General features: G+C 28.0%; 93 protein-coding genes and 2 pseudogenes. 50 read left to right on the top strand and 45 right to left on the bottom strand.

All coding sequences use genetic code 11. From position 1 onward, the window contains the following. The first annotated feature begins 204 nt into the window (after positions 1-204). The 6 genes from EPJ72_RS10990 to EPJ72_RS10965 all read left to right on the top strand — a co-directional run bounded on the left by EPJ72_RS10990 (position 205) and on the right by EPJ72_RS10965 (position 5,665). Entirely contained in the window at positions 205-1,191 is a 987-nt protein-coding gene (locus EPJ72_RS10990; protein WP_147732186.1) for a hypothetical protein, read from the top strand. A 57-nt stretch (positions 1,192-1,248) separates the two neighbouring features. Next, positions 1,249-2,379, top strand: a complete 1,131-nt coding sequence (locus tag EPJ72_RS10985; RefSeq protein ID WP_147732185.1) for a DUF362 domain-containing protein — start codon at positions 1,249-1,251, stop codon at positions 2,377-2,379. A gap of 80 nt (positions 2,380-2,459) precedes the next feature. After that, complete coding sequence (gene fabZ, locus EPJ72_RS10980; protein ID WP_147732184.1) at positions 2,460-2,924, top strand: 3-hydroxyacyl-ACP dehydratase FabZ; 465 nt, start codon at positions 2,460-2,462, stop codon at positions 2,922-2,924. A 24-nt stretch (positions 2,925-2,948) separates the two neighbouring features. Continuing rightward, complete coding sequence (gene lpxA, locus EPJ72_RS10975) at positions 2,949-3,743, top strand: acyl-ACP--UDP-N-acetylglucosamine O-acyltransferase (RefSeq protein ID WP_147732183.1); 795 nt, start codon at positions 2,949-2,951, stop codon at positions 3,741-3,743. 3 nt (positions 3,744-3,746) lie between these two features. Continuing rightward, positions 3,747-4,868, top strand: a complete 1,122-nt coding sequence (lpxB, locus tag EPJ72_RS10970; protein WP_147732182.1) for a lipid-A-disaccharide synthase — start codon at positions 3,747-3,749, stop codon at positions 4,866-4,868. 2 nt (positions 4,869-4,870) lie between these two features. After that, on the top strand, positions 4,871-5,665 hold the full coding sequence (locus tag EPJ72_RS10965; protein ID WP_147732181.1) for a hypothetical protein: 795 nt from the start codon (positions 4,871-4,873) through the stop codon (positions 5,663-5,665). Here the strand turns inward: EPJ72_RS10965 and infB are convergent. From infB to EPJ72_RS10905, 12 genes and pseudogenes are all read right to left on the bottom strand, one after another. Continuing rightward, positions 5,662-7,986 (bottom strand): translation initiation factor IF-2, encoded by a 2,325-nt coding sequence (gene infB / locus EPJ72_RS10960; protein ID WP_147732187.1) that lies wholly within the window; start codon positions 7,984-7,986, stop codon positions 5,662-5,664. The genes EPJ72_RS10965 and infB overlap by 4 nt on opposite strands. A gap of 71 nt (positions 7,987-8,057) precedes the next feature. Further along, a complete protein-coding gene (locus tag EPJ72_RS10955) occupies positions 8,058-8,777 on the bottom strand; it encodes a SurA N-terminal domain-containing protein (protein WP_147732180.1) in 720 nt (239 codons plus the stop codon). A gap of 88 nt (positions 8,778-8,865) precedes the next feature. Continuing rightward, positions 8,866-10,359, bottom strand: coding sequence for a hypothetical protein (locus EPJ72_RS10950; protein ID WP_147732179.1), 1,494 nt, complete (start codon positions 10,357-10,359; stop codon positions 8,866-8,868). An 86-nt stretch (positions 10,360-10,445) separates the two neighbouring features. Further along, positions 10,446-11,318, bottom strand: coding sequence for a class I SAM-dependent methyltransferase (locus EPJ72_RS10945; RefSeq protein ID WP_147732178.1), 873 nt, complete (start codon positions 11,316-11,318; stop codon positions 10,446-10,448). An 11-nt stretch (positions 11,319-11,329) separates the two neighbouring features. After that, positions 11,330-12,130 (bottom strand): OmpA family protein, encoded by an 801-nt coding sequence (locus tag EPJ72_RS10940; protein WP_147732177.1) that lies wholly within the window; start codon positions 12,128-12,130, stop codon positions 11,330-11,332. A gap of 18 nt (positions 12,131-12,148) precedes the next feature. Beyond that, positions 12,149-12,940 carry a motility protein A gene (locus EPJ72_RS10935; RefSeq protein ID WP_147732176.1) on the bottom strand — a complete coding sequence of 264 codons (792 nt, stop codon included), beginning with the start codon at positions 12,938-12,940 and terminating at the stop codon, positions 12,149-12,151. A gap of 42 nt (positions 12,941-12,982) precedes the next feature. Continuing rightward, the gene (locus tag EPJ72_RS10930; RefSeq protein ID WP_147732175.1) at positions 12,983-13,207 is read right to left on the bottom strand and encodes a flagellar FlbD family protein; all 225 of its coding nucleotides are present in this window, start codon (positions 13,205-13,207) and stop codon (positions 12,983-12,985) included. Between the two features lie 62 nt (positions 13,208-13,269). Continuing rightward, complete coding sequence (gene flgE / locus EPJ72_RS10925; RefSeq protein ID WP_147732174.1) at positions 13,270-14,595, bottom strand: flagellar hook protein FlgE; 1,326 nt, start codon at positions 14,593-14,595, stop codon at positions 13,270-13,272. A 307-nt stretch (positions 14,596-14,902) separates the two neighbouring features. Next, positions 14,903-15,265: a PepSY-like domain-containing protein gene (locus EPJ72_RS10920; protein ID WP_242005003.1), complete on the bottom strand. Its 363-nt coding sequence runs from the start codon at positions 15,263-15,265 to the stop codon at positions 14,903-14,905. Between the two features lie 79 nt (positions 15,266-15,344). Next, positions 15,345-16,010 (bottom strand): annotated as a pseudogene (locus EPJ72_RS10915) (IS1595 family transposase). A gap of 158 nt (positions 16,011-16,168) precedes the next feature. Continuing rightward, positions 16,169-16,630 carry a YbaK/EbsC family protein gene (locus EPJ72_RS10910; protein WP_147732172.1) on the bottom strand — a complete coding sequence of 154 codons (462 nt, stop codon included), beginning with the start codon at positions 16,628-16,630 and terminating at the stop codon, positions 16,169-16,171. An 18-nt stretch (positions 16,631-16,648) separates the two neighbouring features. Then, on the bottom strand, positions 16,649-17,509 hold the full coding sequence (locus EPJ72_RS10905; RefSeq protein ID WP_147732171.1) for a DMT family transporter: 861 nt from the start codon (positions 17,507-17,509) through the stop codon (positions 16,649-16,651). Between the two features lie 161 nt (positions 17,510-17,670). Between EPJ72_RS10905 and EPJ72_RS10900 the strand changes: the two genes are divergently transcribed. After that, positions 17,671-18,555, top strand: coding sequence for an MBL fold metallo-hydrolase (locus EPJ72_RS10900; RefSeq protein WP_147732170.1), 885 nt, complete (start codon positions 17,671-17,673; stop codon positions 18,553-18,555). Between the two features lie 258 nt (positions 18,556-18,813). Here the strand turns inward: EPJ72_RS10900 and map are convergent, their stop codons facing one another. Genes map through EPJ72_RS10880 form a run of 4 tightly spaced genes read right to left on the bottom strand, consistent with a single transcriptional unit; the run spans position 18,814 to position 24,393 of the window. Continuing rightward, the gene (gene map, locus EPJ72_RS10895) at positions 18,814-19,611 is read right to left on the bottom strand and encodes a type I methionyl aminopeptidase (protein WP_147732169.1); all 798 of its coding nucleotides are present in this window, start codon (positions 19,609-19,611) and stop codon (positions 18,814-18,816) included. Positions 19,612-19,624: 13 nt separating this feature from the next. After that, on the bottom strand, positions 19,625-19,891 hold the full coding sequence (locus EPJ72_RS10890; protein WP_147732168.1) for a hypothetical protein: 267 nt from the start codon (positions 19,889-19,891) through the stop codon (positions 19,625-19,627). Positions 19,892-19,931: 40 nt separating this feature from the next. Further along, positions 19,932-22,316: an AAA family ATPase gene (locus EPJ72_RS10885; protein WP_147732167.1), complete on the bottom strand. Its 2,385-nt coding sequence runs from the start codon at positions 22,314-22,316 to the stop codon at positions 19,932-19,934. Between the two features lie 16 nt (positions 22,317-22,332). After that, positions 22,333-24,393: a hypothetical protein gene (locus tag EPJ72_RS10880; RefSeq protein ID WP_147732166.1), complete on the bottom strand. Its 2,061-nt coding sequence runs from the start codon at positions 24,391-24,393 to the stop codon at positions 22,333-22,335. 300 nt (positions 24,394-24,693) lie between these two features. On the opposite strand from EPJ72_RS10880, the gene rplS reads away from it, so the two are divergent. The 3 genes from rplS (at position 24,694) to EPJ72_RS10865 (ending at position 26,503) form a co-directional block, all read left to right on the top strand. Then, positions 24,694-25,137: a 50S ribosomal protein L19 gene (rplS, locus tag EPJ72_RS10875; RefSeq protein ID WP_147732165.1), complete on the top strand. Its 444-nt coding sequence runs from the start codon at positions 24,694-24,696 to the stop codon at positions 25,135-25,137. Between the two features lie 36 nt (positions 25,138-25,173). Beyond that, positions 25,174-26,001 (top strand): sulfide/dihydroorotate dehydrogenase-like FAD/NAD-binding protein, encoded by an 828-nt coding sequence (locus EPJ72_RS10870; protein WP_147732164.1) that lies wholly within the window; start codon positions 25,174-25,176, stop codon positions 25,999-26,001. A gap of 85 nt (positions 26,002-26,086) precedes the next feature. Beyond that, positions 26,087-26,503 carry a hypothetical protein gene (locus tag EPJ72_RS10865; RefSeq protein ID WP_147732163.1) on the top strand — a complete coding sequence of 139 codons (417 nt, stop codon included), beginning with the start codon at positions 26,087-26,089 and terminating at the stop codon, positions 26,501-26,503. A 2-nt stretch (positions 26,504-26,505) separates the two neighbouring features. Here EPJ72_RS10865 and EPJ72_RS10860 read toward each other — a convergent pair whose 3' ends face one another. From EPJ72_RS10860 to coaD, 4 genes are all read right to left on the bottom strand, one after another. Then, the gene (locus EPJ72_RS10860) at positions 26,506-27,537 is read right to left on the bottom strand and encodes a guanido phosphotransferase (protein WP_147732162.1); all 1,032 of its coding nucleotides are present in this window, start codon (positions 27,535-27,537) and stop codon (positions 26,506-26,508) included. Then, positions 27,524-28,081, bottom strand: coding sequence for a UvrB/UvrC motif-containing protein (locus EPJ72_RS10855; protein WP_147732161.1), 558 nt, complete (start codon positions 28,079-28,081; stop codon positions 27,524-27,526). Before EPJ72_RS10855 ends, EPJ72_RS10860 begins: the two co-directional genes overlap by 14 nt. Positions 28,082-28,190: 109 nt before the next feature. Continuing rightward, a complete protein-coding gene (gene miaB / locus EPJ72_RS10850; RefSeq protein ID WP_147732160.1) occupies positions 28,191-29,501 on the bottom strand; it encodes a tRNA (N6-isopentenyl adenosine(37)-C2)-methylthiotransferase MiaB in 1,311 nt (436 codons plus the stop codon). Positions 29,502-29,534: 33 nt separating this feature from the next. Continuing rightward, positions 29,535-30,023 (bottom strand): pantetheine-phosphate adenylyltransferase, encoded by a 489-nt coding sequence (gene coaD, locus EPJ72_RS10845; RefSeq protein ID WP_147732159.1) that lies wholly within the window; start codon positions 30,021-30,023, stop codon positions 29,535-29,537. Between the two features lie 163 nt (positions 30,024-30,186). Between coaD and lspA the strand changes: the two genes are divergently transcribed. Both lspA and EPJ72_RS10835 read left to right on the top strand, forming a co-directional pair. Further along, on the top strand, positions 30,187-30,741 hold the full coding sequence (gene lspA, locus EPJ72_RS10840; RefSeq protein ID WP_147732158.1) for a signal peptidase II: 555 nt from the start codon (positions 30,187-30,189) through the stop codon (positions 30,739-30,741). A 24-nt stretch (positions 30,742-30,765) separates the two neighbouring features. Next, on the top strand, positions 30,766-31,668 hold the full coding sequence (locus EPJ72_RS10835; protein WP_147732157.1) for an RluA family pseudouridine synthase: 903 nt from the start codon (positions 30,766-30,768) through the stop codon (positions 31,666-31,668). A gap of 45 nt (positions 31,669-31,713) precedes the next feature. Here EPJ72_RS10835 and EPJ72_RS10830 read toward each other — a convergent pair whose 3' ends face one another. Then, positions 31,714-31,902 (bottom strand): hypothetical protein, encoded by a 189-nt coding sequence (locus EPJ72_RS10830; RefSeq protein ID WP_147732156.1) that lies wholly within the window; start codon positions 31,900-31,902, stop codon positions 31,714-31,716. A gap of 230 nt (positions 31,903-32,132) precedes the next feature. On the opposite strand from EPJ72_RS10830, the gene EPJ72_RS10825 reads away from it, so the two are divergent. The 4 genes from EPJ72_RS10825 to EPJ72_RS13205 all read left to right on the top strand — a co-directional run bounded on the left by EPJ72_RS10825 (position 32,133) and on the right by EPJ72_RS13205 (position 35,980). Next, on the top strand, positions 32,133-33,179 hold the full coding sequence (locus tag EPJ72_RS10825) for a galactose ABC transporter substrate-binding protein (protein WP_147732155.1): 1,047 nt from the start codon (positions 32,133-32,135) through the stop codon (positions 33,177-33,179). Positions 33,180-33,285: 106 nt separating this feature from the next. Beyond that, positions 33,286-34,788, top strand: coding sequence for a galactose/methyl galactoside ABC transporter ATP-binding protein MglA (gene mglA / locus EPJ72_RS10820; protein ID WP_101503112.1), 1,503 nt, complete (start codon positions 33,286-33,288; stop codon positions 34,786-34,788). 22 nt (positions 34,789-34,810) lie between these two features. Beyond that, complete coding sequence (mglC, locus tag EPJ72_RS10815; RefSeq protein ID WP_147732154.1) at positions 34,811-35,833, top strand: galactose/methyl galactoside ABC transporter permease MglC; 1,023 nt, start codon at positions 34,811-34,813, stop codon at positions 35,831-35,833. A gap of 6 nt (positions 35,834-35,839) precedes the next feature. Beyond that, complete coding sequence (locus EPJ72_RS13205; RefSeq protein WP_199749290.1) at positions 35,840-35,980, top strand: hypothetical protein; 141 nt, start codon at positions 35,840-35,842, stop codon at positions 35,978-35,980. Between the two features lie 352 nt (positions 35,981-36,332). On the opposite strand, the gene msrA is transcribed toward EPJ72_RS13205, so the two are convergent. From msrA to EPJ72_RS10795, 4 genes are all read right to left on the bottom strand, one after another. Continuing rightward, a complete protein-coding gene (gene msrA, locus EPJ72_RS10810; RefSeq protein WP_147732153.1) occupies positions 36,333-36,956 on the bottom strand; it encodes a peptide-methionine (S)-S-oxide reductase MsrA in 624 nt (207 codons plus the stop codon). Positions 36,957-36,976: 20 nt separating this feature from the next. Beyond that, the gene (msrB, locus tag EPJ72_RS10805) at positions 36,977-37,501 is read right to left on the bottom strand and encodes a peptide-methionine (R)-S-oxide reductase MsrB (protein WP_147732152.1); all 525 of its coding nucleotides are present in this window, start codon (positions 37,499-37,501) and stop codon (positions 36,977-36,979) included. An 80-nt stretch (positions 37,502-37,581) separates the two neighbouring features. Beyond that, positions 37,582-38,565, bottom strand: coding sequence for a hypothetical protein (locus tag EPJ72_RS10800; protein ID WP_147732151.1), 984 nt, complete (start codon positions 38,563-38,565; stop codon positions 37,582-37,584). Then, positions 38,562-39,701, bottom strand: coding sequence for a hypothetical protein (locus tag EPJ72_RS10795; RefSeq protein WP_147732150.1), 1,140 nt, complete (start codon positions 39,699-39,701; stop codon positions 38,562-38,564). Before EPJ72_RS10795 ends, EPJ72_RS10800 begins: the two co-directional genes overlap by 4 nt. Before the next feature lie 485 nt (positions 39,702-40,186). On the opposite strand from EPJ72_RS10795, the gene EPJ72_RS10790 reads away from it, so the two are divergent. The 3 genes from EPJ72_RS10790 (at position 40,187) to EPJ72_RS10780 (ending at position 43,032) form a co-directional block, all read left to right on the top strand. Beyond that, entirely contained in the window at positions 40,187-41,485 is a 1,299-nt protein-coding gene (locus EPJ72_RS10790) for an O-acetylhomoserine aminocarboxypropyltransferase/cysteine synthase family protein (protein WP_147732149.1), read from the top strand. A gap of 27 nt (positions 41,486-41,512) precedes the next feature. Beyond that, positions 41,513-42,550: a homoserine O-acetyltransferase MetX gene (metX, locus tag EPJ72_RS10785; RefSeq protein ID WP_147732148.1), complete on the top strand. Its 1,038-nt coding sequence runs from the start codon at positions 41,513-41,515 to the stop codon at positions 42,548-42,550. A 77-nt stretch (positions 42,551-42,627) separates the two neighbouring features. Continuing rightward, positions 42,628-43,032, top strand: coding sequence for a hypothetical protein (locus EPJ72_RS10780; RefSeq protein ID WP_147732147.1), 405 nt, complete (start codon positions 42,628-42,630; stop codon positions 43,030-43,032). A 100-nt stretch (positions 43,033-43,132) separates the two neighbouring features. On the opposite strand, the gene EPJ72_RS13805 is transcribed toward EPJ72_RS10780, so the two are convergent. From EPJ72_RS13805 to EPJ72_RS10765, 5 genes are all read right to left on the bottom strand, one after another. Continuing rightward, a complete protein-coding gene (locus EPJ72_RS13805) occupies positions 43,133-43,807 on the bottom strand; it encodes a malic enzyme-like NAD(P)-binding protein (protein ID WP_242005001.1) in 675 nt (224 codons plus the stop codon). A gap of 41 nt (positions 43,808-43,848) precedes the next feature. After that, complete coding sequence (locus tag EPJ72_RS13800) at positions 43,849-44,148, bottom strand: hypothetical protein (RefSeq protein WP_439897273.1); 300 nt, start codon at positions 44,146-44,148, stop codon at positions 43,849-43,851. Then, positions 44,111-44,419, bottom strand: coding sequence for a hypothetical protein (locus EPJ72_RS13795; RefSeq protein WP_439897272.1), 309 nt, complete (start codon positions 44,417-44,419; stop codon positions 44,111-44,113). Before EPJ72_RS13795 ends, EPJ72_RS13800 begins: the two co-directional genes overlap by 38 nt. Positions 44,420-44,467: 48 nt before the next feature. Further along, positions 44,468-45,745, bottom strand: a complete 1,278-nt coding sequence (locus EPJ72_RS10770; protein WP_147732146.1) for a 2-hydroxycarboxylate transporter family protein — start codon at positions 45,743-45,745, stop codon at positions 44,468-44,470. 117 nt (positions 45,746-45,862) lie between these two features. Further along, on the bottom strand, positions 45,863-47,482 hold the full coding sequence (locus tag EPJ72_RS10765) for a peptide ABC transporter substrate-binding protein (protein ID WP_147732145.1): 1,620 nt from the start codon (positions 47,480-47,482) through the stop codon (positions 45,863-45,865). 207 nt (positions 47,483-47,689) lie between these two features. Here EPJ72_RS10765 and EPJ72_RS10760 point away from each other — a divergent pair, with 207 nt between their 5' ends. From EPJ72_RS10760 to EPJ72_RS10750, 3 genes are all read left to right on the top strand, one after another. Beyond that, positions 47,690-48,598: a tetratricopeptide repeat protein gene (locus EPJ72_RS10760; RefSeq protein ID WP_147732144.1), complete on the top strand. Its 909-nt coding sequence runs from the start codon at positions 47,690-47,692 to the stop codon at positions 48,596-48,598. Positions 48,599-48,789: 191 nt separating this feature from the next. Continuing rightward, positions 48,790-49,380, top strand: coding sequence for a chromate transporter (locus EPJ72_RS10755; RefSeq protein ID WP_147732143.1), 591 nt, complete (start codon positions 48,790-48,792; stop codon positions 49,378-49,380). A gap of 8 nt (positions 49,381-49,388) precedes the next feature. Next, on the top strand, positions 49,389-49,982 hold the full coding sequence (locus tag EPJ72_RS10750) for a chromate transporter (protein ID WP_147732142.1): 594 nt from the start codon (positions 49,389-49,391) through the stop codon (positions 49,980-49,982). On the opposite strand, the gene EPJ72_RS10745 is transcribed toward EPJ72_RS10750, so the two are convergent. Continuing rightward, complete coding sequence (locus EPJ72_RS10745) at positions 49,969-51,759, bottom strand: glycosyltransferase (protein WP_147732141.1); 1,791 nt, start codon at positions 51,757-51,759, stop codon at positions 49,969-49,971. The genes EPJ72_RS10750 and EPJ72_RS10745 overlap by 14 nt on opposite strands. A 153-nt stretch (positions 51,760-51,912) precedes the next feature. Between EPJ72_RS10745 and EPJ72_RS10740 the strand changes: the two genes are divergently transcribed. Then, positions 51,913-52,866 carry an ROK family protein gene (locus EPJ72_RS10740; protein ID WP_147732140.1) on the top strand — a complete coding sequence of 318 codons (954 nt, stop codon included), beginning with the start codon at positions 51,913-51,915 and terminating at the stop codon, positions 52,864-52,866. On the opposite strand, the gene EPJ72_RS10735 is transcribed toward EPJ72_RS10740, so the two are convergent. Continuing rightward, positions 52,863-53,795 (bottom strand): N-acetylmuramoyl-L-alanine amidase, encoded by a 933-nt coding sequence (locus EPJ72_RS10735; protein WP_147732139.1) that lies wholly within the window; start codon positions 53,793-53,795, stop codon positions 52,863-52,865. The two genes, EPJ72_RS10740 and EPJ72_RS10735, sit on opposite strands and share 4 nt — an antisense overlap. 173 nt (positions 53,796-53,968) lie before the next feature. Here EPJ72_RS10735 and EPJ72_RS10730 point away from each other — a divergent pair, with 173 nt between their 5' ends. The 5 genes from EPJ72_RS10730 to EPJ72_RS10710 all read left to right on the top strand — a co-directional run bounded on the left by EPJ72_RS10730 (position 53,969) and on the right by EPJ72_RS10710 (position 60,902). Continuing rightward, positions 53,969-55,435, top strand: coding sequence for a S41 family peptidase (locus EPJ72_RS10730; RefSeq protein WP_147732138.1), 1,467 nt, complete (start codon positions 53,969-53,971; stop codon positions 55,433-55,435). A 132-nt stretch (positions 55,436-55,567) separates the two neighbouring features. Further along, on the top strand, positions 55,568-57,559 hold the full coding sequence (gene mrdA, locus EPJ72_RS10725; protein WP_147732137.1) for a penicillin-binding protein 2: 1,992 nt from the start codon (positions 55,568-55,570) through the stop codon (positions 57,557-57,559). Further along, the gene (locus tag EPJ72_RS10720; RefSeq protein WP_147732136.1) at positions 57,552-58,868 is read left to right on the top strand and encodes an FtsW/RodA/SpoVE family cell cycle protein; all 1,317 of its coding nucleotides are present in this window, start codon (positions 57,552-57,554) and stop codon (positions 58,866-58,868) included. Before mrdA ends, EPJ72_RS10720 begins: the two co-directional genes overlap by 8 nt. Further along, positions 58,868-60,034: a fused response regulator/phosphatase gene (locus EPJ72_RS10715; protein WP_147732135.1), complete on the top strand. Its 1,167-nt coding sequence runs from the start codon at positions 58,868-58,870 to the stop codon at positions 60,032-60,034. Before EPJ72_RS10720 ends, EPJ72_RS10715 begins: the two co-directional genes overlap by 1 nt. A 151-nt stretch (positions 60,035-60,185) precedes the next feature. Further along, positions 60,186-60,902, top strand: coding sequence for a periplasmic-type flagellar collar protein FlbB (locus EPJ72_RS10710; RefSeq protein ID WP_147732134.1), 717 nt, complete (start codon positions 60,186-60,188; stop codon positions 60,900-60,902). Positions 60,903-60,975: 73 nt separating this feature from the next. On the opposite strand, the gene EPJ72_RS10705 is transcribed toward EPJ72_RS10710, so the two are convergent. From EPJ72_RS10705 to EPJ72_RS10695, 3 genes are read right to left on the bottom strand one after another with little or no spacing between them, the layout of a single operon-like run. Next, a complete protein-coding gene (locus EPJ72_RS10705; protein ID WP_013244681.1) occupies positions 60,976-61,638 on the bottom strand; it encodes a hypothetical protein in 663 nt (220 codons plus the stop codon). Positions 61,639-61,641: 3 nt separating this feature from the next. Beyond that, positions 61,642-62,361, bottom strand: coding sequence for a DUF5058 family protein (locus EPJ72_RS10700; protein WP_013244682.1), 720 nt, complete (start codon positions 62,359-62,361; stop codon positions 61,642-61,644). After that, complete coding sequence (locus EPJ72_RS10695; protein WP_147732133.1) at positions 62,361-63,515, bottom strand: M20 metallopeptidase family protein; 1,155 nt, start codon at positions 63,513-63,515, stop codon at positions 62,361-62,363. The genes EPJ72_RS10700 and EPJ72_RS10695 overlap by 1 nt, the downstream gene beginning before the upstream one ends. A 171-nt stretch (positions 63,516-63,686) precedes the next feature. Between EPJ72_RS10695 and EPJ72_RS10690 the strand changes: the two genes are divergently transcribed. The 4 genes from EPJ72_RS10690 (at position 63,687) to EPJ72_RS10675 (ending at position 66,523) form a co-directional block, all read left to right on the top strand. Then, a complete protein-coding gene (locus EPJ72_RS10690; protein ID WP_147732132.1) occupies positions 63,687-64,559 on the top strand; it encodes a VIT1/CCC1 transporter family protein in 873 nt (290 codons plus the stop codon). Between the two features lie 39 nt (positions 64,560-64,598). Next, on the top strand, positions 64,599-65,120 hold the full coding sequence (locus EPJ72_RS10685; protein WP_147732131.1) for a YcxB family protein: 522 nt from the start codon (positions 64,599-64,601) through the stop codon (positions 65,118-65,120). 81 nt (positions 65,121-65,201) lie between these two features. Continuing rightward, positions 65,202-66,041, top strand: coding sequence for a DUF438 domain-containing protein (locus EPJ72_RS10680; RefSeq protein ID WP_147732130.1), 840 nt, complete (start codon positions 65,202-65,204; stop codon positions 66,039-66,041). 137 nt (positions 66,042-66,178) lie between these two features. Continuing rightward, positions 66,179-66,523 (top strand): DUF1232 domain-containing protein, encoded by a 345-nt coding sequence (locus EPJ72_RS10675; protein ID WP_147732129.1) that lies wholly within the window; start codon positions 66,179-66,181, stop codon positions 66,521-66,523. On the opposite strand, the gene EPJ72_RS10670 is transcribed toward EPJ72_RS10675, so the two are convergent. Further along, a complete protein-coding gene (locus EPJ72_RS10670) occupies positions 66,520-67,197 on the bottom strand; it encodes a tetratricopeptide repeat protein (RefSeq protein ID WP_147732128.1) in 678 nt (225 codons plus the stop codon). The two genes, EPJ72_RS10675 and EPJ72_RS10670, sit on opposite strands and share 4 nt — an antisense overlap. An 89-nt stretch (positions 67,198-67,286) precedes the next feature. Here EPJ72_RS10670 and EPJ72_RS10665 point away from each other — a divergent pair, with 89 nt between their 5' ends. The 3 genes from EPJ72_RS10665 to EPJ72_RS10655 all read left to right on the top strand — a co-directional run bounded on the left by EPJ72_RS10665 (position 67,287) and on the right by EPJ72_RS10655 (position 70,749). Beyond that, positions 67,287-67,679 (top strand): hypothetical protein, encoded by a 393-nt coding sequence (locus tag EPJ72_RS10665; RefSeq protein WP_147732127.1) that lies wholly within the window; start codon positions 67,287-67,289, stop codon positions 67,677-67,679. Positions 67,680-68,128: 449 nt separating this feature from the next. Next, entirely contained in the window at positions 68,129-69,973 is a 1,845-nt protein-coding gene (gene mnmG, locus EPJ72_RS10660; RefSeq protein ID WP_147732126.1) for a tRNA uridine-5-carboxymethylaminomethyl(34) synthesis enzyme MnmG, read from the top strand. Between the two features lie 77 nt (positions 69,974-70,050). Beyond that, positions 70,051-70,749, top strand: coding sequence for a zinc metallopeptidase (locus EPJ72_RS10655; RefSeq protein WP_147732125.1), 699 nt, complete (start codon positions 70,051-70,053; stop codon positions 70,747-70,749). 362 nt (positions 70,750-71,111) lie between these two features. Here EPJ72_RS10655 and hcp read toward each other — a convergent pair whose 3' ends face one another. Then, complete coding sequence (gene hcp, locus EPJ72_RS10650) at positions 71,112-72,761, bottom strand: hydroxylamine reductase (RefSeq protein ID WP_147732124.1); 1,650 nt, start codon at positions 72,759-72,761, stop codon at positions 71,112-71,114. Between the two features lie 12 nt (positions 72,762-72,773). Then, positions 72,774-73,223 (bottom strand): RrF2 family transcriptional regulator, encoded by a 450-nt coding sequence (locus EPJ72_RS10645; RefSeq protein ID WP_147732123.1) that lies wholly within the window; start codon positions 73,221-73,223, stop codon positions 72,774-72,776. Between the two features lie 495 nt (positions 73,224-73,718). Between EPJ72_RS10645 and EPJ72_RS10640 the strand changes: the two genes are divergently transcribed. From EPJ72_RS10640 to ade, 4 genes are all read left to right on the top strand, one after another. Continuing rightward, positions 73,719-74,654, top strand: a complete 936-nt coding sequence (locus EPJ72_RS10640; RefSeq protein ID WP_147732122.1) for a DDE-type integrase/transposase/recombinase — start codon at positions 73,719-73,721, stop codon at positions 74,652-74,654. A gap of 86 nt (positions 74,655-74,740) precedes the next feature. Continuing rightward, complete coding sequence (gene gatB, locus EPJ72_RS10635; RefSeq protein WP_147732121.1) at positions 74,741-76,192, top strand: Asp-tRNA(Asn)/Glu-tRNA(Gln) amidotransferase subunit GatB; 1,452 nt, start codon at positions 74,741-74,743, stop codon at positions 76,190-76,192. 69 nt (positions 76,193-76,261) lie between these two features. Then, positions 76,262-77,149, top strand: coding sequence for a restriction endonuclease (locus tag EPJ72_RS10630; protein ID WP_147732120.1), 888 nt, complete (start codon positions 76,262-76,264; stop codon positions 77,147-77,149). 98 nt (positions 77,150-77,247) lie between these two features. Next, entirely contained in the window at positions 77,248-78,978 is a 1,731-nt protein-coding gene (gene ade / locus EPJ72_RS10625; protein WP_147732119.1) for an adenine deaminase, read from the top strand. Between the two features lie 20 nt (positions 78,979-78,998). Here the strand turns inward: ade and EPJ72_RS13520 are convergent, their stop codons facing one another. The 7 genes from EPJ72_RS13520 to EPJ72_RS10610 all read right to left on the bottom strand — a co-directional run bounded on the left by EPJ72_RS13520 (position 78,999) and on the right by EPJ72_RS10610 (position 84,318). Further along, entirely contained in the window at positions 78,999-79,211 is a 213-nt protein-coding gene (locus EPJ72_RS13520) for a restriction endonuclease (protein WP_242005004.1), read from the bottom strand. Positions 79,212-79,303: 92 nt separating this feature from the next. Beyond that, positions 79,304-79,708: a hypothetical protein gene (locus EPJ72_RS13515; RefSeq protein ID WP_242005000.1), complete on the bottom strand. Its 405-nt coding sequence runs from the start codon at positions 79,706-79,708 to the stop codon at positions 79,304-79,306. A 155-nt stretch (positions 79,709-79,863) separates the two neighbouring features. Further along, a complete protein-coding gene (locus tag EPJ72_RS13510) occupies positions 79,864-80,034 on the bottom strand; it encodes a hypothetical protein (RefSeq protein WP_242004999.1) in 171 nt (56 codons plus the stop codon). A gap of 21 nt (positions 80,035-80,055) precedes the next feature. Next, positions 80,056-80,256 carry a hypothetical protein gene (locus EPJ72_RS13505; RefSeq protein WP_242004998.1) on the bottom strand — a complete coding sequence of 67 codons (201 nt, stop codon included), beginning with the start codon at positions 80,254-80,256 and terminating at the stop codon, positions 80,056-80,058. Continuing rightward, positions 80,228-80,671 (bottom strand): hypothetical protein, encoded by a 444-nt coding sequence (locus EPJ72_RS13500; RefSeq protein ID WP_242004997.1) that lies wholly within the window; start codon positions 80,669-80,671, stop codon positions 80,228-80,230. The genes EPJ72_RS13505 and EPJ72_RS13500 overlap by 29 nt, the downstream gene beginning before the upstream one ends. 25 nt (positions 80,672-80,696) lie before the next feature. Then, positions 80,697-82,373 (bottom strand): tetratricopeptide repeat protein, encoded by a 1,677-nt coding sequence (locus EPJ72_RS10615; RefSeq protein ID WP_242004996.1) that lies wholly within the window; start codon positions 82,371-82,373, stop codon positions 80,697-80,699. A gap of 85 nt (positions 82,374-82,458) precedes the next feature. Next, positions 82,459-84,318 carry a methyl-accepting chemotaxis protein gene (locus EPJ72_RS10610; protein ID WP_147732118.1) on the bottom strand — a complete coding sequence of 620 codons (1,860 nt, stop codon included), beginning with the start codon at positions 84,316-84,318 and terminating at the stop codon, positions 82,459-82,461. A 337-nt stretch (positions 84,319-84,655) separates the two neighbouring features. On the opposite strand from EPJ72_RS10610, the gene prmC reads away from it, so the two are divergent. From prmC to EPJ72_RS10560, 11 genes and pseudogenes are all read left to right on the top strand, one after another. After that, entirely contained in the window at positions 84,656-85,525 is an 870-nt protein-coding gene (gene prmC, locus EPJ72_RS10605; protein WP_147732117.1) for a peptide chain release factor N(5)-glutamine methyltransferase, read from the top strand. A 266-nt stretch (positions 85,526-85,791) separates the two neighbouring features. Next, positions 85,792-86,727, top strand: coding sequence for a DDE-type integrase/transposase/recombinase (locus tag EPJ72_RS10600; protein ID WP_147732116.1), 936 nt, complete (start codon positions 85,792-85,794; stop codon positions 86,725-86,727). A 351-nt stretch (positions 86,728-87,078) separates the two neighbouring features. Next, positions 87,079-87,758 (top strand): annotated as a pseudogene (locus tag EPJ72_RS10595) (IS1595 family transposase). Positions 87,759-87,791: 33 nt separating this feature from the next. Next, positions 87,792-89,099: a Na+/H+ antiporter NhaC family protein gene (locus EPJ72_RS10590; protein ID WP_147732115.1), complete on the top strand. Its 1,308-nt coding sequence runs from the start codon at positions 87,792-87,794 to the stop codon at positions 89,097-89,099. 20 nt (positions 89,100-89,119) lie between these two features. After that, a complete protein-coding gene (gene mtnK / locus EPJ72_RS10585; RefSeq protein ID WP_147732114.1) occupies positions 89,120-90,322 on the top strand; it encodes an S-methyl-5-thioribose kinase in 1,203 nt (400 codons plus the stop codon). Positions 90,323-90,339: 17 nt separating this feature from the next. Beyond that, positions 90,340-90,606 (top strand): hypothetical protein, encoded by a 267-nt coding sequence (locus EPJ72_RS13495; RefSeq protein ID WP_242004995.1) that lies wholly within the window; start codon positions 90,340-90,342, stop codon positions 90,604-90,606. Between the two features lie 14 nt (positions 90,607-90,620). Then, the gene (locus EPJ72_RS10580) at positions 90,621-91,391 is read left to right on the top strand and encodes an S-methyl-5-thioribose-1-phosphate isomerase (RefSeq protein WP_242004994.1); all 771 of its coding nucleotides are present in this window, start codon (positions 90,621-90,623) and stop codon (positions 91,389-91,391) included. 87 nt (positions 91,392-91,478) lie between these two features. Then, positions 91,479-92,522, top strand: coding sequence for an NAD(P)-dependent oxidoreductase (locus tag EPJ72_RS10575; RefSeq protein ID WP_147732113.1), 1,044 nt, complete (start codon positions 91,479-91,481; stop codon positions 92,520-92,522). Positions 92,523-92,547: 25 nt separating this feature from the next. Beyond that, positions 92,548-94,074 (top strand): FGGY-family carbohydrate kinase, encoded by a 1,527-nt coding sequence (locus EPJ72_RS10570; protein WP_147732112.1) that lies wholly within the window; start codon positions 92,548-92,550, stop codon positions 94,072-94,074. A gap of 13 nt (positions 94,075-94,087) precedes the next feature. After that, positions 94,088-94,726 (top strand): class II aldolase/adducin family protein, encoded by a 639-nt coding sequence (locus tag EPJ72_RS10565; protein ID WP_147732111.1) that lies wholly within the window; start codon positions 94,088-94,090, stop codon positions 94,724-94,726. 24 nt (positions 94,727-94,750) lie between these two features. Then, positions 94,751-95,785, top strand: coding sequence for an iron-containing alcohol dehydrogenase (locus EPJ72_RS10560; RefSeq protein WP_199749289.1), 1,035 nt, complete (start codon positions 94,751-94,753; stop codon positions 95,783-95,785). Positions 95,786-95,895: the final 110 nt, after the last annotated feature.

Here is a 95,895-nt window from a genome sequence, read left to right as displayed (position 1 = left end):
ATCATTTTTGGAATTATAAACGAATACATTCTGCTTTAAATTATGATACGCCTATGATATACTCTAAGAAATTAAGGAATTCCTAACTGCAATATGTCTGGCTCCCATGCAAATTGAGATTTTTATAACTATTGACTTTTTTTATTCAAGTGTATACAATTAAATTACTTGGCGAAGCATTGTATTTTGCCGAGGAGTTTGAGTATGAAAATAACTACAGTATTTTTATTGAATATATTTATACTCTTTAGTAGTAATATGCTTTTTTCTCAAGATATAACTTTTAGAATAACTGGTATATCTGGAGTTGCTTTTATAGAAAAATCAGATAAATCATTAAGAGTTTTCAGAGGCAGCGAAATACATGAAGGCTATAAATTATCCACAGAAAGTAATACCACAGTAGAGATTACTGTGTTAAAAAATGGAAACAATATTGGAAATATTTCTCTCAATGAAAGAAGTATAATGATGGTTAATTCTATTTCTGCTGAAGGCTCTTATATATCATTATCTTTGCTTTATGGATATTTTACTGTTAATATAGAAGATGAATATCAAGTTCATACGGCAAATGTTTCTTCTATGGTTACATATAATAATACTCCTGCAAAGGTTGAGGTTGCTTTTTCTGAAGATGGTTCTACTATAGTAATTCCTATTAATACTAAAGTAAATATTTATACAGATAATGATGAGCGCACTATTAATCCTAGAGAGGTTTATATAGCGAATTTTGATGGTAATAATAAAGTAGTAAAGCAGGGCAGTGATACAGACCCTTTAGTTTTTTTAAATAAAGGTGAAGAGAATGCAAGGCTTGATTCTACTTCTACTATAGAAAGCTTAATTTCTGCTATGGAGGATATTTCTCAAAATGATATTACTGCAGTTTCTAGGGTATCTTTTACAGATGTAGATAATAGCGAAAAAGATATTCACGCTTTAGAGATGAAAAAAAATAGAATGATAGCTGGAAATGAAGGTTATTATAGTTCCATAGTAAGACTTATTAATTTAGATTCTGTAAGTAAGAATGAGATGATACCTTATGCAAGAAAGTCCTTAGGATTATATAGTGCAAATCAAAGGGCTATTAGTAAGATGAACTCTGCATTAACTAGAACTCGTGACAAGTTTAATCGAATTAAAAGAGATTTTGATAGTAAGATGCATGGAGCTTCTAAATAGTTATTAATTTTTTATTCTAATATTTATTAAACTTCATTATATTATAAAAGGGATTCAATGAGTAAAGTAGTTATAATTAAATGTGATAATTATGATTTTGATATGGTTAAATCTGCCATCAATCGCGGTATAGATTTACTTGGAGGGATAGATTTATTTGTTCACAGTAATTACAAGGTATTATTAAAGCCTAATTTACTAGCGGCAGAAACAGCTGATAAATCTGTAACTACACACCCTATAGTTTTTGAGGCTATAGCATCAATTTTGCAAGAGAAAGGTTGCAAAGTTTCTTATGGTGATTCTCCAGGTGTTGGAAGGGGGAGCAGTGTTGCAATGAAGGCCGGTATTGATGAGGTTGCAGGTAGGCTTAAAGTAGAATATGCTGATTTTGAAGAGCCTGTTGGGGTTAATTTTCCTGATGGTGTTCAAGAGAAGAGTTTTACTATAGCAAAGCCTGTTACAGAGGCTGATGTTATAATTAGTTTGCCAAAGTTAAAATCTCATGCTTTAACTGTGATGACGGGGGCTGTAAAAAATCAATTTGGATGCATACCTGGTTTTAGAAAGGCAGAGTATCATTTGAAGCTGCCTGATTTTGAAGATTTTTCTACTATGCTTTTAGATTTAAACAAGTATGTTAGCCCCAAATTATATATAATGGATGCTATACTTGCTATGGAAGGCAATGGTCCTAGAAGCGGTAATCCTAGAAAAGTCAATGCATTACTATTTTCTACTGATGCTGTTGCCTTAGATTATATTGCTTCAAAGATTATATCTTTTGATTATAATAATATACCTACTTTAAAAATGGGTTTTAAACATAATTTCTCTAATAAAGACGATATAGAAGTCTTGGGTGATGATATAGAGAGTGTTAAGGTTCTTGATTTTAAAAAACCGCACAAAAGAATAGGAATAGGCAGAAGTTTGATGAAATTTGCTAATTTTCCTATGGTAAAAAGAATATTTTCTTTTATTATACCTAAGCCTGTTATAGATAAAAATAAATGTGTAAAATGCGGGGTATGTGTTAAGGTTTGCCCTGTTACTCCTTTAGCTTTAAACTTCGATAAAAAGGGTAAAAGTTATCCTCCTGAATATTATTATGATAAATGCATTACTTGCTACTGCTGTCAAGAATTATGTCCTCATAAAGCAATATTTTTAAAAAGAAAGTTTTAAATTGCTTGAAGTTTAGTTAATATTATGGTATCATTATAGAAATATTATAAGTAGATTTTTTTTTAAAAAGGTAATGATAAATGGAAAATATTAATATAACTAAAATAATGGAACTTCTTCCGCATAGATATCCTTTCTTGCTTGTAGATAAGGTAATAAGCATTGAAGAAGGTAAAATACATTCTATAAAAAATGTTACTTTTAATGAACCTCAATTTACAGGACATTTTCCAGAAAGCCCTATAATGCCTGGTGTTTTAATGGTTGAGGCGATGGCACAAACTTCTGGTATATATTGTTATATGAAATTATTAAAACCTGAAGAAATTGGAAATAAATTTATGTTTTTTGCTAAAATAGATAATGTTAAGTTTAAAAATCCTGTTATACCGGGTGATGTGATGGATATGTTTGTTACTGTTGAGGCTTTTAATGGAACTTTACTTAAAACACATGGTGAAGTTAGAGTAGGGGATAGTTTAGCTTGTTCTGCTGATTTGGGATTGTTTTTAGTAGATAAAGAAGCTATGAAAATTAATAAATAATTAATAAATAATTGGGTAATGAAAATGACAAAAGATATACATGAAACTGCTATTATTTCAGAATCTGCTAAAATAAGGGATAATGTAAAAATAGGTCCTTATGCTATAATAGAAGGTAACGTAACTATAGGAGAAAACACTATAATAGGTGCTCATACTGTTATAAAAGAGTATACTAATATAGGAAAAAATAATATTATTCATGATAATGTTGTATTAGGTGATTTACCTCAGGATATACATTTTGATAGAAATACTGTTACATTTTTAGAGATTGGTGATAATAATGAGATAAGAGAGTTTGCCAATTTGCATAGGGCATCAAAAGAAAATCAAAAAACTATAATAAAAAATAATTGTTATATAATGGCTACTGGGCATGTGGCACATGATTGTGAGATTAATGATAATGTTATTATATGTAATGGTGCTTTAGTTGCTGGGCATGTAAAGGTTGGAAAGGGAGCTTTTATTTCTGGTAACTGTGTTGTGCATCAATTTTGCTCTATAGGCGAATATGCTATGATTAGCGGAATGTCTGCGGTTGGAAGAGATATACTTCCATATGCTTTAACTGCTCATGCTGGTGAAGCTATTATATATAAACTTAATTTAGTTGGAATGAGGAGAGCGGGTTTTACTTCGGAAGAGATTAGTCAGGCTGAAGAGGCTTATGATATGTGGTATAATTGGAATAAAACAAAGCAAGAGTTTTTAGATACATACTTAAACGATAATAGTTTAAATGATATAGCTAAAAAAATAGTTGTTTTTATATCAGAGTCTAGAAGAGGTATTACTCCTAGAAAAACAGTATAATATATGCGAATATTTATAGCTACAGGAGAAGTATCTGGCGACATTCAGGGAGCCTTGATTGCAAATGAGATAAAAAAATTAGCACCTCAAACCATAATAGATGGATTTGGCGGTGTTGAGATGAAAAAGGCTAATGTTAATATTTTATCTGATATGTCAACATTATCTACAATGGGTATATTTGAAGGTATTAATCCAAAATTTGCTTTCAAAAAACTTGGGGCTTTCAATATATTAAAAGAGTATCTCAAAAATAATAAAGTTGATATAATGCTTCTTGTAGACAATCAAGGAGTTAATCTTATATTGGCTAAATATTGTAAAAAAAATAATATTCCTTATATTTATTACTTTCCGCCTCATGTGGGTATATGGGGAGAATGGAATGCTAAAAGATTATTGTCTGCTAAAAAAATAATTACGCCTTTCAAATTTGATTATGATGTTTATAAAAAGCATAATTGTAATGTGGTTTATAGCGGACACCCTTTTGCTGATATTAATTATAATAGAGAAGTGTCCCCATTAAATATGGATAAAAAAGAACATACAGTTGGTGTATTATTTGGAAGCAGGTATCAGGAGATAAAAAAACTTGCCCCTGTATTTATTAAATCTATGAAGATACTCAATGATATGTTATTTGGGAATATAAGATTTATTATACCTGTTGCTTATCCTGAATATAAAGAGCCTATAGAGAATATTATTGATAATTATAGAGATTTACTAAATGGTGTATGCTATTCTATAATAGAGAATAAAGATGATGTTTATATATATTCTGATGCTCTTATAATGTCAAGCGGTACGGCTAGTTTGATAGCAGCTTGTTATGGAAAGCCTATGGTTATATGTTATAAGATATCACATTTAACTTTTTTACTTGGTAAGATACTCACTAATATAAAATATGTTGGTATGCCTAATGTTATGCTTAATGAGGAGGCTGCTCCTGAACTACTTCAGAGAGATTGCAATGCAAATGCTATTACTAGTCATATAATAAAATATTTAACAGATAAAGAATATTATAATAAAACTAGTTCTAATTTAATTAGGGTGAGAGAATTACTTGGTGATAAAAATGTATTAGAGCGTGTTGCAAAAGAGATTATTAATTAAAAATGATGAACGATGATTTTTTTAATAATATAGAAGAATATATAAAAAAAACTGATATAGAATTTGATATTCTTTTTGTCAATTTAATTACAAAGGATAAAATTGCTTTATTAGTAAATAATATATTAATTAAATACAAAGTCGAAAAATATTATGAAGATGTTATTTATATATTGATGGAGCTTATTACTAATGCTGTTAAGGCGAGATATTTACATTTAATTAGTTTAAAAGTACTTAGTGAGATGTATCCTAATTATTCTTTAGATGAATATTATAATAATCCTGAAATAATGAAAAAATATTCTGATATATTTAGAGATGAGGAAAGCAGGGAAAAATTAAAAAGTATTTTAAAAAATGAAAATAAAATTATATATTCTAATAAAAATATAGATATTGATAATTTTTATAATGATATTTTATTGTTAAATGATAACACTAAAAGCAAATTTATTATAAAATTATTTATTCATATTACAAAAAACAATATAGAATTTGATGTTGTAAATGATTCACCACTTATTATGTTAGGAAGGACAAGAATAGATAGTAAAAGATTAACTTTTAAAGAATATTATAATAATGATATGGTAGAGAGTTTTTTCTTAGAACAATTAGATAATACAGAAAGTGCTGGATTTGGTTTAGCTTTATGCGACCTTAGATTATATAATATTGGACTTGAACCTACAAAACATTTAAAAATATATAATGATGATAATAAAACGCATTCAAAATTAATAATACCTATAAAAGGCGTATTTAGTCATTTGATATTCCATAATAAATATTAAAGCTCTTGAGCAATTTCTTCTATTTTGAATATCTCTAATAAATCACCTTTTTTAATATCATTAAAGTTTTCTATAGAAGCACCGCATTCATATCCGCTTACAACTTCTTTAACATCATCTTTAATACGTCTTAAACTAGAAATTTTGCTAGTATAAATAAGTACATTATCTCTCATTACTCTAACGCCAGCATTTCTCTCAATTTTACCGCTAGTTACATAACAACCGGCAATAGTGCCAACCTTAGGAACATGGAATACATCTCTAACTTCAACAGTGCCAATATCTACTTCTTTTTTAAGTCTTTCAAGAGAACCTTTCATAGCATTTTGTATAGATTCTATTGCTTCATATATAATATCATATCTCTCTATAGGTATAGCAAGTTTTTCAGCTAACTCTCTTGCTTTACCAGAAGGACGAACTCTGTATGCGATTATTATAGCATTAGAAGCATGTGCTAAGTTTACATCGCTTTCAGTAACAGCTCCTGATGCACTATATATTGAAACAAATCTTATTTTATCACTTTGTATTTTGTTTAGAGCATCTCTTAAAGCCTCAACACTGCCTTGAACATCTGCTTTAATTATAACCTTAAACTCTTTCATGGCATCTGAAGCTATTTTCTCATAAAGATTTTCCAAAGTAACTTTAACATTAGCCTTCAAAACTTCCTGCTGTTTTAACTGTACTCTCTTATCGGCTATAGCATTAGCCTCTTTTTCATCAAGCATAACATTGAAAGACTCACCAGCTTCAGGAGTCTTTTCAAATCCCAAAACTTCAACAGGCGTAGAAGGTAAAGCCTTTGTAACTCTCTGTCCTAAATCATTAACCATCGCACGTACTTTACCCACAGAAAGTCCGCAAACAAAATAGTCTCCTATTTTTAAAGTACCATTTTGTACAAGTACAGTACCAATAGGTCCTCTTCCTTGATCAAGAGAAGCCTCTAATACTATACCAATAGCCTCCCTATTAGGATTAGCTTTTAATTCTAGCATTTCAGCTTGAAGTATTATAGCTTCCAAAAGGTCATTAATACCTTGTTTAGTTAAAGCACTCACCCCAATATATTGAGTATCTCCTCCCCATTCTTCAGGAGTAAGACCATGCTCAGATAAAGCAGCCTTAACCTTATCCATAGAAGCATTAGGTAAATCCATTTTATTAACAGCAACTATTATAGGTACATTAGCTTCCTTAGCATGATTCAAAGCCTCTAAAGTTTGAGGCATAACACCATCATCAGAAGCAACAACAAGTATTACAATATCAGTACTTTTCGCTCCTCTTGCTCTCATCATAGTGAAAGCAGCGTGTCCTGGAGTATCAATAAAAGCTATCTCTCCGCTAGGAATTTTTACTTTATAAGCACCTATATTTTGAGTAATACCGCCGCTTTCTTTAGAAGTGATATTACTATGTCTTATAGCATCAAGAAGTGAAGTTTTACCATGGTCAACGTGTCCCATAATTGTTACAACAGGAGGACGAGGTTTCAAATCTTCCGGTTTATCTTCTTTTATCTCTATAGTAGCTTCTTCTTGTAATGATATAACATTAACCTTACATCCAAAATCATCAGCTATAATTGTAGCAGTATCAGAGTCTATTATATCATTAACTCTAGCCATAGTACCCATACCCATAAGTTTGGATATTATGTCTGAAGCTCTTAAATTCATTTTTTTAGCTAAATCTCCGACAGTAATAGTTTCCATTATGCTGATTTCTTTTTCAACACTTGCAAGTCTTTGTTCCTGCTGAAGTTTTTTAGCCTGCATTTTATTGAATATTTTATTTTCTTGTCTTTGAGCAGCTTCTGCTTTAGAATCTTTTTGAGAAGATTTTTTATCATACTCTTTTTCTTTCTTCTCATAATCTCTTTTTTTATTATCTTTCTTATTGTCTTTTTTGAATGATACCTCTTTTACAGGAGGCGGAGTAGTAATTTGACTGTTTTTATATTGTTTATCTTTAGAGAAATCTCTATTATTATTTGAGTCTTTGTTAAAACTTCTATTCTCTCTTTCTCTATTATTATTATTTTCTTTATTAAATTTATTATTATTAAAAGGTTTTCTTTGTTCTGCATTTTGAGGATTTTCTGTTTTTGCTGCAGAGTATGGTTTTTCTTTATGTATAATAATTTTCTTTACTACTACCTTTTTTACTTTTTTAACAGTGGCACTAGCCTGACTTTCTTCATTAGTATTTGAATTATTAGATTTTTTATTAATAATTACTTTTTTAGGTTTGTTATCAGGTGATAAGTTTTGCTGATTTTTGTCATTACTCTCATTTATTTGAGGCATCATCTTCCTTCTTTTTTATAGTGTATTCACTTGCAAGATAAAATATCTTACAAGTGTTTATTTTTATATTATTAATTTGTTGCTCTAGGTAATAAATTATTAGTAGCTTGTCCTTGTGTATTAGGCATAGTAGTAGGAGGAACTATAGTTGCTTCTCCTAATACAGCATTATTTCTTTCTATTACTGCTTTATCTTTTAAATCTATTATATCTCTTTGAACATTTTGTTCTGCATAAGCATTTTTATATAATTGGGCAATCGCAGGAGCTGTTTGTGTATTGTATTCTGTGATGCCATATTGTGCTAATTGAGTTTTTACTTGGTCAAAGAATGCTCTAGCTTGTTCTGGAGTTGGAGCAGGAACATTGCTTGCTGCTTGTTCTATTAGTTTTTGATAATAGTATTGTGCTTTGATATTTCTAATAGTAGCATCTATTGTAGATTTAGCTTCTTCTGTTTCAAAGAATTTATCTGCTTCTGCTTTTTTTAGTAGAAGTATTTGATTAATTAAATCTTCTGCATAATTTTGTTTATATCTATTATCACTTTCTATCATAGCTATTTGCTCAGGAGTTGCTCCTTGTGCTACCATAGAATTTAAGAATACTTTATAATCTTTATTAAAATTAGTTTGATTGATTGTGAAATCATCTATTTTTAATACCCAATCTCCTTCACCGCCTTGAAGATATGCTATTGAATCTGAAGAGGTTGAAGTATTTGTTTTTGAACAAGATACGAAAAATATAGATAACATTACTAATGATAAAAATAATTTTTTAATATACATAAAGAATACTCCTTAATTTGCAATACAACTTAATAGTTGCAATAGTTTATCATATATGTATTATTAGTGCAAGCTATTTTATAAATATTTATTTCTTGCCAGAATACATATTGATCACTAAATTATTAAGTTCTTTTTCTAATATACCATACCAAATTGATTTTCTTCTTTTTAAAGCACTACTATCTAAGGCATATTTCATTAATTTATTATAAGTTTCATTAGCTTTTTGTACATTTTGAAAAATAGGTATATGATTTGCAGGGAATATTTCTGTTAAGTTCATTTCTATTTCTTTTTTTATTACAGTATCATATATAGGCAAAACTTTTTCGTATCCATTGCATATACTTTCTGCATATTCTAATACCATAGGGTCAAAATCTGGAATTGTTTTTAGTAATTTTATTATAAGAGCGAAAGTGTCTATTGCTTCTTTATAGTTTTCTTTAACTACATAAGCCCCATTAGCATTATTGCATAAGTCGCATATAGTTTTATTATCATAAGCAGATATATATTCATTAACTATTTTATTTATTTGGAATTTAGGCATAGAGCTGGCAGCTTTTGAAATTAAATCTAATATGCTTGTAAATAATCTCTGCTTCCACAAATTACCTTTTATGCTTTTAACAAGTTCTTCCATTTCATTAAAGAAGGCTTCTTTATATTTTTCATTAGGATTAAATATCGCTTCTACTATAGGAATTTCAGTTCCTTTAAAAGATATCATACCATTGTCGTAGAAGGATATAATATTTTTTTCAAATATTTCACTTTTTGTTTTGCTGTTTTCTTTAAGAAAGTTAAACTGCAAATTTTTTGTAACAATTATTTTAGTTTCTTTAGGAGATAACATATTTGCTCTAGCCTGCATCCTTGCTGCATTGTTAATTAGAAAACCAGATAAATCTCCATCCTCTGTGATAATAAGAGAATTGTTGCTCATTCCACCAGCTATACCAGCACTTACTTTAAACTCTGGAAATATTGATGTATCTATATCCGGGCATTCTGTTAATATTCTTTTTTTGCTCAAAGCTCCAATAATGGCCATAGTAGCACTTAAAGCATCGGTTGCAGATGGGCACATCATTACTATTTCATCGCCTTGTTTTCTATGAGATATAACATTATAAAATTTTGTAAGCTCACTAATTTTATTTTGTAATAAATCATCTAAAGCATGCATTTTAGAAAGGTTGTTTTTATTCTCTTCGCAAAATTTAGTATATCCATGAATATCAAGCATTGCTATATAAATATCAGCTATAGTTAAACTAAGTTTTAAATCTCCTGCAAAATTATATTTAGGATTTTCTATAACAAATTGGTCCCACAATTTTGGATATGTTTCTTTATCTAAATTATTAAAAAATCCCCAATTAATCTTTCTTATAAGTTGAAATAATCCTTTTAAAATATTATTATGATCATTAATCTTATCAAAATTAACATTACTAGCATAAGTAAATATTTCTGATAAAGTTTTTATTTTTCCAGATACTATCTGCTCGCTTAAATGAGTATATAACTCATATTTTGATGTTGAGGGGGTATAATCTTCTATTGTGTTCACATTGTTTCCTTAAAAATTATTAATATATCTCAAACCCATTTAAAACTTTAACTCATAAATAAAAAAAAGCAATAGTTATTATAATTTTATGTAAAAAACCTTGCATATATTCCTGATGGAAGTATTAAATCGCTATTTTCTATAGGAAGAGCTATCTCTCCGCTTTCAAAAAAACCATTATTTTTAATTTGAGTTTGTAAAATGTTTTTAAGAGATATATGAGAAAAACTTGCAGTATAGCAGTTAATTAAAAATAGAATAGGGGAGGGCGATAACAGTTTAACACATTCTTCTACTAATCTTGTTAAACTAGTTTCTATTTGCCAAAGCTCTCCGTTAGGACCTCTGCCGTATACTGGAGGATCCATTATAATGACATCATATTTTCTCTCTCTTCTCACTTCCCTTAAAACAAATTTAATAACATCTTCTATAATAAATCTTACTTTTTTATTTTGAAAATTATTAATTTCAATATTAGTTTTTGCATGCCCAACAATTTTTTTTGAAGCATCAACATGCACTATTTCATCGCAATCAGCATAAGCACAAGCAACAGTAGCACCACCTGTATATGCAAACAAATTCAATGCTTTTATTTCTTTGTTTTTATGAGTAGAAGATTTTTTTTCTTTTATTTTGTCTATTATAAATTGCCAATTAACGGCCTGCTCTGGGAAAAGACCTATATGTTTGAAGTTTGTAAACTCTATTTTGAATGATAAATCTTTGTATTTGATGATAAAGTTTTCTTTAGGAGTGTTAATATACTGCCAATATCCACCGCCTTTATCCGAGCGATGATATATAGCATCTAAATTATTCCATTTATTTAATTGTTTTTGCCAAATAATTTGAGAATCAGGACGAGATACTAAAAATCCTCCTATATTCTCAAATTTTTCGCCATTTCCAGCATCTAAAATTTTATAGTCTTTCCAATCTCTTGCTACAATCATACAATTATTTATTATTTTTGATTATAGTAAGTTACATCATTACGAACAACAACTATATCAACTCTTCTATTTAAAGCTCTTCCATCCGGTAAATCATTAGAAGCCACAGGTCTAGTGTCAGCATATCCAGCAACAGAATATTTATTTATGTCTAATTTACCAGTTTGGTCGCTTTCAAATATTTTTTCTAATACCACAATAGCCCTTGCAGTAGAAAGCCCCCAGTTGTTTCCAAATTTCTCTTCTGTAGTACTTCCTTCTAATATTGCACCAGAGTCTGTATGACCTTCTATTCTAATATCATTTGGTAATGTGCTAAGCACAGAAGCTATTTTAATAAAAGTTTCTGTATTGTTTTGGGTGTTTACTATGTTTGTGGAAGCTGATTCAAAATATTGATCTGCTCCTAATGTGATAACAAAACCTCTTTCATCTTCGGATACTCTTACTTTATTGTTTTTTATTTCAGATTCTAACACTGACACGGCTTTATCTACACTTCTACCCATAGAATAACCTCTATCCATAGCAGGTAAAGCATCTACATTAGCACCGCCAGCAACTAATTTACTCTGCGATAAAGTAACCCCTCCAGATAAATTACCGAAAGAACCCCGAAAAGCAGTAGCAAGCAGCTGCATAGTAGAATCACTAATAGATTCAGACATAGTAGAAAGTATTAATACGAAGAACGTAAGTACCAAAGTAACGAAATCCCCATATGTTTGAAGCCATAGAGGAGCGGAAGGTCCCGGTACTTGTGCTTTATCACCAACTTTTTTAGCTTTTTTACCAAATTTAATAGTAGCCATTATATATCCTTAAATTATTTATCTATCTCCAACCTGCTCATTAACTTTTTGACGTTGAGGAGGAGGTAAGAAAGATACTAATTTATCTTTAACAATTCTAGGGTTATCACCAGCCTGTATAGATAATATACCCTCAAGCATAATGCTCTGTACAATAGCCTCAGAAGCGTGTCTTGCAGCAAGTCTGCCTGCTATAGGCAAAGCAAAACCGTTAGCTATAACTGAACCGTAGTAAGTAGTAATAAGTGCCACCGCCATACCAGAACCGATGGCTTCAACACCGCCGCCGCCACCCAAGCTTCTAAGCATTATTACAAGTCCGATTAATGTACCAATCATACCCCAAGCAGGATATAATGAAGCAGCATCTTCAAATACCTTTCTTACTGTATCGTGTCTTGCTTCTACGTTATCTATTTCTGTATTCAAAATGTTTTTTACTAATTCTGGATCCGTTCCGTCTACTACAAGCTGCATACCTTTTTTAAGAAAAGAATCTGCCACTTCCTGTATATCATCTTCAAGTACAAGCAAACCTTCTCTTCTTGCCTTTTCAGAAAAACTTATTAAAGTAATAATGATTTGTGCTTCATCATAGTTAGGTTTATTTAAAAGAACTTTAATAGCTCTAGGTACACCCAATATAGTTCCTATGTCATTTGCAACGAAAAGAGAAGTAGTTCCTCCTAATCCTGTTACAACTGCAGAAGCAATGTCCACCATGTGTCCAACATTACCACCACCTGAAATTATACCAAATAAATTGATACCTATAACTAAGAAAAAACCTAAAGGTACTATAATATCCATATTTTTTACTCTCTAATATTTTATTTATTTTTTATTTTCTTTCTAATCTTCATTACCATAGAAAGAAGGTTTTTTAGTAGAATTTTCATTTACTATTCTAGTTCTATATTCCACTATTCTATTTAATACAGTTTCAAAGCTATCTTTAGTCAGCACTTTTCTTCCAGATAGCATAGTAATAACCAAATCAGGAGTTTCCTCCATAAACTCTATTTGATGTGGATTAATATATAAAACGCTTCCGTCAAATCTAGTTACATATATCATAATATCAGAAACTCCTAACCATTATATTATACTAAAAAAAAACAAAAAGTCTAATATTTTATTTATCTTTTAAGTGCTATAACCTCTTGAAGCAATTGATCAGCTGTAGTTATAGTTCTAGCATTAGCTTGGAAACCTCTTTGAGTTACTATCATATCAGTAAATTGTTCGCTCAAATCAACGTTAGACATCTCTAAAGTACCAGCTTTAATAGAACCTCTTCCTTCAGCAGCAGCAACCCCGATATTAGCAGCACCAGAGTTATTACTTTCTACAAATAAAGTATCTCCTGCTTTCTCTAAACCGCCGGCATTATTAAACTTAGCCAAAGCAACCTGTCCTAAAGTTTTTCTGTTACCATTTGTAAATACACCAGTAATCTGACCGCTGTCATCAAAGCTGAATCCTTCAAGCATACCCATAGTATAACCGTCTTGCTCTATAGCTTTAGTTGTAGAAGGTGATTCAAATTGTGTAATACCATTAAATAAACCAACTTCTCCTAAAGTAAGGTTAATAGTTTGATTTACTTCTCCGTCTGTACCTGTATATGTGAAAGATACATTAGGCATTAATACGCCTTCTGTTTGAGTGTTAGCACCATCACTTACAGAAATCAATGAACCAGCATCATTAAATACTAATTGGAAAGTATTGTTTCCGCCGCCTTCAACAGGGTCTCCTGCTGAAACACTTACGCTTCCTTCTGTTGCTTCTGGTACTTCTATTACCATATCCCATCTGTTAACATCTGTTCTATTGAATGTTGCTCTTAATTGACGAGGTATTCCTGTAGAATCATAAATAGTTAAATCTGCTTGGTGAGTGTCGCTATTTTTTTGTAGGTTACAGAAGAACTTAGTGTTTTGTGTAGCACGTGCTGGGTCTTTTGAACCTACTGGTATAATTAAATCTTCTACACCAGCAGCAGTGTTTAATTCCATCATTCCTGTTTCTGGGTTAAGTACTGCATTCCAACCTTGTACCTTATAACCATTAGAAGGATTAACTAAATAACCATCTTTATCTAAAGAGAAAGCACCATTTCTTGTATAATAAGAATTATTTCCTCTCTTTTCAATAAAAAAACCTTCTCCTTGAATGGCTAAATCTGTATTTACACCTGTAACTTGTAAAGCTCCTTGAGTATGTATTGTATCTATAGTAGCTACCTGCATACCAAGACCAACCTGCTGAGGATTGATACCGCCTCTATCTTCCTGCGGCTTAGCAGCTCCGCTCAAAGATTGGCTTATCATATCCTTGAAAGTTACTCTACCTTTTTTAAAACCGTATGTATTTACATTGGATATGTTATTACCAACAACATCCATTCTAGTTTGGTGATTCTGTAATCCAGATACACCTGCAAATAATGAACGCATCATAAGGCGAATTCCTCCATAAAAGTAATTTTTTTATATTTAATTAATTTGTGTTATATTCTTATAATTATTTTCGGTATAATTAAAATTTGCTTAATATTTTTTTATTATCATTTAATTTTAATAATATAAAAATGATAGTGAAAATTATTGTTTTTGTTGAATTGATAATAATTAGAAATAAAAATATTTATTTAGATTTTTTTGTAAAATTATTTTTTTAGTTTTTATATTAATATAAATAAAAAAGAGATGCTACATTTAGCAGCATCTCTTAAAAATAATACTTTTTCATAAACCTTTTATATAATTAATCATCAAATTGCTGTCCCATTAATTGTCCATTAGATGATATAAACATTTCCATCATATTGTTGAGTTTGATTTTGTAATTTCCCCACTCTTTCTCAACACTTACCATCATAGCCTGAGGATATGTTTTTTTCACTGTATTAGCAACCGCTTGAGGCAATACACTAAAAGGTACACCATTATATTCTCCGTCTATATTTATCCAGTCGCCGTTTGTTAAAAAATCTATACTAGCACCATTTGACAGCTCAACATCAAACTTAGCCCCATCTCTTTCTACTTTCCATATTTGAGCATTAGGATATATTTTTTTGATGAATGTTACTGCCTGATTCGGCAATGCTGAAGCGGGAACTATCATATCAGCAAATAAAATTGATGTAGAAAAAATTGTTAATACTATTAATGAAGATAATATTTTTTGGGGCTGTCCTAGATAACTAAAAAAGCTCCTTTCTTGCTATATTATATATAATTTCCAACTGTTTGTCAACTTTTGGATTATTAAATCTAAATTGACATTCTTTAATAAATAAGTGAAAATGTTCTTTTGGTATTCCATTAAATTTACGAAGATGTCTTTTCGCTTGATTCCAAAAATTTTCTATACCATTAATATGGTTCTTTTCTTCAGCAAACTTTTCACTATGATTAATTCTAAAGTGCTTGAATTCTGAGACATCTAAAACATCATAACTATGATAATAATCTGAATAAACTATACTATCAGGCTGTACTTTTTGCCTAATAATAGGCATTAATTTTAGTATTATTTATTATTTTTATATATACTTTTCCGCCTCTTTTTAATAAACCAAACACTGGTATTTTATATGCAAGCTCCTCTTCCTCTTTTTCCTTTTCTTTTACCTCCAAAATAACTTTACGAAGTACACCCTTGCGGTGCCATCAACTTCTATTTCTCCATTAAAAACTTCTTCTTCTTTTTCTTTCTCATATTCAAATATTAATTCTCTAAATATGATAATATAATACGCTGTTTTATTAATTCCAATAAGAGCAGAGGCAGTCCTTGCTGTAGTTCCTGCTGCAAAATGTTCTATTAATTTTAATTGTTTTTCTTTACTTAATTTACTACGTTTCATACTTTAATTTTAACAAATTTAAGTTATCTAGGACAGCCCCTATTTTTTTTATCATATTAAACTCCTGTATAAGTTACTACTGTTATATTTAATAGTAAATTACATTTATAAGCTTAATATAAACAAAAATTAAATTTATGTCAACATATTTTATGATTTTATTCTGTTAAATCTACTTCTATATTTGAAATTTTATTTATTATCTCATCATAACTCATCTTAGCAAGTGAACTATCACTTCCGCATGCTATATATAAATCATCAAATCTATTCATGCTTTTATCAACTAATACAGTAATTCTTTCATCTATTCCAAATGGGCATACTCCTCCAAAAGTAAAGCCTGTTAAGTTAAAAGTATCCTCAGCACTTGCAAAATTGGTTTTACATCCAAAATATTCTTTAGTCTTTTTTGAAGAAATTTTTTTATCTCCAGATGCTATAAGCATAAAAAAATCTTTTTTTACTGGTTTTAATAATATAGATTTAGCAACCTGTCCTTTTTCTATATTTAAAGATTTGGCAGCATCTTCAACTGTTTTTGTAGCTCCCTTCTCTTCAAATTCCTTATGCTCTATTCCTAATTCATTTAAAACTTTTAATACTTTTTCACTAATCATGAATATTCTCCATTATATTTAATTTTGTCTATGCTCTTTTAAAAATAATCCTATTCCAAATAAAATTACTATTATTCCTATAAACTGATTAATGCTGATACTCTCTTTTAATATAAAATATCCTAATATACAAGCTCCCACAGCTTCACCCAATATAGTCATAGATACAACACTAGCAGAAAACCATTTTAAAAGCCACATAAATACCACATGTCCAAGCATTGTAGAAACTAAAGTTAAACCTAATATATTAAGCCAAGTATATAATGGATATCCTGTAAGAGGTGTGTTGGTGAATATTACCACAAAAAATAAAAATACAGATGATGCCAAATATGTTAAACCTGTGTATGTAAGAGCGGATAATCTTTTTCTTATATATTGCCCAAGTAAAAAGTTAGCACTAATGAGTCCTGCTGATATAAATGCCAAAACATCTCCAATTAAGGCGGTAGTGCTTACTTGAAAATCTCCCCAGCCTATTATGATAGAGCCTATTATAGCTATAATAAAACCGAGTATTGCTAATTTTGTATATCTCTCTTTAAATATAAAATAACCTGCTACTATAGAAAATAAAGGTTGAAGTGTTACTATTACAGTAGAGCTTGCAACGGAGGTGTATTTTAAAGATTGAAACCATAGTGAATAATGCAATGCTAAAGCTATGCCTGATACTAATGATAATAGAAAATCTTTTTTGCTTATTTTTTTTAGCTCTTCTAAATTTTTTATTAGAAGTATAGGCAAAATTATTATAAATGAAAATAATAATCTATAAAATGCTGTTATTGAAGAGGGAGCATTAGCTAGTCTTACAAATATTGCTGACATTGATAATGCTGTTACTCCAATAAGTAAAAAGATGCTCTTTCCCATTACTATAAAAAATATATATATATTAATTTATTTTCTCAAAATTATAATATTTTTTTTGCATTTTTCAATAATCAAAATATTGTAAATTGTATTATTATTAGATTGATTTTTTTACTTTATAGTGTATGATTTATATATAAAAATTTGTTTAAGAGTAGAATTTGAAAGTTAGATTTTTAGGAAGCAGAGGTTCTATACCAACCCCCGGTACTAGTTTTAGTGAATACGGCGGCAACACGTCTTGCTTACAAGTTATTGATGATGAAGGCAATTATATTATACTTGATGCAGGAAGCGGAATAAAAAATCTTGGATATTATGCTCTTAAAAGCGAAAAAAAAGAAAGCATTATTTTATTAACGCATTTCCATTGGGATCATATAATAGGCATACCTTTTTTTGCACCGTTTTATTCTAATAAATATAGCTTTACAATTTATGGTCCTAAAGATAATCATGAAGAGATGTATGAAACAATTAATAATATATTAGCTAAAGATTATTTTCCTATTAATCTTGAGCAGTTTGCTGCTTCTATTAAATTTGAACCTTTCTATGAAGGAAAAAAAATAAATTACGGCAATATGATAGTAGAAGCCTTATGGGTTAATCACCCTTGCTATACTTTATCTTACAAAATAACTTCTAATGACAAAACTGTAGTTTATCTTACAGACCATGAACCTTATAAAAAACGTCTTCATATACAGCACCCATCATTAGATCATTATAATAATAATGCTAATTTGCTTCATGCAAGGCTTATAGATTATGTGAGAGGGGCTAATGTTTTAATTATAGAAGGGGAGTATACAAAAAGCGAATATATTAATGGTCATGTTGGCTGGGGGCATTCTACTTTAAATGATGCAATACAAGTTGGGCTTGATGCAGAAGTGCCTTATGTTATTATTCACCATCATAATCAAGACAGAACCGATGCACAAATAAAATTGATTTACAATAAACTTTTAGCTTTTTTAAGAAAAGAAGGCATAGATTTGCAATTAGCTTTTGCCAAAGAGGGTTCTTATATTATTATTTAAGTATATATAAAAGAAGCAAAAGAACTGCATTTTTATTATAAATTTTATAATTTAATTGTACATTAAAATGCACTCCCCCGCACGACTAAGAAGTTATAATTAAAGCATAGCATTACCGTGCGGCAAGGTGGTACAGCTCGTACGCGGGAAAAAGTTGAATAAAAACAAAGCGAATGCGGGAAAAAGTTAATAAAAAAACTCATATAATAAAATATAATTATTTATGTGTAAAAAGTTTTAGAGCAGAGTTACTGTAAATTAATCTATTCCTAGTATCTCAACACCATGTTTCTTAATTAAAACAGTATGTTCAAAATGAGCAGCAAAAGAGTAATCAGCAGTAGATATAGTCCAACCGTCATTTTCTATCACATATTTATCAGAGCCTTCAGCTATCATTAATTCTAATGCCAAAACCATATTCTCTTCTAGTTTTACATCATTATTTGGATGATAAAAATTAAATATATACGGAGCTTCATGATATTCATATCCAACACCATGCCCTGTAAGAGATTTTATTATACTATAACCATATTCATTTACTTTTTTTTCAACTTCTCTTCCATATATGCTCAAAAGTATATTTGGTCTTAATTTGCATATAGCATATTCTAAAGATTCTTTACAGGCTTTAATTAATTTATATGCTTTTTTATTACTTGAGTTTAATTGATTGCCTTTAACAACCATAGTTCTAGCACAGTCTGCATAATAGTCATTATATTTAACTCCTATATCAATACATATAATATCGCCTTGCACTAATATTTTTTTATTAGTTGGTCTTCCATGTGCTATTTCATTTCCTATAGATATGCTTGTAGAATAACCATATTCAGGCACTTCCAAATTGGCAGGATATGCTCCTTTGGATTTTATAAATTTCTCAACATCTTTATCTATTTTTGAAGCCCTTGTTCCTGATAGAGAATGTTTAAATGCTAAGTCTATAGCTTCATGTGCTATTTTTGCTGCTTTTTTAATATTTTCTATAGCTTTATCATCTTTAATAGAAGGCTTTACAATATCTGTTGTATTGTTTTTAATAAACATTATTTTTGCCTTACTATTTTAATGATTTAGGTGTGAATATTCTAAGCAGTATAACCAAAATAATAGCACCTAAAATTGAAGATGATAGATTAATATTAATATAGCTTACTATTTCAGTTAATCTCGGTAAATAATATGAACCAAGTAAAGCTCCAATAGTAGCTATTATAAACATCATAACCCATCCACCAAATACTTTTATATGCAAAATATTATAAAAAATTAGGCTTATTACTATCCCTATTAATATGAAAGCAGCTACTACTATCAAATATTCCATTTTTACCTCTTATTTATTTTGATATATATTTTTTTTAATATCAATTTGAAGAAAGCCCTATAAAGAAAGATTTTAATTGAGCTTCTTCATCTTGTATAGGTATAAATATAATATGAGAAACATTTTCTCTGTCTTTCTCATCAAATTTAATCTTTAATGATAATGATGAGAAAGGATCTGATACATATAATGTCTTTTTAGATGATAATATCTTTTTAAATAAAGCTTCATTTTCATCTATCTCTAGTTTATTTTTAGTATCTTCCGTAAGATTTTGAGAATCTGTTATTTTATATATACCGTTTTCATCTTTGGTAAGCATAGCAGAATGTAATACATTAAGTCCAGATTTTTCTTTTATCCAATATAGCATTTCATCTAAATTTTTATTTACAAACTTCTCGCCTTTAATTGCCTTAAGAATATTTTTCCAATTTGAAGTCATATTATCTCTTACTTTCTCTTCAGCTTTTTTATAATCATCAGGCATAGCAGGTCTTTTCTCTTCAGGGTCATATAATTCGCTGTCTATTAAATCTTCTGTATCAAATACATCATCTTCACTTGCTTTTTTTATTATTTCATCACTATCATAGTCATGTGATTTATCAAATTCATCTTTATGATCATCAAACAGAAAATCTTTATTAAGAGCAAGATTAAAAGAATCTAAAGAAGAGAAATAATCATCTTCCTTTTTACTAATTTCATCATCAATTATAGAACCGTGACTTATCAAAATATCCTCCTCATCATCAGAAATAATATCATCTATCCCTCTTATAATATCTTTATCATCATATTCATCATTATCTTCTAGTACATTATCTAATGTAGGTACATAATCTAATTCTTTATCTTCTTCAGATACTATATTATTATCTAAATTATCTATATTTGGTATCGGATTATAATCTTCATCAATATTGTCTATTTTAATAGCTTCATCATCAATACTCTCTTCTATGTTCTCCAAGTCTTCCACATTATCTAAGTTTAAACGCTCATCAGTGTTGTTTTCTATATCCTCAATATTGTCTATTTTAATAGCTTCATCATCAATACCATCTTCTATGTTTTCCAAGTCTTCAACATTATCTAAGTTTAAATGCTCATCAGTGTTGTTTTCTATATCATCAATATTATCTATTTTAATAGCTTCATCATTGATACTCTCTTCTATGTTTTCTAAATCCTCAATATTATCAATATTTAAATGCTCATCTTCATTATTATCTTCTTTTATATTATCTAATTTAATATCATCGTTGTCAATACTGTCTTCTATGTCTTGCAAATCTTCAATATCTAATAAATCTTCTTTGCTTATATTATTTACAGCATTTTCTATTTCATCTAAATCAGGTAATTCCAATTTACTTTTTCTATCAATATGTTTTTTATTTTTTGATTCTATATTATTTAAATATTCTATATCTTCATTTAATGTGTCTAAATCATAATTAAAATCATCAAGATTGTTATCATCATCAAAATTATTATACTCATCATCTTCTACAATATTATCATTATCTGAATATATACTATCATCTTCTATATCAGAAACATTTTGTGTTTGTAATTTTTTTCTTTCGTATAATACACTTGATATTAAAAATATTAATGAAGAAGAAAGTATAACAAGTAAAATATATTTTAAATATTTTTGTATTATAGGTACATCAAGTTCTAATATTCCAACATTAAAGTTATTTATATCTTTAACATTGCTTGAGTGTAATATATATGAATAAGCACCTATATTTATTAAACCAGGATTATTCATATATTGATATAATGCATCTCTTGAAATACTATTGATATTTATAGAAGGATTATAATATATTACCCCATTAGGTATAAGCAGGAAGTTTAAATTGTATGAAGTGTTTTCAAAAATCTTTTTAAATACGCTTGCTACAATATATCCAACTTCTAAACCTTTTTCATTTTTAATTGGTTTAACAAAATAAACTCCGTCAAAATCTTGATCGAAATAAGCTTTTTTATCATTTACTTTTAATGCATTAAGGTTTATGCTTTTTCTATTGTCTGGAGAAGAAAATACGGCACGTCCATCAGAAAAATAAAGACCTACAGTATCAAAAGCATAATTACCGCTTCTAAAAATAGATATAATTCTATTTTTTTCATCTTCATTCATTCCATTTAATACTACATTTTGAAGTAATGAAGGAAAGTTATAACTCTCTATTATTTTATCTAATCTATTATCATAATCATTTATAAGACTTAATATATTATTTTGACATATAAGAGATGTTCTATCAAGTTTTTTTGTATCTATATCAAAAGCATCTTTTTTTAATCCAAATACAAAAGTGATAAATAGAGCAATAATTATAGCATTAAGCAAAATAGCTATATATACAAAAATAGAAATATTATTATGTCTATCAAACATAAAAAAACCACCTATATTATTTTTTAGTTATACTTTTTCTAGCATCTTCTTCTGCTTTACTTATTATTGAAGATAACATCTTATCAAAAGCAGCAAATACATCTTCTGTTCTTTTAGTGTCTATATTATTTTTTATTTTTTCTGCAGTATTATTTTCTAGATTATTATATGAATTATATATTTCCATATTAATATTTTCTTTTACTTCTTCTACTGCCTCTTGTTTTTCTTCTGTTTTATCTGTATCTTCTACTTCACTTATTTTTTCTATTTCTAAATTAAAAGTATTTTCGTTATTATAATTATTATATGATAAATCACTTTTAATAATTTTTCTATCTCTTATATCTTCAGCATTATAATATTCATTATTACTATATTCGTCATTTAAAGAATAATATTCATTGTGCTTATCGTTTTCTATTTCTTGATATATATTTTCAGCTTCTTGATTAAAAGTGCGTATCTCTTCTAAAGTGCTTATCTCATCATTATATAAATTAGTATTATCGTTATTATTTTCTGTATTTTCTATTTCGTTATTATAATATTCTTCTTCATTGTTATTATATTTACTATACTCTTCTGTTTTATAAATCTCTTCTAATGTATTATTATATATATCATCATATTCTAATATTTCATCTTCTTCTGATATCTTTTGCTCTTCTACAAATTCTGTTAAATCTTCTTCTTTTTTATTTTTTTCGAATTCTCTATCAACTTCATTTTCTATATAGCTTAATGAATAAATATTATCAAGATTATCTTCTTCTATTATTGTACTGTTATCTTTTATTTCTTCTGTTTTTTCTTCTATTATTAATTTTTCTACTGTTTCTTCTGTTTCTGCTATTGCTGTATTATTATTCATATCTTCATTTTTATCAGGATTATATTTATTGAACTTTATCATATTTACAATATTTGATATATCTTTTGCAATATTAAACTTGTCTTCTTTTTTTTCTTTTTTATTATTCTCAAAATATTTTTCTGGTATTTTATAATGCAATCTTTCTATTATTGGAGGCATATCATCTATTACGGTAGATTTTGGTATATCTGCCTTTACTAAACTTTCATCTATAAACAATTCATTTTCACCTTTCACACTCTCTAAAAAATCTCTATTAGTTTTAATTTGCATTAAATATTTAAAGAAATTAATTATTCCGCTTAATATTAGTTGGAATAATAATATAAGTAAAGCAGTAGCAGCTAATACTATTAATTCAAAATAATTAGGATATTCTTTTCCTATCATAGATACAGATAATGAATCATTAACTATAAAACTAGGTTGTTTTTTATAATAAGCAAATCTATTAATAACACTAGATACTTTTTCTATAGATTTCTCTCCCACAGATTCTCTCACATTATAAACCAAATCTCTAGAATCGCTTATATAAAGTCTTTTATCTGCCACTTGATAATACATAGCTATATCAGATACATAAGAATAATCATTTCTTGTAGTAACAATAATTTCACCATGTTTATTTTTAATATATTCCATTATATAGAATGCATTTTCATTTTCAGCATTTAATACTAAAGAGCCTTTATTTTTTATTTCTTTTAATAAATTATCTTGTAATTCTATAGGCCAAGATTTATGATTAGCCGAATATAGATTGAGCCTCATTTTACCGTCTATAGAAAAAACTGTCATGCTTCTTAAATAAGGATTTTCTAAAGTCATTTTATAATAATCATTTTTATATTTTTCTAATTCCGCTTTTGAATAATTTTTATATGGGTTATAATCTTTTAATATATCAGCAGTTTGATACATACTATATCCTACATAATCTGATATAGATTGAGTTATTAAATTTACCTGATATTCTGATACTGTATTTCTCTTTATTTTTAAGTTTGTAGCAAATTTATCCATCATCTGCATCATCATATCTAAATAATCATTAATTAATACAGATACTTTACTATTTTGAGGCAATATTGTATTGCTTGCAACTCTTGCAAACATAGCGACTATAAAAATCATTAAAAATGATATCATCAAACTAAGAATTGTTTTAATAATTTTTTGCTTTTTATCATTATTCATAACTCTAAACCCTTGTATCTACTATAGCTATATCTTTTTTACTATTATTGTATTTTTATCGGATAAAGAGTTTTTTACTTGAAAATTTTATTTTAAAAGGATATAGGCAATATTTTTTATATTTTCATATGAATTTATGTTTTTTTATTAAAATAAAATTTTATTTTAAAATATGTGTATAATAGTTAAACAAAAAATCTCTATATTAGTACTTGATTAAATTAGTATATTGTGATAAAATATAAATTCTATGAAATGTATTTAGTTAAATTAATATAAATTTTTTTAGGAGAAAAACCAATGGAGCAACAGATTAGATTAGTAGAAGCAAAACATAAAAAAGAAGCTATTTTACCTTTTGAAATAGGTGATACAGTAAAAGTATGGGTAAAAATAATAGAAGGTGACAGAGAAAGATTACAAGCATTTGAAGGTGTTGTTATTTCAATGCGTGGTAAAGGCATAAATAAAAGTTTTATAGTTAGAAAAATATCTTATGGTGTAGGCGTTGAGAGGATATTTTTAGTAAACTCTCCTAGAATAGACCATATTGATATTATAAGAAAGGCTAAAGTAAGAAGAGCTAAACTTTATTATTTAAGAGATAAAGTAGGTAAAAAAGCTCGCTTAGTAGAAAGACTTGGTGTAAAAATACCTAAGCATTCAGATTTATTAAAGTCTGAAGAGTCTCCAAAAGAAGAACAATCAGCAGAAGAAACAACAACAACAGAAAATAATCAATAAATTATAATAATTTTATATTTTTAAGGATAAATCTTTATGGGCTATAAGATTGTTGCCAAAGAACAATGGTCAGACAAAGTTTTTATGATGAAAATTGTAGCTCCAGATATAGCTAAACATCGTAAAGCAGGTAATTTTATTATTTTTAGATTAGATGAGTTAGGAGAGAGAGTGCCTCTTACTATAGCTGATGCTGACCCTGAAGCAGGAACAATTACCATAGTAACTCAAAGTATTGGTTATTCTACAACTAAATTAATGGGACTTAAAGTTGGCGATGAGATAATGGACGTTATAGGACCATTGGGACAGCCTACTCATATTGAAAAGCAAGATGGTATTATACTTGGTGTTGGAGGAGGTGTCGGCATAGCTCCTTTGCATCCTATAGTACAGGCCCATCATAATGCTGGTAATAAGGTTATATCAATATTAGGTGCTAGAGATAAATCGCTTATCATTATGGAAGATATGATGAAAAAAGTATCTGATGAACTATTAATTTGTACTGATAATGGAAGTTATGGTGAGAAGGGTTTAGTTACAGATATGATTAAAAAGATATATGATAGGGGGGAGAAAATTTCTGAGGTTATAGCTATTGGTCCTGCTATTATGATGAAATTTGTTTGTAAGCTTACTAAAGAATATAATCTGCCTACTACTGTTAGTTTGAACCCTATTATGATTGATGGTACAGGTATGTGCGGTTGCTGTAGAGTATTAGTTGGTACTCAAACTAAATTTGCTTGTGTTGAAGGTCCTGAATTTGATGGTCATTTAGTTGATTTTGACTTACTAATGAAAAGACAGGCTATGTATAAAAAAGAAGAGCATGAATGTAATTTAAAATTGGCTAATTAATGGTATTTTAAGTATCTATTAATAAAAATAAGAGTTATAATCTATTTAAGGTTATAGCTCTTTTTTAATCTTTAAGGAGTATAATTTGAAATTACCTGTAGATTATAGTTTGGGAGGTTTTGAATTAAAAAAATTTGAATGGGACACTACAAATGTAAATGTTGTTGTTAATATAAAAAATAATGCCCCAATAAAAATGATTTTAGAAGATTTTGAATGTAATCTTATTAACAGCAGAAATGAAAAGTTTGCCTATTGTGTTTCGGAAAATATATCTATTAAATCTCGTTCATCATCAAGTGTTAATATCAATGTTGTGTTTTATAATAAAGAAACTTCTAATTTAATATCAGATTTTTTTAATTTTAAAAAATCTAAGTTTAAGATATATATTGTTAATGGTAAATTAAAACTATTTGCTATATTTCCAATTACAATTAATCTTTCAAATAAAACAAGAACTTATAATATATTAGATATTTTAAAATTATTAATGAAGTAAATTTATTTTGTACTCATTATATTTCTTAAGGCAGCAGCTCTCATCTCAGAATATTTCTTATACTTTTTTTTGCTATGAAACATTGCTTTTAAATGATTATTTTTAGTAATAAACATCATATAAGATAAAGTATCTAAATCTATATCATCAATAATATTGCAATCTAAACCAACTCTAAGCCATAAATTATGCTTTATAAACTCCATATAATTCATAACTCTAGCATTTGATAGTAAAGACTTACTCCTATAAACTTTATCTTCTATGTTTAGCCTATACATATTTTTTATTTTTAACCGCATTTTTTTTTCTTTATCTAGAATATAATTTACGATTTCAAGCATATTATTTAAAACATCTCTCTCAGAAATACCCATCATAGTTCTGTTTGTTATATTAAGTACAGGCATAGTTCTTCCTGCCCTAATTGATATATCAAAACCTTTTTTTGATGCTTTATTAATAAAATATTCTATATTATCTGGGGTTTTCCATATTAAAGCGGGTATTGCCATAGATACTGTTACATTCATTGCGATACCTATTTTTTCTGGAGAGCTAGTTAAATATCCAAATTTTTTATTAAAAGCAAAATCTATTTTTTTATCCAACATGCTCTCTATTTTATAAGCCCTATTAAAACATTCTTCTATTTCTAAGCCTCTAGCTATAGTTTGTATCTCGCAATGTTCATTAGAATTTATTAAGATAGATGTTTCCTCATCTTCATCCATATAAAGTGAAGCATTTAGCAGATTTCTTTTATTTGGTATTGTTAGGTTTTCTTTTAAAAGCTTAATTTCTAATGGAGCAATCTCTCTTAACTTTATTTTTTCAAGATAAATATCTAATATTCTAAGTTCTTCTATTTCTTTTGTTAGAATGCTGTCGATTTTTTCTATATCATCTTTATCTATATGATTATAGAATCTAATATTGTCTATATTTCTATATATGGATACTTTAGAATATAATATTATATTATCTTCTAAGCCTTTTTTATATATCCATTTAGCAATATTATCTGCGGACATCTTTATTTTCACTTAAAGTTTCTTTTATATTCAAAGTTTGTTTAAGGTTTTCTATTTTATTTTTAATAATAGAAGCTTCTTCATAGTTTTCTATTTTGATGAGCATGTCCATAGTAGCTTCATATTGTTTAATTTTTTCTTCTATATCTCTATTAGTGAGGTTTTTATTAGCAACTCTTCCTAAATGTTTGTTGTATGTATGTATTTTTCTTACATGTTTAGCTATACTTTCAGAGAAGTTCTCATAACATTTAGGACAAGATATTATACCTGTTTTTTTAAACTCTCTTAAAGAATAACCGCAAGAAGGACATATTTTATCTTTTAGTTTAGGTCTTTTTACACTTTTCTTTTTTAAATTAACAACTGGTTTAGATTCTGGAAATATTGTATGCAAATTATCAAATTCAAGTTCTATGCATTTTTCCATTATATTCATTTTTTTCTCGCATTCTTCACAGATATGCATTTCATATTTTTTATTACCTATAGATTCTTTTATATGTAAAACAGCAAGATTCTTGCCACAAATATTACAACTCAAGATGCTACCCCTAAAATTATTATAGTAAAATTTTACCATTTAACAAAAAAAATTGCAAATATATAAACAGAAAATGAATTTTTTTTTCGCAAATATTTGAATATTTTTTTTAATTTATTAAATTTCCAATTAAAGTATGATTTTTTATTTCTGTTATTTCACAGTAATAAATATCGCCCATATTAAGTTCTTTTTCTTTTTTTATTAACACAATTCTATTTTCTTTGCTTCTGCATAAATAATGCATATTATCTTTGGCAATATCATCTATCATTATATAAGCTTTTTTTCCAACCTGTTTTGAGAGTAATTTTTGTGCTAATTCTCTTTGAAAATTAACTATTTGAGTAAGTCTTCTTGCCCCTGCTGCCTTATCATATTGAACTTTCTTTTTGTATGCAATAGAGCCTTCTCTCTCAGAATATTTATATAAATAAGCCTCTTCAAAACCAATGCTTTCAAGTAAATCTAATGTTTCCTTATATTCTTCTTCAGTTTCATCTGCATAACCAACTATAATATCTGTAGAAATAGGAAAGTCATCAGCATGCTCTCTTAAAAATGATACTTTTTTAATATATTCTTCTTTTGTGTATTTTCTATTCATTAAAGATAATATTCTATCCGAACCGCTTTGAAAAGGCAGATGTATATGCTTACATAAACTGTTTAAACTCCATATAGCATCAGCTAATTTCTTATCAAAATCTTTAGGGTGAGAAGTTAAAAACCTTATCCACACCTTATCTTTTGCTTTTTCTTCTATAACCTTATCTATCTTGTATAATAACTCTGTAAAGTTTATTTCATTATCAATATCAAGCCCATAAGAATTAACATTCTGCCCCAGAAGAGTAATCTCTTTAGCTCCTTCGTCAATGAGTCTTTTTACTTCATCTAATATCTCGCTAGATTTCCTGCTAATCATCTTTCCTCTAGTGTGAGGTACTATGCAGTATGTACACCAGTTGTTACATCCATGAGTGATTGGTATGAATGCCTTATGCGGTTTATCTTCATCAACATAAGACTTATTAAATATATAATTATCATTAAACTTCCTTACAAAAACCTCTTCATCTTTTAAGTAGTCTATAATATTAACTTCATTGTATACATCAAATATCTTATCAACCCCCAAACTCTCTAAATGCTCTTTAGAAGTTTGAGCCATACAACCCATAATGATGATTTTTGTGTCTTTTTTGTTTTTCTTTCTATTAGCATTAAATAGCTTTACTCTTGAAAAAACTCTCTCTTCAGCATGTGCTCTTACACTGCATGTATTTATTATAATATTATCAGCATTTTCATGATTTTCTGTTTGTATAAATCCTTCTTGCATAAGTGAGTTTATTAAACTATTTGAATCTGCTTTATTCATTTGGCAGCCGTAATTTTCTAAGTAAAAATTTTTCATATTCTATTCTTTATTTGTTTTTGGTATTTATTATTATTTTTTTATGAATTTGGATTTAATATCATCTATTAAAACTTCTGGAACTAAACTATCTATAGGACCATTAAATTTAAGTATTTCTTTAATAAGTGATGAACTTACATAAGAATAATGCTCTGATGTATGTAAAAATATCGTATCCATCTCTGGATATAATAATTTATTCATTCTTGACATTCTAAGTTCATAATATAAATCTTCGCTGTCTCTTATTCCTCTTGCCAATACTTTTATATCATTTTGTTTCATATATTCTGTAACAAGCCCTGATATAGAAACTATTTTTATTGCATCATTATTACCAATAGCTTTTTTTATCATTGCTTTTCTTTCTTCTGCAGTGAAAGTTGGGGATTTTTCTAAGTTTACAGTTACAGATATATATACTTCTTCAAATATATCAGCAAGTCTATAGAGAACATCGAGGTGTCCCAAAGTGAAAGGGTCAAAAGTACCCGGAAATATTACTTTTCCATTTTTCATAATAATAAATTATATACAAAAAATATATAATATCAATATAAAAGAGTTATTTTTAAATTATATTAAAATAAATATAATTTTTTTTATTTAGGTTTTTGTAGGTTGTAATTTTTATTAATATAAATTATTATTAGCACTTGATTATATAAGGAATTTGTTTTTTATGAGTAAGATTTTACTTCAGATAAAAGAAAAAAAGATATATTTTTTAGTATCTATATTAATATTTATAGCGGATACTGTTTCAAAATATTTTGTTGATAAATATTTACAGGAGATTGGTTTTAAAAAGATTATTGGTGATATATTGATATTTATATATACGAGAAATTATGGAGTTTCTTTTGGTTTTCTCAATAATGTTCCAGAAGTGATAAAGCATATAATACCAGAGTTTTTAAAGGTTGTTGTTTTTTTGGCAATGATTGTTGTATTTTATATAATAATATTAGTAGATAAGAAAAAGCAAAAAGTGTCTATAGTTGGTTTTAGTATGGTGTTGGGCGGAGCTATGGGCAATTTATTAGATAGAGTTATGAGGGGCTTTGTAACTGATTTTATCAATATGGGTTTTAATTTAGATATTAGATTTCCTTGGAATTATAATATTGCTGATGCTGCCATTACTATAGGTATTGTAGTTATAGCAATAGGTGTATTTTTCTTTAAAGAAGATTTTGATAGTGCATTTAAAAAAGAAAAAAAAGAAAATAAATAATAAAATTAAAATAAATAATAATAAATGTATAATTTTTTGATAATAGAAGAAAAAGATTTAAATAAAAGACTTGATATATTTGTAAGCGAGAAATTAAATATAAGCAGATCTCAAGTAAAAAATTATTTATCTTGTATATTAGTTAACGGTAATATAAAAAAACTTTCATATTATTTAAAACTTAATGATATTGTAGAGATAAACATAAAAACAGATGATAACAAAAAAGAAGAAGAGGATATATTAGCAGAAAATATTGATTTAGATATTTTGTATGAAGATGAATATTTACTAGTTGTAAACAAGCCTTGTAATATGAGTGTTCATTGTTCTTCATCTGAAAAGAGCGGCACTTTGGTTAATGCTTTGCTTTATCATATAAAAGATTTTAATTTTGTTGGTGATAGGAGTAGGGCAGGGATTATACATAGATTAGATAAAGATACTTCTGGTTTAATGATTGTAGGAAAGAATGCTGATATAGTTTCTGATATTCAGGAACAATTTAAAAACAGAACAATAAAAAAGATTTATCATGCTATAGTTGTAGGGGTATTGAGAGAGAATTTTTATGAAATTAATTTACCTATAGGCAGACATAGTGTATATAGAAAAAAAATGACAGTTCGTGAAGACGGCAAGAAGGCATTGAGTTATATAAAAGTATTAAACAGATTTAAAAAGCATAGTTTAATAGAGGTTAATATTAAAACAGGACGTACTCATCAAATAAGGGTTCATTGTTCATATAAAGGTTTTCCTGTAGCTGGTGATAAGATTTATTCTAAAAGTTATTCAAATTATAATAATTTAATGCTTATAGCAAAAGAGATAGAGTTTACTCATCCTATTAGCAGAAATATTATGAAGTTTGAAGTTGATTATACAGATTATTTTAAGGATTTTTTGATTTCAGATGAAATTTAAAGAATAAGCCAATTGCTAAAATTACAACTGGCTTATACTAATTCTTTAAGCATATGCATCTAAATTTTTTCCTAAATTGTAATTTACTAAAACTGAAGTACCTTGTCCAGAAACAAATTCATTTAATCTGCTCATAGAGTCAGATAAGTTATAGACATTAAGTCCTGCACTATACATATGTCCAGTTAGTGGAAACATTTTAGATGAATAAATAGAATTGATAGATACATTCATTTTTAACCTCCAAATGTTTTATATGTATATTATCGGATTATTATTCATTATAGTATATATGAAAAGATAATATTTTTTATTTTTTGTATAAAAAATATTAAAAAACTGCATTATAAAGTTTTTTTTATTGTTAAATTAAGCTTTTAATAATCAAATAAAAAACTTGATTTAACAAATAAAATTTATATACTAAAATTTAGAATATTAATTAAATCAAGGAGTTTTCTATTATGAGAAAAATATTCATTATAAGTTCTATGTTTATAATAGCAACAATTTTTACAGTATCCTGCGGCGGCGGAACTACTACAGATAATGCAGCAGCTGCAGAAGGTCCACTAATTGGAGTTACAATTTATCGTTATGATGATAACTTTATGTCATTTTTGAGAAGAAATATTGAAACTAGAATATCTGGTAAAGCTCAGCTTCTTATTAACGATTCACAAAATAACCAAGCTCAGCAAAATGACCAAGTAGATGTTATGCTTAATAAAAATGTAAATGCTTTGGCTATTAACTTGGTAGACCCTCAAGCAGCTCAAACTATTATAGATAAAGCTAAAGCTAAAAACATACCAGTAGTATTCTTTAATAAACAGCCTAGTGCAGAGGCTATGGCTAGTTATGACAAAACTTGGTATGTAGGTACTAAACCAGAAGAATCTGGCGATATGCAAGGAAAAATCGTAGTAGATGCTTGGAAAGCAGACCCTACTTTAGATAAAAATGGCGATGGTATTATACAATATGTATTAATTAAAGGTGAACCAGGTCACCCAGATGCTGAAGCAAGAACTTCTCATGTAACTATGTATATTACTAATAATGGAATTAAAGTAGAAAAATTAGAAGAATTAAATGCTAACTGGGACACTGCTAGAGCTAAAGATATAGTAGATGCTTGGATACAAAAATACGGCGATAAAATAGAGTTTATTTTCTCTAACAATGATTCTATGGCTTTAGGTGCTTTACAGTCTATACAGGCTTTAGGCTACAACACAGGCGATAAAGCTAAATATATCCCTATAGTAGGTGTAGATGCTATTCCTGATATGTTAAACGAAATCAAAAAAGGCACAATACTTGGTTCTGTTCTTAACGACCCAGTTGGACAATCTCAAGCTCTTATAGATTTGTCTTTGAATGTTGCTGCTGGTAAAGATCCTTTAGACGGCACTACTTGGACTTTAGATGAAGTAAAAGCAGTACGCGTTCCTTATGTTCCTATAACTGCAGATAATATTACTATTGCTGAAGAAGCTTATAAGTAATAATCATTATTTATGAATGGGGATATTATTATTGTATATAATGTCCCCTATTTTTTAATTTTGTATATCGTATTTTTTTAAGTGTAATTTTAAGGATTTTATTTTTATGGAAGAGAGAAAAGTAATTCTTGAGATGAAGGGCATATCTAAATATTTCCCTGGTGTTCAGGCTCTAGATAAGGCTGAGCTTGTTGTAAGAGAGGGGAGTGTTGTAGCCCTTATGGGAGAGAATGGTGCGGGAAAATCCACTCTTATGAAATGTTTATTTGGTATTTACCATAAAGATGAAGGAACAATATTATTGGACGGCAATGAGGTTAATTTTACTTCTCCAAAGCAGGCTTTAAATAATGGTGTAGCAATGGTGCATCAAGAGCTTAATCAGGTGAGGCAAAGAAATATACAAGATAATATTTGGCTTGGTAAATATCCTACTAAATTTGGATTTGTAGATGAGAAAAAAATGTATGATGATACTAAGGCTATTTTTGATGATTTAGAAATACCTTTAGACCCTAGAACTAAGGTATCTACATTATCAGTATCTGAAATGCAGATGGTTGAAATAGCAAAGGCGGTATCATACAACTCTAAAATACTTGTTTTAGATGAGCCTACTAGTTCGCTTACAGAAAAAGAAGTTGCTAAATTATTTAAGATAATAAGGAAACTTCAAAGCCGCGGTGTGGGTATGATATATATTTCTCATAAAATGGAAGAGATATTACAGATATCTGATGAAGTTACTATAATGCGTGATGGTAAATTTGTTTCTAACACTCCTTCAAAAGAATTAACAACTGACCTTATTATTAAGCAGATGGTAGGCCGTGATTTAACTAATAGATTCCCTCCTAAAACTAATAAACCTGCTGAAGGAATTTTAGAGATTCAAAATTTTACAGCATTTTATCAGCCTTCTCTTACTGATATTAATTTTAGTGTGAGAAAAGGTGAAATTTTCGGTATAGCAGGTCTTGTTGGTGCAAAAAGAACTGAAGTGCTTGAAAGTATATTTGGTATGCGTACTTTATCAAGCGGTAGAATTATTAAAGATGATAAAGACATTAAAAATAACACAACAAGAAAAGCTATTAAACATGGATTTGCTTTAGTAACAGAAGAAAGAAGACAGACTGGTATATTTGGCATGCTTTCTATTAATTTTAATTCTATAATAGCTAATATAGATAATTATAAAGGTAATTTTGGATTTTTGAATAATAAAAAGATGAGAGATGATACTATATGGGTAATAGACAGTATGCAGGTGAAGACTCCTTCAGAGAAAACAGCCATACAAACATTATCTGGAGGTAATCAGCAGAAGGTAATATTGGGAAGATGGCTTTTGAGTGCTCCCGATATTCTTATGCTTGATGAGCCTACTAGGGGTATTGATGTAGGGGCGAAATATGATATATATAAACTTATAATAGATTTAGCTACGGAAGGTAAGACTATTATTATGGTTAGCTCTGAAATGCCTGAATTGCTTGGTATAACCGATAGGATAATGGTTATGAGTAATGGAAGGGTTGCGGGCATAGTTGATACGGCTAATACTAATCAAGAAGAAATAATGGCATTATCTGCCAAATATTTATAATTTATTAATAAAGGAATAATATATGTCAGACAAAAATTCTACTACAAACAAAATTTCTAAATTTATACTGAATAATGCCATATTTGCAGCACTTTTAGTTATACTTATTGGTATTATTATTAAAGAACCATCTTTCTTTAGACTTAGCAACTTTGTAAACATTTTTGCTCAGGCTTCTACTCGTATGATTATTGCTGTTGGTATTGGTACTTTATTAGTAACTCAGGGTAATGACCTTGGTGCTGGCAGGGCTGTTGGTCTTGCTGCGGTTGTTAGTGCTTCTCTTTTACAATCTGCTACTAACCCTACTAGAATGTATCCTGATTTACCTATGCTTCCTGTTATATTACCTATACTTTTAGTTATGCTTATACTTATGGTATTTGGTTTTATAAATGGATTTATCATTTCTAAACTTTATGTAACTCCATTTATTGCTACTTTGGGTATGCAGCTTATACTTTATGGTACTACTAGTACTTATTTTGACAGACCTCCTTATGGTGCTCAGCCTATCGGAGGACTTGACCCTAGATTTACTAATTTAGCTCAGGGCGGTATAAAAATAGGCGGACTTACAATATCATACTTAATAATATTTGCCGTGATTATTACTTTAATTATGTGGGTAATTTGGAATAAAACTAAGCTAGGTAAAAATATATTTGCTGTTGGAGGCAACCCTGAAGCTGCTGCTGTAAGCGGTGTAAATATACCTCTCACTCTTATGATAGTTTATACTATGGCTGGTGCTTTATATGGTATAGCTGGTTCTTTAGAGGTGGCTAGGGTTGGTTCTGCTACAAACAACTTGGGTAACGGTTATGAGCTTGATGCTATTGCTGCTTGTGTTGTTGGTGGTGTTTCTTTCTCTGGAGGTATTGGTTCTATTTTGGGTATTGTATCTGGGGTTTTGATATTCCAAGTTATTAACTATGGTATGACTTTCGTTGGTATTTCACCTTATATGCAATATATTATTAAAGGTGCTATCATCATTGCTGCTGTTGCTGTTGATACTCAAAAATATTTGAAAAAGGTTTGATGAATCGTGGAAAATGATCCTTTTAGAACAGAGTTTAATAAAAAAGAGACAAGAAAAAGAACTATTAAGTCTTGGATATTTTTGGGGTTTGTGTTTCTAATTTTTGTGGTTGCTGAATTGATTAGATATATCAAGGGCTTGATTTAGTGATTTATTAATAATAGAGCTATTGCTAATAATTAGTAATAGCTCTTTTATTTTATTAAATAATATTTGTTTTTATTTGTGGTGGCTTTGCCCCCTGCGAAGCGTGCCTGTAGGGTACACACCTCCACTTCTTTTTGCGACCGAAGGAAGTGCCCTTGCGGCGTGACCAAAAGAACCAAAAGACTGCATTTTTAGTTAAAATACAAGTATTATATATGTATTCTAAGATATAGAGTAAAAACACTTGTACTTTTTGCAACTTTTTGCTACGGGAAAAAGTTGAATAAAAAACTTGTACAAACAATAAAATTAAAACAATATAAATATTTATAAATTCAGTTTTTAAACAAACTTAAAATATTTTGTTATAGAAATGGCAATAAGGTATAGAGCCTTTTCTCTCATAATAATCTTGATGATAATCTTCTGCTGGATAAAAGTTTTTATATTCTCTTAAAGTTGTTGCCACATCATAACGTTTTTCTTTAAGCATATCTATATATTTTTGAGCTATTTCTTTTTCTTCTTCTGTTTGATAAAAAATAGCTGATAAATACTGTGAGCCTATATCAGGACCTTGACCATTTTTTTGAGTAAAGTCATGAGTTTCAAAGAATAGTTTAACTAAATCTTCATAAGTAGTTTCATCAGGGTTATAGGCAACTTGTACTGTTTCTAAATGACCTGTAAGACCAGTGCAAACTTCTCTATATGTTGGGTTTATTTTATGTCCTCCTGCATATCCGCTTACAACAGCATATACTCCTTTGCCCTTTTCAAACCAATATTCAGTTCCCCAAAAACAGCCTGAAGCAAAATAGGCATATTTAACATTTTCTGGAATCATTTTCCTCTCCTCCTTATTTTCTTTAATACTTGAAGATTCTTTAATATTTGAAGATTCGCTATTTAATTTTTCATTACAGGATATTAAAGAAAATATGGATATTATTGTCATTAATACAATTTTTTTCATATATAGTTTTTACCTCATTATTATTTATTTGTACTATTATTAGTTTTATCAAAATCAACTTTGTTTATAAAATTTAAAGATACGGAATTAATGCAATATCTAGTTTCTTTATCAGTAAAGCCTTCATTGTAGAACACATGTCCTAAATGACCTCCGCATTTTGCACAAGTTACTTCTACTCTGCATCCGTCTTTTACAAATTTTATATTCTCAATTATAGCATCATCAAAGCTAGGCCAGCCTGTACCAGAATTAAATTTAGCATCAGATTTAAATAATAAGCTGCCGCATAGTTTACAAGTATACACTCCATCAGATTTTACATCCAAAAGCTCACCTGTAAAAGGAAACTCTGTCCCATTATTTACTAGTACCTCATATTCTTTTGATGTTAATTTTGATGTAGATACTTTTATGTTAGATTCATTATTAGCAGCATCATTCTTTGATGTAATGTTATTCGTTTGTGCTATTATATTTTTCACCTCTTTTTCATTACAAGATGCAAATATAATAGATATTGTTAAAAGTAATATTTTATACAATTTTAAACTCCTCTTAAATAAATTATTTTAAAAAAATCATAAACCACTTTACAAATATAATAAAAAATATATATTTGCAATCATTTATATAATTTTAATGGAAAAGTTAATGTTTTTCCGCTTCTAATGTCTAATATATTTCCAGTAGTATCTATAATTTTACTGCCAAACATAGTTGTAAATCTTTTATATTTTATATTTACAGGTAAAAGCAAATATTCTATATTGCCTGTATCTATATCTATTCTATAAAGTATCATATTTTCTTTTGGATTTTTATCATTTTCTACATTTTCTTTTGATATAGCAGGGTTGTCAAAATATATTTTTTTATCTAAATAAAATATTCCTCCGTCATATTCGCAATGAAATACAGATGCTAATTCAACTTTCCATACTATTTTTTTATTGCTATATAATGCTATTGATTTATTAGATTCCATTAATATAAAGTCTTTGCCTATAGAATATATATTAGTTACTTTCATATTTGGATTTTCTAATTGTATTTTACCATCATTTAAAGTGAGCAAATTTACCTGATATAATATTTTATTATTTACAGCAGATGGATATGTAAACATTGTTCTTTTTTCATCGAAAGCTCCATCGGTTATAAATGTATTTTCTTTTAAAGTATATGCTATTTTTTTCTCTTCTATATTATAGAGAAAAACATTAGTTCTATTAAATTCTTTTGCTCTGCATATTATTAATTTTGGGTTAGCAGTAAAAAATGCCTCATAAACATACATTCCAGATAATTTTAAAAATACTTTATTAGTGCCTATTTCTACAATCTTTAATGTATTATTTGAAGTATTAACACTATCTACAGATATAGTTATTATTTTTTTGCCGTCTAAAGATAAATCTAATATAGAATATGATTTAGCGTTTTTATGAAATATTCTACATTTATCAAGGCTAAAATCATAGAAGAAACTATTATAAGAACCTTTAAAGTATGGAGTAAATATACCCCTATTATTTTTTTTATCTATATAGATATAATAGTCTTTTTTATCTGTCTTATTAAAAATAACATTCTGTTTTATTATCATAACTTCTTATCCTCTTCTTCATTAATTTTTACTTCCATAAGTAGCTCAATTTTTGCATCGCTTTTATTTTCTAATATAGCATAATTATCATATAATTCTATTACTTTTGCTTTTGTTACTAATGTCTTTTTAGTTTTGTAAAACCTATATATATAAAGCATTTCACTTGTATACCAAAAATCTCCTTTAGCATTCTCTCTTGTTTGTTTATAAACAGAAGATGAGTTATTAATATTGTTATTATTATATTGTTTGGATATATTACTTTTTTTATTATCTGCATTAATTGGTTCTTGAATATTATTTGTAATATATGAATTAGTATTATTATGAACTACAAAGTTATTTGGATCTATATTATTTGTTAATACTCCATTAGTTAAAGAACTCTGCTTTCTTTCTTTTATTTTATTTATGAGATATTCATTATTAGGAGGCAAATCCAAATATTTTTCTACACGATATATTCCAAACTCATCTCCTATTTTTATATTATTTCTTTTTCCTAAATTGATAAATATTTTATTATCTTCTATTCTTGTTACAGTTCCAATTAGAGGTGGGGTTTTTAAAAATTCTGATATTTCATTAGCTATATTATTAAAAGCCACAATACTAGCCCAGCCTAATGCACTTTCATAAAATAAAGCATCTTCAGAATTATATATAGGACTATTTCCAGGAAGTACATAACTAGCAGAATTTGTAAAAGTTTTGACTATTTTTAAAGTATTTATATCTATAAGATTAACTTTAAACTCTACATTAGCCGTATCTTTTCCGCCCTGTTTTAGAGTAAAATCAATAACCTCTCCAGTGATTAAATAATCAGATTCAAAAGTTTCTTTAACAAAATTACTAGCAACAGTAAGATTTGTAGACAAAGACTTATACGGTACAACATTATCATAAGATTCAAAATATGAAATAAGCAAATCATAATCGCTAACATCAAACATATGCGTATTTTTTAAAGATATTTCAAAAGCTCTAGGCATACCATCATCAACCATGTATTTTTCTATCCATTCTTTATCTTTGCTTAGAAATGGCAGCACAGTTAGTTTTACGCTATATAAATTAGAGCTAAATAATGTTAATAAAAACAGCAGTGAAATAATTTTGTATTTGAGCATATAATTAATAATCTTTTCCTATATCTTTATCTTTTTGATTTTTTTCATAAGTTGTTATTGTACCTATTGAGATTAAAGCTAATAACAACCCAAAAATAAATATCATTTTTCTTAAAATATTCATTTTTATAATACCTTTTATTTTATTGTTAACTTATATTATATATCAAGCATATGTCAATTTCAATACTATAATTTAGCTTTTAAAAAATATACGAATAAATTTTTTAAAAGTTCAATAATTACTATTGACAATAATATGTTTTTTATATACAATATATTATTAAAATATAAAATTTTAAGGAAATGTAAAATATTTATGAATAATGCAGTTATTATTAAGAATCAGCTTTGTCTTATGCAAATGCAAAAAACAATTACGGCTGCATAATATAATAAATATAAATTTGTAATTACAGCCGTCAAATTTTTTTGGCGGCTTTTTTATTTTAAATATAATATAATAAAAATATTTAGGAGTTTATATGTCAAGACAATTAAAATTTGAAACTTTATCTGTTCATGCAGGACAAGAAAATAATGATGTATTTGGAAGCAGAGGTGTACCTATATATAAAACAACATCTTATATGTTCAAAAACTCTAAACATGCTGCTGACTTATTTGATTTAAAAGAGTTAGGCTATATTTACACAAGATTAGGAGACCCTACTGCAGATATATTAGAAAAGAGAATTACGGCAATGGAAAACGGAAAATCTTCTATAGCGGTATCTTCTGGAACTAGTGCTATATTTAATACAATGATTACTATATGCGAGGTTGGTGATGAGATATTGTCCTCTTTTAGTTTGTATGGAGGCACATATTCCCAGTTTGCTGCCATACTTCCAAAATTTGGTATTAATACAAACTTTGTTGATGCAAAAGACCCAAAAAACTTTGAAAAGGCAATTACTAAAAAGACAAAAGTAATATATATAGAAACAATATCAAACCCTTCATTAGATTTTACAGATATAGAAGAAGTAGCAAAAATAGCACATAATAATAATATACCATTAATAGTAGACGGTACTTTTACAACTCCATATTTACTTCAAACAATAAACTATGGAGCTGATATAGTAATTAACTCTCTTACTAAATGGATAGGAGGGCATGGAAGCAGTATTGGAGGGGCTGTTACAGATGCGGGTAAGTTTAATTGGAAAGATGATAAGTTTACATTATTTACTCAGCCTGATGCTAATTATCATGGTTTAAAATGGGCTTATGATTTGCCTGAAGAATTAAGAGATATTGCTTTTGCTATGAGGTTTAGAACTGTGCCTTTAAGAAACTTAGGGGCTTGTTTGTCTCCTGATAATTCTTGGGTATTTATACAGGGAATGGAGTCTTTGCCTTTGAGAATGGATAGGCATTCATTTAATGCTATGAAGGTTGCTGAGTTTTTAGAGAAAGACGATAGGGTTGAGTGGGTGAGGTACCCGGGACTTAAAAATGATGCTTCATATAATATAGCTAAAAAATATTTGAAAGATAATAAGTTTGGGGGAATGGTTGTATTTGGCATAAAGGGCGGATATGATGCTGCTGTTAAGTTTATAGACAATATAAAACTATTTTCTCATCTTGTTAATGTGGGAGATGTTAAGAGTTTGGTAGCTCACCCTGCTTCTACAACACATTCTCAATTATCTGAGGAAGAGTTAATAAATGCTGGTATTACTAAAAACTTTATAAGGCTTTCTATAGGGATAGAGCATATAGATGATATATTATATTATCTTGATGAAGCTTTAACTATAGCGAGTAAATAATAAATAAAAAAATAGGGTAAGTTATGTATGATAGAGTATTTTGATTATAATAAAACTTTTAAATTTGAAAACTCTGCTGCTATAGATAATTTAAAAATAGCATACACTACAAACGGTAAATTAAATGATAAAAAAAATAATGCCATATTGATTTGCCATGCTTTTACAGGAGACAGCGATGTTTTAACTTGGTGGAGCAATTTTGTGGGCAAGAGAAAAGCTATAGATACAGATAAATATTTTGTAATATGTTCAAATGTGCTTGGAGGCTGCTATGGAACAACTGGTCCTTCATCAAAGAAGCCCAATAGTCATTTATGCTATGGTACAGATTTTCCAAGCTTCACTATGAAAGACATTGTAAAGGCTCAAAAGTTATTAATAGATTATTTGAAAATAGATAAGCTTTATGCTGTTGTAGGCGGCTCTATGGGAGGGATGCAGGCTTTAGAGTGGAGTGCATCTTACCCAAATATGATGGATAAATTAATCATTATAGCAAGCTGTATGACTCATTCACCTATGCAAATAGCTTTTAATGAAATAGCAAGAGAGGCTATTACAGAAGATTCAGAATGGTATGGAGGAAAATATTACGGCATATCCACGCCAGATAACGGGCTTGCTTTGGCGAGAATGCTTGGGCATATCACATATATGAGCGAAGAATATATGAGAAAAAAATTTGGAAGAAGAAGAAAAAAGGCTTTAAAATATTTTACTCCTTCTTTTGAAGTGGAAAATTATTTGCACTATAATGGGGAGAAGTTTACTGAGAGATTTGATGCTAATAGTTTTTTATATCTTACTAAGGCTATGGATTTGTTTGATGTGAGAAATGATATAAAAAATATAAAGAAGCACTCTATAGATAAAGTTCTTGTAATATCATTTGTGTCAGATTGGCTTTATCCGAGTTATCAGTCTGAGGATATAGTAAAAGCTTATAGAGAACTTAATATTGATACTGAGTTTTGCGAATTAAAATCAAATTATGGACATGATGCTTTTTTGCTTAAAAATGATGAGCAGACAAGATGTATAAAGAATTTTTTAAAATCCTAATAATAGTTTATTTTTGGGAACTTTAGTATTTAAGAGCTCGTCTAATAATATTATTAATAATATTTATGGAGATAAATATGAAACAGGTTTTAAGCATTATTTTTATCGTATCAATTTTATCAGTATCAGCTTTTGCTAAGGGTAATAATAATTATTCTTCTTATAACAAAGGTAATAATTATTCTTATTACGATGGAGAGGTTTATAATTATGGATATTTTATTTATAATTCTGCTTCTCTCACTAAAGAACAATTAGCTGAAATAACAAAATTAAAAATTGAATATCAGCCAAAGATTTCTGAATTGAAACAAAAAATAAATTCAGAAAAAGCAAAAATGCGTTTAGAAATGCTTAAAGAAAATCCAGATACTGAGATAATTAATAATTCAATGAACTTAAATATTGAATATGCAAAAGAATTACAAAATGTATCAAATGAGTTTTTAGCAAAATATAGAGCAATAAAAGACAGTAAGTAATTAATAATAGATAAGGAAAAAATAAAAAAAGAGAATTTATAATAATAAAATAAATTCTCTTTTTTATTTGCATTTATTGTAAATTAATAAATATATTTTATTAATCCCAATATTTTTTCATTCTATCTTTTAGAGAAGCTTTATATTTTTCAAAATCAGTAATAGGTTCTCTAGCAAGCCCTTCATCACAAGCAGCCTTAGCAACAGCAGGAGATACCCACTCGATAACCCTTGGGTCAAAAGGTTTTGGCACTATATAATTTTTACCAAACTCAAAAGTCTTGTTTCCATAAGCTCTAAAAACTTCCTCAGGCACTTTTTCTTTAGCAAGAGCCGCCAAAGCTAATGATGCAGCCATTTTCATTTTTTCTGATATAGCCTTTGCCTTCACATCTAAAGCACCTCTAAATATGAAAGGGAAACCTAATACATTGTTAATCTGATTAGGATAATCACTTCTTCCTGTAGCCATAATTAAATCATCTCTAACAGCTACTGCCTTTTCGTATTGTATCTCAGGGTTAGGGTTAGCCATAGCAAATATTATAGGGTTTTTAGCCATAGATTTAACCATATACTCACTAACACAATCAGCAACAGAAAGCCCAGCAAATACATTAGCCCCTTTCATAGCTTCTTCAAGATTTTTTACTTTTAAATCTGTTGCAAACTCTCTTTTCTCTTCTGTAACAGATTCTATTCTCTCTTTGGTGATAACGCCCTTACTGTCGCACATAATTATATTTTCTTTAGGCACTCCTAATGCTACAAACATCTTAGCACAAGAAATTCCCGCAGAAGCTGCACCATTAAAAACTATCTTGGCATTTTTTTGTCTATATTTGAAATCTCTAAAGCATTAATCAAAGCGGCAGAACATATTATAGCAGTACCATGCTGGTCATCATGAAACACTGGTATATCGCATTTTTCTATTAGAGTTTTTTCTATTTTAAAGCATTCAGGAGCTTTTATATCTTCAAGATTAATTCCTCCGAAAGTAGGCTCTAAAGCATGCACTATATCTATAATTTTATCAGGATTCTTTTCATTTATTTCTATATCAAAAACATCAATATCAGCAAAGCGTTTGAATAATATACCATTTCCTTCCATAAACAGGTTTTGAAGCTAAAGCCCCTCTATCACCTAAACCAAGTATTGCAGTTCCGTTTGAAATAACGGCTACTAAGTTTCCCTTAGAAGTATATTTGTATGCATCGTTTGGATTATCTGCTATTTCAAGTACAGGTTTAGCAACTCCTGGAGTATATGCTAAAGATAAATCATCAGCAGTTTTACAAGGCTTTGTTGCTATAACCTCTATTTTTCCAGCTCTTCCTTTTGAATGATACTCTAACGCTTTTATTTTTAATTCGTCTGTCATATTAAAATCTCCTTATATTATAAATTATTTTTAAATATTATAATCCTTTTAAGCAAAAAATTCTAATATAGCAGTAGCTAATAATATAATGAAAGCTCCGCCTATTATTGAAGAAACTTGAGCAAAAGGCATTAACCCCATTCTATGACAAGCAGATAAAACAGCAACATCTCCAGTTCCGCCCATATTAGCCATACATAAACCACCTGTTATAGCAGCTTCTATAGGATAGAATCCCAAGAATTTACCAGCTATTCCAGCACCTAATATAGCACCTATAACTGTTAATATTACTAATATAATATATCTAATACTCAAAGCACCTATTAAAGCATTGATATCCAAATAAGCAATACCTATTCCTACAAGTAAAGCAGCTGTAAAATTTCCTGCAACAATTTTATACCATTCACTGCATATAGCAGAATATTTTTCAGGTATTAAGTTTAAAGCTTTAATAATAGCAACAGATATAATCATTAAAGCATAATTGTGTATAGGTATAAATTTAGATAATATCAAACCAAATGTAAAGAATGCACATGATATAGCAATACCTATTCCCACACTTTTTAAACTGATTTTATCATTACCGCTTTCTTGAATTTCACTCAAATCTTGGCCTACTAATAATCTTCCAGCACCAGAAAGGCTAGGGAATTTGTTTCCAACTATATTAAGCATACCAGCAGAGATTATAGCAATAGCATTACCTAAAGATACAGCAGGAAGCATTACAGAAATAATTTGTGCAGGATCTTCATTTAAAGCATTACCAAATATTTTAGATAAAGGCACAGCACCAGCACCAGTACCGCTGCCCATTATAGGCAAACCTATATAAAGAACAGCCTGCTTAATACTATACCCCATTATTAATCCGCCAATAGCAACAAGTACTAAAGCCATTAAAGTAGAAGCTAATATCAAAGGCAAATATTTTAAGAATGCTTTTATTAAGAAATTTCTATTCATTCCAAAGATACTTCCGCATATTAAAGCAGCTATATAAAAATCTAAGAATCCGCCGCCTTTCATAAATGTGTCTATATTTTTTAAAGTTGCCTCTGGCAAAGCTTTAAAAAATACCAAAAATCCGCCGGCAAAAATAGCCACTATAGCACCGCCGCCTAAAAAGTCTTTTACTATCGGTGTTTTGTTTCCTATTTCATCAAACAAAGCACCTAAAACTAATATTGAGCCTAAAGCACCTATCATACCATTGGGAAGTTTTCCCATAAAAGCTGCAATTAAATAAATAGCAAGTAATATTAGGAAATAATACCATTCTATCCCCATAATTTTGTAATTTTTCAAATCTGCCATATTACAGTTCTCCATTATTTTTTATTGATAATTATATAGTATAGAAAAATACTTAATCAAGTCAATAATAATAAAATAAATAATTTTAATTATATGCTTCAAACAATAAATTTTATTCTATTTGTTTGTTTCTTTAGTAGTTACTAAGTAGCAATAATTGAATTTATGTCTTCCTAAAGGACTTAATACCACATTTTTTAATATAGGGTTAATCATAAATGAATCTGTTCTATAATAGAGAGGTATTATAGGCATTTCATCCATAAGTATAGCTTCAGCTTCTTTCATAGCATTCATTCTAACACTATTGTCAACAGCAGTTTTTGCCTTATTAATAAGACTATCGTAATTAGCATTTGCAAAACCTGTATGATTAACTCCACTATAGCTAAGCATTATTTCAAGCATAGTCATAGGGTCATTATAATCTCCAGTCCAACCCATTCTAGCCATTTCATAATTTTTATCTATTAAAGTTTGTAATGTAATAGGAAACTCTTCTTGTAATAATTTAATATCTATATTTAAATTATTTTTCCACATTTGCTGTATAGCCTCTCCAAGTAATACATAAATACCGGGAGACACTTTTAATTCTAAAACAGGAAAATCTTTTCCATTTGGATATCCCGCTTGAGCCATTAATTGTTTTGCTTTTTCAACATTAGCCAAATAAGCTTTATTATCAATATATTCTTGATTTTCAACTCTAAATGTAGAATTAGAACCTTTAACAGTAGGCGGTACAAATGCTCCTGCAGGTGTTTGACCTCCTCTAGTTACATTTAGAACTAAATAATTTCTGTCTATTGCCAAAGCTAAAGCCTGTCTTACTCTTTTGTCTTTTAAAGCATTATTTGTAATATTTAATTCTATATAATAAGTTCCAATAGCATTATTTTCTATTATAAAATTATTTGCTTTAAGAGATTCTATTTCAGCAGAAGGAGGTTCTAAAGCAGAAAAATGTATAGAAGCATTTTTGATTCCAGTCATAGCTGTATTTGGCTCACTCATCAATACAAAATTTATTTGCTTAGCCACTTGCTCATTTGGGTTATAATAATTTTTATTTGCAGTAAATACAATTTTTTCATCTATTAATCTTTCTGTCATACTATAAGGACCATTTCCTATGTAAGTTTCTGGTTTTAGAGTCCATTCATCACCATAAGTATTTATAATATCTTCTCTTATTGGCATAAATATTCCAGTAGAAGCTATAAACTCAAGAAAATATGGTAAAGGATTAACCAATGTTACTTGAAATGTGTAATCATCTATAGCTTTTACTGCTAATTCATTATAATCCATAGTGCCTTCATTTATTTCTTTAGCATTTTTTACTATTTCCATCATATAAGCATATTCAGCAGCAACACTAGGATTAACACTTCTCTTCCAAGAATACTCAAAATCCTTAGCAGTCAGTTTTTTCCCATCAGACCATAAAGCATTTGTTCTTAAATGGAATGTATATATAAGTCCATCATCTGATATATCCCATTTCTCTGCCATGCCAGGCTTAACGTTGTTATTAGAATCCATTTTAGTTAAACCTTCAAAAGCATGATGTATATAACAAGATGCAGCATTTAATGAGTTTAATGTTGGGTCTATAGTTTTTGGCTCTCCCCCCATATTAATAAATATAGCTTCATTTACAATTGAACTTTGTTTTGTACAAGATATAGTGTACATAAAGATAAAAAATATAAATAAAATAATTTTTTTCATTTTTTATACTCCTAAAGATTTTTTACATTATATTATATGCTCATTCAAAGTCAATAAAAATTTCTATAAATAATAATTGTTTATTATAAAATTATTTACTTATTATAAAAGTAGCAATTTAAAAATATAAAAAACTGTTATTAAAAATCCTAATCTTTTGATATATGTTTCCGAAAATATTACAGAATTATATTTTTGGAGCATAAAATGATAAAAAAAGCTTTAGTAATAGTTTTAAGTTTAGTTTTTATAATATCTTGTAATAAAAAAGATGATAATATTCAAAATGATTATCTTAGTCAAATAGAAAATGAATATAATCAAAATACAGGCAGTAATGTAGTATTAGAAACAGATAATACTACAGTTGAAGATACAGGAATATTAACAGATAATCAATATTATGATACAACAATGACTAATGATATTTATACTCAAACTTCTATGACGCCAGCTAATAATAATTTATATACAAAAACAACTCCTCCAGCAAATACATTTGCTGCAAGCGGTCCAAGAAAAGCTACTATAAATAATTTCTATAGCCCTTGGGCAGATACACATAAAACTGACCCTCTAATCATACAAGAAATTAGAGTAATGATAGCAAATAAAGAATATACTCAAGCTAAAAATTATATAGATAGATTAGATTTTAATAATTTACCTGCTAATGTTGATTTAGGTCAATTATATCAATTTAAAGGAATAGTTCATTATTTCTTATCTAAATCTGATAGATCTAATGTTGCTATAGCTAATGATTCATTTAAAATGGTTGCAGCTTCTACAAAAATAGAAAAGTTTAAGCCTTTATCATTATTATGGAATGGTATGTTATATCAAACTTATTCTAATGACCCTAATGAATTGCAAAATGCTGTTTCATTATTTGATAACATTATCAATTCTTATCCTAGAACAAGATTTGCTAATGATGCTATTTTTTATAAAGCTTTAACACTTAAAAAAATGGGAAGACCTGCTAATGAATATAATGATTTATTATTATCAGTTAAAAGAGGCGGATTTGCTGATACTTTAGTTTTTTCTCAAAAAGTTAATGATTATGTTCCTGCTGCTGGATTAGTTAATGAACAGATGGTTCAGTATTAATTTATAATTAAAAATATAATTTTATAAGATAATGGCAATTTTTAATGATTGCTATTATCTTTTTTTGTTTAAAAAATTATTTAATTAAAATTTAATAATAAAATATCTTTATATTTTATTATTGACAATTTATTTAACTAGTATTATCTTATATTGTAATAAATTTTAATAAAAACGGAATTACTTGAAATATGATAGAAGAACAAAGAGAAAAACAAAAAGAAGAACAAAATAAGATTTCTGCTCTTACAATGTTTATTTCATTTTTTTATATAGGGCTTGTTACAATAGGCGGTGGGTTAGCCATGCTTCCTCTTATGCAAGAAGAGTTTGTTGATAAGAGAAAGTTTTTAACAGAGCATGAGATAGTAGATGTATTTGCATTAGCACAGAGCATACCTGGAGTTATTGCAGTTAATGCTTCGCTTCTTACGGGTTTTAAAGTAGCAGGTATTTTTGGAGGGATAATGGCTGGTATTGGGGTGATGATGCCTTCTTTTATCATCATACTTATAATAGCTCCTATATTTGAAAGAGTACAAAATTTTGAATATGTGAACAAGGCTTTTTTAGGTATAAAAGGGGCAATAGCAGCTTTGATACTTCTTTCTGCTTATGATATGGGAAAGAGCGTTTTAAAAAATAAATTTACGGCTATACTTTTTATTTTAAGTTTTATTTTGGTAGTATTTCTTAATTTTAATGTTATATATACTTTACTTATTTCTGCTTTTTTGGGTTGGGTTTATTATTTAATTAATAAAAATTTTATTAGGAATTAATTTATTATATGATATATTTTAGATTATTTTATATATTTGCAAAGCTTGGAATTTTTACTTATGGCGGAGGATATGCTATTATAGCATTGCTATTAGGAATATTAGAAGGATATGGTTGGATTACTGCAAGCGAGTTTTCTAATCTTGTTGCTATATCTCAAATTACTCCTGGTCCTATAGCTATCAATGCTGCTACTTTTGTAGGTTATAAAGTTGCGGGTGTATTAGGGTCTTCTGTTGCTACATTTGGGATATTTTTACCTGCTTTTATAATATGCATGATTGTATCTAAGTTTTTCTATAGTCTAAAAAATAATGAGCAGTTTAATAGTATAATGAATGGACTTAGGGTATGTGCTGTTGCTTTGATAGTTTCTGCTGTTATTACTTTTTGTAAAGATGCTTTTTTTGTAAAATTAACTGATTCGTCTATACTTAATAATGTGGCATTTATAAAAAATATTTTTAATTATATAAGTCCAATAGGTTTATTTATATTTGCTTTATCTATCTTTTTGAAAAAAATAAGGGTAGCAGGAAGAAAAGTACCTATTATAGCTATAATATTAATAGCAGCTGTAATTGGAGTTATTTTTTACTAATAAAACCTTCTACAAAACCTTTTATAAAGAAAAGTCCGTAGGTGAGATGCGATAAAAATATTCCTATAGCTTTGCAAAAACCTTTTATAAACGACAATGTACTTGCCCAACTTCCAAGCAAACATAATGCATAAAAACTATGAGGAAATAAGAGTAAAGCAAGAAATATATTTTTATTAATTATAGGCATTAAATTATTTAAAACTTGGGGCAAATTAAAATATAATGCAATTGGAAGAAAAATAGTATAAATTAAAAATATTGATGGTATAAAGTAAGATAAAGCTAATGAGTTTCCGCCGAATCTTTTTACAAAATACCCTCTATGCCATGCATAACCTTTTAATTGTTTGAAATGTCCAAAAAATAAATCCCTTCTATGATGATAAACTAATGCTTCTGGGGTATATAATATTTTTTCTTTTTGTTTCATGATGTTATTGCAAAGAATAGTATCTTCACCAGGCCAATACTCGCTGTCAAAACCTCCAGCTCTATCATAAAGCTCCCTTGTGATTATAAAATTGCAGCTTGGATAATCATTAACATATTGAACTTTATCAGGTATATATCTTGCTTTATACTTTCCGCTCATAAGTGTTGAACTGTAAATAAGCCCGCTAATTTGTTTTGAGAAATTATCTTTTGGTGTGTTAATAGCAGGTCCCCCAAGGGCATAAACTTTTTTACTCTCCATAGCCCTTAATGCATTATGAAGCCAATCTTTTTCAGGATATGTGTCATCATCTAAAAATGCTAATATGCTTCCTTTAGATTTTTTTACTCCAATAGCTCTTTTTATTGCTGGAGGAAGTTCTCCTGTTTCTACTATTTTTATTCTTTCATCTTTAAAAAGTTCTATATCAATTTCTTCGTTTGTATATTTATCTGGAAGTATTATCGTTTCAAAGTTTGTGTATATTTGTTCGAGCAAATATTCTGCCTCTTCTTTTATATAATCATTAATTTTTTTTAATGGTATAATAATGCTTACTAATGGTTTTTCTTTTAATTCTGAAAACAAATCATCATAAAAATGAACAATGTTTAGTCTATAAAATATTGCCAAAGTATCAATGAACGTTCTCCAAAGAATAGGAAATCTAATAAAACCAAAATGTCTATTTGGGTTCACTATTACAGGAGCAGAAACTATTTTTTTATTATTAGAATTGCATGCTACTAATACTTCCAAATCATAAGCAAATGCTTTTACGAGTATTCTAGGGAAAATATTTATTATGGCATCTCTTTTAAAAAGCTTTAATCCTGTTTGAGTGTCTTGTATTGGAAGATGAAAAAATATTTTTACAAACATAAAATATATAAAAGAAATAAGTTTTCGTATATTAGAATAATTAACTACAGAATCTTTATGCCTTTTAGAGCCTATAATAACATCAGCATTTTCTTTTTGCATAATATTAAAAAAGTTTTCTAATTGAGAAGGGTCTATTTCCATATCCCCATCGCAAAATATTATATATTCACCGATAGAAACTTCGCAAGCTCTTTTTAATGCATGCCCCTTGCCTTGATTTTCTTTAGCATAAACTCCTATTATGTTTTTTAGATTTGTATTTTTATTTTGAAAGTTTAGGCATATTTTTTTTATTTCTTCTTTTGAGTTGTCGCTGCTTCCGTCATCAGAAATAATTATTTCAAAGTTCATCAAAAATGGAGAAACTTTGTCTATTAATATATTTATATTTTTTTCTATAGTGCTTTCTATATTATATACAGGTACTAATATTGATACTAATTCATTTATTTTCATAAGAACACTTTAAAATATTTTTTTATTATTATGTTTATTATAATTGATAATTCATAAAATTGAAATAGATATATTATTATTAATTATTAATCATTGACAATTTTTTATCTTAATACTAAAATAAGATTATAAAATTATGGAGGCATATAAATAATGAAAGATGCTGTTATTGCTTTAGATATAGGAGGCACTTCTATAAAGGGTGCTATCATTAATGAAGAGGGAAATATTTTATATAAAGATAATTTTAATATAGAAGCTAAATTTACCTCTGAAGAACATAAAACAAATATATCAAATATAATAAAGAAGCTTTTAGAGAATATGCCTTCAGAATATAATGCTATAGGAATTGGTTTAGATTGCCCGGGAGTTATGAACTCTGAAACACTTCATATGGGTGGGGCAGAAAATGTTCCCGGTTTGAAGGGTATTAAGTTTTCTGATATAGGAGATTTATTTGATTTACCTGTAAAAACTGCCAATGATGCAAGTATGGCTGCATTAGGTGAGGCAAAATATGGAAGCGGTAAAGATAAAGAATATAAATCCGTTATGTTTGTTACACTTGGTACAGGAGTAGGCGGAGGATTTGTACTTAATGGAAAATTATTTACAGGTTCTTTGGGAGGTGCTGGAGAGATTGGTCATGTAGTTGTAGTTCCTGATGGAGATAAATGTAATTGCGGTTCAAGCGGCTGTATAGAGCGTTATGCTTCTGCTACTGGTTTTATTAATATGGCTAAGCAAAAGATTCATAAAAATGTTGTTCCTACTACTTTAACTTATGAAGAATTAGAGAAGGGTAAGGCTAAGGCTATATTCGATGCAGCTAAAAAGGGGGACATTCTTGCTAAAGAAACTATTGCAGAATGTTCTTATTATTTAGGTATATCTATAGCACAGGCTTTGAATATGCTTGATTTGGATTTGGTACTTATAGGCGGCGGGCTTTGCAAAGATTTTGATATGATGATAGAGCATATTAAAAGAGGTGTTAATAATTATGGTCTTAGAATGATGGTAAAAAATCTTGAGATAAAACCTGCTTCTTTAGGAAATGATGCGGGGGTATTAGGCTGTGCTGCTATGTTCTTTAAGAATTAATCGCAGTATACATCTACTAAGGCTTTGTATATTTTATCTGATATATTGCTTAATGCTTTGGTGCTTCCTAGTTTCCAATCATGTATGAATCCAGATTCTACCATAACAGAAGGTATATCTTTTTTGAATGTTTGTTTATTGTATTCATATTCAAAGCTATCACCTAGTAAAACTAATCCTCTTAAAGTGATCCCTTTATTTAATAAATCTTCTTTATTATAAAATTTCCATACATTGTCTGGAAGTATGTTGTCTATCGCTATAACAGGAGATATTTTATAACTCTCTTGCATCCTTTCAGATATTTTATTTGCTATTTGCATAGAAGTTTGAAACTCACCATTGTATGGGCTTACCATAACATGAAAACCTTCTGTTTTTTCTCTTAGTTTTACGTATGGCATATAATCAAAATGTAAACTTATTAAAGCATCAAAATTATTATCTATGGCATAATGTCTAATAGCATAAAGCTCCATAGTTTGATATCTAGTTAAATTTCCAACTCTTTCAGTTTTTTCTAATTCTGTGTTATATATACCTAATAGTTTTTGATAATTATTGGTTATATATTCTTTTATATGTTTATCATAATAAGGACCAGTCCTGCTTAGTGTGTATTCAAATCTATCATCTTTATCTAGTATTTCGGTAAGCTGATTTGCAAGCCTTAAAGTCATGTAATATTCATAACCCAAAAAACCTATAGCACCCTTTGTAACTGCATTATGACCGGGGTCTATTAATATTTTTATTTTTTTATTTTCTTTTTTATTGCTTATATAATTATTTTGATTAGTGTTTATTTTTTTTAAGTTTATATCTTTACTAATATTATCATTTGCTGTTATCATTAGAGAAGAAAATGATATTATAATTAATACAATAATAACTGTAGAAAAAATTATAAAGCGATTTTTATTTTCCATATAGGTTTGTATATCGGATTTTTTATTATAAATTTTATTTGCTAATATATGTAAATATACATATATATAAAATAATATTAATATGTGTATTCTTTTTTTTACATTTATGTTATAATATTAATTATTATTGTATAGAAAAATAGAAATAAATGATTTTATAGAGGTTACAAAATATGATGAAAAATAAAGAGAGAGCATTATGGATATTTCTTTTAATATTTGTTCTAGCCATATCATTATTTAATTTTAAGAGTCCTTCAATAGCAATAGCACAGCAAGGTATGGCACAATCAGATAATGATTTTTATTATTACAGCAGATTATTCCAAAAAGTTTTTGCTACATTACAGCAGAACTTTGTTGATACAAATAATGTTACTACTAAAAAACTTATGTATGGTGCTATTAAAGGTATGCTTGAAGCTACTGATGACCCATTTACATTCTTACTTGATGAAAAATTAAATGAGGCACTTAGTACAGAGATGTCTGGAAAATATGGCGGAGTTGGTTTATCTATATCAAAGCAGCCAGATAGAGGTCTTTTGGTTGTAGCTCCTATAGAAGATGGTCCGGGTGAAAAGGCTGGAATATTGCCAGGAGATATTATTATAGAGATAAATGGCGAAAGCACTAAAGACATGTCTGTAGATAATGCAGCTAATATCATGCGCGGTAAGGCCGGCACTAAAGTAAAATTAAAAATAGGAAGACAAGGTGTAGTTGAGCCTATAGAATATACTTTAACTAGGGCTATAGTTGAGATAAAAAGTGTAAAATATAAAATGTTAGAAGACAGCACTATAGGATATATTAGAATAACAAATTTTGGTGATGATACTTCAAGAGAGTTAGAAACTGCTTTAGCTGATCTTAAAAAGAAAGGTATGACAAAGCTTATTTTAGATTTGAGAAATAACCCAGGCGGAAGATTGGATACAGCTATTAATGTTGTAGAGGAGTTTTTATCTGATGGTAAAATAGTTTATACAAGAGGAAGAACTAAAAATGAAAATCAGGACTATTATGCTACTATGAAAGGCGATCAATGGGTAGATGGCGATATGATAGTTCTTGTTAATCAATATAGTGCTTCTGCATCAGAGATTTTAGCTGGAGCTTTACAGGATAATAATAGAGCAAAATTATTAGGTGAAACTACATTTGGTAAGTTTAGTGTACAGTATGTGTTGCCTTTAGATGTAAAAGATAATACAGCATTTAAGTTTACAGTGGCACATTATTACACACCTAATGGAAGAAGACTTCATGGTAAAGGATTAACTCCAGATTTTGTTGTTGTTGAACCTAAATTAAGTAATACAGATGTAATAGCATTAACAGAACTTAGAAAAGGCGGACAGATTGCAGAATATGTAAAAAGATATCCAAAAGAAGAGGCTGATGAAAATGCTTTACCTCAATTTAAAGAGGAGCTTAAAAATCAGAATATTATAGCCAGTGATTATTTACTTGAGAGATTGATACATAATGAGCGTAATTTGGGTAATTATAATGAGATAGTTGATCTTAAATATGATAAGCAGCTTAAATCTGCTATTGATTATTTAAATACAGGAAAACAGCCTCCGCAAGATAAAGAAGAACCAAGAGAAAATTGGTCTAATGAAAAAGAATAATTAAGTAAATTTTTAGGTATATGCAAATATAATTTTTGTATATACCTTTTAAATTTTTTATTTGCTTAAATTTAAGTAATAAATACCGTTACTTATAAATAGTATAAAAAATTTTTATAAGGGTTTTTTTACATGACTTTTTTAGAAATTGAATTAAATAAAGATAAAAAAATCGAAGGTGAAGATTTTAAATATAAAAAAAAGCTAATAGTAGTATTAATTATTTCTGTATTAATATCGGCTATGCTTATTATTAGACTATTCTATTTGCAAATCATTTTGAACTCTCATTATGATAGTTTGGCAAGGAATAATAAAGAGCAAATAATACCAATAGATGCATATAGGGGAGAGATATTCGATAGAAATGGGGTTATTGTGGCAGAGAACATAAAAATCTACACTATGTATATTATACCTGTTTATTTGCCTAAGAATTATTTTGAGAGAGAGGAGCTTTTATATAGGGTTTCTAAACTATTTAATATAGATTTGGGTTCTATAAAAGAAAGCTTATCTAAAGTTTCTAAAAACAGTTATGATTCTGTGGAGATATCTGATAATATTAGTATGTCCCAGATGAGCTATTTGGCAGAACGTTCTGAGGATTTTCCGGGCGTATATTATGGAAGTAAATCTATAAGAAACTATCCGCTTGGCGAGACTATGACGCATATATTGGGTTATATAGGTAATATTTCGCAGGAAGAGTTTGAAAGTAAAAGAATAGAGGGATATAGAAGAGACAGCGTTATTGGTAAAGAAGGCGTTGAGCAGTATTATGATAAAGAGCTTAGAGGAATAGACGGTTATGAGCAGTGGATAGTTGACTCAAGAAACAGAGTAAAAGAAACCATTGCTCCTGCAGTTGGTAAGCCTATACCGGGTAAAAAATTAATACTTAGTATAGATTCTAAAATACAAAAAGATGCAGAAGAGCTTCTTAGAGGTCAGGTTGGAACTATTATAATATCGAAGCCTACTACTGGTGAAATACTTGCTATGGTAAGTTCGCCTTGGTATGACCCTAATATTTTTATAGGCAAAATAGATGCTAAGAAATATTCTGAGCTCATCAATAACCCTGCTAATCCATTTTGGAACAAGGCTATAAGAGGAAGATATCCTCCGGGCTCTACTTTCAAGCTTGTTAGTGCTTTGGGTGCTCTTGCTGAGGGAAGAATTGGAGCTTATACTACAAGATTCTGTGCGGGCGGTATGCTTCTTGAAAACAGATTTTATAGATGTACTGGTCATCACGGCTATGTTAATATGTATAAGGCTATTCAATTTTCTTGCAACACTTATTTCTACAACTTGGCTTATGAGCTTGGACCAAACTTTATAAAGAAATATGCAGAGTTATTAGGTTTTGGAGAGCTTACAGGTATAGACTTGCCTGGTGAGAAAATAGGTACAGTTCCTAGTTCTGAATGGAAGAGAAGAAAGATTGGAGAATATTGGTGGGACGGTGATACGCTTCAATATGCTATTGGTCAGGGTTATATGTCTGCTACTCCTATAGCGGTTCATATGGCTACTTCTGCTATCATAAATGACGGAATTATGTACAGACCTCATGTTGTTAAAGAGATTAGAAGCTCTCAGACCGATGAAGTAATATACAACAATGATAAGATTGTAATGAAAAAATTAGAAATAAGTAAAGATATATTCACAGTAATAAAAGAAGGTATGAGAATGGCTGTAGCAGGAGGTACTGCAAGAAACGGTGCTTGGTCTCCAAATATAAAACTTGCAGCTAAAACTTCTACAGCACAAAACGCTCAAGGTAAAGACCATACTTGGATTACTATTTACGGCCCTTATAATCAAAGACCTAAAGATGATATGATTGCTGTAACAGTTATGCTTGAAAATAGTGGAGGTGGTGGTGGTTCTACTGCCGGACCTATTGCTACTGCTATGCTTCGCTCTATAATAGATGGTGATGACCCTATACAGGCTAGAAACTCTATATATGGAAGAATGCAAAATATATACAGACAAATTAGAATGGCTAGACAGCAGCAGGCTTTGGAAAATGCTGAAAATAATGAGAATGCTAATAATAATGAAAGTAATATAAATACTCAAGAGGACAATAGAATACAATATGAATGAGAAAAAAGAATTAAAAAGATTATTTGTATTTGATTGGAGAATACTTATTTCTATACTTTTTCTTATGGCGGCAGGTGCTATAGCTGTATATTCTTCAACATATTCTCCAGATTCTGGTAAAACAAGCTGGATATTTTTGAAATATATATTTTTCTCTGTTGTCGGTCTTGTTATTATGTGTATTACTATGTTTATCAATTACACTAAACTTGCAGAACACAGAATGTCTTTATATATACCAATGCTTATTGTGTTGATACTTGTACTTATTCCGGGAGTAGGTACTACTATAAACGGAAGCAGCAGCTGGCTTTTTGGTATGCAGCCTTCTGAGTTTGGCAAAATAGTAATGATTATATTTTTGGCTGGTTATTTGGACCAAATAGGGGATAAAATAAAACAGAAAAAATATTTTTTAATAGCGGGTATTTTTATTTCTATACCTATTGGGTTAGTTTTAATGCAGCCTGATTTGGGTACTGTTTTGGTATATTGTTTTATAGTATTTGTTATGCTGTTTGTGGGAGGAGTGCCTTTAAGATATATTATATCATTATTAAGTATAGGTGTTATAGGGTTATCTATACCAATGTTTTTGGAATATAAAAGAATGTCGGATGATATAAATAATATTCTTTTTAACTTCCTATCACAAAGGCTTTATATAGGATATATTGCAGGAGGATTTTTATTTATATCAATACTTCTTCTTACAATAAACTTTTATATGAATAACAAATATGTAGAATTATTTTCATTTACATTTTTTGTTTTATTTTTAAGTATGTGTGCGGCTTTAACTTTTGATATAGGATTAAAAACTTATCAAAAAGAGAGATTATTAGTATTTATGAATCCAGAGCTTACTAGGCTTAGTTCAGGGTACAATATTATTCAATCTCTCATTGCTGTTGGAAGCGGCGGACTTTTTGGTGAGGGCTTTCTCAATGGAAGTCAGTCGCAATTAAACTTTATACCTCAGCAGGTAAATGACTTTATTTTCTCTAATATTTGTGAGGAGTGGGGATTTATAGGAAGTGCTTTGGTTGTATTAGCTTATGCTACTATATTTGTGAGGGGGATTACAGTTGCTTATTTTGCTAAAGATAGGCTTGGGGCTTTGATTATATCGGGGGTAATAGCTATGTTTTTATGCCATGTGTTTATTAATATAGGAATGGTGGTTGGTATGATGCCTATTACGGGTTTAACTTTGCCTTTTGTAAGTAGCGGGGGCTCTTCCATTTTAACTTTTTCTATATCTATTGGGCTTATATTTAATGTTGAAGCTAGAAGGTATGTGCATTAATGGCTACTACAAGAAATAATATTTTAACAGAAAAAGTATTAATAGTTGATACTAATATTGATTATGCTAAGTTTATTCAAAAATTCTTAAAAAAAAATAATTATTTATGTTATATAGCTTTATCTTATGAAGAGGCTATTAATATGACATATGAAAAAATACCAGATTGTATATTAGTTGATTATATGCTTCCTAATGCCGGAGCTTGCAGATTGGCTGGATACATAAAATCTGATAATTTATTAAAAAATATAGCTGTGCTTTTTTTAACTGCTTCTGATAATAAAACAGAATCTCTTAAAGCATTTGATTATGGTGCTGATGGTTTTTTTGAGAAGTCTATTGATACTGATTTGTTTCTTTCTAAAATGAAGTCTTATATTAGGCTAAAAAAAGCTATAGAGTCTAATATGATGTATATGGATATATTAAAAAGAGATATAGAATATGCTGCTAAATTGCAAAAAACTATACTTTCTTATGGCAATACATCTATACCTAAAAATGAAATATCTATACATCACTATGCACCAAATGAAGTTTCTGGAGATTATAGCGGAATAAAACTTATTAATGATGGATATTATGCCATACTTCTTGCTGATGTTTCTGGGCATGGAGTTGCTGCGAGCATGCTTACTATTTTAATAAAATCTTTTTTTGATTCGCATGCTATTATAGACGATAAAAATACTTCCCCTGCTGTTTTTTTGGAGAAACTTAATAAATTTTTTATAGAAGAGGGATTTGATAAAAATCTATTTGCATGTGTATTTTATGCTCTTTATAATAATGAAACAGGTGAATTATTATGTTCTTCTGCAGGCTCTCCTAAACCTATTTATTATTTAAATAGCAAAGAAGAAATATGTACCGTAGATATAGATGGTCCTTTAATTGGAATGATTGATGAGAGCGAATATACAGAGATGAAAATTCAATTAAATAGAAATGATGTTTTATTTGTTTTTACAGACGGTGCTTATGAGGTGTTTGATGATAATAATAATATGTTTGGTGATGAACATTTAAAGCAAATATTTTCTAAAAATATTAAAAACAATGTTGATGATATTAAAGAAAAAATTATATCTGAGATAAAATCTTTTACAAAAGAACCTTTAAAAGATGATGTTAGTATGATTCTTTTAAAAAGAACTACTTGAATATAATTAAAAAAATATAATAAAAAAAATTCTTTTTTGTAAAAAAAATATGATAACTAAAAAACTATAAATTACGATAATATAGTTAGTTGACATATTATAGTTTTTTCTGTATTATGTATACTATTATGTTATTTAGGTGTGAATGTTTATGAAATTTAAAATAGCAATATTGACTGTAGTTAATTTAATAGCTTTTATAGCATTACTTTATATGTTTGATATATTTGGAGTTGTTAATTATTATACTTTAATGCGTACAAAAATAGCTCCTAATGTACCTTCTTTTTTAACTAGATTTACTCAAAAACCCAGAGTTGAAGATATGGCTCTTTTGGCTAGAGATGACCTTAATAAAATGAGAGAGTCTTTTAATTTAAGAGAAAAAGATATACAGGCACAAGAGGCTTTAATTGCTAGCAGAGCTATAGAATTAAATTCACAATCTGAATTAATAGAGCAAGACAGACAAAACTTATTAAATGCTTGGTCTAATTATCAAGCTACTATGGATGAATCTGCTCAGTATCAATTAGTACTTACAGATTTGGCTAATAAAATTAATAGTATGCCTCCTCAAAACTCTGTTGCCTTACTTAATCAATTAGCAGCTAATGGTTCTGATGATTTGATTATAGATGTATTAGTAGAGATGGATTCAATAGCTGCAGCAGAAGGAAGAAACAGTACTACTTCTTATTTGCTTAGTTTGATGGATCCTACAGTAGCAGCAAGAATATTAGAGAAATATGAAGCACGCACTAATCCTAATAATAATACAGTGCCTTCATCTCCTAATGACTTCCCTTCATATGCTCCAGATAATAATGAAATGCTTAATGACGGTATAATGGATATGGGAGCTTAAAACTAGAAATTAATATATATAAAAAAAGATGCTGGATTTTTTATTCCAACATCTTTTTTATTTTAAACTATAATTAAGCTTTTACTTTGTATAATATTTTTGAAGCAATAATTGTAATTACTAAACCTGATAATGTGATAAGAAAAGCAGGCATAGCAGGTATTAATAATTTACAAGCTAGAGGTATTCCTAAACCAAATACTAATAACTTAGGATATTTCATGCTAAACTGCATCAATACCGCACCAAATATAGCAGGCACAGCATAAGATTTAAAAGCTTCAGCGATTATAGGAGGCACAACATTAAGAATAGTAGCTCCTAATACAGCAGCCAATGTAACAAAGAATAGGTTAGTTATAATAGAACCAGCTATTCCCAAAGAAGAAATAATTTCTACATTACGAGTTCCTTCTGGAGTATCTGTAACATCTAATGCACAAGCAGCAGCAGGCACTCTCATATTACCTCCATTTCCAGAAAGAAAGTTCATGTAAGAACCAGCCAAACCTAAAACAGGATAATAGCTCAAAGGCTCTAATACATACATAACGCCATAAGAAGAAGCAACCAATACCCAAGCTTTTATCACAACATCTATAGGCGGAAATATTTTATGACTAATCATCAAATATACAACAGGGAAAAATGAAGCAACAACAGCAGATAATAATGTAACTCTTCCAATTAAATTAACAGGGTCATTCCATAATTTTTGAAATTCTTTATCAGTCATACATTAACCTCCAATAGATATTTTTACAATTAAAGCCACAGCCATACCGACCAGCATTGCAATACCCAAATTGTATTCACGAATTTTAAGTCCAATCTTAGTTTTTGATACAAATTTTACTAATATAAACATAGTTAAAGCAGCAGCCAAAACAGAAGCAGCAGTGTCTATTTTAGGTAAATAACCAGAAGCCAAATTACCAAATACCGCAACCATAGAAGCAGCAGAAAGCAAAGCTAAACCAGCCTGATTACCTCCGGAAATTTTTGTTCTTAATTTCTCTAATTTACTTCCCATAATTGATGCAGATATCAACCAACCGCATCCATTAGCAGCCATAGTAATCCAAGATACAACTAAAGCAACTTCATTATAATCAGGTCCTCCAAACTTTACTCCCATAGCCTCAGCACCAAATTGTGCTCCAGCCATCTCTGTTGTAGCAGCACCAATAATAGAAAGTCTCATCCAGCTCATAGGTGCTCCTATTACAGAAATCATTCCTACCATTACTATAAAACCAGATATAGCAGGTCCTATTGCAGTTATTAAACCAGCTTTAAAAGCTTTTTGGCAAGTCTCACTTGTAATGCCTAAAGTTTTTGCAGTTTTATTAGCAAGTCTTGTATATAATATAGCTTGTATCAAACTTATAAGAACAACAACAGCACATAATGGCCATAGTATTAATTGATTGGCTAATTTCAAAATCTCTTCATTCATTATTTACCTCCTAAATGCTTAATTGCCCATTCGCTCATTAATATACTAGGCTGATATAATTTTGATTCATCTATCTCGAATTTACTATTATGATGAGGAATATTTTTTTCTGTCATAGTAGAGAAGAAAATAAATACGCCAGGCATTTTATGTTGATATTCAGCAAAATCTTCTCCGCCCATAGAAGGAGTAAAAGGTGCTGACTTTTTGAATCCTAATTCTTTACATACTTCTGATAATTCATTAGCTATTTGGTCATTATTAATAACAGGAGGGCAGCCCCATTCCATATTTACTTCTGCTTTTGCTCTGTTAGCTATAGCAATAGACTGTGATATTTCTTTTATTCTGTTTCCTATAAATTTTCTATTCTCTTCACTAAATGTTCTGAAAGTACCTTCTATGTTTACTTCTGAAGGTATTATATTATATTGACTTCCGCCGTTTACAATACATATAGATATTACTGTAGGGTCAGTGGCTATTATTTCTCTGCTTTTTATATTATATATGCCTTGTATTATTTGACTAGCAGTTAATACAGGGTCTACTCCAGAATGAGGATAAGCACCATGAGAACCTTTTCCTATAACTTTAATAACAAATTTATCATTAGATGCCATTAATGGTCCTCCTTGAAGGACAAACTCTCCGCTAGGCACATCTGTAGCTATAGTACCAATATGAGTACCAACTATAGCACTAACACCGTCTAATAAACCATCTTTTAATATATTTTTAGCACCTTTTGCTATCTCTTCAGCAGCTTGAAAAACTAATCTTACAGCACCATTTTTTAATCTATCTTTATTCTCTGATAAATAATAAGCAGTGCCTAATAAACAAGCAGTATGAGCATCATGTCCGCAAGCATGCATATTACCATTATTTGAAGCATATTCAACCCCCGTTTCTTCAACTATAGGTAAAGCGTCCATATCTGCCCTAATAGCAGCTATATTGCCGCTACTAACATTTCCTATATCACATACCATTCCAGAATCTAAAGAGCATTCTTTTACCTCAAGCCCCAATGATTTTAATTTATCAAGTACATATTTTTTTGTTTGCGGCAAATCTGTACCAACTTCTGGTATTTTATGTAATTCTCTTCTCATATTTATAATCATATCATTTAGTTTTTTATTATCCATTTTTCTATATTCCTTCATTAAAAATATTATATAATAATATATCAGTATTAAATATAATATCAATATTCAATATAATATCAATAATTAAATTTTACATAAAATAATATTAATTTTTGCAATTAATTAGTTTTCATTGTAATATTTAACTAATTAATATTTAGGATTGATGTTATGAAGCCAATATCAAAAGAAACAATTAAGTTTTTATTGGAATTGCAGCAAAATGAGATTACAGAACATGCAATATATTTAAACCTTGCTAAATTTGTAAAAAAAGAAGATGATAAACAAATACTTATTAACATTGGGGGAGAAGAATTTACTCATGCTAAAATATTAGAAAAATATACTAATAAAAAATTAAGACCTCAAAAGTTTAAGGTTTTTAAGTTTTTTATTTTAAGTTTTATATTTGGATATACATTTGTTATTAAGATAATGGAATCTGGTGAAAAGAGTGCTGAATATATATATTCTAAAATAGCTGATGAAGTGCCTGATGCTAAAACTATTGCTTTTGAAGAGTATGAACATGAGAATAAACTAATATCTATTTTAGATGAGGATAGGCTTAAATATGTTGGGTCTATGGTTTTGGGATTAAGCGATGCTTTAGTTGAAATTAGCGGAACTTTGGCGGGGCTTACTTTTGCTTTGCAGGATAATAGACTTGTTGCTTTATCTGGAATAATTACAGGAATATCTGCTACGCTTTCTATGGCTTCTTCTGAATATTTATCTGCTAAGGCTGATGGAAGTAAAAATGCTTTTAAGTCTTGTGCTTATACTGGAATAATGTATTTAATTACTGTTAGTCTTTTAATAATGCCTTATTTAGTTTTTAGTGTTTCAATTTATGCTCTTATTGCTATGCTCATAATTGTTATAACTATAATATTTTGTTTTACTTTTTATATTGCTGTGGCTAAGAGTATTTCTTTTAGAGAGAGATTTTTTGAGATGGCGGGGGTTAGCTTAACAGTTGCTGCTATAAGTTTCTTTGTTGGAATGCTTGTAAAACAATTTTTGGGTATTGATATTTAATTAATATTTAAATTTGTATTGAAAAGGAATTATTTCTAAATGAAAAGAGAATATAAATATACTATAGAGCATAATGATTTTATTGATTTTCAGCTTCATTATTTGAAAACTAATCCAGAGCTTCAAAGTTCATTAAAAAAAAATATCGTTATTATTATATTATTATATATAGCAGTTCTAATAGGAATGTTTGTATATTTTAAAAGTAGTTTATTTATGCTTTTGATAGTTGCTTTATTAATAACACTAGTATCTATTTTACAGATAATTAGTTATAAAAAAAGAGTTCAAAAAAATATTGTAAAAAAAGTGTTGTCTTATATAAAAACAGGAAAGCTTGATGATATTTTTGGAGAGAAAATTTTAACTGTTTATGGTGAAAAGATTGTTTTTAATGAAACTAAAGGAATAAAAAATTTTCATAAATCTGATATAAAAAAAATAGAGCAGAGTAAATTATGTATTTTTATATATACTGATGATATGTCTGCTATAATAGTGCCTAAAAAGTATTTAAGCAAAGAGGATATTGATTTTATTATTTCCTACAAAAAAATATAATAATTTTTTTTATTGTTAGTTATTGACTTTTGTATTTCTAATGTTAGAATAGTCTAACATTTTATAACAGGAGTCTTTATTATGAACAAATTTATAAATATAAATGAAAGCGTATATAATATATGCAAAAATCATAGCGAAATAAAAGATATATTATATGATTTAGGTTTTGAGGCTATAAAAAATCCTATTATGTTTAACACTATTGCTAGGAAAATAAGCATTAAAAAGGCATTAGAGATTAAAAAAGTAAGTGAAGACAAGCTAATAGAAAAATTTAGAGAAAATGGTTTTGATATTGCTAATAGAAACAGTATTTTAAAAGACTTAATAGTGAGGCTTCATAATAATGAAAATATAGAAAGTATAAAAAAAGAGTTTGATACAAAATTAAATAAAGTATCCGCTGTAGAAGTACATAATGCTATGCATGAACTTATAAAAGAAGGAATGGATATTGATGAGGCTAAAGAATATTTTTATAATAGAAGTTTAATTTTAAAAGATGCTATAGAGAACAGTGAAGATGATATGATATATTTCAAAAATACAAACAGAGAGATAAAGAAATTATTAAGAAATATATTAGAAAATAAAGACAGAAATATTTTTGAAAAACTTTATAGAAAAGTAAAAACTCATTATACAAAAAAGGAATCTTTAATTTTTACAGCATTAAAGAAACATAATAATGATGAGCCTTCAAAGGTGATGTCTAAAGTAGATAAAGATATTACAGAGTATATGGATTATATAAAAAACAATAATCTTGATGATAATAGTTTTTTCACTGAGATGTATAAACTGTGCAACAATATAAACGATATGATTTTTAAAGAAGAAAATATATTAATTCCGCTTGCTGTATCTGTACTTTCTGAGGAAGAACTAAAAAATATAAAAGAAAACTATATTAAATAAATTGTCATAGTTTAACATTTATAGTATAATGATAGTTAATATATTATTATTATTAACTATCATTTTTTTGTTTTAAATTTTTTATTATTGTGTTAGACTATATGAAATAATATTTTCATGTACGTTATAGGGGTAATATGTTAAATTGGTTTAATAAAGATGAGGAAGCTGTAAAATCAAAAGATAGTATATTTGAAAAATATCATCATATTATATCTTGGATACCTTTTGTTGCTAGTGTATTTTATTGTACATCTCCATTAGATATAGTCTCTGATATACTTCCTTTATCTGGCAGATTAGATGAGGGTTTTTTATTAGCAGTAACTATACTATATGGTATTCAAAATGGAGTTTTTTATTTTAATCCTAGAATTAGAAGAGTTATTAGAATAATAAAGTATATTGTTATAATCATTGGAATAATATTTATGATTGGGTTATTTGGGCATTTGATGATTAATCCCAAGCAAGTGCCTTAAAGTTTATTTATTTTCTCAAGCATATTTTTTGATTTTTCATTACCTGTTTTTTTATATAACTCATATAAAAGAGCATATATTTTTTTATTGTTATCACCATACTCTAAGCATTTCTCAAATATTTCTATGGACTTATTATCATCTTTTATTTCTTTATAGCATAACCCAAGATAATACAAACTATCTTCATCATATTTATTAAGCTCTAATGCTCTATTAAAAGAATCTATTGCTTCATCAATTCTATTTGTATTAAATAAAGCAATTCCTAAATAACGCCAATTAATATATTCTCTTGGAGCTATCATAAAAGATTTGTTTAACACCTCTATAGCTTCATTAAACATTTTTAATTCTATATAACAGTGTCCAAGATAATTTAGGCTTATATAATCATTATTTTCTAATTCATATGCTTTTGTTAAGTAAATAATTGCTTCTTTAAAATTTTCTATTTTTGTGTATGATATGCCAATCAAACGCCAAATTGTATAATCTTTATTATTTATATTAAGAGCTGTTTTTAATACTTCTATAGCTTCATTATATTTTTGCAATTGTGTGTAGAATATTGCAAAGTCTACTCTCACTTTATGGTTATTAGGTTCTAATTTGCAAATAGTTTTATATTGTTCTATTGTGTTATTAATTTTAGTTTCTAAGCTTTCATTCATAAAGGTTATTCTTACCTTATAGTTTTTTTGATTTTCGTATTATATAGTATATAATGTTTGAAGTAAATATATTATGAGCAATAATAAAAATGGATAAATATTATATTAGAGAAAAGATTTACAGCGATAAAAACTTAGAGAAAAAAATAAAAGAGGAAGTTGAAAATTATTTGGATAATAGTATTTTGAAAATATATCCTTCTTCTTGTGTTAGTGAATATAGCTATAATAATAATAATTTTGAAGTTGTTACTACTGAGATATTTGAAGAGGGTTATATTTTATCTGATATTCATATAGAAGTTGATATGGTTGTTTATGATTATATTTCTAATGATGATTATAAAAGAGAGAGAAAAGTTTTAATTAATAACAAATATTTTATTGGTTTTAACATTAGGTTTAGTTTGAATAGTGATAATACTATAGACAATTTTGTAGCGAGATATTTTAATATATATGCTATAAGCAAAAACGAATGATAATTTTTTTAAATTTATTTACATACCCCGCCCTTTATTCTTTATTAATCTATTTATAAATTTGTATTTTTAATTTCTTTATTAATTTAATTAGAATTGTTAACGCCCGCCCAAGTATTGATTAGATTAAAAATTTCTTCAACGCACGGTTAACATAATTTATGATATAACAAAATTTGAATTAGAAATAACTCTACCTTTTTAGCTTAATTCTCCGTGCGGTAAGTAGACATTAAATAAAAAAAACAACTGCATTTTTAAGCTAAAATTTATATTTAATATATATTCCTAAATATTTGTACTTTTTGCAACTTTTTGCTGCGGGAAAAAGTTGAATAAAAAAACTTCTAAATATAGCTGTTTGGATATATGATAAACTATATAGACAATATTTATATTTTAATATATCATTCTTATTAATTAATAAAAGATAGAGAGAACTCTTAATTATGAATAATAAATATGATGTTATAGTAGTTGGTGCTGGGCATGCTGGCATAGAGGCGGCACTTTCTTCTGCAAGACTTGGAATGAAAACTTTAATTATATCTATTAATTTGGATACCATAGGGCAAATGTCTTGTAACCCTTCTATAGGAGGAGTTGCTAAGGGTGCTATTGTTAAAGAGATTGATGCACTCGGCGGTGAGATGGGCATATTAATAGATAAAACTATGATGCAGTTTAGAATGCTTAACAGAAGCAAAGGTAAAGCTGTATGGGCTCCGCGTGCACAGGCAGATAAATATGTATACAAAGAAGAAGCTACTAAAACATTATACGCCGAGAATAATCTCACACTTCATCAGGATATAGTTACAGAAATAGTAGTAGAAAATAATGTAGTTAAAGGACTAAAAACAGAAAGAGGCAGAGAATATGAATGTAATGCGGTGATACTTACAACAGGTACATTTTTAAATGGGCTTATTCATATTGGCAAGTATCAAAAACAGGCAGGAAGAATTGGCGAGCTTCCAGCAATAGGGCTTTCTGATAATTTAAGAAACTTAGGGCTTGAAGTAGGAAGACTAAAAACAGGAACACCTGCTAGAGTGGATTATTATTCTATTAACTTTGATATATTAGAAATGCAAAAAGGCGATGATGAAATAACTCCGTTTTCTTTTTTGGACGACAAAATTGATATAGTTCAAGAGCCTTGCTATATCACTTACACAGATGAAAACATACATAAAATAATTCAAGACAATATTCATTTATCTCCGATGTACAGCGGAGTGATAACAGGAATAGGACCAAGATACTGCCCAAGCATAGAAGATAAAGTTGTAAGGTTTGCTGATAAACCTCGTCATCAGCTTCATTTAGAGAGAGAAAGCTACAGAACAAATGAAGTTTATATAAATGGATTTTCTTCAAGTTTACCTGAAGATGTTCAGATAAAAATGATAAGGTCATTAAAAGGCTTAGAAGAAGTAAAAATATTAAAACCAGCTTATGCAGTAGAATATGATTATGTGAACCCTATAGAATTAAAGCCTACTTTGGAGACTAAAAAAATAGAAGGATTATTTTTGGCAGGGCAAATTAACGGCACAAGCGGATATGAAGAGGCAGCCTGTCAGGGCATTATGGCTGGAATAAATGCTTCCCTTAAAATAAAAAAAGAAGAACCATTTATACTTAAAAGAAGTGATGGATATATTGGAGTTTTAATTGATGATTTAACTACAAAAGGAACTAAAGAGCCTCATAGAATGTTTACTTCTCAAGCGGAACATAGAATGCTTTTAAGGCAGGATAATGCAGATGAAAGGCTAACTGAGCTTTCTTATAATATAGGGCTTGCGAGTAAAGAGAGACTTGAAAAAGTAAGAGATAAAAAACAAAAAACTCAGATACTTGTGGAATACTTAAATAAACGCACACTCACACAAAAAGAAACCGAAGAATTGGGATTTATAAAAGAGGCTAAAGAGTACCGCACTATGAGTTTATCTTCTATAATTAAACGCCCAGAATGCTGTATTGATATGATTAAGCATTTAATAGACGGTGATTATAATAAAAATGTTTTGGAGAATGCCGAGATTGTTATAAAATACGAAGGGTATATTGCGAGGTATTTAAACGAAATAAGAGATATAGAAAAATATGAAAAAATGCGTATACCTGAAGATTTTGATTATTCCACTTTAAAAAGTGTGAAGATTGATGCTATTAACAAACTTAAACAATATAAGCCGTATAATATAGCTCAGGCTTTGAGAGTTCCTGAAATTGATATGTCTGTTGTTCAGGTTTTAATATTAACTCTTACAAAGAAGTAAAAATATTTTACTTTATTGGTATTGAGGTTGTTATATTTTAATGCTATAATTTTATAATAATGTGAGGAGGATAAATAATGTTTGAATATTATTTTGGATATATATGGATATTAATACCTGGTATATTATTAGGTTTATGGGCACAGATGAAAGTAAATGGTGCTTATTCAAAATATAGTAGGGTAGAGAACAAAAGAGGAATAACAGGAGCACAAACAGCAAAATATATATTAGATGCTTATGGCTTAAATATTCCAATAGAGAGAATAAACGGACATTTAACAGACCATTATGACCCAAGTGCTAAAGTTTTAAGACTTTCTAATGATGTTTATAATGGTACAGATGTTGCTGCTTTAGGTATTGCTGCTCATGAGGTAGGTCATGCTATACAACATGATAGAAGCTATGCACCTTTAACTTTAAGAAATAGTTTTTATCCATTATGTGCTATTGGCAATCAATTTGGACCTATGCTTGTACTTATTGGTATTGTTATCGGAGGGGCTGGAAGCATTTCTCAATATCTTATGATGGGAGGAATTATATTATTTGCTTTTGCTGTTTTCTTTTCTTTAATAACATTGCCTGTAGAGTTTGATGCTTCTAATAGGGCTATAAAGATTTTAGATAAGGGCGGATTTTTAGATTCTGAGGAGCTTTATGGGGCAAGAAAAGTGCTTAATGCTGCTGCTTTAACTTATGTTGCTGCTGCTGTTACTGCAGTGCTCAGTTTACTAAGACTTTTAATGCTTGCTAACAGAAGAAGAGATTAAAAATTATAAATAAGATATTTATTGAAGAAGGTTAATCATTTTTATGATTAGCCTTTTATTTTCAACAAATTATTATTAAATGAAGTGAATACATATTAAATTCAATTATGTTTTATAATACTATGAATTTTTATTAATGCCATTTTTTTTGCAAAGTGTATACGAATTATATAAGTTTTTCATAACAATAGCATACCTAAAGGTTAAGACTTTTAGTCGTATGAACTTACTTAGGTTTATATATATTAGTTAATATAATAATATTTATATTTTTATATTAATTGTGATAGAGCTAATTTAAATAAGTTAAATTTTAAAAGGGCTTAAAAATAAAGCCCTTTATATTTGTTAGTTTAAAAGTTTTATAACATTAGATTAAATTTTTTAAAATCATCATTAACATTTGATATACTAGAGATTCCAAATTTTGAAACTAATATATTAACTACATTAGGTGATAAGAATCCTGGAATTGTTGGTCCTAAATGTATATTTTTTACTCCCAAGTATAATAATGAAAGTAAAACTATAACAGCCTTCTGTTCATACCAAGCTATATTATAAACTATAGGCAAGTCATTAATATCATCTAAACCAAATAAATCTTTAAGTCCCAAGGCAATAACAGCTAATGAGTAAGAGTCATTACATTGTCCTGCATCTAAAACTCTAGGTATACCGTTAATATCGCCTAAATCTAATTTATTGTATCTGTATTTAGCACAGCCTGCAGTTAATATTACAGTGTCTTTAGGAAGTTTTTGAGCGAATTCAGTATAGTATTCTCTCTCTTTATGTCTTCCGTCGCATCCGCCCATTACAATAAATCTTTTTATAGCACCAGATTTTACAGCTTCAGAAATTTTATCTTTAAGTGATAATACCTGATTATGAGCAAATCCTCCAACTATAAAACCGCTTTCTATTTCTTTAGGAGCTTCGCATTTTTTGGCATGCTCTATTATAGGAGTAAAATCTTTATCGCTTTCTTTACCTGTATGGATTCCTATATGTTTTAAACCTTCAAAACCTGCAGCACCTGTTGTATATACTCTGTCTTTATAGCTTGCAAGAGGAGTTACTATACAGTTTGTAGTCATTAAAATAGGACCGTTAAAACTTTCAAAATCTTTTCTTTGATCCCACCAAGCTCCGCCGTAATTGCCTACAAAATGTTTATATTTTTTTAATTCTGGGTAGTAGTGAGCAGGAAGCATTTCAGAGTGAGTATATACATCTACTCCTGTGCCTTCTGTTTGTTTTAATAATATTTCTATGTCTTTTAAATCATGACCAGATACTAATATTCCAGGATTTTTTCCCACACCTATATTAACTTTTGTCATTTCTGGGTTACCATAAGTAGAAGTATTAGCTTTATCAAGAAGAGCCATTCCGTCAACACCGTTTTTACCTGTTTCAAGTACCAATTCTAAAAGTTCACCAGCATTTATATCATTTCTTAATGTTGCATTTAAAGCTCTTTGTATAAAAGCATCAACTTCTTCATTCTCATAATCAAGTATATTAGCATGTCTCATATAAGCACTTAATCCCTTAACTCCATATATAACAGTTTCTTTAAGGCTTCTTATATCTTCGTCTTTCTCTTCTAATACGCCTACTTTTTTTGATTTAGCGTCCATATCCTCTTTGCTTTTAGGAGTCCATAAAGATTCTTCAAGTATAAGTGATTTATCTTTTACCTGATTTGCTAATTCATTACAAAGTTTTGCAGTGTATTCTATTCTCTTATAAAAAACTTCTTTATCAAAGTTGGCATTTGTTATAGTAGTAAATAAATTGAATGTTACATCATGATTAACTTTTTTATCTACTTTTCCTCCATCTTTTCTTATAGCAGTTGTTATATTAGAAAGCCCTTTAGTCACATGAACTAGTAAATCTTCTAAATATGCTAAATCTGGTTTTTTACCGCATACACCTGATACAGTACAGCCTGTATTATTCATTGTTTCCTGACATTGATAACAAAACATTTTATTGTCCATTTAATCCTCCATTTATTTTTTTTGTTTTGATTTTTTATCATCTGTTTTATTTATATTGAAATCATCATCTAATAAATAATGATCTTTGATTGTATGGCTTTCCATATAGTTTTTGAACTTTCTGTTTATATCATTAACTAAATCCCCCATTATGCAGTTTGAACAGTATTTACCGCATTTAGAATGAAACAAACAACTTCTCTGCCAATTTTTACCCTCTATAGTTTCGTATATATCCAAAAAAGAAGTATTTTCTTTACCATCAGCAATTTTAAATCCGCCTGCTGGTCCTTTTGATGAACTAATATACCCAGCTTTTACAAGTGCCTGAAGAACTTTAGATAAATGATTGGCTGAAACATCAAATCTTTCTGCTATATCCTTAAGAGATGCCAACTCTTTAATAGATATATACACTGCAGAGTGAAGAGCTATAGCTGATGCTTCTGATATTGGAATCATTTTTTATCCCTATTATAATTACTAATTTAGTATATTGGTACTATAATACTAAATTGATTTTTTGTCAATATATAAAATATTTTAATATTTAAAATATAATTTTTTATTAATACATAAATAACTATTTTATAATTTGCAGTTTCTTGTTTTTTGTAAAGTTATATAGCAACTTTTAAAAATATATTTTGATGTGTGGCAGTATAAAAAGAACAATAAAAAATTGATAAAATATAATTGTTTAGATATATATTATTTCTAAAGAATACAAAATAAATTATTATTGAATAAATTAGAAAATAAATATACACCGAAATAAATTTTGTAAAAAATATTTTTTGATATGTTTAAACACTTCATACTAGTTCTGTATTGAATACAATGTATTATAAAAATAAAATTGTTAAGGAGTGTGAGATATTGGACATTTTTTAGTATAAAAAAAGCAGTATCCTTGTTATAATATTTTGATATAGAAAATAAATAAAGTATACTACTATGAAAAAAGATTATAGCACAGAATTTAAATTATTTATAGTGGATAAAGCATTAAAAACTAAAAATATTAAAAGATTTTTAAAGATGGAAAGAATAAATAAATCCACTTTTTATACTTGGCTTAAGAAATATAAAGACACTGGAACTGTCGCTAATTTTAGTACTAAGCCAAAAACTTCTCCAAATATCTTTAATAATCAAAAAGCTATTAATTTAATTATTGAACTCTATACTAAAGAATATCGAGGTAAGCATTATATTAAAGCATATTTAAATCGTGAAGGCATTAAGATAGGTGTTACAGCTATAGAGAATGTACTAAAAAGAAATAATCTTTGGAGAAAAAAAATAAAAAAGAAAAAGAAGCGATATGATAAACGAAAATTTGTCTCTAAAATACAAAAAGAAGGCAAAATAGTTCAAATAGACACTAAATATATCAAATTAGGCAGAAAAAGAGTTTATCAATTCACTGCTGTAGATTTAGCTACTCGTTATAGTTGGAGAGAAATCTATGAAGATAAAACACCTTCTAGTGCTTTATCTTTCTTAAAATATGTATTGAAAACTTCACCTTTTAAGATACAATCTATACAGACCGATAATGGTATAGAATATACATACCGCTGTATCAATACCTCTAAAATCAATATTTTTGATGAATACTGCTTAAAAAATAAATTAGAGAGGAGATATATTCCTGTAGCAACACCAAGATATAACGGCGTAGTAGAAAGAGTACACGGCATAGACGAAAGAGAGTTTTATTCACGATTAAATAAAAATATCACAGTAGAATTATTGAGAGAAAAATTAAAAGAATATACACATTTTCATAACAATCAAAGATTGATTTCTTCGTTATTGTATATTACAATCAAAGAAAGAATCAAAAATATTATAGCAAGTAAAAGTACAATATCTATGGCTCCATGACAATTTTAATTTTTTACTATATTGAAAAAAAATTAAATTCATATAAAATATAGCACATAATAATTTTAAAATTAGGATTAATAAATATGGAATATGAAGCAGTCATAGGATTAGAAGTGCATGTTCAGCTTAACACTAAAACAAAAGCATTCTGTTCATGCCCAAACACTTTCGGTGCTCCTGCAAACACTCTTACTTGTCCAAGATGTCAGGCTCACCCTGGTACTTTGCCTATAGTTAATAAAGAAATGGTGCATAAAACTATCAAAGCAGGACTTGCTACTAACTGCACTATTCAAAAAAAAAGCAGATTCGCTAGAAAACATTATTTTTACCCAGATTTGCCTTCTTATTATCAGATTACTCAAATGGACGAACCAATCTGTACTGAAGGTCATCTTGATATAACTGTGCTTAATGAAGATGGTTCTTCTTACAATAAAAGTGTAAGAATAAACAGAATACATATGGAAGAGGATGCAGGTAAACTTGTGCATGATGATACAGGAAGACCTTTAAGCTATGTAGATTTAAACCGTGCAGGCTGCTGTTTGATTGAATGTGTAAGTGAGCCTGATATTTCTACAGGTGAAGAAGCTTATCAATATTTAACAGAGCTTAAAAAAATCTTCAAATATATTGATGTTTCAGATTGTAACATGGAAGAAGGTTCTTTAAGATGCGATGCTAACGTTTCTATACGTCCTAAAGGAAGTACAGAGCTTGGTACTAAAACTGAAGTAAAAAATATGAACAGTTTTAGAAATGTAAGACTTGCTATTGATTATGAGATAAAAAGACAAATTAAAGCTTTAAACAATGGCGAGAAAATCTTACAAGAAACTAGGCTTTATGATGCTAAAGAAAATACTACTAAAGGAATGCGTTCAAAAGAGGGTGCTGCAGATTATAGATATTTCCCAGACCCAGATATACCTCTTTTAGTTCTTAAAGATGAAGAAATTGAAGAGGCTAAAAAAGAGCTTCCAGAACTTCCTCAGCAAAAACGCGAAAGACTTAAAAAAGATTATGATTTACCAGATCAGGATATAGTTGTACTTACAGAAGATGCTGCTTTAGCTGATTATTATGAGGCAGCAGTAAAAGCTTATCCTAAACAGCCTAAAAAAATAAGCAACTGGATAATGGTTGAAGTCAATGCATACTTAAATAAAAAGCTTCAAACGATAAAAGACTTCAAACCAAAACCAGAACATATTGGTGAAATTTTCAAACTTATAGATGAGAATGTTATAAGCGGTAAGATAGCTAAAGAAATATTTGAGGATATGTGCGAAACAGGTGAAGCTCCTTCTGCTATAGTTGAGAAAAAAGGCATCAAACAAGTAAGCGATACTGGTGAGCTTGAAACAATAATTAGAAAAGTTTTAGAAGAAAATCCTAAATCAGTAGCAGACTTCAAAGCAGGTAAAGAAAAATCATTCGGATTTTTAGTAGGTCAGACTATGAAAGCTACTAAAGGTCAGGGTAACCCTAAACTTGTTAATGAAGTTTTGAGAAAAATTTTAAGCGAATAATTAGAATTATATTAAATAAAAATAAGCCTAACTATTAAATAGTAGTTAGGCTTTAATAATGGAGTTTGTATGAATTTTCCTAGTACAAATGAATTTTATGCACCTATACTAGAATACTTTTATTTAAAAAATAAAATGGAGAAATATATAAAAAATGAAAATTTAAAAAATGTTGTAATAGATAAGTTGAAATTAAATGATGAACAAATAAAATTAGAAACCACAAAAGGAAACAATAAATTAGATTCTAATATAGGGTGGACTATTACATTTTTACATAAATCTGGATTATTAGATAGACCAAAAAAAGGATATATTATAATTAGTGAAGAAGGTAAAAAAATATATAAAAATAAGATAGAAATTACAACATCATTTTTAAAAGAAAATTACCCTCAATTTAGAGAATTTATGTCTCCTGCAAAAACAGGTATTGAAGATGAAAATACATTAGAATTTGAAGAAATAACAAATGATTTATATTCCAAAGTTAGCGATTATTATGAATATATAGAAGAGTTAATTTTAAAAAAATTGTTTAAAATGACAGAAAAATTTACATCGAAAGATAAAGGAGATATATTAGAAAATATATCTGTAGAGCTTTTTAGTAAAATGGGATATTTTGATGTAAAAAGGAAAGGTGGAACTAATGATGGTGGTATAGATGGTGATTTTTCAATAGATAGATTTGGATTAGAAAGAATAGGATTTCAGTGTAAGTTTTTTTCTGAAAATAATAAAGTTGCTTCAAAAGATATAGATGCATTTAGTGGTTCATTAACTAAATTGGGCTATCATAAAGGTGTTTTTATAACAACATCTGATTTTACTAAAGAATCAGAATATAAAAATATAACGTTAATAAATGGTAAAAGACTTGCTGAACTTATGAGAGAATATGAAATATTATGTAATGTAGATAATACTTATAAACATTATAGTTTGGATGATTAATGTTTTTTGTATTTATTAGTTTGTTGCAAGTAAATTTGAAAATCCACTTATAATTTACTATATTTAAAATATATACTAAATTATAAGGACAATTATTAATGACTATAGAAAAATTATCAAAAATGATTGAAGTATCAAGCGGAAAAGTTTTAGCTGATTTGGTTATAAGAAACTGTAAAGTAGTAGACCCTATATCAGCAACGATTACGGATGCAGATATAGCTATTGCTAATGATTATATTGTTGGTGTTGGTTCTTATAATGGAAAAGAAATTATTGATGCTAAAGGTTCTTATGCTACAAGTGGTTTAATAGATTCGCATGTTCATATAGAATCATCTTTATGTGCACCTTCAAATTTTGCAGAAGTTGTTATACCGTTTGGAACTACTTTAATAATTACAGACCCTCATGAAATTGCTAATGTATGCGGAATTGAAGGTATTAAATTTATGATAGAGTCTGCCAAAAAAAGTCCATTAAAATGTAAGTTTATGCTTTCTTCATGCGTGCCTGCTGTTGGTTTTGAAGATGCGGGGGCTGTTCTTGATGCTTCCGTAATAGAAGAGTTTATAAATGATGAAGATATATTTGGGCTTGCTGAGATGATGAATTGTCAGGGGGTGTTGTCTTCTGATAAAGATGTGCTTAAAAAATTGGTAGCTGCTATTAATGCTGATAAGATTATAGACGGTCATGGGGTTATGCTTGGAGGAAAAACGCTCAATGCTTATAGGACTGCAGGAGTTTATACTGATCATGAATGCGTATCTGCAAAAGATTTGAAATCAAGAATATCTAATGGAATGTATGTGCTTTTAAGACAAGGTTCGGCTGCACAGAATTTAGCTTCACTTTTACAAGGAGTTAATCAAAGCAATGCAAGAAGATGTGCAATGTGTACAGATGATAAGCATTTGGATCATATTATTGAAAATGGGCATATATCTCATAATTTGAAAATAGCAGTTGAGCATGGGCTTGATGTATTTAATGCTATTGCTATGGCTACTATTAATGCTGCTGAATGCTACAGACTAAAAAATATTGGTTTAGTTGCTTCAGGATACAAGGCTGATATTGTTTTATTTAATGATTTAAAAGATTTCAAGGCTAATAAAGTTTTTATAGACGGTAAATTAGTTGCAGAAAATGGGCATGCTTTATTTAAAGTAGAAAAAGATAATTATAATGATAATGTTTTTAATACTATAAACATTGCTCCTATTACAGTTGAAGATATACAGATAAAATTAAAATCCGATGAGGCTAATGTTATAAGGATAGTTAATAAAGATTTAGTTACAGAGAAAAGTGTGAGAATAGTAGGTTTTGAGAAAGGTTATTTTAAATATAGAAAGAGTGTTGATATATTAAAATTGGTTGTTGTAGAAAGGCATAAGGCTACTGGAAAAATAGGTTTAGGGTTAATAGAAAATTATAAATTAAAAAACGGTGCTATTGCTACAAGTGTATCTCATGACTCGCATAATATTATAGCAGTAGGGGATAATGATGAAGATATAATACTTGCCATAAAAGAAATAGAAAAATGCTCTGGAGGAATAACTGTTGTAAAAAATGGAAAAGTTCTCGATACTTTACAATTAAAAATAGCAGGCATTATATCTGATGATTCTCCAAAAGATATAGTAAAAAAAATATATTCTATGCATAAATTAGCCTACGATGAACTTAATGTAAATAGAGAAATAGACCCATTTATGACTTTATCGTTTATGGCACTTCCTGTTATACCAGAAATTAAACTTACAACTAGCGGTTTATTTGATGTTAAGGAATTTAAGTTTATTGATATAAGTGCTTAGTATTTTATTTGCGTATTATTTTAAAAGATTTCGCCTTTTAATAAATTGTTTAATTGGTTTCTAGAATATATTGTAACAATTTCACTATGTACAGCATAACTTTTTGCACTTTTGGTCAATTCTACAGGTACTATTAATACCCCTCTTTTAGCACCAGAATCTTTTACTTTTACAATAAAATCTCTTAATATTAGTTCTCCTATATTAGTGTTTTGCCATCGTTTAATAGAAATAAATGTTAAATTATATTTACCAACTTCAGTATCATATGCTAAATAATCAATTTCATCTATATTATCATCAGGATTATCTACAAACTCTTGTACTATAGTGTAGAAAGTTTATTGGTTACTATATTTTTACATAGCTTTTTAAAGTCATTAAAAGTTAAATTATATATTTTATCTACAAGATTATTGTTAGAGTTGTTAGATGAAACTTTTGTTTTATTATCAAATTTAATATTATGCATAATTTTTAAATTTAATAATATATTATCTACATCTATTGATTTTTCATTATTTTTTGGCATTAAAGTATTTATATATTCAAAGTTAGTAAAGCTATTTTCCAAAATTTCTACAGTGTTTTCCCATTCGTTGAGATTTTCTATTTGCACATAATCTTCATAATATTGATGCTCATAGATATTATCTAACTTACGATTTTCTTTATTTACTTGCAAATTAGCTCTGTATACTTGATATAAATACGCTAAAACTTCATTCAAATTATATTTTTTAGATATATTAGAACTAAATTTATTTATTATCTCAAAATATTTTATAGCGTCTTCTATATAACCTAAAAAATAAGAATAAAATCCAAAATCAAAAATTAATTCTTCATTTATGGATTCTAATTCATCAGTTTTTAATGTTGGCTTTATTTTTCTATATACATCTTTAAACTTTTTTTATCTCCAAATTTATGTAGTACAAATAAATACATTCTATTATAATAAATTAATAGATTTTTATCTAAATTATTAGCACTATTTAAAATTTCCTCTATATATTCACTAGCATATTGAAGTTTATCAGTAAATAAATACATAGATATTAAAGTTTTTCTAATTTATATTAATTCATTTTGTAAATTAATAGAATCTTTGTTTATTCTTTTATCCAAGTCTTCTAAGAAAGTAATTACTCTTTCATAATTTTTTATATTATAATAGGAATATATAGCAGCCTTAAGTTCATCTACATTGAACTCTCTTCTAGACATAATTGCTTTATTAAAATAATTACATGCAAATTGATAATTTTTTTTCATTAAATAATGTATAACCTACCTTTACTAAATAATGTACATTAGTTGGCTCTATATTTGTAATAATTACATCATATTTAAAAGCTTCTTCTTTATAATCTAATTCAGTACATGTGTTTTCCATTCTCTTATATATTTTAATTTTTTCATTATCATTAAAATAATTAACAGACATAAGAAACTCATATTTTTTTAAAGCATCAAAAATATCTCCACTCTCATCTTTTAATAATGCTAATTTATAAATAGTATTATAATCATTTGGATTATTCATTAATTTTTTATTTAATTCACTAATATTATTTTTTATAGATTTATCATCATTTTTATATAGTTTATTGGTTATAAAGAAATATAAAGCAACTGAAATAAATATCAATAAAAAAAATATAAAAAAATATATATAAATATTTTCCATAAAAAAATCCTATAGAAATATTATACTAAAATATTTCTCCTTTAAGTAAATTATTAAATTGGTTTTTAGAATATACAATAATACTTTCATTATGAGAAACATAACTTTTAGCACTTCTAGTTAATTCTGCAGGCACAATTAATATTCCATTTTTAGCTCCAGATTCTTGTACCTTCATAAAAAAATCTCTAATACTTAATTCACCTATATCTGTTTTATTCCATCTTCTAAAAGATATTAAAGTAAGTTCAGCTCTAGCCATTTTGTTATTATATGCCAAATAGTCTATTTCATCTCCTTTAATCTTATCAGCACTATCTATATATTCCTGTACTATAGTATAAGAAAGTTTTGAAGATATTATATTTTTACAAATCTTCTTAAAATCTGAAAAACTTAAATTAAATATTTTGTCAATTTTATTTGAATATATAGAAGTTTTTTGAGAGTTTTGTATATTATAATTTGCTAAGTCATATAGTTTAAACTCTTTCAATATTTCTTCTATATTCATAGCTTTCTTTATTTCTACTAAATTAGATATATAATCTAAATGTATGAATGAACTTTCCCATAAATTAATTACTCTTTCCCAATTATCTATATATTCTTTTCTAATGTAATTTTCAAAATTATCATTTTTATATTTTGAATCGTATATCTTTTTTTCTTCATACAATTTTGTTAATTGAGAATTAGCTACTTCTACATTTTTTAAATATTCTAATATATTATCTATATTGAAAACACTATATAATTCTATATTAAATGATTTTATTATATTAAAATATCTAATAGAAGATTCTATATCTTTTAAGAAATAACTATAAAATCCATAATCAAATATTAAATCAGCAAGGTCTATAGAATCATTATTAATTTTGTACATATCTATGAGTTTATTATAAATTTCAGTAAATTTTTTATTATCATCTAATTTATATAGTATAAATAAATAAATCTTATTCATATAAAGTCTATTATCACTATCTATAGCTTTATATATGAAAGCTTCTTCTATAAAATATTTAGCAATATTTATTTCATCGGAAAGTATGTATATTGAAACTAAAGACTGCATTAACTTTGCAATATCTATTTTGTATTGACTTATATCTTTACACATTTTTTTATACAATTTTTCTAAATAGATAATAGTTCTTTTATAATCTTTTAACTGAAACGCAGAAAATGCTGCATATTTAAAATCATCTATAGAGAATTCTGATTTTAATACTAATGCTCTGTGATAGTATTCATATGCTAATTTAAAGTATCCTTCTTCTACTAGGGTATGTGCTATTTTTATATAATAATATTTATTTTCTGGTTCTTCTTTATTGATGATTAGAGTATATTTAAATGCCTGCTGCAAGTCTCCTAGTTCTTCGCAAATACTTTCTAATTTTTTATATATTTCTAGTTTTTCTTTACCTGAAAAAAAGTTTTCATCTAAAAGGATTTTATATTGATTTAATGCTTTTTCTTTGCTTCCAAATTCTTCTTCTATATTTGCAAGCTGATTTATAGCATCATAATCATATTGATTTTTTTTAATTCTTTTATTTAATTCTTCTATGCGTTTTTTTAATGCTTTTGGCTTTTTTACTTTATCTTTATTAAGTATTAATGTTTTTAGAAGCACTAATGCAGCAAATAATACACCTAAAATTATTAAAGCATAAAGATAAACAACTTCCATAAAAGCACCTATATTATTAAAAATAATTTTTTATTTTTACAGTAATAAATGCTTTATGGAGCATTTATTACTGATATTGTACTATTTATTCATCTTTATCTATTTTAAAGAATTTCATAGCCTCATATAGTTCTTGTGCCTGATTAGATAAAGACATAGTAGCAGCATATGATTCTTCTACCAAAGCAGCATTTTGCTGAGTAACACTATCCATATCCGCAACAGCCCTATTAACCTGATCAACGCCTGTTTGCTGTTCCACAGCAGTAGAACTAATATCTTGCATTATTCTAGCAGTTTCATCTATTTTTACTCTAAGATCATTGAATATCTCTTGAGAAGTTCTCGCTGAGTCAGTGGCTTTATTAATTTTATCATAAGCATTATCTACTAAGTTTGTAATATCTTTTACAGAAGATTGAGTAGTTTGAGCTAGGTTTCTTACTTCAGAAGCAACAACAGCAAAACCTTTACCTTGATCACCAGCACGAGCAGCTTCTACTGCAGCATTCAAAGCAAGTATATTTGTTTGGAATGCTATATTTTCTATAATGTTTGTAATATCTTTAATTTTAGTACTAGCCTCATAAACTTCTTCTATATTTTTTGTAGTTTCAAGTATGATATCTCCAGCACTTTCTATAGATTGTCTAGATTCAACCATCATTCTGTTACCTTGTACTGATTGATCTGTAGAAGATTTTATAGTAGAAGCCATTTGTTCCATAGAGCTTGCTGTTTCTTCCAAACTTGCTGCTTGAGATTCTGTTCTATGTGATAAATCATTACTGCCCTGTGAAAGTTCTTGTGCGCTGTTTGTAATTTTTTCTACGGAATCTCTTACTTTTATTATGATATCCACAAGTTCCTGACGCATTGTAGCAAATGAATCTGCCAATTCTCCAAGTTCATCTTTTCTATGAATTGTTTTTTCTGTGTTTGTCAAATCACCTTTAGATATTTCTTTGGATATTTTAATAATTTTTTGTAAAGGATTAGTGATGCTTCTAATATAGAATAATACCAAAATAGAAGCTATTATTATAAATACAACCCCTACAATGATAGCTTGCATAATAATAGTATATATTTGACTATATATATCAGAATCATTTTTAGCAAGTATTACAGACCAAGGAACTCCTGTGATGCCGTTATATGCGGATGTTCTTGCTGTTTTTGTATTAGCACTTTTATAAGAAGCTATAATACCGCTATCTTGTGTTTTAATAACATCATATACAGAAGATAAAGCAGCTCCTACAAACTCTTCATCAGATGATAATAATACCATTTTATCATGATTAGCTACAGTTAATCTTTCGCTTCCTTGAATATGCAAAGATTTAATAAATGAATTATTTACTTTATCCATATCTAAACTTATATATGATATACCAAGTACATTGCCGACATCATCTTTTATACCGCCCATTAGGATTAAAGAATTCTTTCCTGTAGATAATGATTTTGTTATAACATTATCAAACTTAAAATCATAGTTATTTTTTACAACATCTTGATAGGGTTTTGGGTGTATATCTGCAAGCGAAATACCTACTAATTTAGGGTCTGAACTATCTATTAAGATAGTACCATCAATTGTGGCAATACCTGTATTTGTTGAATAATAGTTAATATCATTATAATTTTTTAATACTTTTTCTAAATTATTTTTTACTTCTATATCATTATAATTTGTGATAAAAGATTGAAAAGCGGCACTTTTTGAATATGTTTCAATAAGAACAAGCTGTTCATGTAAAACTAATTCTATTGTGGATGCATAACCTTGTACCGTACTTTGAAAACCATTTAAAGTAGCAGTTCGTATGCCTCTAGAAGCTGCAATTGTAAGTATAATAGATAATACCAATACAGTTACTACTATAATAGCACTAACCATAATTGGTACTTTTACTGATAAACTATGCATTTTTTTCATAAAAAATAACCTCAATATTTGTATTACTCCAACTTTTTTAAGTTTACTACTATACATTTTCGATTAATTTTTTATAAATTTTAATTATCAGCACTGCTTAGAAAAAATTATAAAAACATCCCTATTTATAGTATAGTAATTTTTCAAAAAAAAATAAAGCGACATATAAATTATACAATAATTTTTTATAAATTCTACTAATTTTTAGCTGAGTTTATTTAAAACAGAATTATTGTATACTAACAGTTATAATAATTACTATATTAATATAGACACTATGCATAAACTTTGATATAATTTTAATTAGTAATGAATTTTAATAGAGTGAACAAGCAAAATGAATATTAATAATGCTTTAATAAAATATGCTAAAGTCTTAGAAAAAATAAATAACGATTATAAAATTTCATATATAGAAGCACAAACTATTATAATGTATGTTTTAAATATAAATAAAATAAAATTGATATCTGATGGATTAAAAGAATTAACTCAAAAAGAGACTAGTAATATAGAAGAATTAATTAATAGACGTCTTAATTATGAGCCTATTCCTTATATTATAAATAAAAAAGAGTTTTATGGATTTAATTTTTATGTGGATAATAATGTTTTAATACCAAGACCAGAGACAGAAGAGCTTATTGATTTAGTATTAGATTATACAAATGATAAAGATAATGTTTCAATATATGATGTTGGTTCAGGAAGCGGGAATATAGCAATAACATTAAAAAAATTATTTTTGGAGCAGAATAAAAATATTGATATTACGGCTATTGAAATTAGTAAGGGTGCTACTAAAGTTATAAAGAAAAATGCATTAAATATATTGGGCGATGAAAAGATTATCAATATAATAAATGCAGATGCTTTAACTTTTATGCCAGAGAAAAAATTCGACATAATTGTTTCAAATGCTCCTTATGTGCCTTTAAGAGATAAAGATTTGCTTCAGAAAGATTTAGACTTTGAGCCTCAAAATGCATTATATTCCGGTTATGATGGGCTTGATTTTTATAAGAGTTTTTTAAATATAATAGATAAATATTTGAATGAGAATGGTGCTTTCTTTTTTGAGATAGGATGCAATCAGGGCAATGCTTTAATTGATATTTGTAATAATTTTAATATAAAAAATGTTTTTATAAAAAAAGATTTAAGTGAAAAAGATAGGTTTTTAGTTTGCGAGAGCTTTTATATTTGATTTTTTTATGACTTTTTTATTAAGTTTAATATAAATATTTTAGCTCAATAGTATTTATTTTTTTATAATATTATTTTTTATGATATAAGTTGAGCTTAATAAATATTTATATAAATTATAAGTATAATATAAAATTATTTAAAATTCAATTTGTTTTTATAATAAATATGTTTAGGAGTATGAGATATTGGACATTTTTTAGTATAAAAAAAGCAGTATCCTTGTTATAATATTTTGAACAGAAAACAAATAAAAAGGATGCTACTATGAAAAAAGATTATAGCACAGAATTTAAATTATTTATAGTGGATGAAGCATTAGAAACTAAAAATATTAAAAGATTTTTAAAGATAGAAGAAATACCCAAATCTACTTTTTATGCTTGGCTTAAAAAATATAAAGACACTGGAACTGTCGCCAATTTTAGCACTAGACCGAAAACTTCTCCAAATATCTTTAATAATCAAAAAGCTATTAATTTAATTATTGAACTCTATACTAAAGAATATCGAGGTAAGCATTATATTAAAGCATATTTAAATCGTGAAGGCATTAGAATAGGTGTTACAGCTATAGAGAATGTACTAAAAAGAAATAATCTTTGGAGATATAAAACAAAAAAGAAAAAGAAGCGATATGATAAACGAAAATTTGTCTCTAAAATACAAAAAGAGGGCAAAATAGTTCAAATAGACACTAAATATATCAAATTAGGCAGAAAAACAGTTTATCAATTCACTGCTGTAGATTTAGCTACTCGTTATAGTTGGAGAGAAATCTATGAAGATAAAACACCTTCTAGTGCTTTATCTTTCTTAAAATATGTCTTAAAAACTTCACCTTTTAAGATACAGGCTATACAAACGGACAATGGTATAGAATATACTTATCGCTGTATTAATACTCCTAAAATAAATATTTTTGATGAATACTGCTTAAAAAATAAATTAGAGAGGAGATATATTCCTATAGCAACACCAAGATACAATGGTGTAGTAGAAAGAGTACACGGCATAGACGAAAGAGAATTTTATTCACGATTAAATAAAAATATAACTGTAGAATTATTGAGAGAAAAATTAAAAGAATATACACATTTTTATAACAATCAAAGATTGATTTCTTCGTTAGGTTATATTACAATCAAAGAAAGAATCAAAAATATTATAGCAAGTAAAAGTACAATATCTATGGCTCCATGACATTTTTATAATAAATATCATTTATATTGTGAAGTTTGATAATTTAATATTATATTTTTTATATTATAAGTATTCTAATTGTAATATTTAGAATAATTTTTGTTTTTTTAAAAATTATAAAAATACTGTTATTGATATAATAATATTTAATTGTTTAGTAATAAAGCATTGATTTTTGAACAAAAATATATAATTTTATCAATTTTACTCAAATTTATTTAAAAATATTCAATAAAATTTTAAAAAAACTCAAATTTTCCTTGATAATTCAATTATTATTACTATACTTAGTTAGTGAATATAAAAAAAGGGGGGCTGTCCTAGATAACTTAAATTTGTTAAAATTTAAGTATGAAACGCAGTAAATTAAGTAAAGATAAACAATTAAAATTAATAGAACATTTTGCAGCAGGAACTACAGCAAGGACAGCTTCAGTTTTAGTTAAGGTTAATAAGACTGCAGCTTCGTATTATTTTTTAAGATTAAGAGAATTAATATTTGAATATGAGAAAGAAAAAGAAGAAGAAGTTTTTAATGTAGAAATAGAAGCAGATGGCACCGCAAGGGTGTACTTCGTAAAGTTATTTTGGAGGCAAAAGAAAAGGAAAAAGAGGAAGAGGAGCTTGCATATAAAATACCAGTGTTTGGTTTGTTAAAAAGAGGCGGAAAAGTATATATAAAAATAATAAATAATACTAAAATAAGCACTTTAATGCCTATTATTAGGCAAAAAGTACAGCCAGATAGTATAGTTTATTCAGATTATTATCATAGTTATGATGTTTTAGATGTCTCAGAATTCAAGCACTTTAGAATTAATCATAGTGAAAAGTTTGCTGAAGAAAAGAACCATATTAATGGTATAGAGAATTTTTGGAATCAAGCGAAAAGACATCTTCGTAAATTTAATGGAATACCAAAAGAACATTTTCACTTATTTATTAAAGAATGTCAATTTAGATTTAATAATCCAAAAGTTGACAAACAGTTGGAAATTATATACAATTTAGCAAAAAAGGAGCTTTTTTAGTTATCTAGGACAGCCCCAAAAAAGGAGACTCCTATGGAAGAAAAAAATAAAGGAAGTTTTTTGGGATTAATACCATTAATAGTATTTTTGGTAATTTATATGTTTTCTGGCTTATATACTGGAAGTTTTGAAAACATGCCACTTATGGTTGGTATTCTAATAGCTTCTGGTGTAGCATTATTATTGAACAATAAAAAAGCTGAAAAGAAAAATTTTGAAACCAGAGTTGATATGTATTGTGAAGGCGGTGGAGAAAAAACATTAATTTTGATGGTTTTGATATTTATTTTAGCAGGTGCTTTTTCAGGTGTTGCTTCAAAAATGGGTGCTGTATCATCTATTGTTAATATTGGATTAAGCATTATACCGCCTAATTTAATATTACCTGGTTTATTTATTATAGGATGTATATTAAGTTTTGCTATGGGAACTTCAATGGGTACTGTATCTGCTTTGATGCCTATTGCTATAGATATAGCTAATAAAACTGATATTAATATGCCATTGATAGCTGGAGTAGTTGTTGGAAGTGCTATGTTTGGTGATAACTTATCTTTTATTTCTGATACAACTATAGCAGCTACTAGAACACAAGAAGTAAGTATGAAATCAAAATTCCAAGAGAATATATTGATGGTATTACCTGCTATTATAGTAAACTTCATATTGTTAGTATTCCATCCTGTTGGAGCTATAGACTTAGGAAACCATAGTGATTTTTCTATAATTAATATAATACCATATATTACTGTTATAGGTTTATCTTTAGTTGGTATCAATGTTGTTATTACTATGAGTATAAGTGTTATCGTAGCTATGCTTATAGGTATATTTAATGGCAGTTTCACTTTTGTAGAATCTTTCAAAATAATTCATAATGGTATGCTTGGAATGGAAGATATGGCTGTAATAGCTATATTTGTAGGTGGTTTGGTAGCTCTTATGAAATATTTAGGTGGAATAGATTGGCTATTATATACTTTATCTAAAAACACAAAAACTTCAAAAGGAGGAGAGTTAAGTATAGCTGCTTTGGCTAGCCTTATAGATGTATCTACTACTAACAACACTATTTCTATAATAGCAGCAGGACCTATTGCAGCTAATATAGCAGATAAATTTGGTATATCTAGAAAAAGAACAGCAAGTATATTAGATTTATTCTCATCTGCTTTTAATGGTATATCACCATTTGCTGGACAATTATTAGTTGCTGGAGGATTAGCAAAAATATCTCCAATTTCTATTATGCCTTATGTTTGGTATTGTATACTTATGATAATATTTGGTATTATAGAAATAATTATAGGTTATCCGCATTTCTTTAAAAAAAATAAATAAAAAAGAGGATGTAAACTAAAATGGAAAGATTTGATTCTCATTTTTTAATGAATACTGAAGATGTGAAAGAATACTGTAAAGATGTAGTTAAATATTTTGCTAAAGATGAAGATTTGGAGGCTGTGGAAATAGGAGATGGAAATATCAATTATGTATTTAAAGTTACTAGTAAAACAACAAATAAATCAATAGTTGTAAAACAATCAGATAACTTTTTAAGATCTTCAGGAAGACCATTAGATGTTCTTAGAAATAAAATAGAGGCGGAAATATTAAAAATAGAAGGATCATTATCTCCTAATCATGTTCCTAAGATATTTTTATATGATGAAAAAATGCATGCTTTATCTATGGAAGATATATCTGAATATAAAAATATGCGAAAAGAATTGATGGAAGAAAAGACTTTTGATAATTTTGCTGATGAGATATCTTTGTTTTTATCTAATGTTCTTTTGCCTACAACAGATTTAGTTATGGATAGGGCCGAAAAAAAAGATAATGTGAAACTTTTTATAAATAAAGAATTATGTGATATTACAGAAGATTTAGTTTTAACTGAGCCGTATTATAACTATAAAAATAGGAATATTATTTCTAAAGGACAAGAAAAATTTGTAGAAGAGTTTCTATATAAAAATGAAAAATTAAAGTTTGATGTTTGTAAGCTAAGAGACAGATTTATGAATTATGCACAAGCTTTAATTCATGGGGATTTGCATTCTGGGTCTATTTTTATTAATCATAAAGGTATAAAGGTAATAGATCCTGAATTTGCTTTCTATGGACCTATAGGCTATGATATAGGAAATGTTATAGGAAACTTATTCTTTTCTTTGGCAAATAAATCTTATTTTTCTGATAATTCTAATTTCTTAAAATGGATAAAAACTACTATAGAAGATACTTTTGATAAAGTAAAAATATCACTTAATAAAAAGTATGATGAAATAGTGACTTTCGATCTTTATAAAAATAAATATTTTAAGGAATATTATATACAATCAATAATATCAGATTCTATTGGATATGCAGGTACTGAGATTATTAGGAGAACAGTCGGAGATTCTAAAGTAATGGAAGTTTCCAGTGTAGAATTAAGTGATAAAAAATTGAAAATGGAAAGAACATTAATAAAGACTGCTATTATGTTGATAGAGAATAAAGATTGTATAGAAGAAGGAAAAGATTTAACAAAAATATTTAATTTTGTATATGAATAATTTGGAGAATATCAAAAATGGAAAGAAAAGATTATGATTTGCCATTTTTACTTAGATATAAAAATGTAGCTTGGTATGAAGATAAAAAAGTTCGTATTTTAGATAGAAGAGCGTATCCTACAGAAATTAAATTTGTAGAGTGTTTTTCCTATGAGGAAGTAGCAAAAGCTATATATGATATGGTTACTCAAAGTGCTGGCCCATATACTGCATGTTCTATGGGAATGGTTTTAGCAGCAAGTCAAGTTGAAAATGAAAGTGAAAAAAACAGATTGAGTTTTTAACAAAAGCTTCAGAGGTGATATCTAATTCTAGACCTACTACAGCAAATAGATATAGACTTATTACAGAGAGATGTTTAGAAGTTGCTAAAAATGCTTTAAAAAATGGTAAAGATGTAAAAGAAGCTATTTTTGAAGATGCTATAGCCTCTTTAAATAGACGTTATACTATAATGGAAGAGGTTTCTAAATATTTAGTTAGTTTAATACCAAATAATTCTTCTGTATTAACTCAATGTTTTGGTGAAACTATAATTGGTATGATGTGCAGAACAGCTAAAAAAGTAAATAAGACTTTTAAAGCTTATTGTCTTGAAACGAGACCATATTTTCAGGGGGCTAGATTAACTTCTTCATGTTTTTTTGACAGCGGTATAGATGTTACTGTAATAACAGATAATATGACTGCTTATGTTATGAATAAGGGATACGTAGATATATTTACTTCTGCTGCTGATTCTATAACTAGAGATGGTCATATAGCAAACAAAATAGGTACTTTTCAAGCTGCTATTTTATCTGAAAAATTTAATATTCCATATTATGTAACAGGCATACCGGATAAAGATAAATTAAAAGGCGAAGATATTGTTATAGAAGAGAGAGATCCTTCTTTAGTATTGTCTTACAGAGGAATAAAAAATACATTAGACGGAGTAAAAGGAATATATCCTTCTTTTGATATTACACCTCCTAGATTGATTAGTGCAATTGTTACTGATAAGGGAATTTATTCACCGTATAATTTGGAAGAATATTTTTCGTCTGAGGTTAAAGATTTTTACTAATTATTTTCTTTTAGCAAAAATCTTTAATAAAAATTATTTATTTTGTGTTTTTTAATAAAATACAATTTGTAAAGGATATAGGTACAAATGGAAAAAATTAATATAATAAATTTCGCTGTTCTTACTGAAAACGAAAAAAATAAATTACAATCTATAGGAAATGTTAAGAATTTCGGTGCAGCTATAGGACAAGAAGCAGATCCTACTGAAGATGATATGATAAATATACTTTCAAAAGAAGAGTTTGAAGTATTAATAGTAAATTCTGCTCCTGTAACCAAAAAAGTTATAGATATATTAAAAAATACTAAGCTTATAATATGTGCTAGAGGAAATCCTGTAAATGTTGATGTTGAATATTGCAAAAATAAATCAATAATAGTAACACATACTCCAGGAAGAAATGCTAATGCTGTAGCTGAGTACACAATATCTATGATTATATCTTCTATGAGAAATATACCTGATTCTATTTTGGCTTTGAAAAATAAAGAATGTACGTTAGATTTGCCATTAGATAAAGTTGATAGAAATAAAAAAGATGTAGCTTGGATGCATCCTAGTTTGAAATATGAGCCTTATTATAAATTTAGCGGTAATGAAATAATAGGTAAGAAATTAGGGCTTATAGGTTTTGGATTTATTGGACAAAAAGTAGCTGAAAAGGCTATGGCATTAGGTATGGAAATATGTGTTTATGACCCATATATACCAAAAGAAATAGTTCATAAATTTAATGTTTCATATATGGAATTTGAAGATATATTAAAAGAATCTGATGTTATAAGCTTGCATGCTAAATCTAGTAACGAGTATTTAATAAAAAAAGAACATTTTAATTTAATGAAAGATTCTTCTATTATTATTAATACAGCTAGGAGTACATTAATTGACAATGATGCCTTAATAGAAGCTTTAAAAAATAAAAAGATTAGATGTGCTGTTTTAGATGTATTTCCATACGAGCCATTATCTTCTTATGATCCTATGTTAGATAATATAGAAGGATTGATATTAACTCCTCATATAGCTGGTGCTTCAAAAGATGTTGTTATACATCAAAGTAAAATGGTTATAGAATCTTTAGAAGCTTATATATGTAAGAAAGAAATTCCTTATTTAGCAAAATAAAATAGATGTATGGTAAGGAGGTATCATGGACAGTTTTGTATTAGGGTTGGATATAGGTACAACTGAAATAAAAGCTGTTTTATTTTCTTTAGATGGTAAAGAAATAGAAATATCTAGAAAAAAAAATGAAATAATAGAATTGCCCAATGGAATATATGAGCAAGACATGAATGTTTTATGGGATAATTTATGTATTGTAATAAGGAATCTAATAGGAAAAATAGGGGATAAAAATATAATAGGTATTGGGCTTTCTGCACAGGGAGAAGGCTGCTGGTTAGTTGATTATAAAGGGAAACCTGTTAGAACTGCTATTTTATGGAATGATGCAAGAGCATCATCGATTATTAATGATGTATCAAAAGAGCAGGTAAAAAAATATAAATCTATAACTGGCTCTTTGCCATGTCCAGGTGCGATGAGTTTCATAATAAAATGGTTATCTATTAATGATAAAAAATCTCTGGATAATGCTAAGTATGCTTTATTTTGTAAAGATTGGATAAGGTATAAATTAACAGGAGAATTTTTTATTGAGGAAACAGATACTTCGACTTCGCTTTTAGATTTAGAAAAAAAAGAAGTATCTTCAGAGATATTCGATATGCTGAATATTTCTGAATATTATCGTTTGATGCCTAATTTAATAAATTCTAACTCTGTTGCTGGAAGTATAACTAAAGAAGCAGCATACATGACAGGATTAAAAGAAGGTATTAGTGTATCAGCAGGGTATATAGATGTTATATCATCATGTATAGGAGCTGGGGCTTTATATGAAAACGATGTTTGCTCTATTTTAGGTACATCTTGTGTTAATGAATTTTTATCTAATTCTTTTAATTTATTAGAAGATTCTGTATCTTATTTATGTTATGGAGATGGCGAAAAGTATGTTTCTATAGTAGGAAATATGGCTGGTACTCCTAATATAGATTGGATAACTAATACATTATTTTCAGATGTTGAAAACATATTGAAAAATAAAAGAGAGTTCTATGATTTTATAGATGAAAAAATAAAAGATATACCAATGGGCTCGAATGGAGTAATATATCATCCGTATATAAAAAATTCTGGTGAACGTACTCCTTTTTTGGATACTAATGCGAGGGCTAGTTTTTTTGGAATAAACGAAAATACAACTAGGTGGGATTTATTAAAAGCTATATACGAAGGTATAGCATTCTCTATTAAAGATTGTTTTCAAAGCTATATACCTAAAAAGATTTTTTTAATGGGAGGAGGTGCTAATAGTACAATTTTAGCTAAAATTATATCTGATTGTATGGGGGTTCCTATAGTTATTTCTAAATCAAAAGAGTTAGGGGCAAAGGGAGCGGCCGTATCTGCTTGTATGGCTACTGGTGTATTTTCAACTTTAAAAGAAGCATTAGATGCTTTTAAAAATGAAACCATAGAGATATATCCGAATGAGAAGAATACGCTATTTTATAATGAATATTTTCAGATATACAAAAATCTAAGGAATTTATATAAAATAGAATGGGAAAGAAAAATAAACATATTAAATAAATTTAAATTATTATAAGGAGTTTTACATTATGAAATATGAAGAATGTTTAGAACAAAGAGAAGAATTAGCTTTTTATATGAGAAGATTATATAAGCAAAAATTAACTACTTGTTCAGGAGGAAATTTGAGTGCTAGATTAGATGAAAAACATATTATTATTACTCCATCTAGTTTAGATAAAGGTTTTATAAAAGCGGAACAAATAGGTCTTATGACTATTGACGGAGAAAATCTTACACCTCATTTAAAGCCTAGTATAGAAACAGGAATGCATTTAAGTGCTTATAGAACTCGTGATGATATAAAAGCTATAATACATGCCCACCCTGTTACTGCAACTAGTTTTGCTGCTATGGATAAGAAAATAAATATTAATTTAACTGGAGAGGCTTTTGTTGTTTTAAAAAAAATAGCTTATGCTCCATATATATTAATGGGAACTGACGGCTTATCTGAAGCTGTATGTGAAGGATTAAAAATTTCAAATGTTGTTATTATGAAAAACCATGGTATTACTACTGTAGGAAATACTTTATTATCAGCTTTTGATAAAATGGAAGTATTAGAAGCAGCAGCTCAAATGACATTAAATACTCAAATTATGGGAAATATTAGTCAGTTGACAGATAAAAATTTGGATGAGCTTATTGAATGGTCTAATAAGTAATAGAAATTAATAACGGAGTTTTCTATGAACAATTTTAACTATTACAGCCCATGTAATATTTATTTTGGTAAAGATACTGAAAATAATATTGGTGCTTTATGTAAAAAACTTTCTGTAAAAAAAGTACTTCTGCATTATGGAGGAGGGTCTATAAAGAAAAACGGTCTTTACTATAAAGTAACAGAATGCTTAAAAAAAGAGAACATAGAGTTTTTAGAATTGCCTGGTGTTGAGCCTAATCCTAAATTATCTTTGGCATTAAAAGGTATAGAGTTATGTAAAAAAGAAAATATAGATTTTGTATTAGCTGTTGGCGGAGGAAGTGTTATAGATTCAGCAAAATGTATAGCTAGCGGATACTATTATGATAATATATGGGAATATTATTTAGATGGAAACAAAACTATAGAAAAGGCTTTACCAATAGGAGTCGTATTAACTATACCTGCAGCTGGAAGCGAAACTTCTCCAAATTCTGTTATTACTGAGGAAAAAAGTAAGTTAAAAAGATCCATAGAATCTTCGGCTATTATACCTAAATTTTCTATTATAAATCCTGAAAATACTTTTTCTCTGCCTAAAAATCAAATAGCAAATGGAGTATCTGATATAATAGCTCATTTATTTGAAAGATACTTCTCGCAAACAGAAAATGTAGATTTAACGGATAGACTCTTAGAATCTGCAATTATTACTATGCTTAAGTATGGAAAATTAACTTTTGATAATCCTGAAAATTATGATATACGTGCTGAAACTATGTGGTCTGGTACATTGGCTCACAATGGAATACTATCCCAAGGTAGAACAGAAGATTGGGCAAGTCATAGTATTGAACATGAATTGTCTGCTGAATATAATATAGCTCATGGTGCTGGATTGTCTATAGTGTTTCCTGCTTGGATGAAGTATGTTTATAAAGAAAATATTGGTAGATTTTTACAATTTTCAAGAAGGGTATTTAATGTAGATTATGGAGTTGGAAAAGAAGAGCTGACAATAACTGAAACAATAAAAAAACTGGAAGAGTTATATAAGTCTTGGGGCTGTCCTAGATAACTAAAAAAGCTTCTTTTTCGCTAAATTATATATAATTTCTAATTGTTTGTCAACTTTTGGATTATTAAATCGAAACTGACATTCTTTTATGAATAAATAAAAATGTTCTT

The organism is Brachyspira pilosicoli (assembly GCF_008016535.1).
Lineage (GTDB): Bacteria > Spirochaetota > Brachyspiria > Brachyspirales > Brachyspiraceae > Brachyspira > Brachyspira pilosicoli_A.
Note: the sequence above shows the minus strand (reverse complement) of the source record. Positions and strands in the feature narration are given on the sequence as shown.

Coding starts and splice junctions, on each gene's coding strand:
- EPJ72_RS10990 (WP_147732186.1), top strand. CDS start 205: ATGAAAATAACTACAGTATTTTTATTGAATATATTTATACTCTTTAGT.
- EPJ72_RS10985 (WP_147732185.1), top strand. CDS start 1,249: ATGAGTAAAGTAGTTATAATTAAATGTGATAATTATGATTTTGATATG.
- fabZ (WP_147732184.1), top strand. CDS start 2,460: ATGGAAAATATTAATATAACTAAAATAATGGAACTTCTTCCGCATAGA.
- lpxA (WP_147732183.1), top strand. CDS start 2,949: ATGACAAAAGATATACATGAAACTGCTATTATTTCAGAATCTGCTAAA.
- lpxB (WP_147732182.1), top strand. CDS start 3,747: ATGCGAATATTTATAGCTACAGGAGAAGTATCTGGCGACATTCAGGGA.
- EPJ72_RS10965 (WP_147732181.1), top strand. CDS start 4,871: ATGATGAACGATGATTTTTTTAATAATATAGAAGAATATATAAAAAAA.
- infB (WP_147732187.1), bottom strand. CDS start 7,986: ATGCCTCAAATAAATGAGAGTAATGACAAAAATCAGCAAAACTTATCA.
- EPJ72_RS10955 (WP_147732180.1), bottom strand. CDS start 8,777: ATGTATATTAAAAAATTATTTTTATCATTAGTAATGTTATCTATATTT.
- EPJ72_RS10945 (WP_147732178.1), bottom strand. CDS start 11,318: ATGATTGTAGCAAGAGATTGGAAAGACTATAAAATTTTAGATGCTGGA.
- EPJ72_RS10940 (WP_147732177.1), bottom strand. CDS start 12,130: ATGGCTACTATTAAATTTGGTAAAAAAGCTAAAAAAGTTGGTGATAAA.
- EPJ72_RS10935 (WP_147732176.1), bottom strand. CDS start 12,940: ATGGATATTATAGTACCTTTAGGTTTTTTCTTAGTTATAGGTATCAAT.
- EPJ72_RS10930 (WP_147732175.1), bottom strand. CDS start 13,207: ATGATATATGTAACTAGATTTGACGGAAGCGTTTTATATATTAATCCA.
- flgE (WP_147732174.1), bottom strand. CDS start 14,595: ATGATGCGTTCATTATTTGCAGGTGTATCTGGATTACAGAATCACCAA.
- EPJ72_RS10920 (WP_242005003.1), bottom strand. CDS start 15,265: ATGATAGTTCCCGCTTCAGCATTGCCGAATCAGGCAGTAACATTCATC.
- EPJ72_RS10910 (WP_147732172.1), bottom strand. CDS start 16,630: ATGATTAGTGAAAAAGTATTAAAAGTTTTAAATGAATTAGGAATAGAG.
- EPJ72_RS10905 (WP_147732171.1), bottom strand. CDS start 17,509: ATGGGAAAGAGCATCTTTTTACTTATTGGAGTAACAGCATTATCAATG.
- map (WP_147732169.1), bottom strand. CDS start 19,611: ATGTTTATTAAAAACAATACAACAGATATTGTAAAGCCTTCTATTAAA.
- EPJ72_RS10890 (WP_147732168.1), bottom strand. CDS start 19,891: ATGGAATATTTGATAGTAGTAGCTGCTTTCATATTAATAGGGATAGTA.
- EPJ72_RS10885 (WP_147732167.1), bottom strand. CDS start 22,316: ATGTTTGATAGACATAATAATATTTCTATTTTTGTATATATAGCTATT.
- EPJ72_RS10880 (WP_147732166.1), bottom strand. CDS start 24,393: ATGAATAATGATAAAAAGCAAAAAATTATTAAAACAATTCTTAGTTTG.
- rplS (WP_147732165.1), top strand. CDS start 24,694: ATGGAGCAACAGATTAGATTAGTAGAAGCAAAACATAAAAAAGAAGCT.
- EPJ72_RS10870 (WP_147732164.1), top strand. CDS start 25,174: ATGGGCTATAAGATTGTTGCCAAAGAACAATGGTCAGACAAAGTTTTT.
- EPJ72_RS10860 (WP_147732162.1), bottom strand. CDS start 27,537: ATGTCCGCAGATAATATTGCTAAATGGATATATAAAAAAGGCTTAGAA.
- miaB (WP_147732160.1), bottom strand. CDS start 29,501: ATGAAAAATTTTTACTTAGAAAATTACGGCTGCCAAATGAATAAAGCA.
- coaD (WP_147732159.1), bottom strand. CDS start 30,023: ATGAAAAATGGAAAAGTAATATTTCCGGGTACTTTTGACCCTTTCACT.
- lspA (WP_147732158.1), top strand. CDS start 30,187: ATGAGTAAGATTTTACTTCAGATAAAAGAAAAAAAGATATATTTTTTA.
- EPJ72_RS10835 (WP_147732157.1), top strand. CDS start 30,766: ATGTATAATTTTTTGATAATAGAAGAAAAAGATTTAAATAAAAGACTT.
- EPJ72_RS10830 (WP_147732156.1), bottom strand. CDS start 31,902: ATGAATGTATCTATCAATTCTATTTATTCATCTAAAATGTTTCCACTA.
- EPJ72_RS10825 (WP_147732155.1), top strand. CDS start 32,133: ATGAGAAAAATATTCATTATAAGTTCTATGTTTATAATAGCAACAATT.
- mglA (WP_101503112.1), top strand. CDS start 33,286: ATGGAAGAGAGAAAAGTAATTCTTGAGATGAAGGGCATATCTAAATAT.
- mglC (WP_147732154.1), top strand. CDS start 34,811: ATGTCAGACAAAAATTCTACTACAAACAAAATTTCTAAATTTATACTG.
- msrA (WP_147732153.1), bottom strand. CDS start 36,956: ATGAAAAAAATTGTATTAATGACAATAATATCCATATTTTCTTTAATA.
- EPJ72_RS10800 (WP_147732151.1), bottom strand. CDS start 38,565: ATGATAATAAAACAGAATGTTATTTTTAATAAGACAGATAAAAAAGAC.
- EPJ72_RS10795 (WP_147732150.1), bottom strand. CDS start 39,701: ATGCTCAAATACAAAATTATTTCACTGCTGTTTTTATTAACATTATTT.
- EPJ72_RS10790 (WP_147732149.1), top strand. CDS start 40,187: ATGTCAAGACAATTAAAATTTGAAACTTTATCTGTTCATGCAGGACAA.
- metX (WP_147732148.1), top strand. CDS start 41,513: ATGATAGAGTATTTTGATTATAATAAAACTTTTAAATTTGAAAACTCT.
- EPJ72_RS10780 (WP_147732147.1), top strand. CDS start 42,628: ATGAAACAGGTTTTAAGCATTATTTTTATCGTATCAATTTTATCAGTA.
- EPJ72_RS13805 (WP_242005001.1), bottom strand. CDS start 43,807: ATGTTTGTAGCATTAGGAGTGCCTAAAGAAAATATAATTATGTGCGAC.
- EPJ72_RS13800 (WP_439897273.1), bottom strand. CDS start 44,148: ATGGAAGGAAATGGTATATTATTCAAACGCTTTGCTGATATTGATGTT.
- EPJ72_RS13795 (WP_439897272.1), bottom strand. CDS start 44,419: ATGACAGACGAATTAAAAATAAAAGCGTTAGAGTATCATTCAAAAGGA.
- EPJ72_RS10770 (WP_147732146.1), bottom strand. CDS start 45,745: ATGGCAGATTTGAAAAATTACAAAATTATGGGGATAGAATGGTATTAT.
- EPJ72_RS10765 (WP_147732145.1), bottom strand. CDS start 47,482: ATGAAAAAAATTATTTTATTTATATTTTTTATCTTTATGTACACTATA.
- EPJ72_RS10760 (WP_147732144.1), top strand. CDS start 47,690: ATGATAAAAAAAGCTTTAGTAATAGTTTTAAGTTTAGTTTTTATAATA.
- EPJ72_RS10755 (WP_147732143.1), top strand. CDS start 48,790: ATGATAGAAGAACAAAGAGAAAAACAAAAAGAAGAACAAAATAAGATT.
- EPJ72_RS10750 (WP_147732142.1), top strand. CDS start 49,389: ATGATATATTTTAGATTATTTTATATATTTGCAAAGCTTGGAATTTTT.
- EPJ72_RS10745 (WP_147732141.1), bottom strand. CDS start 51,759: ATGAAAATAAATGAATTAGTATCAATATTAGTACCTGTATATAATATA.
- EPJ72_RS10740 (WP_147732140.1), top strand. CDS start 51,913: ATGAAAGATGCTGTTATTGCTTTAGATATAGGAGGCACTTCTATAAAG.
- EPJ72_RS10735 (WP_147732139.1), bottom strand. CDS start 53,795: ATGGAAAATAAAAATCGCTTTATAATTTTTTCTACAGTTATTATTGTA.
- EPJ72_RS10730 (WP_147732138.1), top strand. CDS start 53,969: ATGATGAAAAATAAAGAGAGAGCATTATGGATATTTCTTTTAATATTT.
- mrdA (WP_147732137.1), top strand. CDS start 55,568: ATGACTTTTTTAGAAATTGAATTAAATAAAGATAAAAAAATCGAAGGT.
- EPJ72_RS10720 (WP_147732136.1), top strand. CDS start 57,552: ATGAATGAGAAAAAAGAATTAAAAAGATTATTTGTATTTGATTGGAGA.
- EPJ72_RS10715 (WP_147732135.1), top strand. CDS start 58,868: ATGGCTACTACAAGAAATAATATTTTAACAGAAAAAGTATTAATAGTT.
- EPJ72_RS10710 (WP_147732134.1), top strand. CDS start 60,186: ATGAAATTTAAAATAGCAATATTGACTGTAGTTAATTTAATAGCTTTT.
- EPJ72_RS10705 (WP_013244681.1), bottom strand. CDS start 61,638: ATGACTGATAAAGAATTTCAAAAATTATGGAATGACCCTGTTAATTTA.
- EPJ72_RS10700 (WP_013244682.1), bottom strand. CDS start 62,361: ATGAATGAAGAGATTTTGAAATTAGCCAATCAATTAATACTATGGCCA.
- EPJ72_RS10695 (WP_147732133.1), bottom strand. CDS start 63,515: ATGGATAATAAAAAACTAAATGATATGATTATAAATATGAGAAGAGAA.
- EPJ72_RS10690 (WP_147732132.1), top strand. CDS start 63,687: ATGAAGCCAATATCAAAAGAAACAATTAAGTTTTTATTGGAATTGCAG.
- EPJ72_RS10685 (WP_147732131.1), top strand. CDS start 64,599: ATGAAAAGAGAATATAAATATACTATAGAGCATAATGATTTTATTGAT.
- EPJ72_RS10680 (WP_147732130.1), top strand. CDS start 65,202: ATGAACAAATTTATAAATATAAATGAAAGCGTATATAATATATGCAAA.
- EPJ72_RS10675 (WP_147732129.1), top strand. CDS start 66,179: ATGTTAAATTGGTTTAATAAAGATGAGGAAGCTGTAAAATCAAAAGAT.
- EPJ72_RS10670 (WP_147732128.1), bottom strand. CDS start 67,197: ATGAATGAAAGCTTAGAAACTAAAATTAATAACACAATAGAACAATAT.
- EPJ72_RS10665 (WP_147732127.1), top strand. CDS start 67,287: ATGGATAAATATTATATTAGAGAAAAGATTTACAGCGATAAAAACTTA.
- mnmG (WP_147732126.1), top strand. CDS start 68,129: ATGAATAATAAATATGATGTTATAGTAGTTGGTGCTGGGCATGCTGGC.
- EPJ72_RS10655 (WP_147732125.1), top strand. CDS start 70,051: ATGTTTGAATATTATTTTGGATATATATGGATATTAATACCTGGTATA.
- hcp (WP_147732124.1), bottom strand. CDS start 72,761: ATGGACAATAAAATGTTTTGTTATCAATGTCAGGAAACAATGAATAAT.
- EPJ72_RS10645 (WP_147732123.1), bottom strand. CDS start 73,223: ATGATTCCAATATCAGAAGCATCAGCTATAGCTCTTCACTCTGCAGTG.
- EPJ72_RS10640 (WP_147732122.1), top strand. CDS start 73,719: ATGAAAAAAGATTATAGCACAGAATTTAAATTATTTATAGTGGATAAA.
- gatB (WP_147732121.1), top strand. CDS start 74,741: ATGGAATATGAAGCAGTCATAGGATTAGAAGTGCATGTTCAGCTTAAC.
- EPJ72_RS10630 (WP_147732120.1), top strand. CDS start 76,262: ATGAATTTTCCTAGTACAAATGAATTTTATGCACCTATACTAGAATAC.
- ade (WP_147732119.1), top strand. CDS start 77,248: ATGACTATAGAAAAATTATCAAAAATGATTGAAGTATCAAGCGGAAAA.
- EPJ72_RS13510 (WP_242004999.1), bottom strand. CDS start 80,034: ATGTATTTATTTACTGATAAACTTCAATATGCTAGTGAATATATAGAG.
- EPJ72_RS13505 (WP_242004998.1), bottom strand. CDS start 80,256: ATGAAAAAAAATTATCAATTTGCATGTAATTATTTTAATAAAGCAATT.
- EPJ72_RS13500 (WP_242004997.1), bottom strand. CDS start 80,671: ATGGAAAATATTTATATATATTTTTTTATATTTTTTTTATTGATATTT.
- EPJ72_RS10615 (WP_242004996.1), bottom strand. CDS start 82,373: ATGGAAGTTGTTTATCTTTATGCTTTAATAATTTTAGGTGTATTATTT.
- EPJ72_RS10610 (WP_147732118.1), bottom strand. CDS start 84,318: ATGAAAAAAATGCATAGTTTATCAGTAAAAGTACCAATTATGGTTAGT.
- prmC (WP_147732117.1), top strand. CDS start 84,656: ATGAATATTAATAATGCTTTAATAAAATATGCTAAAGTCTTAGAAAAA.
- EPJ72_RS10600 (WP_147732116.1), top strand. CDS start 85,792: ATGAAAAAAGATTATAGCACAGAATTTAAATTATTTATAGTGGATGAA.
- EPJ72_RS10590 (WP_147732115.1), top strand. CDS start 87,792: ATGGAAGAAAAAAATAAAGGAAGTTTTTTGGGATTAATACCATTAATA.
- mtnK (WP_147732114.1), top strand. CDS start 89,120: ATGGAAAGATTTGATTCTCATTTTTTAATGAATACTGAAGATGTGAAA.
- EPJ72_RS13495 (WP_242004995.1), top strand. CDS start 90,340: ATGGAAAGAAAAGATTATGATTTGCCATTTTTACTTAGATATAAAAAT.
- EPJ72_RS10575 (WP_147732113.1), top strand. CDS start 91,479: ATGGAAAAAATTAATATAATAAATTTCGCTGTTCTTACTGAAAACGAA.
- EPJ72_RS10570 (WP_147732112.1), top strand. CDS start 92,548: ATGGACAGTTTTGTATTAGGGTTGGATATAGGTACAACTGAAATAAAA.
- EPJ72_RS10565 (WP_147732111.1), top strand. CDS start 94,088: ATGAAATATGAAGAATGTTTAGAACAAAGAGAAGAATTAGCTTTTTAT.
- EPJ72_RS10560 (WP_199749289.1), top strand. CDS start 94,751: ATGAACAATTTTAACTATTACAGCCCATGTAATATTTATTTTGGTAAA.